The organism is Brevibacillus sp. GCM10020057 (genome assembly GCF_042683565.1).
GTDB lineage: Bacteria > Bacillota > Bacilli > Brevibacillales > Brevibacillaceae > Brevibacillus.
The window spans coordinates 1-113510 of the sequence record NZ_JBHUJW010000005.1; the positions used below are offsets into that span (position 1 = coordinate 1).

General features: G+C 56.3%; 111 protein-coding genes, 3 pseudogenes and 1 riboswitch (1 of these 115 running past the window's edge). Of the genes and pseudogenes, 32 read left to right on the forward strand and 82 right to left on the reverse strand.

Going from position 1 to position 113510, the window contains the following annotated elements:
- Nucleotides 1-190: 190 nt before the first annotated feature.
- The 3 genes from hemQ to ACFSO0_RS01240 form a co-directional block, all read right to left on the reverse strand.
- On the reverse strand, nucleotides 191-943 hold the full coding sequence (gene hemQ, locus ACFSO0_RS01230; RefSeq protein ID WP_376875135.1) for a hydrogen peroxide-dependent heme synthase: 753 nt from the start codon (nucleotides 941-943) through the stop codon (nucleotides 191-193).
- A 119-nt stretch (nucleotides 944-1062) separates the two neighbouring features.
- Nucleotides 1063-1806: a glucosamine-6-phosphate deaminase gene (gene nagB / locus ACFSO0_RS01235; protein WP_376875138.1), complete on the reverse strand. Its 744-nt coding sequence runs from the start codon at nucleotides 1804-1806 to the stop codon at nucleotides 1063-1065.
- A 17-nt stretch (nucleotides 1807-1823) separates the two neighbouring features.
- Entirely contained in the window at nucleotides 1824-2717 is an 894-nt protein-coding gene (locus tag ACFSO0_RS01240; protein WP_376875141.1) for a MurR/RpiR family transcriptional regulator, read from the reverse strand.
- A 199-nt stretch (nucleotides 2718-2916) separates the two neighbouring features.
- Between ACFSO0_RS01240 and ACFSO0_RS01245 the strand changes: the two genes are divergently transcribed.
- On the forward strand, nucleotides 2917-3762 hold the full coding sequence (locus tag ACFSO0_RS01245) for an SDR family NAD(P)-dependent oxidoreductase (RefSeq protein WP_376875144.1): 846 nt from the start codon (nucleotides 2917-2919) through the stop codon (nucleotides 3760-3762).
- Between the two features lie 104 nt (nucleotides 3763-3866).
- Here the strand turns inward: ACFSO0_RS01245 and ACFSO0_RS01250 are convergent, their stop codons facing one another.
- The 8 genes from ACFSO0_RS01250 to ACFSO0_RS01285 all read right to left on the reverse strand — a co-directional run bounded on the left by ACFSO0_RS01250 (nucleotide 3867) and on the right by ACFSO0_RS01285 (nucleotide 13673).
- Nucleotides 3867-4220: a DUF1516 family protein gene (locus ACFSO0_RS01250; RefSeq protein WP_376875147.1), complete on the reverse strand. Its 354-nt coding sequence runs from the start codon at nucleotides 4218-4220 to the stop codon at nucleotides 3867-3869.
- A gap of 1620 nt (nucleotides 4221-5840) precedes the next feature.
- Nucleotides 5841-6668: a carbohydrate ABC transporter permease gene (locus ACFSO0_RS01255; RefSeq protein WP_376875150.1), complete on the reverse strand. Its 828-nt coding sequence runs from the start codon at nucleotides 6666-6668 to the stop codon at nucleotides 5841-5843.
- A gap of 15 nt (nucleotides 6669-6683) precedes the next feature.
- Complete coding sequence (locus tag ACFSO0_RS01260; protein ID WP_376875153.1) at nucleotides 6684-7985, reverse strand: carbohydrate ABC transporter permease; 1302 nt, start codon at nucleotides 7983-7985, stop codon at nucleotides 6684-6686.
- A gap of 114 nt (nucleotides 7986-8099) precedes the next feature.
- A complete protein-coding gene (locus ACFSO0_RS01265; RefSeq protein ID WP_376875156.1) occupies nucleotides 8100-9443 on the reverse strand; it encodes an ABC transporter substrate-binding protein in 1344 nt (447 codons plus the stop codon).
- Nucleotides 9444-9504: 61 nt separating this feature from the next.
- Nucleotides 9505-10563, reverse strand: a complete 1059-nt coding sequence (locus ACFSO0_RS01270; protein ID WP_376875159.1) for a Gfo/Idh/MocA family protein — start codon at nucleotides 10561-10563, stop codon at nucleotides 9505-9507.
- 10 nt (nucleotides 10564-10573) lie between these two features.
- Nucleotides 10574-11542, reverse strand: coding sequence for a sugar phosphate isomerase/epimerase family protein (locus tag ACFSO0_RS01275; protein WP_376875162.1), 969 nt, complete (start codon nucleotides 11540-11542; stop codon nucleotides 10574-10576).
- Between the two features lie 58 nt (nucleotides 11543-11600).
- Nucleotides 11601-12608: a LacI family DNA-binding transcriptional regulator gene (locus ACFSO0_RS01280; RefSeq protein ID WP_376875468.1), complete on the reverse strand. Its 1008-nt coding sequence runs from the start codon at nucleotides 12606-12608 to the stop codon at nucleotides 11601-11603.
- 195 nt (nucleotides 12609-12803) lie between these two features.
- The gene (locus ACFSO0_RS01285; RefSeq protein ID WP_376875165.1) at nucleotides 12804-13673 is read right to left on the reverse strand and encodes a YitT family protein; all 870 of its coding nucleotides are present in this window, start codon (nucleotides 13671-13673) and stop codon (nucleotides 12804-12806) included.
- Between the two features lie 278 nt (nucleotides 13674-13951).
- Here ACFSO0_RS01285 and ACFSO0_RS01290 point away from each other — a divergent pair, with 278 nt between their 5' ends.
- Both ACFSO0_RS01290 and ACFSO0_RS01295 read left to right on the forward strand, forming a co-directional pair.
- Nucleotides 13952-14251: a transcriptional repressor gene (locus ACFSO0_RS01290; protein ID WP_376875168.1), complete on the forward strand. Its 300-nt coding sequence runs from the start codon at nucleotides 13952-13954 to the stop codon at nucleotides 14249-14251.
- A gap of 144 nt (nucleotides 14252-14395) precedes the next feature.
- Nucleotides 14396-14836, forward strand: coding sequence for an Hsp20/alpha crystallin family protein (locus ACFSO0_RS01295; RefSeq protein WP_376875172.1), 441 nt, complete (start codon nucleotides 14396-14398; stop codon nucleotides 14834-14836).
- Nucleotides 14837-14957: 121 nt separating this feature from the next.
- Here ACFSO0_RS01295 and ACFSO0_RS01300 read toward each other — a convergent pair whose 3' ends face one another.
- From ACFSO0_RS01300 to ACFSO0_RS01325, 6 genes are all read right to left on the reverse strand, one after another.
- Complete coding sequence (locus tag ACFSO0_RS01300) at nucleotides 14958-15962, reverse strand: ROK family protein (protein WP_376875175.1); 1005 nt, start codon at nucleotides 15960-15962, stop codon at nucleotides 14958-14960.
- Between the two features lie 24 nt (nucleotides 15963-15986).
- A complete protein-coding gene (locus ACFSO0_RS01305) occupies nucleotides 15987-16937 on the reverse strand; it encodes a 1-phosphofructokinase family hexose kinase (RefSeq protein WP_376875178.1) in 951 nt (316 codons plus the stop codon).
- Between the two features lies 1 nt (nucleotide 16938).
- A complete protein-coding gene (locus tag ACFSO0_RS01310) occupies nucleotides 16939-18030 on the reverse strand; it encodes a bifunctional phosphoglucose/phosphomannose isomerase (RefSeq protein WP_376875181.1) in 1092 nt (363 codons plus the stop codon).
- Nucleotides 18031-18076: 46 nt separating this feature from the next.
- Nucleotides 18077-18931 carry a class II fructose-1,6-bisphosphate aldolase gene (gene fba, locus ACFSO0_RS01315; RefSeq protein ID WP_376875185.1) on the reverse strand — a complete coding sequence of 285 codons (855 nt, stop codon included), beginning with the start codon at nucleotides 18929-18931 and terminating at the stop codon, nucleotides 18077-18079.
- A gap of 21 nt (nucleotides 18932-18952) precedes the next feature.
- Complete coding sequence (locus ACFSO0_RS01320; protein ID WP_376875188.1) at nucleotides 18953-19717, reverse strand: DeoR/GlpR family DNA-binding transcription regulator; 765 nt, start codon at nucleotides 19715-19717, stop codon at nucleotides 18953-18955.
- Between the two features lie 551 nt (nucleotides 19718-20268).
- Complete coding sequence (locus ACFSO0_RS01325) at nucleotides 20269-20955, reverse strand: copper homeostasis protein CutC (protein WP_376875471.1); 687 nt, start codon at nucleotides 20953-20955, stop codon at nucleotides 20269-20271.
- A gap of 398 nt (nucleotides 20956-21353) precedes the next feature.
- Nucleotides 21354-21397: riboswitch (PreQ1 riboswitch) on the forward strand.
- 95 nt (nucleotides 21398-21492) lie between these two features.
- Here ACFSO0_RS01325 and queC point away from each other — a divergent pair.
- The 4 genes from queC to queF all read left to right on the forward strand — a co-directional run bounded on the left by queC (nucleotide 21493) and on the right by queF (nucleotide 24024).
- Nucleotides 21493-22164, forward strand: a complete 672-nt coding sequence (gene queC, locus ACFSO0_RS01330; protein ID WP_376875191.1) for a 7-cyano-7-deazaguanine synthase QueC — start codon at nucleotides 21493-21495, stop codon at nucleotides 22162-22164.
- The gene (queD, locus tag ACFSO0_RS01335; RefSeq protein ID WP_376875194.1) at nucleotides 22161-22649 is read left to right on the forward strand and encodes a 6-carboxytetrahydropterin synthase QueD; all 489 of its coding nucleotides are present in this window, start codon (nucleotides 22161-22163) and stop codon (nucleotides 22647-22649) included. Before queC ends, queD begins: the two co-directional genes overlap by 4 nt.
- Entirely contained in the window at nucleotides 22646-23371 is a 726-nt protein-coding gene (queE, locus tag ACFSO0_RS01340) for a 7-carboxy-7-deazaguanine synthase QueE (RefSeq protein ID WP_376875197.1), read from the forward strand. Before queD ends, queE begins: the two co-directional genes overlap by 4 nt.
- Nucleotides 23372-23526: 155 nt before the next feature.
- Nucleotides 23527-24024, forward strand: coding sequence for a preQ(1) synthase (gene queF / locus ACFSO0_RS01345; RefSeq protein ID WP_376875200.1), 498 nt, complete (start codon nucleotides 23527-23529; stop codon nucleotides 24022-24024).
- A gap of 512 nt (nucleotides 24025-24536) precedes the next feature.
- Here the strand turns inward: queF and ACFSO0_RS01350 are convergent.
- The 5 genes from ACFSO0_RS01350 to ACFSO0_RS01370 all read right to left on the reverse strand — a co-directional run bounded on the left by ACFSO0_RS01350 (nucleotide 24537) and on the right by ACFSO0_RS01370 (nucleotide 29131).
- Nucleotides 24537-24704 (reverse strand): hypothetical protein, encoded by a 168-nt coding sequence (locus ACFSO0_RS01350; protein WP_376875203.1) that lies wholly within the window; start codon nucleotides 24702-24704, stop codon nucleotides 24537-24539.
- 699 nt (nucleotides 24705-25403) lie between these two features.
- On the reverse strand, nucleotides 25404-26123 hold the full coding sequence (locus ACFSO0_RS01355) for a LutC/YkgG family protein (protein ID WP_376875205.1): 720 nt from the start codon (nucleotides 26121-26123) through the stop codon (nucleotides 25404-25406).
- A complete protein-coding gene (locus ACFSO0_RS01360) occupies nucleotides 26120-27547 on the reverse strand; it encodes a LutB/LldF family L-lactate oxidation iron-sulfur protein (protein WP_376875207.1) in 1428 nt (475 codons plus the stop codon). Before ACFSO0_RS01360 ends, ACFSO0_RS01355 begins: the two co-directional genes overlap by 4 nt.
- A gap of 13 nt (nucleotides 27548-27560) precedes the next feature.
- Complete coding sequence (locus ACFSO0_RS01365) at nucleotides 27561-28277, reverse strand: (Fe-S)-binding protein (protein ID WP_376875210.1); 717 nt, start codon at nucleotides 28275-28277, stop codon at nucleotides 27561-27563.
- Between the two features lie 152 nt (nucleotides 28278-28429).
- Entirely contained in the window at nucleotides 28430-29131 is a 702-nt protein-coding gene (locus tag ACFSO0_RS01370; RefSeq protein WP_376875213.1) for a FadR/GntR family transcriptional regulator, read from the reverse strand.
- A 375-nt stretch (nucleotides 29132-29506) separates the two neighbouring features.
- Between ACFSO0_RS01370 and ACFSO0_RS01375 the strand changes: the two genes are divergently transcribed.
- A complete protein-coding gene (locus ACFSO0_RS01375; RefSeq protein ID WP_376875216.1) occupies nucleotides 29507-31060 on the forward strand; it encodes an NAD(P)H-hydrate dehydratase in 1554 nt (517 codons plus the stop codon).
- Between the two features lie 114 nt (nucleotides 31061-31174).
- Here ACFSO0_RS01375 and ACFSO0_RS01380 read toward each other — a convergent pair whose 3' ends face one another.
- Genes ACFSO0_RS01380 through ACFSO0_RS01400 form a run of 5 tightly spaced genes read right to left on the reverse strand, consistent with a single transcriptional unit; the run spans nucleotide 31175 to nucleotide 38502 of the window.
- Nucleotides 31175-36304, reverse strand: a complete 5130-nt coding sequence (locus ACFSO0_RS01380; protein ID WP_376875219.1) for a tandem-95 repeat protein — start codon at nucleotides 36302-36304, stop codon at nucleotides 31175-31177.
- 54 nt (nucleotides 36305-36358) lie between these two features.
- Nucleotides 36359-36898: a phage tail protein gene (locus ACFSO0_RS01385; RefSeq protein WP_376875222.1), complete on the reverse strand. Its 540-nt coding sequence runs from the start codon at nucleotides 36896-36898 to the stop codon at nucleotides 36359-36361.
- 11 nt (nucleotides 36899-36909) lie between these two features.
- Nucleotides 36910-37428: a phage tail protein gene (locus tag ACFSO0_RS01390; protein WP_376875225.1), complete on the reverse strand. Its 519-nt coding sequence runs from the start codon at nucleotides 37426-37428 to the stop codon at nucleotides 36910-36912.
- Between the two features lie 53 nt (nucleotides 37429-37481).
- Entirely contained in the window at nucleotides 37482-37997 is a 516-nt protein-coding gene (locus ACFSO0_RS01395) for a phage tail protein (protein ID WP_376875227.1), read from the reverse strand.
- 43 nt (nucleotides 37998-38040) lie between these two features.
- The gene (locus ACFSO0_RS01400) at nucleotides 38041-38502 is read right to left on the reverse strand and encodes a GNAT family N-acetyltransferase (protein WP_376875230.1); all 462 of its coding nucleotides are present in this window, start codon (nucleotides 38500-38502) and stop codon (nucleotides 38041-38043) included.
- 172 nt (nucleotides 38503-38674) lie between these two features.
- On the opposite strand from ACFSO0_RS01400, the gene ACFSO0_RS01405 reads away from it, so the two are divergent.
- From ACFSO0_RS01405 to ACFSO0_RS01415, 3 genes are all read left to right on the forward strand, one after another.
- Nucleotides 38675-39778, forward strand: coding sequence for a flavin monoamine oxidase family protein (locus ACFSO0_RS01405; RefSeq protein WP_376875233.1), 1104 nt, complete (start codon nucleotides 38675-38677; stop codon nucleotides 39776-39778).
- Nucleotides 39779-40063: 285 nt separating this feature from the next.
- Complete coding sequence (locus ACFSO0_RS01410) at nucleotides 40064-40582, forward strand: acyl-CoA thioesterase (RefSeq protein ID WP_376875236.1); 519 nt, start codon at nucleotides 40064-40066, stop codon at nucleotides 40580-40582.
- A gap of 156 nt (nucleotides 40583-40738) precedes the next feature.
- Nucleotides 40739-40915, forward strand: coding sequence for a hypothetical protein (locus ACFSO0_RS01415; protein ID WP_376875239.1), 177 nt, complete (start codon nucleotides 40739-40741; stop codon nucleotides 40913-40915).
- 24 nt (nucleotides 40916-40939) lie between these two features.
- Here the strand turns inward: ACFSO0_RS01415 and ACFSO0_RS01420 are convergent, their stop codons facing one another.
- Nucleotides 40940-41821: an NAD(P)-dependent oxidoreductase gene (locus ACFSO0_RS01420; protein WP_376875242.1), complete on the reverse strand. Its 882-nt coding sequence runs from the start codon at nucleotides 41819-41821 to the stop codon at nucleotides 40940-40942.
- A 131-nt stretch (nucleotides 41822-41952) separates the two neighbouring features.
- A complete protein-coding gene (locus tag ACFSO0_RS01425) occupies nucleotides 41953-42558 on the reverse strand; it encodes a type I glutamate--ammonia ligase (protein WP_376875245.1) in 606 nt (201 codons plus the stop codon).
- Here ACFSO0_RS01425 and ACFSO0_RS01430 point away from each other — a divergent pair.
- Nucleotides 42553-43440 (forward strand): sigma 54-interacting transcriptional regulator, encoded by an 888-nt coding sequence (locus ACFSO0_RS01430; RefSeq protein WP_376875248.1) that lies wholly within the window; start codon nucleotides 42553-42555, stop codon nucleotides 43438-43440. The two genes, ACFSO0_RS01425 and ACFSO0_RS01430, sit on opposite strands and share 6 nt — an antisense overlap.
- A gap of 72 nt (nucleotides 43441-43512) precedes the next feature.
- Here the strand turns inward: ACFSO0_RS01430 and ACFSO0_RS01435 are convergent, their stop codons facing one another.
- Nucleotides 43513-44031, reverse strand: coding sequence for an MgtC/SapB family protein (locus tag ACFSO0_RS01435; RefSeq protein ID WP_376875251.1), 519 nt, complete (start codon nucleotides 44029-44031; stop codon nucleotides 43513-43515).
- A gap of 216 nt (nucleotides 44032-44247) precedes the next feature.
- On the opposite strand from ACFSO0_RS01435, the gene ACFSO0_RS01440 reads away from it, so the two are divergent.
- Nucleotides 44248-44838 carry a TetR/AcrR family transcriptional regulator gene (locus ACFSO0_RS01440; protein WP_376875254.1) on the forward strand — a complete coding sequence of 197 codons (591 nt, stop codon included), beginning with the start codon at nucleotides 44248-44250 and terminating at the stop codon, nucleotides 44836-44838.
- Nucleotides 44839-44870: 32 nt separating this feature from the next.
- On the forward strand, nucleotides 44871-45563 hold the full coding sequence (locus tag ACFSO0_RS01445; protein ID WP_376875257.1) for a DUF2306 domain-containing protein: 693 nt from the start codon (nucleotides 44871-44873) through the stop codon (nucleotides 45561-45563).
- Nucleotides 45564-45670: 107 nt separating this feature from the next.
- On the opposite strand, the gene ACFSO0_RS01450 is transcribed toward ACFSO0_RS01445, so the two are convergent.
- Nucleotides 45671-46186, reverse strand: coding sequence for a GNAT family N-acetyltransferase (locus ACFSO0_RS01450; protein WP_376875474.1), 516 nt, complete (start codon nucleotides 46184-46186; stop codon nucleotides 45671-45673).
- Between the two features lie 216 nt (nucleotides 46187-46402).
- Here ACFSO0_RS01450 and ACFSO0_RS01455 point away from each other — a divergent pair.
- Nucleotides 46403-46799, forward strand: a pseudogene (locus tag ACFSO0_RS01455) (MraY family glycosyltransferase); the annotation flags it as partial.
- Between the two features lie 59 nt (nucleotides 46800-46858).
- Here the strand turns inward: ACFSO0_RS01455 and ACFSO0_RS01460 are convergent.
- The 15 genes from ACFSO0_RS01460 to ACFSO0_RS01530 form a co-directional block, all read right to left on the reverse strand.
- On the reverse strand, nucleotides 46859-47584 hold the full coding sequence (locus ACFSO0_RS01460; protein ID WP_376875260.1) for a 3'-5' exonuclease: 726 nt from the start codon (nucleotides 47582-47584) through the stop codon (nucleotides 46859-46861).
- A gap of 285 nt (nucleotides 47585-47869) precedes the next feature.
- A complete protein-coding gene (locus ACFSO0_RS01465) occupies nucleotides 47870-48151 on the reverse strand; it encodes a DUF2325 domain-containing protein (RefSeq protein WP_376875263.1) in 282 nt (93 codons plus the stop codon).
- 242 nt (nucleotides 48152-48393) lie between these two features.
- Nucleotides 48394-49170 carry an IclR family transcriptional regulator gene (locus ACFSO0_RS01470; protein WP_376875266.1) on the reverse strand — a complete coding sequence of 259 codons (777 nt, stop codon included), beginning with the start codon at nucleotides 49168-49170 and terminating at the stop codon, nucleotides 48394-48396.
- A gap of 106 nt (nucleotides 49171-49276) precedes the next feature.
- On the reverse strand, nucleotides 49277-50059 hold the full coding sequence (nadX, locus tag ACFSO0_RS01475; protein ID WP_376875269.1) for an aspartate dehydrogenase: 783 nt from the start codon (nucleotides 50057-50059) through the stop codon (nucleotides 49277-49279).
- Entirely contained in the window at nucleotides 50056-50862 is an 807-nt protein-coding gene (locus ACFSO0_RS01480; protein ID WP_376875271.1) for an alpha/beta fold hydrolase, read from the reverse strand. Before ACFSO0_RS01480 ends, nadX begins: the two co-directional genes overlap by 4 nt.
- A 119-nt stretch (nucleotides 50863-50981) precedes the next feature.
- Nucleotides 50982-51518 carry a cupin domain-containing protein gene (locus ACFSO0_RS01485; protein ID WP_376875273.1) on the reverse strand — a complete coding sequence of 179 codons (537 nt, stop codon included), beginning with the start codon at nucleotides 51516-51518 and terminating at the stop codon, nucleotides 50982-50984.
- Between the two features lie 121 nt (nucleotides 51519-51639).
- Nucleotides 51640-52425: an SDR family NAD(P)-dependent oxidoreductase gene (locus tag ACFSO0_RS01490; protein ID WP_376875276.1), complete on the reverse strand. Its 786-nt coding sequence runs from the start codon at nucleotides 52423-52425 to the stop codon at nucleotides 51640-51642.
- A 14-nt stretch (nucleotides 52426-52439) separates the two neighbouring features.
- A complete protein-coding gene (locus ACFSO0_RS01495; protein WP_376875279.1) occupies nucleotides 52440-52949 on the reverse strand; it encodes an aromatic-ring-hydroxylating dioxygenase subunit beta in 510 nt (169 codons plus the stop codon).
- Nucleotides 52950-52970: 21 nt separating this feature from the next.
- Complete coding sequence (locus ACFSO0_RS01500) at nucleotides 52971-54275, reverse strand: aromatic ring-hydroxylating dioxygenase subunit alpha (RefSeq protein WP_376875282.1); 1305 nt, start codon at nucleotides 54273-54275, stop codon at nucleotides 52971-52973.
- Between the two features lie 38 nt (nucleotides 54276-54313).
- Nucleotides 54314-55591: an MFS transporter gene (locus tag ACFSO0_RS01505; RefSeq protein ID WP_376875285.1), complete on the reverse strand. Its 1278-nt coding sequence runs from the start codon at nucleotides 55589-55591 to the stop codon at nucleotides 54314-54316.
- A 65-nt stretch (nucleotides 55592-55656) separates the two neighbouring features.
- Nucleotides 55657-57102, reverse strand: coding sequence for an aldehyde dehydrogenase family protein (locus tag ACFSO0_RS01510; protein ID WP_376875288.1), 1446 nt, complete (start codon nucleotides 57100-57102; stop codon nucleotides 55657-55659).
- A gap of 16 nt (nucleotides 57103-57118) precedes the next feature.
- Nucleotides 57119-58804, reverse strand: a complete 1686-nt coding sequence (locus tag ACFSO0_RS01515; protein WP_376875291.1) for a thiamine pyrophosphate-binding protein — start codon at nucleotides 58802-58804, stop codon at nucleotides 57119-57121.
- Between the two features lie 22 nt (nucleotides 58805-58826).
- Nucleotides 58827-59618, reverse strand: coding sequence for an SDR family oxidoreductase (locus ACFSO0_RS01520; protein ID WP_376875294.1), 792 nt, complete (start codon nucleotides 59616-59618; stop codon nucleotides 58827-58829).
- Nucleotides 59619-59649: 31 nt separating this feature from the next.
- Nucleotides 59650-60576 (reverse strand): VOC family protein, encoded by a 927-nt coding sequence (locus ACFSO0_RS01525; protein ID WP_376875297.1) that lies wholly within the window; start codon nucleotides 60574-60576, stop codon nucleotides 59650-59652.
- 228 nt (nucleotides 60577-60804) lie between these two features.
- Nucleotides 60805-62184 carry an aminotransferase-like domain-containing protein gene (locus ACFSO0_RS01530; protein ID WP_376875300.1) on the reverse strand — a complete coding sequence of 460 codons (1380 nt, stop codon included), beginning with the start codon at nucleotides 62182-62184 and terminating at the stop codon, nucleotides 60805-60807.
- A gap of 122 nt (nucleotides 62185-62306) precedes the next feature.
- Here ACFSO0_RS01530 and ACFSO0_RS01535 point away from each other — a divergent pair, with 122 nt between their 5' ends.
- Nucleotides 62307-62741 (forward strand): GNAT family N-acetyltransferase, encoded by a 435-nt coding sequence (locus ACFSO0_RS01535; protein ID WP_376875303.1) that lies wholly within the window; start codon nucleotides 62307-62309, stop codon nucleotides 62739-62741.
- Nucleotides 62742-62789: 48 nt separating this feature from the next.
- Here ACFSO0_RS01535 and ACFSO0_RS01540 read toward each other — a convergent pair whose 3' ends face one another.
- A complete protein-coding gene (locus tag ACFSO0_RS01540) occupies nucleotides 62790-63353 on the reverse strand; it encodes a Gfo/Idh/MocA family oxidoreductase (RefSeq protein WP_376875477.1) in 564 nt (187 codons plus the stop codon).
- Between the two features lie 5 nt (nucleotides 63354-63358).
- A complete protein-coding gene (locus ACFSO0_RS01545; RefSeq protein ID WP_376875306.1) occupies nucleotides 63359-63760 on the reverse strand; it encodes a Gfo/Idh/MocA family protein in 402 nt (133 codons plus the stop codon).
- A gap of 115 nt (nucleotides 63761-63875) precedes the next feature.
- On the opposite strand from ACFSO0_RS01545, the gene ACFSO0_RS01550 reads away from it, so the two are divergent.
- On the forward strand, nucleotides 63876-64748 hold the full coding sequence (locus ACFSO0_RS01550) for a LysR family transcriptional regulator (RefSeq protein WP_376875309.1): 873 nt from the start codon (nucleotides 63876-63878) through the stop codon (nucleotides 64746-64748).
- A 317-nt stretch (nucleotides 64749-65065) separates the two neighbouring features.
- Here the strand turns inward: ACFSO0_RS01550 and ACFSO0_RS01555 are convergent, their stop codons facing one another.
- The gene (locus ACFSO0_RS01555) at nucleotides 65066-66016 is read right to left on the reverse strand and encodes a threonine ammonia-lyase (RefSeq protein ID WP_376875312.1); all 951 of its coding nucleotides are present in this window, start codon (nucleotides 66014-66016) and stop codon (nucleotides 65066-65068) included.
- A 15-nt stretch (nucleotides 66017-66031) separates the two neighbouring features.
- Complete coding sequence (locus tag ACFSO0_RS01560) at nucleotides 66032-66490, reverse strand: RidA family protein (protein WP_376875315.1); 459 nt, start codon at nucleotides 66488-66490, stop codon at nucleotides 66032-66034.
- 217 nt (nucleotides 66491-66707) lie between these two features.
- Between ACFSO0_RS01560 and ACFSO0_RS01565 the strand changes: the two genes are divergently transcribed.
- Nucleotides 66708-66905 (forward strand): hypothetical protein, encoded by a 198-nt coding sequence (locus tag ACFSO0_RS01565; protein WP_376875318.1) that lies wholly within the window; start codon nucleotides 66708-66710, stop codon nucleotides 66903-66905.
- A gap of 236 nt (nucleotides 66906-67141) precedes the next feature.
- On the opposite strand, the gene ACFSO0_RS01570 is transcribed toward ACFSO0_RS01565, so the two are convergent.
- The 3 genes from ACFSO0_RS01570 to ACFSO0_RS01580 all read right to left on the reverse strand — a co-directional run bounded on the left by ACFSO0_RS01570 (nucleotide 67142) and on the right by ACFSO0_RS01580 (nucleotide 69966).
- Entirely contained in the window at nucleotides 67142-67912 is a 771-nt protein-coding gene (locus ACFSO0_RS01570; protein WP_376875321.1) for a 3-hydroxyacyl-CoA dehydrogenase, read from the reverse strand.
- Between the two features lie 336 nt (nucleotides 67913-68248).
- Entirely contained in the window at nucleotides 68249-68893 is a 645-nt protein-coding gene (locus ACFSO0_RS01575; RefSeq protein ID WP_376875324.1) for a FusB/FusC family EF-G-binding protein, read from the reverse strand.
- Between the two features lie 128 nt (nucleotides 68894-69021).
- A complete protein-coding gene (locus tag ACFSO0_RS01580; protein ID WP_376875327.1) occupies nucleotides 69022-69966 on the reverse strand; it encodes a helix-turn-helix transcriptional regulator in 945 nt (314 codons plus the stop codon).
- Nucleotides 69967-70065: 99 nt separating this feature from the next.
- Between ACFSO0_RS01580 and ACFSO0_RS01585 the strand changes: the two genes are divergently transcribed.
- On the forward strand, nucleotides 70066-70890 hold the full coding sequence (locus ACFSO0_RS01585; RefSeq protein WP_376875330.1) for an alpha/beta fold hydrolase: 825 nt from the start codon (nucleotides 70066-70068) through the stop codon (nucleotides 70888-70890).
- A gap of 152 nt (nucleotides 70891-71042) precedes the next feature.
- Here the strand turns inward: ACFSO0_RS01585 and ACFSO0_RS01590 are convergent, their stop codons facing one another.
- The 22 genes and pseudogenes from ACFSO0_RS01590 to ACFSO0_RS01695 form a co-directional block, all read right to left on the reverse strand.
- Nucleotides 71043-71306 (reverse strand): CD3324 family protein, encoded by a 264-nt coding sequence (locus ACFSO0_RS01590; protein ID WP_376875333.1) that lies wholly within the window; start codon nucleotides 71304-71306, stop codon nucleotides 71043-71045.
- Between the two features lie 339 nt (nucleotides 71307-71645).
- Nucleotides 71646-72098 carry an NUDIX hydrolase gene (locus tag ACFSO0_RS01595; RefSeq protein ID WP_376875480.1) on the reverse strand — a complete coding sequence of 151 codons (453 nt, stop codon included), beginning with the start codon at nucleotides 72096-72098 and terminating at the stop codon, nucleotides 71646-71648.
- Between the two features lie 264 nt (nucleotides 72099-72362).
- On the reverse strand, nucleotides 72363-73253 hold the full coding sequence (locus ACFSO0_RS01600; RefSeq protein ID WP_376875336.1) for a fumarylacetoacetate hydrolase family protein: 891 nt from the start codon (nucleotides 73251-73253) through the stop codon (nucleotides 72363-72365).
- A gap of 38 nt (nucleotides 73254-73291) precedes the next feature.
- Complete coding sequence (gucD, locus tag ACFSO0_RS01605) at nucleotides 73292-74758, reverse strand: alpha-ketoglutaric semialdehyde dehydrogenase GucD (protein WP_376875339.1); 1467 nt, start codon at nucleotides 74756-74758, stop codon at nucleotides 73292-73294.
- Nucleotides 74759-74790: 32 nt separating this feature from the next.
- Nucleotides 74791-75966 (reverse strand): UxaA family hydrolase, encoded by a 1176-nt coding sequence (locus tag ACFSO0_RS01610; RefSeq protein WP_376875342.1) that lies wholly within the window; start codon nucleotides 75964-75966, stop codon nucleotides 74791-74793.
- The gene (locus ACFSO0_RS01615) at nucleotides 75950-76234 is read right to left on the reverse strand and encodes a UxaA family hydrolase (RefSeq protein ID WP_376875483.1); all 285 of its coding nucleotides are present in this window, start codon (nucleotides 76232-76234) and stop codon (nucleotides 75950-75952) included. Before ACFSO0_RS01615 ends, ACFSO0_RS01610 begins: the two co-directional genes overlap by 17 nt.
- Before the next feature lie 41 nt (nucleotides 76235-76275).
- Nucleotides 76276-77151, reverse strand: coding sequence for a fumarylacetoacetate hydrolase family protein (locus ACFSO0_RS01620; RefSeq protein WP_376875345.1), 876 nt, complete (start codon nucleotides 77149-77151; stop codon nucleotides 76276-76278).
- Between the two features lie 83 nt (nucleotides 77152-77234).
- Nucleotides 77235-78005, reverse strand: a complete 771-nt coding sequence (locus tag ACFSO0_RS01625) for an IclR family transcriptional regulator (protein ID WP_376875348.1) — start codon at nucleotides 78003-78005, stop codon at nucleotides 77235-77237.
- A gap of 72 nt (nucleotides 78006-78077) precedes the next feature.
- Nucleotides 78078-78752, reverse strand: coding sequence for a bifunctional 4-hydroxy-2-oxoglutarate aldolase/2-dehydro-3-deoxy-phosphogluconate aldolase (locus ACFSO0_RS01630; protein WP_376875351.1), 675 nt, complete (start codon nucleotides 78750-78752; stop codon nucleotides 78078-78080).
- A 39-nt stretch (nucleotides 78753-78791) separates the two neighbouring features.
- Entirely contained in the window at nucleotides 78792-79733 is a 942-nt protein-coding gene (locus tag ACFSO0_RS01635) for a sugar kinase (RefSeq protein WP_376875354.1), read from the reverse strand.
- A complete protein-coding gene (locus ACFSO0_RS01640; RefSeq protein ID WP_376875357.1) occupies nucleotides 79721-80680 on the reverse strand; it encodes a U32 family peptidase in 960 nt (319 codons plus the stop codon). Before ACFSO0_RS01640 ends, ACFSO0_RS01635 begins: the two co-directional genes overlap by 13 nt.
- Nucleotides 80677-82890, reverse strand: coding sequence for a dihydroxy-acid dehydratase domain-containing protein (locus ACFSO0_RS01645; protein ID WP_376875360.1), 2214 nt, complete (start codon nucleotides 82888-82890; stop codon nucleotides 80677-80679). Before ACFSO0_RS01645 ends, ACFSO0_RS01640 begins: the two co-directional genes overlap by 4 nt.
- Before the next feature lie 36 nt (nucleotides 82891-82926).
- Nucleotides 82927-83199 (reverse strand): annotated as a pseudogene (locus ACFSO0_RS01650) (enolase C-terminal domain-like protein); the annotation flags it as partial.
- 2 nt (nucleotides 83200-83201) lie between these two features.
- Nucleotides 83202-84479: a nickel pincer cofactor-dependent isomerase, group 22 gene (locus ACFSO0_RS01655; RefSeq protein ID WP_376875363.1), complete on the reverse strand. Its 1278-nt coding sequence runs from the start codon at nucleotides 84477-84479 to the stop codon at nucleotides 83202-83204.
- 15 nt (nucleotides 84480-84494) lie between these two features.
- A complete protein-coding gene (locus tag ACFSO0_RS01660; RefSeq protein ID WP_376875366.1) occupies nucleotides 84495-85544 on the reverse strand; it encodes a TRAP transporter substrate-binding protein in 1050 nt (349 codons plus the stop codon).
- Nucleotides 85545-85579: 35 nt separating this feature from the next.
- On the reverse strand, nucleotides 85580-86608 hold the full coding sequence (locus ACFSO0_RS01665) for a C-terminal binding protein (protein WP_376875369.1): 1029 nt from the start codon (nucleotides 86606-86608) through the stop codon (nucleotides 85580-85582).
- A 12-nt stretch (nucleotides 86609-86620) separates the two neighbouring features.
- Nucleotides 86621-87898, reverse strand: a complete 1278-nt coding sequence (locus tag ACFSO0_RS01670; RefSeq protein WP_376875372.1) for a TRAP transporter large permease — start codon at nucleotides 87896-87898, stop codon at nucleotides 86621-86623.
- A complete protein-coding gene (locus ACFSO0_RS01675; protein WP_376875375.1) occupies nucleotides 87899-88456 on the reverse strand; it encodes a TRAP transporter small permease in 558 nt (185 codons plus the stop codon).
- 24 nt (nucleotides 88457-88480) lie between these two features.
- A complete protein-coding gene (locus tag ACFSO0_RS01680; protein ID WP_376875486.1) occupies nucleotides 88481-89506 on the reverse strand; it encodes a TRAP transporter substrate-binding protein in 1026 nt (341 codons plus the stop codon).
- Between the two features lie 62 nt (nucleotides 89507-89568).
- Nucleotides 89569-90540: a 2-hydroxyacid dehydrogenase gene (locus ACFSO0_RS01685; protein WP_376875378.1), complete on the reverse strand. Its 972-nt coding sequence runs from the start codon at nucleotides 90538-90540 to the stop codon at nucleotides 89569-89571.
- Nucleotides 90541-90561: 21 nt separating this feature from the next.
- A complete protein-coding gene (locus ACFSO0_RS01690; RefSeq protein ID WP_376875381.1) occupies nucleotides 90562-91875 on the reverse strand; it encodes an MFS transporter in 1314 nt (437 codons plus the stop codon).
- A gap of 489 nt (nucleotides 91876-92364) precedes the next feature.
- Nucleotides 92365-94131, reverse strand: coding sequence for a PAS domain S-box protein (locus tag ACFSO0_RS01695; protein ID WP_376875384.1), 1767 nt, complete (start codon nucleotides 94129-94131; stop codon nucleotides 92365-92367).
- Between the two features lie 310 nt (nucleotides 94132-94441).
- On the opposite strand from ACFSO0_RS01695, the gene ACFSO0_RS01700 reads away from it, so the two are divergent.
- Complete coding sequence (locus ACFSO0_RS01700) at nucleotides 94442-95182, forward strand: DUF3800 domain-containing protein (RefSeq protein WP_376875387.1); 741 nt, start codon at nucleotides 94442-94444, stop codon at nucleotides 95180-95182.
- Between the two features lie 344 nt (nucleotides 95183-95526).
- Here the strand turns inward: ACFSO0_RS01700 and adhP are convergent, their stop codons facing one another.
- Nucleotides 95527-96540: an alcohol dehydrogenase AdhP gene (adhP, locus tag ACFSO0_RS01705; RefSeq protein ID WP_376875390.1), complete on the reverse strand. Its 1014-nt coding sequence runs from the start codon at nucleotides 96538-96540 to the stop codon at nucleotides 95527-95529.
- 273 nt (nucleotides 96541-96813) lie between these two features.
- Here adhP and ACFSO0_RS01710 point away from each other — a divergent pair, with 273 nt between their 5' ends.
- The 4 genes from ACFSO0_RS01710 to ACFSO0_RS01725 are packed head-to-tail and all read left to right on the forward strand — an operon-like array spanning nucleotide 96814 to nucleotide 101029.
- Nucleotides 96814-97962, forward strand: a complete 1149-nt coding sequence (locus tag ACFSO0_RS01710) for an iron-containing alcohol dehydrogenase (protein ID WP_376875393.1) — start codon at nucleotides 96814-96816, stop codon at nucleotides 97960-97962.
- Between the two features lie 10 nt (nucleotides 97963-97972).
- Entirely contained in the window at nucleotides 97973-99304 is a 1332-nt protein-coding gene (locus ACFSO0_RS01715; RefSeq protein WP_376875396.1) for a sensor histidine kinase, read from the forward strand.
- Complete coding sequence (locus ACFSO0_RS01720) at nucleotides 99270-100733, forward strand: sigma-54-dependent transcriptional regulator (RefSeq protein ID WP_376875399.1); 1464 nt, start codon at nucleotides 99270-99272, stop codon at nucleotides 100731-100733. Before ACFSO0_RS01715 ends, ACFSO0_RS01720 begins: the two co-directional genes overlap by 35 nt.
- 20 nt (nucleotides 100734-100753) lie before the next feature.
- A complete protein-coding gene (locus ACFSO0_RS01725) occupies nucleotides 100754-101029 on the forward strand; it encodes a hypothetical protein (RefSeq protein WP_376875489.1) in 276 nt (91 codons plus the stop codon).
- A 230-nt stretch (nucleotides 101030-101259) separates the two neighbouring features.
- Here the strand turns inward: ACFSO0_RS01725 and ACFSO0_RS01730 are convergent, their stop codons facing one another.
- Nucleotides 101260-101601, reverse strand: a complete 342-nt coding sequence (locus ACFSO0_RS01730; RefSeq protein ID WP_376875492.1) for a YrdB family protein — start codon at nucleotides 101599-101601, stop codon at nucleotides 101260-101262.
- A 145-nt stretch (nucleotides 101602-101746) separates the two neighbouring features.
- Between ACFSO0_RS01730 and ACFSO0_RS01735 the strand changes: the two are divergent.
- Nucleotides 101747-101830 (forward strand): annotated as a pseudogene (locus ACFSO0_RS01735) (DinB family protein); the annotation flags it as partial.
- 56 nt (nucleotides 101831-101886) lie between these two features.
- Here the strand turns inward: ACFSO0_RS01735 and ACFSO0_RS01740 are convergent.
- Nucleotides 101887-102906 (reverse strand): DUF4367 domain-containing protein, encoded by a 1020-nt coding sequence (locus ACFSO0_RS01740; RefSeq protein ID WP_376875402.1) that lies wholly within the window; start codon nucleotides 102904-102906, stop codon nucleotides 101887-101889.
- A gap of 171 nt (nucleotides 102907-103077) precedes the next feature.
- Here ACFSO0_RS01740 and ACFSO0_RS01745 point away from each other — a divergent pair, with 171 nt between their 5' ends.
- From ACFSO0_RS01745 to ACFSO0_RS01755, 3 genes are all read left to right on the forward strand, one after another.
- The gene (locus ACFSO0_RS01745; RefSeq protein ID WP_376875405.1) at nucleotides 103078-103644 is read left to right on the forward strand and encodes an RNA polymerase sigma factor; all 567 of its coding nucleotides are present in this window, start codon (nucleotides 103078-103080) and stop codon (nucleotides 103642-103644) included.
- Nucleotides 103631-105271, forward strand: a complete 1641-nt coding sequence (locus ACFSO0_RS01750; RefSeq protein WP_376875408.1) for a DUF4179 domain-containing protein — start codon at nucleotides 103631-103633, stop codon at nucleotides 105269-105271. Before ACFSO0_RS01745 ends, ACFSO0_RS01750 begins: the two co-directional genes overlap by 14 nt.
- A gap of 323 nt (nucleotides 105272-105594) precedes the next feature.
- Nucleotides 105595-106539 carry a helix-turn-helix transcriptional regulator gene (locus ACFSO0_RS01755; protein ID WP_376875411.1) on the forward strand — a complete coding sequence of 315 codons (945 nt, stop codon included), beginning with the start codon at nucleotides 105595-105597 and terminating at the stop codon, nucleotides 106537-106539.
- A gap of 18 nt (nucleotides 106540-106557) precedes the next feature.
- On the opposite strand, the gene ACFSO0_RS01760 is transcribed toward ACFSO0_RS01755, so the two are convergent.
- Nucleotides 106558-107739: an MFS transporter gene (locus tag ACFSO0_RS01760; protein ID WP_376875414.1), complete on the reverse strand. Its 1182-nt coding sequence runs from the start codon at nucleotides 107737-107739 to the stop codon at nucleotides 106558-106560.
- A 68-nt stretch (nucleotides 107740-107807) separates the two neighbouring features.
- On the reverse strand, nucleotides 107808-108218 hold the full coding sequence (locus tag ACFSO0_RS01765; RefSeq protein ID WP_376875417.1) for a RidA family protein: 411 nt from the start codon (nucleotides 108216-108218) through the stop codon (nucleotides 107808-107810).
- A 347-nt stretch (nucleotides 108219-108565) separates the two neighbouring features.
- Between ACFSO0_RS01765 and ACFSO0_RS01770 the strand changes: the two genes are divergently transcribed.
- From ACFSO0_RS01770 to ACFSO0_RS01780, 3 genes are all read left to right on the forward strand, one after another.
- Nucleotides 108566-108982: an aliphatic sulfonate ABC transporter substrate-binding protein gene (locus ACFSO0_RS01770; protein WP_376875420.1), complete on the forward strand. Its 417-nt coding sequence runs from the start codon at nucleotides 108566-108568 to the stop codon at nucleotides 108980-108982.
- 298 nt (nucleotides 108983-109280) lie between these two features.
- Entirely contained in the window at nucleotides 109281-109832 is a 552-nt protein-coding gene (locus ACFSO0_RS01775) for a GNAT family N-acetyltransferase (RefSeq protein WP_376875423.1), read from the forward strand.
- Between the two features lie 8 nt (nucleotides 109833-109840).
- Nucleotides 109841-111304 carry a methyl-accepting chemotaxis protein gene (locus ACFSO0_RS01780; RefSeq protein WP_376875495.1) on the forward strand — a complete coding sequence of 488 codons (1464 nt, stop codon included), beginning with the start codon at nucleotides 109841-109843 and terminating at the stop codon, nucleotides 111302-111304.
- Nucleotides 111305-111312: 8 nt separating this feature from the next.
- Here ACFSO0_RS01780 and ACFSO0_RS01785 read toward each other — a convergent pair whose 3' ends face one another.
- Both ACFSO0_RS01785 and ACFSO0_RS01790 read right to left on the reverse strand, forming a co-directional pair.
- Nucleotides 111313-112446, reverse strand: coding sequence for an ABC transporter permease (locus ACFSO0_RS01785; protein WP_376875426.1), 1134 nt, complete (start codon nucleotides 112444-112446; stop codon nucleotides 111313-111315).
- Nucleotides 112447-112448: 2 nt separating this feature from the next.
- Nucleotides 112449-113186 (reverse strand): ABC transporter ATP-binding protein, encoded by a 738-nt coding sequence (locus tag ACFSO0_RS01790; RefSeq protein WP_376875429.1) that lies wholly within the window; start codon nucleotides 113184-113186, stop codon nucleotides 112449-112451.
- A gap of 251 nt (nucleotides 113187-113437) precedes the next feature.
- Here ACFSO0_RS01790 and ACFSO0_RS01795 point away from each other — a divergent pair, with 251 nt between their 5' ends.
- Nucleotides 113438-113510, forward strand: the 5' end (the start) of a protein-coding gene (locus ACFSO0_RS01795; RefSeq protein WP_376875432.1) for an ArsR/SmtB family transcription factor. Its footprint extends 638 nt past the window's final position; only the first 73 of its 711 coding nucleotides appear in the window; the start codon lies at nucleotides 113438-113440; its stop codon lies beyond the right edge, outside the window.

Sequence of the window (113510 nt, forward strand, 5' to 3'; positions counted from 1 at the left end):
TACGGCTACCGCAATCTAGAGAGATTCAAGATTCGCATTAGACTGGAGTGTAAACCGGCTACATAACTACGAAAAACTGCGATAGAGGGAGATCAAGCACGTTTTACGGTGAAGAGCTATTTATTAGTAGTTCATTGGATAAAAAAATCTGCCCGCTTCCCTTTTCGCGGACAGATCTTCTTAAAATGGTTTATACTTCGAGCATTTTTCCGAGCGACTCGACATTCAGCACGTTTCCTACGAGGAAGTTGCCGAATTCGCCGAAGCGCGCGCTCACTTCGTCAAAACGCATTTCGTAGACGATGTGCTTGAACTCCAGCGGATCGTTGGCAAACAGGGTAACGCCCCACTCCCAGTCGTCGAAACCGATGGAGCCGCCAATGATTTGTTTCACTTTACCTGCGTACTTGCGGCCGATCATCCCGTGCGAGCGCATCATTTCCTGACGCTCCTGCATGGTCAGCATGTACCAGTTGTCCTGCAGGTCGCGCTTCTTGTTCATCGGATAGAAGCAGATGTGCTGCCATTTCGGCAGGATCGGATAGAGGCGTTCGCGTACATGCGGATTCGCTTTCGGGTCCTCGCCCGGATTGTTGACGTAGTTGCTCAGTTCCACGACAGACACGTAGGAGTACGGAGCTTGTGTATAGGCAGCAAAACGGGTTTTGTTAAACGCCGTCTTGATTTCATCCAGCTCTTGCATGGTGGGGCGCAGGAACATGAACACGAGGTCTGCCTTGTGACCCAGAATGGAGTAAACCGCAGTGCTGCCCTGGTTCTCTCCTTCGTTCGCTTCCCACGTGCGGATCAGGGCGTTCAGCTCGTCCAGCGCAGCCTGGCGCTCCTGTTCGGATGCCGCTTTCCATTTTTCCCAGTTGATCGTGCGGAAATTGTGGTACGTATACCAACCTTCTAATGTGAGCAACGCTTCGTTCGCGCTCATCTGTAAATCAGCTCCTTTGAAAAATCTGGTGATCCCGATTGCAACATTCCCAGTATAGCATAAGGGAGATGCCGATATTCGGAACAGATTGGTGAACAAGCGCTGCTTTTTAAGCCGGTTCAGCCCCGTGTCTTCCCGGAGAGCAGCGAGGCAGCCTCTTCGTCTGCGATGACGGTCACATCGGGATGCTGCTGCAGCAAGGAAGCCGGGACATCTTCCGTCATCTCCCCCTCCAGCATGCGCTGCAGGGCCACGGCCTTCGCTTTTCCGCTCGCCAGCAAAATGATTTTCTTCGCGCCGAGAATCGTCTGAATGCCCATGGAGACCGCATGGGTCGGCACTTCCGCGATGGTCGGAAAATAACGGGCGTTGGCCTCGATGGTGCTGTCCGCGAGCCGGACGACGCGGGTGGCCGTGTCCCGGGCAGAGCCTGGCTCGTTGAAGCCGATATGGCCATTGTTCCCGATCCCCAGCACCTGCACATCGATGCCGCCTGCCGCCGCGATCGCCTGCTCGTACCGTCTGCATTCCTCTGCCAGATCGGCTGCGTCCCCGCGGGGAATGTTCGCCCTGTCGGCTGGCAAGTTAATGTGGGCAAACAAATTTTCCTGCATATACGCCCGGTAGCTCTGCGGATGCTGGCCGGACAGTCCGACGTATTCGTCCAGATTGAAGCTGGTCGCCCGGGAAAAATCGATGCCTTCCTTTTGATTCAAGGCAACCAGCTCCCGGTACATCCCGACCGGAGTGCCGCCTGTCGCAAGTCCCAAAACGACTGACGGATGGCGGGCGACTTCGTCTGCGATCAGCCGCGCCGCTTTCTTGCTCATGTCGTCGTAATCTTTTGCGATGACAAGCCTCATGACTCGTCTCCCTCCTGTTAATATTTTCGCTCGAGAACCGCCTTGGCTGTCCGCTCCTTGTACAGCAACGCCTTTTCCTTGTTGCGCAACGCAAGCGCCGTGCAGATGACGTCGAGCACGTGGAGCTGCGCCATTTTTGCGGCCAGCGATCCCCCTTGCAAAGGACCTTCCTGGGCAGCCGTCAGCAGCGTAATGTCCGCGACGTTCGTAATCGGCGATCTGCGGTAATGCGTGATGCAGACCACGGTCGCTCCCGCCTCCTTCGCCACCTTGAGCGAGTCGATCGTGTCCTTGGTGCTCCCGGAGACGGACAAGCCGACCGCCACATCTCCCGGCCCCAATGTCGCCGCTGCCATCGCCTGCAGATGCGACTCCGTAAAGGCGTCTACCCGCAGGCCGATCCGCAGACAGGTGTACTTGGCGTCCTGCGCCGTCACCGCTGATGACCCTACGCCGTAAAAGTGGATCGTGCCCGCCTCGTGCAGCAGCTCGACGCAGCGCTCCAGCTGCTCCAGATCGAACAGCGCGTTTGTATCTTCAATGGACTGGCGATTGGTCGCCGTCACTTTTTCCGCAATGACTGCAAGCGAGTCACCCTCTCCTACCTCGCCGTGCAGGTTTTTCACCGGATTCACCAGCTCCTGGGCCAGCGCCAGCTTGAATTCCTGGTAGCCGCGAAACCCGATTTTCCGGCAAAACCGAAGAACCGTCGTCTCGCCCACTTCCGCCTTTTCCGCCAGATCGATGACAGAGGAGTAAATGACGCTCTCCGTCTGAGTCAGCACGATTCTCGCCACCTTCTGCTCGGACTTCGTAAAGGACGGAAGCAGGCTCTGGATTTGCAGCAATGTATTGGTCTTGCCAGCAGAAGCCGACAGCGACTCCAGCCAATTTTCCTCTCGTCCCGCCATCGTGATCGCTCCTTTTTTCTGTCGTACTTCGAGCCTGTTCTACCGTCATTATACACAAAAAGGAGTAGTCCGCCATATTTTTTATGAAAAGTGGATTTTTTCTCCCATTTTACTTCTCTCCATTTTCCTCGTCCTCAACATGACAGCAGATGACATATTAGCAGGTGTATGATGAAGCAAATTAGCTGCAAAGGAGTTGATGAACGTGAAGCGATTGGCAGGGAAAGTCGCTCTCGTAACCGGAGGAAGCCGGGGCGCAGGGCGAGGAATAGCCGTTGAACTCGGGAAAGCCGGAGCAGTCGTTTACGTGTCCGGAAGAAGTATCCGTGGTGCTGCTACACACGGTTTTCCGGGGAGTATCGATGAAACGGTCGAGGAGATTAGAAAACATGGGGGAGAGGCTTACGCTTGTCGTTGTGATCATACCCGTGATGAGGAAACACAGGCTTTGATCGAGAGAATCCGGCAGGAACAAGGACGTCTCCATATCCTTGTGAATAACGTCTGGGGACTGCATGACCTGGAAGTGGGTTTACAACCCAAGCCTTTCTGGGAATATCCGCTGAAGCTGTGGGATGCTACGTTTCAGAGCGGCATACGCGCACAAATCGCGACAAGCCACTATGCGATCCCGCTTATGCTGGAAGCTGATTTTGGCTTGATCGTACACACGACCTTTTGGGATCAGAACAAGTATTTGGGAACTTTCTATTACGACCTTGCCAAAAATGCGATTAACCGCACTGTGTTTGGATTCGCTCATGATCTCAAAAACACGAACATTACGGCGCTGGCGGTCTCTCCTGGCTGGATGAGGACAGAACTGGTATTGCGGCATTTCCAAACAGATGAAGAGCATTGGCAGGGAGTTGACGATCTGAAAAACACGGAATCGCCGTATTATGTCGGGCGAGCTGTGTCTGCTCTGGCAGGGGATCGCGAAGTGCACCTGAAAAACGGGCAGGTATTGCAAGTGGGTGAACTTGCCCGGGAATACGGATTTACTGATATTGACGGCCGTGTCATCCCTCCTTTTCTCCTATAATCGGCAATCAGGCAGACAGTTGAAGCCTTTCTCAGCCAAATTAAAAAGCTTTCGCCCGCAAGGTAGTTCCTCGATGAACGAAAGCTTCAGAGAAAAACGTTTTTTTAGCCAAACTTGTGGTAGCCGAGCATGATGACAATGACCATAACGGCGATTGCCCCGATAAAAAAGCCGATGCTGCCTTCCTGTCTGCGGGCACGCCCCAGGCACATTTCCATGAGGCCGAACGCTACGATGGCGAGTGCGCCTTTGATGTAGTAATACACGTCGCCTGCGTGGAACTGGAAGAGCATCGTGGCCCCTGTCACCAAAATGATGACGAGCAACAGCCTGAGCAGCATGTGCAGCCCTTTTGCCGCCTTTTCCTTTCCGACGCGGTACAGGATGTATCCGACGATCAAGAGGATAAACGCTACCTCCCAGCTGCCGACATGCGCTTTTAGTAACGCATTGTACAAGAAATATCAACTCCTCGTTCCTCATTATTACCTGTCCACGACATTATACCAGAAGTGTCGGTAAAATGCAGACGCTTGAACACTTGGCATTATTGTGACAGAGGTGGCTGGACGAAGGCTGGTTCGCAATTGCTTTGTTCCGCAATTACGCAGCCTATGTTTCAAGCCGTTTCAAAGCCATGTGCGGGTAAAGCTTCGCTGGGTTCTCCTCTGTTCAGGCTTTTGTGCCGGGGCGGAAAAAGGGGAAAGCGCTTCAGGCTAGTAGGGACACTTGCAAAGGGGGCTTTCCTGTCCGGCTGCGCTCCGAAAGCGAAACGGCGGCCAAAAGTAGCTGTCTCGAGTAGCTTGTTCAAGTTGGCCGCTCGGGCGTGTTTCGCTTTCTCCGCTCCGCCTGGGCTGTGTCCCTAATGCCTTGCGCTCTTTTCCCCTTTTTCCTGGACAGCGTTCGTGGTCGGTCGGGCTTTTTCTGCAACTCTTGGAAGCCTCGTTTCAGAGCGTGTGTAAGCAATGGCTTCGGTGTACTTGCTCATTTGCTCCTGCCCTTGTGTCGAGTCGTTTCAAAGCCATGTGCGGGTAAAGCTTCGCTGGGTTCTCCTCTGTTCGGGCTTTTGTGCCGGGGCGGAAAAAGGGGAAAGCGCTTCAGGCTAGTAGGGACACTTGCAAAGGGGGCTTTCCTGTCCGGCTGCGCTCCGAAAGCGAAACGGCGGCCAAAAGTAGCTGTCTCGAGTAGCTTGTTCAAGTTGGCCGCTCGGGCGTGTTTCGCTTTCTCCGCTCCGCCTGGGCTGTGTCCCTAATGCCTTGCGCTCTTTTCCCCTTTTTCCTGGACAGCGTTCGTGGTCGGTCGGGCTTTTTCTGCGGCTTTTTGGAAGCATTGTTTCAAAGGGTTTGCTCGTGAAGGCTTCGGTGTACTGTGCTTCTTCGCTCCTGCCCTTGTGCCAAGCCGTTTCAAAGCCATGTGCGGGTAAAGCTTCGCTGATTTCTCATCTGTTCGGGCTTTTGTGCCGGGGCGGAAAAAGGGGAAAGCGCTTCAGGCTAGTAGGGACACTTGCAAAGGGGGCTTTCCTGTCCGGCTGCGCTCCGAAAGCGAAACGGCGGCCAAAAGTAGCTGTCTCGAGTAGCTTGTTCAAGTTGGCCGCTCGGGCGTGTTTCGCTTTCTCCGCTCCGCCTGGGCTGTGTCCCTAATGCCTTGCGCTCTTTTCCCCTTTTTCCTGGACAGCGTTCGTGGTCGGTCGGGCTTTTTCTGCAACTCTTGGAAGCCTCGTTTCAGAGCGTGTGTAAGCAATGGCTTCGGTGTACTTGCTCATTTGCTCCTGCCCTTGTGTCGAGTCGTTTCAAAGCCATGTGCGGGTATAGCTCCGCTGTTTTTTCAGCCTTCTTTTGCACCTCGGATCGGAACTTTCTTTCAGCGATCGGGCCCGTTGTCTTTTGCCAAATGAGAAAGCACGGCTTCGTCTCTGGCTTGACGAAGCATTAGTTGCACTTATGCCGGAGCCGAATCTTGCACCGTTTTATCTGTTCAAAAATCTGTACAAAAAAAGCCGCACCCGCTATGGGGTAGCAGCCCGTTTAACGCTTTTCCGAGGGATGGAGAAGCTTTTGTGAATCGATCGGATTTTGCCGTCATTCTTTGACTGCGCCGGAGGTCAGGCCGGAAATAATGCGTCGCTGGAAGATCAGCACCATGATGACGAGCGGGACGGTGACGATGATCGACGCTGCGGAGATTTCCCCCCACGGAATGGTGAACATTCCCTGGAACATGACGATCCCGACCGGAACTGTCTTCATGGCTTCCTGCGTATTGAGCGTCAGCGCAAACAAAAACTCGTTCCACGCCGCTATGAAGACGAGAATCGCCGTCGTAAACACTCCCGGCATCGCCAGCGGGAAAAACACCTTTGTCATCGTCTGCCAGATTGTTGCCCCGTCCACCTTGGCTGCCTCGCCGAGATCAATCGGAATCTTGCGGAAGAAGGTCGTCAAATTCCAGATCGCAAGCGGCAAGGCGAAGGTCGTGTACGGAATGATCAATCCCAGGTAGCTGTTCGTCAAGCCCACAGACTGCATGAACATAAAAATCGGCGAGATCGTCGCAATCTGGGGAAACATCGACACTGCCAGCACGACGCCGAGAATGATCGACTTCCCGCGAAACGGAAGCCACGCGATGGCAAATGCGGCGAAGGAGGCGATCGTGATCGAATACAAGGTCGTCAGCGTCGCCACAACGGTGGAGTTCCACAAGTAGCGGGCAAACGGGCGCTCCGTGAACACCCGGACGAAGTTATCGAAGCTGGGGTCGAGGATGACGAATTGAAAGGCTCTCTCCCCGAACAGCTCGCTTGGCGGCTTCAAAGCGGCGATGAGTACCCATATAAACGGAAACATCACAAGAAAGACGAAAAGGACTAAAAAGACGTAAAACAGCGGTCCCGCTTTTTTTTGCATGCTCGCTCTCCCCCCTTACCTTCTGCCGCTTTCGCCAAGCAGATCGGCTCCTAAAATTTTGATGTAGCCGATCGAGATCAGCGCTACGCACAGGAAGACGATGACGGCCAGCGCCGAGCCTTCGCCAAAGCTCATCTGCGCAAACATCGTTTTGTACGCCAAAATGGCGATCGTCTCGGTGGAATTGGCGGGACCCCCACCTGTCAGCGCGTAAATCAGGTCAAAGACGCGAAACGCATCGAGCGTCCGAAACAGCAGCGCCACCAGCAAGGTCGGCTTGAGCATCGGCAGCGTGATCCGGAAAAACTGCTGGAACCTGCTCGCCCCATCCACCTGAGCCGCTTCGTACAAACTGTTCGGAATCGTCTGCAGCCCGGCGAACAGCAGCAAGGCCATAAACGGCGTCGTTTTCCAGACATCCGCCAAAATGACGGAGAACATCGCCCCTGCCTTTGTCGTCAAGAGGACGCCCATATCCGGGACAAGCCCTGTCACTTCCAACAAGTGCGCGACGATCCCGTTTTGCCCGTCGTACAAATACTTCCACATCATCGCGGAAATGACCGTCGGAATCGCCCAAGGGATCAAGACTGTCGCCCGCACCAGCCCCCGTCCGACAAACTGTTTGTTAATCAGCAGGGCGATCCAGAGTCCGAGCACCAGCTCAATCGCTACGGAGACAACAGTAAAAAACAGCGTGTTGTACAGTGCCCCCCAGAGCCTGCCATCGGTCAATAGCTGCTTGTAATAGGCAAAGCCTACGTAGTTCGGTTCAATCACTGATGACGCTATCCCCTGCACTACTCCGGTTGCCCCTTCCGGCTTGTTCAAGTGCTTTTGCCTGCCCAGTTCGTTCAAGGCTGTTCCGATCGCATCCAGGGTAGTCCGGATAGATTCGGTCTGCTCATTGGACAGCTCGACGTACTTCATCTCGTTCGGAACGGGCTTGAACTCGAGCAGGAGCTTGTCAATGCTCTGGTAGCGCTCGGCGATCTCCGCCGACTGCTGCAGCGTCGCGTTCATCTGCTCCGCCTGCTGCCTGAGCGCAAGCAGTTGCTCCTTGACCTCGCCGTCAGCGCTGTCCGCCTCATTTTTCAAATAACGGAGCAGGTTGGGCAACGTGTTGACATACCTCTCCATATCCAGTCCGTATGAGTTGTGGACTTCCGTCTTTGTCGGGTCATTGAGTCGAATGTCGTGCAGGCTGATCCAAAAGGACCGCAAGACCGGCCAGATGGCAATGACGAGAATGATCACGATGGCAGGCGCAATCAGCAAGTAGCCCATCTGCTTTTCCGAAAGGGATTTTTGCTTCATCCATTCACCCTCTTCTCTACAGCGATAAGTTAGCCCTGTGTACGCCGACGAAAACAGGGCTCCCGGAGATGCCTGTTCCTCCCCGGGAAGCCGCTGCCTGATACGTCGACTCTCTTACTTTTTCATCAGGGCGTTCATCTGGGTCTCCATGTTTTTCGCTGCCTGCTCGGCTGTCTGCTGGCCGGCCAGCGCTTTCGATACCTCGATTTGGATGATTTCCGAAATTTTCGGATAGATCGGCGTGGTCGGACGCGACACGGCTGCGCTTACGCCATCGACGAAGTCTTTGTTCGCAAACAGAGGGCTTGCTTTTTGCACTTCCGGATCATCGTAGTCAGGCAGGTAGGTCGGAGCCAGTCCGCCGTGAATCGCGGAAATTTTTTGGCCTTCGGGACCGGTCATGAACTTCAGGAATTCCCACGCTTCTTTCGGATGCTTGGTGAACTTGTTGATACCGCCCATCCAGCCGCCGAGCGCAGCTGCCGAACCGGCATCGCCTGCAGGCAGTGGAGCGATGGCGACCTTGTCTACGATTTTGGATTGGGACGCATCCTGGGCCAAGGCGAACTGATAAGGCCAGTTGCGCACGAAAGGAGATTGGCCTTCAATGAATGCCGTATGCGACTCGGGCTCCGTAAAGGTGGTGATGTTCGTAGGCACGAAGTCAGATTGAGCGATTTCCATCATTTTCTTCAAGCCTTTGATCGTGCCCGGGTTGTTCACCGCGACATTACCTTGCTCATCGAGAATTTTTCCGCCGTACGCTGCGCTGAACTCCACGAAGTTGCAGACGAGACCTTCATACTGCTTGGCCTGCATCAGGTAGCCGAACTTCGTGCCGCCCTGTCCTTTCAACGCTTTGGCCTGGGCGATCAGGTCATCCCACGTTTTGGGCGGCTCTTTGACCAGGTCTTTGCGGTAGAAGAGCAGGCCGGCATCGATGAACTTCGGCATGGTCCATTGCTGTCCGCCGAAGTTTCCGGCATTCATCGCGCCTTTGATGTACTTGGACGTGTCGATATTGTCCTGTTCGATCAAGCGGTCAAGCGGCAGGAGATAGCCTGCTTGCGCAAATTCGGCAGGCCAGATTACGTCGAGGTCAAAGACGTCGATCTCGGAAGACTGGGCGCTGAACATGGTGACGTACTGGTCGTGGCTTTGACCGGTGTCAGTAGGCATTTCACGCACTTCCACCTCGATGTCGGGATGGGCTGCCATGAATGCCTCTACCAGCTTTTTCGTCGAATCGGTGGAGTCTTTGCCGCGTGCGTAGACCAGCTTGACCTTTTCTGCGGCTGGCGAGCCCGAATCGGTTTTCGGCGCTTCCGCAGCGGCGGGCGCGGCAGGCTGCGCGGGTGCCGGCGAGGCCGATTGCTGCGGGGCGCTCGAACACGCAGCCAGGGAGAGTAGCATGGACATCGTCAGCCCAATGGATGTAAGCCCTTTTAATACTTTCATTTGATTTACCCCCTTAATTCAATTTTGCACGAGGCGGTCTTTTGCATGACGCCTCTGTACATTACAATCTGACTGCCTCGCCCGACTGTGCGGAGGCGTAAATGGCTTCGATCAGCCGGTTGATGTACAACGCCTGCTCCGGCGTGCAAAGCGGCTCTGCCGTCCCTTCCAGAGAGTCGACGAAATTTTGAAACAGCTTTACCCGCTCTTTTTCCCGCCGTGGCTCGATCTTCGTCGTAGCCGGGCTGCCCTGCCAATCTTGGTAAAGCGTGAGAGTGTCCTCCATCAGATTGAGCGACGTCCCTCCCTCTTGGCCGTAAAGATGCAGGAAAACGTTTTCCTTTTCGATATGGGAAGCCCAGCTCGCATCCAGTGTCAGCGTCATGCCGTTTTCAAACGTAATCATCGCCACAGCCATGTCTTCAACGTCAAACGTGCCGTTTTCATCACGCCGCCCCCATTCGGACAAGCCTTTCTTTCGCGGGCCGAACTGTGCGTACGTCTGCCCCAGCACAGACACCGGTTTCGGGTGGCCGACCAGCCACAGCGCGAGATCGAGCATATGTACCCCGATATCGATCAGCGGACCGCCTCCTGCCAGTTCCTTTTGCGTAAACCAGCTTCCCCAGCCCGGGATGCCGTTGCGCCGGACCCAGCCGGTCTTGACGTGATAGATTTGCCCGAGCTTTCCTTGATCCAGCAGCCCTTTGACGTATTGGGCTTCGCTGCGGAAGCGGTTGTTCTGGGCGATCATGAGCACTTTTCCTGCCTGCTTCGCGGCTTCGATCATGGCTTCTGCCTGCGGGACGTTCATGGCCATCGGCTTTTCGCACAGCGTATGCTTGCCTGCTGCCAGCGCCTGCATCGCAGTATCGGCGTGCAAGTAATTGGGCACGCAAATGACTACGGCGTCGATCTGCGGCTGAGCAAGCAACTCCCGGAAATCGCCGAAGACTTGGGGAATCCCGTGTCTGGCCGCGCGATTGGCTGCCATCTCCACTGCGACGTCAGCGATGGCGACCACTTCCGCCCTCAGCTCTTCCTTGATCGCCTCCAGATGGGCCTCGGAAATTCCGCCTGCCCCGATGATTCCAATCTTCCATTTTCGATTGCTTGTCATGCTCACCCTCCTATACCCACCACAGATTGCTCACGGGCTCACGCAAAATGACCTGCTGCAGATTGTGGACCGCCCGCTGGAAGCCTTCCTCGATGCTCATGATGGCATCCTCGTGCTCGATGCTGACGACGTAATCGTAGCCCGTCATGCGCAAGGCGCTCATCATGTTGGCCCACGTCTGCTGGTCGTGCCCGTAGCCGACCGTGCGGAAATACCAGGCGCGCTCATTCAGATTGGCGTAGGAATTCATGTCGGTGAGCCCGTACATGTTGACCTTGTCCTGATCGATGTAGGTATCCTTCGCGTGAAAATGGTAGATGGCTTTTTCTTTGCCCAAAATCTTGATCGCGGCCACCGGATCGATTCCTTGCCACCACATATGGCTCGGGTCGAAGTTGGCGCCGATGCCTTCTCCTGCCAGCTCGCGGAGCTTGAGCAGCGTCCCCGGCGTATGGACGAGGAAGCCGCCGTGCATCTCCAACGCCACTTTTACGTGATGGGAGACTGCGTAGGCCGCCTGCTCCTTCCAGTACGGAACCAGCTTGTTCTCCCACTGCCAGTTCAGCACATCCCGGTATTCATTGGGCCAGGGAGCTACCGGCCAGTTGGGAAAAACAGCCCCTTCGTGATCTCCTGCTGTTCCGGAGAAGCAGTTGACGACCGGAACTTCCAGCTGCTCGGCCAAACGTACCGTTTTGACGAAAATCTCATGCGACTCGCGGGCAAATTTTTTGTCGGGAGTCAACGGATTCCCGTGGCAACTGAGTGCGCTGATAATCAGGCCGCGATCCTCTACCGCCTTTTTGTAGGCGCGCAGCTTTTCCGGGTGATCCAGCAGCTCATCGACGTTGCAATGGGCGTCTCCGGGATAACCTCCCGTACCGATCTCCACTGCTTCCAAGCCTGACGCCTGCACATGGTCCAGCATTTCCTCGAACGATTTTTCTCCGAATAATACGGTAAACACGCCAAGCTTCACACTTCTTCACCCCTTTTTTTGATTGTGCTTGTCGTTTATGTGAATGTCTTGGTGCCGCTTAGAGTATTGCCTTGACACTTTGTCGAATGACGAGGTCGTGGGGGACGATGCTCATTCTTTCGATCGGTTCGTTGCGCAGCTGTTGCAGCAGCTTCTCCCCTGCAGCTCGCCCGTACATGTACGGATCGTTGTGGACGGTGGTGAGCATAGGCCTGGCCAACGAGGCGATCTCCAGATTGTCAAAGCCCATGACAGACACGTCATCCGGCACGCGAATCCCTTCGTCGTGCAAATAATTCAGAACCCCAACTGCCATGAGATCGGTTGCGACGAAGACGGCGGTCGGCGGCTCTTTTTCCTCGAAGATTCGCTTGACTGCTTCGTAGCCGCTCTTCGGCGTGAAGTCGCCCTCTGCCACGTAGCCGTCAGGAATGGGCAAGCCGTGCGCTCTCATCGCTTTTTGGTAGCCGCCCATCCGGTCCAGACCGCATGGCTGATCCCAGAACGGACCGGAAATGCAGGCGATGCGGCGATGTCCCTGCGAGATCAAATACGAAGTCGCGTCGTAGGACGCCTGCACATTATTGACGTTGACTGTCGGAATCTCGTAGCCGTGCAGATCGTGGCCCGTTACAACCAACGGCACCTGAATCTCATGCAACGACTGGGCGTGGCCTTCGAGAAAGTGAATGCTGGCCAAGATGACGCCGTCAATCTGTTTTTCCTTGAACAGCCGCAAATATTTCAGCTCTTTCTCGACCGTCTCATCCGATATCGCCAAAAACATGCTGTAGTCGTATTCGCTGATCACGCTGTCGATGCCGTTGATGAGGCTGGAATAAAAGTTATTGGAGATATCGGGAATCATGACGCCGATGATGCGGGTTTCTTTGTTTACCAGACTCCTTGCGATTGCATTGGGCTGAAAACCGGTTTCCTCGACCACTTTCATGACCTTTTCCCGCAGTTCGTGACGTACAGGCTTGGAGTTGTTCAACACTCTGGAGACGGTTGCGATGGATACGTTTGCTAGCTGCGCGATGTCTTTAATGGTAACTGCTATGATGGTTCACTCTCTTTCCCTCAATTAGGAAAACGGTTTCCTATTCACACCATACACTTGCCTATGCTTTTTGTCAATATTCAGTCAATTAATTTTCTCTGGAAAGCGAAAGAGCTGCATTCATTGATTACTCGTCAAACAAGCAATCGCGAATGCAGCTCCCTGCCTGCAGGCGCACATTCCCCCTGCAAGATTGGCCTATCCAGCTCGAAAACCTTCTCCCAAAACTTCATGCGCCGGGCAAAGAATGACAAAGGCATCCGGGTCGATCGAGCGGACCATGATTTTCAGTCTGCTCACTTCGCTCTGGCTGACGACGGCCATCAGCACCTTGCGCTCGTCTCCCGTATAGCCGCCGGCTGCGTCCAGAAGGGTCAAGCCGCGGTCCAGATCGTACAAGATCGCTTCCCGCACCGTGTCGATCTCGTTGGAAATGATATAGGCCACCTTCGACGTATTCCATCCCATTTGCACAATATCGATCGTCTTGCTGGTGACGAAAAGGGCGATCAAGGCAAACAGCGCTTTTTCCGGATCAAAGACAATTCCCGCAAGCAGGATGACCATACCGTCAAAGACCGCCACGCAGACCCCCAGGCTCAGCCCGGTGAACTTGTGGAGAATTTGCGATGCGATCGCAAAGCCGCCCGTGGAGCCTCTCCCCCGAAAGACGATGCCGATCCCCAGTCCGACGCCGATGCCTCCGTAAATGCTGGCGAGCAAAGGATTCGTTGTCAGCGGCTCCAGATGGCTTGTCAGCATGACGCAAAGCGGCAAAATGATCGAGCCTACCGCTGCCTTCAAGCTGTAATGCTTGTCAAAAAGCTTAAACCCGAGCAAAAACAGCGGAATGTTGCACGCCCATTGCACGACGGCAGGGGATAGGCCGAATACACTATGCAAGATGGTCGATAGTCCGGCTACTCCCCCCGAAGCGATCTTGTTTGGATTGAGAAAGAGATTAAAGCTGGTTGCCAATACGAGCGATCCGGCCAACAGCATGACGTACTCGAACGCTTTGCGCTGAGGGCTGTTCAACTGGATGGCTGCACGTCTTTTTCGCGCCACAAATTCCACTCCTGACATTTTCACGTATACCAAAATCGCACATACACTACCACGTTTTGGGCCAAAAGGAAAGCCCTATTTTTTCACCTGTGGTAAACCTGTCCGAGCTTCCGCGCGCCTCCCCCATCCCCACGCACCGGAACGAATCGGATGTCGCCCTTAGTCTTGCCAATCGCGCGGCATACCTGATCAGAGGGCGAAAATAAGGATTGACGGCAGGGGAAAAGAATACGATAATAACAATCATATAATAATTATTTCAAAAAAGAAGGTGACCTGTGTTGGAACGCCGCGACTTGAGTTTCACACAGCAGGTAAAGCATCTGGGCAAACGCTTGACGGTTCGACGGAGAGCGGTTTTGCTCTACATGCAGCATGCAACGACTGCCGCCACCGCCAAAGACGTGTATCACGCGTTAAAAATCGATATGCCGAACATTACCCTTTCCACCGTATACACCTCCTTGCGATTTTTTGTAAAGATGGGCCTCCTCGAGGAGCAGATTCATCCAGACGCCTCGAACCGCTTTGTTTGCAAAGGCTCTGCACGAGACATCGATCTGAAGGAAGTCATGTAAGGACGTTCGTAAAGGAAAGAAGGCAGTCCCACTTACTGCGGGCTGCCTTCTTTTGCGTATTCATACACCGCCTGCTGTATAATTTTTTCGCCCGAAAAACACATTATATAGTGGCAGTTCCACTACTACCAAGGAGGGTTCTCGATGGCTTTGATCCCGTATGAACCGTTTCGCATGCTGGATTTCATGAGAAAAGATTTGGATCATTTCTTTGACACAGGTCTCGCCCCTCTGGGAACGCATGAAACCCGCTATGGGGTACCGCGCATTGACATTCACGAGTCCGAGACGGAAATCGTCGCATCGTGTGACATTCCCGGACTGGAAAAGAAGGAAGATGTGCACATTGACATCGACAACAACGTCCTGACGATCAGCGGCACCATCCATCGCGCGAACGAAATCAAGAGTGAGCAAATGCACAGGCAGGAACGCTTCTTCGGCCGGTTCCAGCGTTCCGTCTCCCTGCCCTCCAGCGTCTCCGAGGAAGGCGTTCGGGCATCCTATAAAAATGGCGTGCTGGAAGTGCACATGCCGAAAATGCAGCCTTCCGCCAAAAAGAAAATCGACGTAGACTTCCACTGATGCCGCCATGCTCTCCACCCGGAGGGCATTTTTGCTTTCTGCGGCAAGCAGGCGGCGAAATCACCTGTGAAAAAGACGCTGCCCATCTGGACAGCGCCCTTTTTCCGATCCGCAATGCCGCTTATTTTGCCAACGGCCCCGCGCTGCTCGCGCTTCGGATGTCCTGCAGGGCAAGCGCTCCTGCCCCCAGCATACCGGCGTCAGCCCCGAGCGAGGCGCGGACGATCTGCGTCTTTTCGTGGCCCGCTTTCATTACGTGCCGCTCTACGCTCTGCCGCACCGGATCGAGCAGCAGATCGCCTGCCTCGGAGACCCCTCCGCCGATGACGACCATCTGCGGATTAAACAGGTTGATGACGAGCGCGACCGCCCATCCGGTCACCTCGCATACTTCCTTCCATACTTCGGCGGCGACCGGATCGCCCTGCAGCACAGCCTTTGCCACCGCATGGGCGGTCAGCTGTGCAAAATCTTTGCCTGCCAGCTGTACGAGCGGCAGCCTCTCGACCTCTTGGGTAATCTCTGCGAGTGCCCGCCGCAGCCTCTCCTTTGCCAGCCGGACGATGCCTGCTGCCGAAGCCACCGTCTCCACGCAGCCGACCTTGCCGCAGTTGCAGACGGCGCTGTTTCCCGGAACCGTCACGTGACCCAGCTCGCCGGAAATGCCAAAGGCGCCGCGCAGCAATTGCCCTTCGATAATATTGCCCATCCCGATCCCGGTGCCAATGGGAATAAACGTCATGTGCCGAACGCCCTTCCCTGCACCGAACACCGCTTCCCCCAAGGTCGCCGTCCGCAGGTCATTTTCAAACGCGAGCGGCAGACGGATCGCCTCTGCCAGCGGCGTCCGCACGTCCACCTGCTTCAGGCCGAGATTGGGCGAGTGGATGGAAAAGCCGTTTGGACCATCGAACGGCCCGGGAAAGCCGACACCTACCGCCTCCACCGGGACATCCACACTGTTTTTCAACTCCTCCACCAAGGCCGCCATGCGCTCGATCACAAGGGGCAGGCTTTTGTGCAATCCCGTCTCCCTGCTTCCGCGAGCGATGATGCGCCCCGTCTCATCCAGCACGGCTCCTTTCATCGTCGTTCCGCCCACATCCAGACCGATTACGTGCCGCATAGTCCAGCCTCCTTCCTGTACTTCCTATCTTGCGTGCTCCTGCTGCCCGCTGCTGCCCCGCGCCTGCTGCACCAGCCTGTCAACCGCGGCCGGATCGACCATCCCTGCCCCGAGCGACAGCGCATTCGCCGCAGCGCTCGCCATGCCAAGCCGCGCGGCATCCGGCCACGCGAGTCCTTTCAGCCTGCCCGTGAGCAGTCCCGCCAGCAAGGCGTCTCCGCACCCGACCGGATTGACGACTTGCTCCAGCGAAACGGCCGGGAAATGCCATTCTTCCTCATCTGCCAAAAGCCAGGCTCCCGACTCCCCGAGAGACAGAAATACGCGCTCGGCTCCGCGAGCCTGTATATCCCGCAAGGCTTGCCGGACTGCTTCGACGCTCTCCAACCGGTAGCCGAGCAGCGCCTCCGCTTCCTCCCGGTTTGGCTTGACCAGGTACGGCTTGCCCGCAAGCCCGTTTGCGAGCGCCGCCCCGCTGGCGTCCAGGATCGGCTCTGCCCCGGACTGACGCACCAGCTCGAGCAGCGTCCTGTACGCATCGGGCAAAAGACCCGCAGGCAGGCTTCCCGAGAAAGCAACAAAGGCGGCCTGACTGGCGAGCTGCTTCAGCTTGCCTTGCAATTGCGCGAAGTCCTCTTCTGTGACGGCTGGCCCCTGCTCCAGCACTTCCGTCACTTCGCCGCTTTCCTCATCCAGCAGGGTGAGGCAGCAGCGAGACTCGCCTGCGATTTCCACAAAGGCAGGCGTAATCCCCGCACGGGCGCAGCCCTCCGCGATGAACTGCCCGTTGTGTCCCGCGATAAAGCCGGTCGCGATCACGTCGGCCCCGAGCGTTTTCGCCACCCGCGCCACGTTGATCCCTTTGCCGCCTGCCAGGCTAAGCTGCTCCCGCGTACGGTGCAGCTGGCCCGGGCGCAGCCGCTGCAGCCTGTACGTCTTGTCGATCGCCGCATTCAGCGTCACCGTCACCAGCATGCTAGCGCACCTGCACCTGGACGAGCGGCTGGCCCATCTTGCTTTTGAACAGGTTGATGACCTCTACCGGCGTAGGATCGACGCCGCGGATGAGCGCCGTATAGAGCGAGACGTAATCCGCCAGATACACGATGGAAAACAGCCGCGCCATTCTGGATGTTCCCTGGGACTGGACGACCTGCACGGCTCCAGCCCGCTCGCGCAAAATGTCCGCGCTGATCTCGATGCGCTTGCTCGTCTTTTCGCTGTCCTCCACGTCACGAATCAGGGTGAAGTGGAATCCCTTCAGCATCGCCGCAGGCGCGTCCCAGCCGACTGCCTCGTCGTGGTGCAAGCTGGGAATGGCATTCCAGAACGCCATGACCTTGCCGTTTTCGCCCAACTGGTTTTTCCACCGCCACGCAGGCGCGTCGAAATACGGAAGCGTCCCGTAGATGACCGGCGTCAGGCCGTCCATCTGCTGCGCGATCTGTTTGGCGAGGTTGGCCGCAAGGGGCGAGCGCAGGCCGTACTGCTGGCTAAGTTCGGAAAACAGTCGGATCGTCTCTGCTACTTCTTCCGATTTGTCTGCCGCAAGCCCCAGCTTCGTCAAAATAGCCAGCATCGGCAGGAAAATGTATCCGAGCGCGATCCGCGGCATCATCCCGCCTGGCACGACGAGATGGGCATGGCCGTTTTCCCGCGCCATTTCCAGCACTTTTCCTCCCGCTGTGATGACCGCAATCTGCGCCTGGGCGGCGATCGCTTGCTCGTAACCGCTGACGATCTCCTCTGTATTTCCCGAGTGGCTGACGACGATAACGAGCGTTTTTTCGTCGACAAACGCCGGAATCGTGTAGCCCTGGTTCAACTGCAACGGCACCTTCAGCTGGTCAAACAGGTACGACCTGAGCAGGTTGACGCTCGCAGCCGAGCCGCCTCCCGTCCCCAGCACCACGATCCGATCGATCGGTCCTGTAATCGGGGAGACATCGATTCCGCTCGACAATTGCCAGCCTTCTGAAAATTGCTGACTGTATTCGTCGGTATCCCGCAACGCCTTGATCGTGTCCAGCTTTTCCACTGCTGCCACATCATCCAGATTGATCCGCATGTCTGTTCATCCTTTCGTTATGATCATATGGGTGTTTTTACTGAACTTATGCTTTGCCGACGCAGCCGCACATCGCCATTTTGGCCTGGGCGATGGCCTTCACCGCTTGCTTGGCCCGCTTCATGTACGTGCGCGGATCGTTTTCTTCGGGATTTTCCACGAGCACCTGCCTGATCGCATCGGAAAAGGCGATGCGCAGCTCGGTCGCCACATTCATTTTCGCCATCCCGAGCGCAACGGCCCGCTTCACCTGCTCTTCGGGAATGCCGGAACCCCCGTGCAGCACCAGCGGCACATCGACCCGGCCCGCGATCTGCTCCAGGCGGGAAAAGGCGATTTTCGGCTCTCCCTTGTACATCCCGTGTGCCGTCCCGATAGCTGGCGCCAATGTATCTACTCCTGTCAGCGCCGTAAACTCCTCGCACTCCTGCGGGTCAGCCAAAACGGCGTCTGCATCGTCCACGACCAGCTCATCCTCGACGCCGCCCACTTTGCCCAGCTCCGCCTCGACATTGACGCCTGCGCGATGGGCCAGCTCCACGACCCGCTTCGTCTGCTCCACGTTTTCTGCAAAAGGGTGCATGGAAGCGTCGATCATGACCGAGGTGTAGCCTGCCTGGATGCAGCGCTCGATCAGGTCGTAGTCGTGACAGTGGTCGAGATGGAGCGCGATGGGCACGCTAGCAAAGCGGGCAGCGACCTGGGCCATGGCCGCTATGTATTCCGGCCCCAAATGTTTGACAGTCCCTACCGTCGTCTGGAGAATCAGCGGAGCCTTCGCTTCCTCCGCCGCCTCCACGACGGCTTGCAGCATTTCCAGCGTGTGCACATTGAAGGCACCGATGCAGTATCCTCCTGCACGGGCCTTGCGCAGCATTTCCGTCGATGATACCAATGACATGTCCGGATCACTCCTTGTCCGTTAGGCTTGGGCTACTTCAATCTTGACTCCCAGATCGATGAACGACTCTTGCGTCTGCATGTCGAGGCGGTCGGTAATGATCCGGTCCACATCGGCCAAGTCCGCGAACCTGCTGAAATGGGATTCGCCAAACTTGCTGTGGTCAGCCAGCACATACACTTTGCGCGAGCGCTCCATCATGATCCGGTTGATGTTGCTCTCGGCCAGCGACAAGGTGGAGAAGCCGTCCTTCTCGTGGATGCCGTCTGCGCCGATAAAGCATTTGTACACCGAGAGCTTTTTCAGGTTGTCCTCCGCCACCGCCCCGACGAGCGCAAACGACTTGGCGCGCATCTCGCCGCCGATGAGGATGACGTTGTGCACGCCGTGGCTGTTTAGTTCCATCGCGATGTTGACGGCGTTGGTGACGATCGTCAGCTCCGGGATTTGCCCCAGCAGCCTGGCGAGCTCCATCGTCGTCGAACCCGCCCCGAGCATCAGCGTGTCGCCCGGCTGGATGTGTCCGAGCGCCTGGCGGGCAATCCGCGCCTTTTCCTCCTGCCGCTCCGCCTGCTTCTCCGTAAAGCTGCGCTCGAGGGGCAAAAAGTTCGCGACAGACGCTCCGCCGTGCACGCGGGACAGCAGCCCTTCCTGCTCGAGCTTGATCAAATCTTTGCGAATGGTGACCTCGGAGACGTCGAGCAGCTTGCTCAGTTCCGCAACGGTTACGGTTTTTTGCTTGTTTACGTTCTCCAGTATCTTGCTGTGTCGCTCTGCCGCTAGCATGAAAACGCTCCTCCTTTTGGTGAATCGGGCAGGTGGATAACTCCCTTGGCATTTTAACTAGTTTCGTTTTATTTCGTTAACTTTCGTTTGATTTCGTAATCATCCTATCATTTTCTGATTTGCTCGTCAAATACTGGAGGGAGGAAAACGGATAAAAAAGCTGCGGTTCGTAGGGCCACTTGCATGGGGGCATTCCTGTCCGGCTCCCTTCCAAAAGCGGAACCGCGTCCAAGAGAAGCGGCTTCGGGAAGCGACTTCTGGGTTGGACGCCAAAAACGGTTCCGCTTTTTCCATTGCGCCTGGGCGGTGTCCCTAAGACCTTGCTTTTTTATCCGTTTTCCTGTGGGGCATTCTTTTGAAAGAGATTTCCGGGAGGTTTTTCAGGAGGCAAAGCAGCCGGTTCGAGGAGAGTACAAAGCGTTTCATGTATGGCAATCGTTGTTTTTCATCATGCAAGCGCTTCGCGATCACACAAGAGCTTCGCGCAAAAACCCGGCGCATCCCGCGAATGGCTGCGCCGGGTTTCATCAGGATGCCGGGCAAGGCTTTGTTCAGACCGCGAACATGCTTCGCAAGGCTTGCACCCTTTGCTCGTCAACGTATTTCAAGGCTTGTCCCTCTTCGCGGACGCCTGTTCCGACATGGATTTCGCTCACGCCCGTCGCGACTGCCAGAGCGCGGGCATTGTCGAGGGTCAGTCCGCTGCCGGCGATGATGGAGAGCTGTGTATGCTTCGTCAGCTGGACGAGGCTGGACAGGCATTCAGCCCCGTCGATCGCGCTCTTGTGCCCTCCGGAGGTCAGGATGTGGCGGATCTGGGGATAGCCCAGCAGGATGCGGGCGGCTTCGTGCTGGTCGGCTGCCTCATCGAAGGCGCGATGGAAGGTCACGTCCAGCCCGTCCGCTTCCGCGAGCAGCATCTCCAGTCCTTTCAAATCAAGCGTCCGCTCGGCAGTGAGCATGCCGATGACGATCCCGGCGGCCCCGATCTCGCGGATGACACGGACGTCCCCGCGCATGACGTACAGCTCGTCCTGCGTGTAGCAAAACGACTGACTGTGCGGGCGCACCATGACGTTCACCGGGATCGACACGGCTTTGACCACGGCCTCCACCAGGCCCCAGCTGGGAGTCAGTCCCCCTTCCAGAATGCCCGTAATCAGCTCGAGCCGATCTGCTCCCCCGCGCTCCGCACGCTTCGCATCCTCTACCGACGTCGCAATCACTTCGATAATCATTCCGATTCCTCCGCTCTCTTTCATCATGCGGACATTGTAAATGCCCGGAACGGTTTGCGCAATAGACAGCATCTGCGCGGCAAAGGTGTTGGTCATGCGGGACGGGAGGTTCATCGGGGCGGAGAGCAGCGGCTGTCATCGCCGAGTCGGTCAGATGATCGATCCCATGAAAGCCCTCTACCGGGCGGATGTCAGCGAATCGCTTCACAAAAGAAGCAAGGGCGATGCGCGTCTCTGCTGGCTTTTTTGCGCGCCAAGCGAATTCGCAAAATTATGAATTAGGACGCCCCAGGCAAAAACCAGATAACAACAGCTCGCAAACGGCCAAACTGTAGTATACTAGCGGGAGGGCCCAGCCTTCCTGTGCCCCAACTGAATACGAAATCCATGCGGCATGCATGGGAGAGGTTCGCGAACTCCCTCTATAAAAAACTAAGGTTACGGGCAATACCTATCCTTAGGTATTGTTTTGTTTTTTTCAGAGCACAGTTCAAGAACTCTCTTTCTTCCCTACTATTCCAAAGGAGATGGAGAGCGATGAAAAAGGAAAAAGCCGTGGTTGTGTTCAGCGGCGGACAGGACAGCACGACCTGCCTGTTCTGGGCCAAAGAGCAATTCGGCGAAGTAGAAACGATCACGTTTGACTACGGGCAGCGGCACAAACTGGAAATCGAATGTGCCCAGGAGATCGCTCGGGAGCTCGGCGTGGCAAACACGGTATTGGACATGAGCCTGTTGAATCAGCTCGCACCCAATGCCCTCACCCGCACTGACATTGACATCACCCAAGAGGAAGGCCAGCTGCCCTCCACGTTCGTGGACGGACGCAACCTGCTGTTTCTCTCGTTTGCCGGCGTTTTCGCCAAGCAGCGGGGCGTGCGCCATCTGGTCACAGGCGTATGCGAAACGGATTTCAGCGGTTATCCCGACTGCCGCGATGCGTTCATCAAATCGCTCAACGTGACGCTCAACCTGGCGATGGACTATCCGTTCGTCATCCACACCCCGCTCATGTGGCTAAGCAAAGCCGAAACGTGGAAGCTGGCGGACGATCTGGGTGCTTTCACCTATATCCGCGAGAAAACCCTCACCTGCTACAACGGCATCAAAGGAGACGGCTGCGGCGAATGCCCGGCCTGCCGCCTGCGCAAAGCCGGACTGGACAACTACCTTTCCGAGAAGAACAAGCAAGGAGAGCATGCCCGATGAGCGCGAACTTCGACTTCCGCATCGTCGACCGCATGCAGCAGCTCGGGACGCACATCGACAAGTCCCAGCTGCGCTATCACAACAAGCGTGTCCTGGTCTGCAAGGAATTCACCTTCGACGCCGCCCACCACTTGCACGCCTACGAAGGCAAATGCAAAAACCTGCACGGCCATACGTACAAGGCCGTGTTCGGCATCAGCGGCTACCCCGACGAGATCGGGCTGGTCATCGACTTCGGGGACATCAAGCAAATCTGGAAGGAGCATATCGAAATCTACCTGGATCACCGCTACTTAAATGAAATGCTCCCCCCGATGAACACCACGGCGGAAAACATGGTCGTCTGGATGTTCGAGCAGATGGAACAACAGCTGCAATCCGACGCATACCGCGACCGGTACAACGGCGCGCGCGTCGAGTTCGTCCGCCTGTTCGAGACCCCGACGAGCTACGCCGAGGCGAGAAGGGAGTGGATGTACGAATGAGCCGCATTCCTGTTCTGGAAATTTTCGGACCAACCATTCAGGGGGAAGGCATGGTCATCGGACAAAAGACGATGTTCGTGCGCACGGCGGGCTGCGACTACCGCTGCAGCTGGTGCGACTCGGCCTTTACGTGGGACGGATCGGCAAAGGACGAAATCAGGCAAATGACAGCGGAGGACATCTGGGAGGAGCTGCACCAGCTCGGCGGGGACCGTTTCTCCCACGTGACGATCTCCGGCGGGAACCCCGCCCTCCTGCCGGGCATCGGCGCGTTGGTCGAGCTGCTGCAAAACCGCGGTATCCTTACCGCCGTCGAAACACAAGGCAGCAAATGGCAGGACTGGCTGGCGCAGATCGACGATGTCACCCTCTCGCCCAAACCGCCCAGCTCCGGCATGCAGACGGATTTCGCCGCGCTGGACGCCATCGTGGCGAAACTGCTTGCGGCAGGGCACTCCGGCGTCAGCCTCAAGGTCGTCATTTTCGACGAAGCCGATTTTGCATACGCCCGCAGCATCCACCGCCGCTATCCCTCCATTCCGTTCTACCTGCAGCCCGGCAACGCCGACCTCGCAGAAGCGGACACGCAGCAGCTTCGGGAAAAGCTGCTGGAGACGTTTGAATGGCTGATCGACCAGGCGATGGCTGCCCCGGACATGAACAACGTAAAAGTGCTGCCGCAGCTGCACGCCCTCGTCTGGGGGAACAAGCGCGGGGTGTGAGGAGCGTTTCGCTGAAAAAGAAGAAACGAAGCGTGGCGTCCACCATCGCTGCGAGGAACGTGGCGAATCAGGAGCACGGCGCAAAGGACCCACCCATCCGTCCTGATCGGCGGATACGCCCCCAAAACCAACTTGCAAAGAAGGAGTACCGATCTATGGCAAACCAACAAGAACGCGATCTTTCGTCCTTGACGCTCCTGGGCAACCAGGGCACGACTTATCCGCAAACGTACGACCCGAGCGTGCTGGAGTCTTTTGACAACAAGCACCCGTACCGCGACTACTTCGTGAAGTTCAACTGTCCGGAGTTCACCAGCCTGTGCCCGATCACGGGACAGCCTGACTTCGCGACGATCTACATCAGCTACATTCCGGACATCAAGATGGTCGAGAGCAAGTCGCTCAAGCTGTACCTGTTCTCGTTCCGCAACCACGGCGACTTCCACGAGGACTGCGTGAACATCATCATGAACGACCTGATCAAGCTGATGGACCCGCGCTACATCGAAGTCTGGGGCAAATTCACCCCGCGCGGCGGCATTTCCATCGACCCGTACTGCAACTACGGCAAGCCCGGAACGAAGTACGAGGAAATGGCGATGCACCGGTTGATGAATCATGATATGTATCCGGAGAAGGTGGATAATCGGTAGGAATGGACTTATGCACATGCTCGACCCCCCTTGTATTACAAGAGGTCGCTGAGAAAGTCCTCTCTGTTGGGAGAAACTGAATACGCAAAGAAAAACGAGCCTCTAGAATCGCTTCTAAGGCTCGTTTCGCGTTCAGGGAGACATTTTTGTCCCCTCTAAAATCTATCATTTTTCCAAAATCAGCAGTTTTCAGTGGCCTCATATTACAAGGAGGTTCTTTTTTGGCTATGATGAAATAAAGCGAGTTCGAGTGATTATTGACGCTTTACTTCAATAACACAGCAATGTGCCCCTCTTACACTTGCCAGCGAGCAAGCGTCTCATGAAGTTGACGCGTTGTCGTGCTGCACCGCGAGGTTTCTGCCAATGGCACAGCCTTTTGTCGGCTCGCGCGTGAGGAAGTTAAGACTTTAGGCGACCGCCACCGATCCCAAGCGATGCAAGATGTTCGTTATTCATGTGGAAAAATCCCCCGCGTTTAGCGAAGTATCTGGTGCAACAACAATTTCACTTTACCGAACCAATAACTTATTCTTGGCATTCTCAAGAGATTTTTGTGCCAAGCTGGCCCCTAAAGAAACTGGATCGTTTTTATACTTTTCAAATTTCATTCTCACATCATCATTTACCAAATATTCTCTCTCCCAATCTTTGAAACTTTTAAAGATCTTATTATCCATTATTTAATCACCTCATCTATTATTAAAAAAATGAGTATTTAATTCAGGGTCGAAGTAATGTTTGCGTTTAATCCAAACAAATCCATCACCTTTTGAAATCACCGCTACATCAACTGGACCACCTACAGTTTCTGCATCTTCGGTAACTCAACTTTGTCACCTCAAATTATAGATTTCATTGCAAAATTCTACATTTAATGGAAAATACCTTCTGATTCAAAGATATATACCCCTATATCGTGGCAATCTGCCAGAGTCTGATATAGTTTGAACCGATCGATCATAACTGGATGAGACCGCTGACAACTTGCACATACTTGCCCCCGCTGCCACACTACCGACTTTAGCGTTAACCGGGGGCCCCCTGTTTATTTAAGCGCGAAATATGATTATTTCTTATTTTTAGGGTCATTTCCACGACAATAGCCTTGTATTCCAAACGGTGAATTTGGCTCTGAATGCAGCATGAGGAAGCAAACCTAGGCTCCATAGTGATCGAGCTCTTCAGAATGCCTCCTTAAGATTTAATCAGTTATTTAGCAAGAAAGTGAACCATAGTATGTTGCAAGTTGGAAGATGAATAGACAATAGTCCAATGGAATTCAAGACCAAGATCGCCTAATTCAATTAATACTGACTACTTGACGGTGGGGGGGCTAGTAGCCCCTTTTCGCGCAGACTGCCTCTCCGAAACAACCCTCACACCAAAATATAAGTAACCTCCAACGGCCCGTGCACCCCGACGACGAGGTTCATTTCAATGTCGGCCGAGTTGCTCGGGCCGGAAATGAAGTGGATGGAGGATGGCGGGACTTCCCCGTTTTCCACGTGGGCGTTCATGTCGCGTACCGCTTGCGTGATGCGGGGAACGAGCGTCTCGTGGGGGATGATGGCGACATAGCGCGCAGGCAGGTAATGGAGGGAGCGGCCTTGGCCCGGACTCGTCCGGACGACCACTGTGCCGGATTCTGCCAGCGCGTAGTCGGCAAACACCAGGCAGAAATTCGCCTGATCTGCCCTTGCGATGTTCTCTGTGCGCTTCGTTTCGTTCCATTCGTACACATCGACATTTTCCTTTGGCCATTCCTGCGTCAGTAGAGAAGTCAGCCCGTACTCGCCAAACCGCGGGTCGCGTGATGTAATGACCGGCCCGCCGCCGTTTTCCGCCACCAGTTTTTTCACGACGTCGGCAAGCTGCTCCCGGCTCGTCTCGATAACGGGTGTATGGATATTCCGGCACTGAGCCTTGAATGCGTCCAGCAGCTGCTCTGCACTGTAATCTTGCATCGCCTTCAGATTGACGTCGTGCTTCCAGACAGGGCGAGTGACGCCCGTCGTCCGGCGCGGACGCCCGAGCTGGCTGGCGATCCGGTCCAAAAACGCTTCTCTCTGATGAATCGTTCCTTTGCTGCTCGTCATTTGCGCTCCTCCTTGCTCTTGCGGCTCTCGAACCAGTCGCGGAAGAGCTCTTTGGCCGGAGCCGGGAATTCGCGAATAGCTGTCCAGTTTTTCAACGGTCCGATCCCTTTGGAGATTCGCTCCCCGGATGTAAACGGACTGACTGCAGCCGGCGCGATTTTGGAACCGAGCCTGTAGAGGGCAGCGGACGAGGCTCCCATCTCGAACATTTTCATAGCCAGCTTCTCGGCAAGCGGAGCACGGCCTTCTTTTTCCACGATGACCTGGCGGTGCTTCAGCAGCAGCTCGTGCAGCGGAATTTTCACCGGGCAGGCGTCCGTGCAGGCCGCACACAGGCTGGAGGCGTAAGGCAGCTCCTTGTAATCGTCATAGCCGCCCAAAAGCGGTGTCAGGACAGCGCCGATCGGGCCGGAATAGATAGAACCGTACGAGTGCCCACCAATATGCCGATAGACGGGGCAGACGTTTACGCATGCAGCGCAGCGGATGCACTGCAGCACGGGACGAAACTCGGAGCCCAAAATTTCCGAACGCCCGTTGTCTACCACGACGAGATGGAACTCCTCCGGCCCGTCTCCTTCTCCTGCGGCGGACGGACCTGCTACTGTCACGTACGTTGCCAGTGTCTGGCCGACAGCGCTTCGGCACAACAGCCCCAGCAGGACGTCCAGCTCCTCCATCGTCGGGACGATACGTTCCATGCCCATGACCGTGATTTGCGTTTTCGGAATGCCCATTGCCAGGTCGGCGTTTCCCTCATTCGTCACCAGACAGATGGAGCCAGTATTGGCAACGGCGAAGTTGCAGCCCGTGATCCCGATTTCGGCGTTCATAAATTTTTCCCGCAAAATGCTGCGGACGAATTTCGTCATCTCATACGGGTCGTCGGAATGTTCGTAGCCGAGCTTCTCCTTGAACACGTCGCGAACCTGCGATCTGTTTTTGTGCAGGGCCGGCGCGATGATGTGAGACGGCGGCTCGTGGTCGTCTACCTGCAAAATGTACTCCCCGAGGTCGCTCTCCACCACTTCGCAGCCGATGCTCTCCAGCGTCTGGTTCAGGTTGATTTCTTCCGTCACCATCGACTTGGACTTCACGATGTTTTTCGCTTGCTTGCGCTGGGCTACTTCCTTGATGTACTGGGCGGCTTCTTCCTTTGTCCGGGCGAAGAACACATGCCCGCCGCGCCGGGCCACACTTTCGCTCAGCTGCATCAGGTAGTAGTCGAGGTTTTCCAACGTATGCTGGCGGATTTGTTCCCCGAGCTCCCGCCACTGCTCCCAGTTTCCCAACGTTTCGGCAGCACCCAGGCGCCGGGTGTGCAGCCTCTCCTGAGCAGAAGAGACGGCCTTGCGCATGAAGGAGTCCTGGATTCCTTGGCTCACCCGCTCCTGAAACTTGTCCTCGCTGATTTTCATTGCCATCTGAGATCCCCCCTTAGCGGCTGTTTAGCACTTCGGCAATATGCATGACCTTGACTTTTTTCCCCAGACGCTCGATGCGTCCGCCGATGTTCATCAGGCAGCCGCAGTCGGCCCCGATCAGGTAGTCGGCGCCGGTTTCCATGACGCTGTTTACTTTTTCGTCCACCATCTGCTCGGAGATCGCCCCCATTTTCACCGAAAAGGTCCCTCCGAAGCCGCAGCAATTGTACGCTTGCGGCAATGCTTTCAGCTCCAGCCCTTCGACGCGGGATAGCAGAACGAACGGAGGGTCCTGCACTTGCAACAAACGGGTCATGTGACAGGATGTATGGTAAGTCGCTTTCCCTTCCAGTCTCGCGCCGACATCTGTCACGTTTAGCACTTGCACGATGAACTGCGTCAGTTCGTACGTTTTTTGGGCCAGCGCGCGGGCGCGGTCCTCCCATGCCGGGTCGTCCTTGAACACATGCGGATATTCGGCAAACATCGTCGCACAGGAGCCGGACGGGGTCACGACGTAATCGGCATCTTCAAAGGCGCGAATCATGTTTTTGGCCGCTTCCTTGGCCTCGGAGACATAGCCGCTGTTGTAGGCGGGCTGTCCGCAGCAAACTTGCGAGGGGGGAAACTCCACTTCGCAGCCGAGCCCCTCGAGCAATTCGACGGTCGCTTTGCCGACATTCGGTTGGAACATGTCGACCAGACAGGTGACAAACAATGCGACTTTCATAACAGATCACCTCTTGTGATAATGTCATCTGATGAGTAGCAATTAAAAAATCGGCTTCTCCAAGCCAAGTCACTGCTGAAGTCTTCGTGGCGGTTATGCCAGATAAGAATATTGCGAATTTTATTTGTACAAAAAAGCTGTTTGACTGCCCGTCAATCAAACAGCTTTTTTTCAACGCCAAGCAAATGGTACAGCATCGATTCTTCCGCTTTTTTCGAGTTCCGGTTGGCGATGGCGTCGTAAATATCCCGATGCTCTTCCAACAGGCGCTCCGGGTTGCCTTTGGTCTGGAACACTTTTTCATGGCTGGCTTTCAGCGTCCTGCGCATCATCGTGGAAATGGATTGCATGAGCGTCTCCAAAACTGCATTGTGGCAGGAGCAGGCGATTGCGTAATGGAAATGCCAGTCGGCCTGCACGCCGAGCTCGCCGTTTGCCGCAGCCGCCTCCATTTCGTCCAGGGCGGCCTTCATTCGCTCCAGATCTTCTTCGGAGCGCCGTTCGGATGCGAGCCGCGCGATGCCGGTCTCGATAATTTTGCGCGCCTCCAAAAGGGACAAGATGTCTTCGCGCGTCACCATTTGCAGCGGTTCAAAGTCGGTCAGCACGTCCTCCGGGTTGAAGCGGGTGACGAACGTTCCTTCGCCGTGGCGAATGTTCAGCAGTCCCATCGTCTTGAGGGAGCTGATCGCTTCGCGCATGGTCGATTGCCCGACTCCCAAAAGCTCGCTGAATTCGCGCAAGGAAGGCAGGCGATCTCCGGGTTTGTAAACGCCGTTCATGATTTGGTCTTTCAAATAGTCAGCAACTTCTTCGTACGTCTTGCGGACCTTGAATTGCGGAGTTTCTCTCATCTGTGCATTCACCAATTTCTTTTCAGGTCATCTGACAAGTTGTGTTCATCATCCCTTTCATACTAGCTAACGTGGCATGAAGCTGTCAATGGCGTGTTCGGGTCGGATGGGAACATGTTTGGCACTTTGGCGGACGATGGAGCGGGAGAAATGCGCAGCGATTATCGAGGGTTGAACGGTAGAAGGTGCGATGTGACAGACATCAGATGACCCCATCAACAGAAAATAAACCCCAGGGGAAACTACGCGTTTTCATGCGGCCAAGCTGCACTTTTTCCCCCATCTGTTCCCCCCGGTCGAAAAAGAGTAAGATCAGAAGAAAGGGACATTTCCTGCATCGGAAGTCGAATTGCAGCTGTACAAGGAGGAGACACCATGTATCTCGTCACGTCTGAGGAGATGCGCAATCTGGACAGGTGCGCAATAGAGTCGATCGGTATTCCCTCCATCGTCCTGATGGAAAACGCCGGACGTGCCCTGGCCGAGGAGGCAGTCCGGCTCTCCGCCCCTTCCGGCAATCATCGGGTGAGCTGGGCGGTACTCGTCGGCAAAGGGAACAACGGGGGCGACGGCATTGTCTGCGCGCGGCACTTGATCGAGCTGGGGCACGAGGCCAAACTTGTATACGCCGTTCCGCCTGAGCAGTTGGTCGGCGAAGCGGCTGTGCAGCGCGACATTGCAGCACGGCTCGGCATTCCCGCGCAGACGTTCGCGCCGGACGCAATCCGTTGGAGCGAATACGAAGGGATTATCGACGCGCTGCTCGGCACCGGCACATCAGGAGCGCCGCGAGAGCCGTACGCCGCGCTGATCCGGGAGGCAAACGCGAGCGGACTGCCGATCGTGGCGGCAGACATTCCAAGCGGACTTGACTCCGACACCGGCGAGACAGCTGAGCCGTGCATCCGCGCGTCCGTCACCGTCACGTTCGCGCTGGCTAAACGCGGGCTGCTGCAGTACCCTGGCGCGGAGGCAGCCGGCCGCATCGTGGTGCGCGCCATCGGCATCCCGGAGTCGCTCGCCGGTACGATCGGGGTGCAAACGTTCGAGCTGGGCGAGCGAGCATTCCGCGAAAGGCTCGGCATGGCGTGGCTCCTGCACAGGAAGGCAGACACCCATAAGGGCACTTACGGACACGTACTGATCGCCGCAGGTTCGCGGGAAATGAGCGGCGCGGGACTGCTGGCCGCCAAGGCGGCGCTGCGCGCAGGAAGCGGACTCGTCAGCTGGGCTGTGCCGGAATCGCTCGCCCTGCCGCTCATCGGGCGCCTGCCGGAAGCGATGCTGCGCGTCGTGCCCGATCAGGGACGGGGCGACTGGAGCAGCGCACCGCCAGAGGCCGTGGCCGCGTTGACTGTCGGCAAGCAAGCGCTGGTCATCGGTCCGGGGCTGGGACGATGGCCAGGCGATAGTGCCTGGCTGCGTGCCATCTGGGAAAAGACGGACGGGGTGCCGCTCGTCGTTGACGCCGACGCCCTGAACATGCTGGCTGCGGCCGACGAGCAAGGCAACGATACCTTTTCCGCGTGGACGCGCCGCTCATCGCCGGTGGTGCTGACCCCTCATCCGGGCGAGATGGCGCGTCTGTGCGGGCTGCCCGTCAGCGAAGTGCAGCGCGACCGGATCGGATTGGCCCGGCGCTACGCACAGCAGCACGGCGTCACGCTGGTGCTCAAAGGCGCACGCACGATTGTCGCGACGCCGGATGGGACGGTTTATGTTAACACGACCGGCAATCCAGGTATGGCGACGGGCGGCGCAGGCGATGTGCTTGCCGGAATCATCGGCGGCCTGCTCGCGCAAGGGCTGACCGCCGAGCAGGCCGCTGCGGCCGGAGTTTACTGGCACGGTCAAGCCGGAGATCGGGCAGCTGCCGGACGGGCAACGGAAGCGTCTCTGGTTGCGGGAGATATTATCGAGGCGCTGTGAGGACCGCGCTATTTCCTTTACAGTGCACCATTTCTCTGCGGAAAATAGAAAGGGCAGCCCCTATGAACAGGACTGCCCTTCTTTCCATGCCGTGCTCACCTTTGTCAGACGGTGCTACTCCTTCACTTCCACTTTCCACTCCTGCACAAATCCCCCGTACGAGGTCACACGCAGGATCAGCTCGTCTCCGTCATGCGCGAACGAAGGAATCTCAAACTTGCCGCGCTTGATTGTACCCACAGCGACGAGCTCATCGTCTTCCACAAGCTCGATTTTCTGTATGACGGCATCGTCAAAGAGCTTGCCGGTCATGCTGTAGTTCTGTTTCTTTTTGTCTCCCTGCTGCTTCAGCGCTTTGATCTGCACGCTGCTTTCGTCAAACAAGCGGATCGGGAGCGTGATGACTTGTTCCTTTTTCTTCGAGCTGCCCGGCTTGACGACCAGGGAAATGCTCGCGGGAATCTCGTCTTTTTCCCCAAACAGATGCGTAAACGCAAAGGTGTTCTCCTCACGATCCACTTCGGCGTCGTATGCCTTCTTGCCGATCTGCACCTGGACCGAGAGTTTTTCCTTGGACGGCAGTTCGCCGCTGATCCGCAATTCCTGTTCATCCCCGTCCGTCTTTTCGATGGAGAGGTCCAGTTTGCGCTCGTCTACCCAGATCTGCTCGTACACGTTGACCTGGAAGGACGCAGACATGCCGTTGAAGGTCGCGGTAATGACAGTCGAACCAGGGCCGTTCGCCACGATTTCCCCCTTGGATACGGAAGCGACTCTGCGGTTTTTCGTCGACCAACGCACTTCCTCCGTCACATCGCGCTTGGTGCCCTGCTTGTATTCAGCCGTTATCTTGACTGGCTCGGAGTCTTCCGTGGTCATAACGTACAGGCTTTCGTCCGCAGACAGCTGTACGATCTTGCCCTCCAGCACCTTGATGTTGACCTTGTCTTTCACTTTTCCGTCCAGACTCGATACCGTGATCGTCGCCGTCCCTTTTTTGCGGGCCACGACCGATCCCGTCTGATCGACTGTGACGACGGAGGTCCGGCTCGATTTCCAGACGAGCTGATTTTCTACTTCCTGATCCGGTTTGACGCGGACAGTGAGGACGATTGGATCATCGCCTTCGGTCATCGTCAGGCTGTGCTTCGCCAGTTCGATGTCCGTGATCGGGAGGTAGTCGCGCTGCACGAGCAGCTGATAGGTTTTGCGCGTGCCGGTTTGCGCCGTGACAACTACTTCGATGCTGTTGTCTCCAAGTTTCAACGGTATCGGAGCGCTTGCCTCTCCGCTGTTTACTGCTTTGCCGTCGACGGTGACTGTCGCTGCCGCACTCCGTGTCGTCGGTGTCACCTCGATCCTATCCGTATCCCGGGAAACTTTGACCGTGAAGCTGGTGCGTCCGGTGCTGAAGGCAGGACTCAGCTTGCCTTCGGAGACGCGCAGATCTTGCAGATAGGCATCATTGCTCGCTTTGCTGCTGATCGTTACCGTCGCCACATTGGATTCGGACGTTCCGTCACTGACCTTAAACGTGAAGCTGTCGTCTCTGACTCTGGAGCTGTTCGCATCCGGCGTATACGTGTACGCTCCTGTCTTCGCATTGGTGATCGTGACTTTGCCTTTGCTCGCTTGACGGACAAGCTTGTACGTCAAAGTGTCGCCATCTTCATCCGTTGCTTGCAGCACGCCTTTGGTCGGAACTGGCTCCTCGACGAGCAGGAAACCGTTTTGGGCGCGCGGCGGATGGTTGATCGCCTTGACAGTGAGGGTAAACGAATCGCTCGCGGACATTTTACCGTCGCTCACCGTCACGGTAATCGTCGCAACGCCGTGTTCACCTGCTTGCGGCGTCGCCTGGATCGTCCGGCTGGTTCCGCTGCCGGAAAGCTTGATGCCGTCATCCGGCACGAGGCGCTGGTTACTGGAAATAGCGGTGACGACCAATGTGCGCGGATCGTTGTCCGGGTCGCTCACGGTAAAGGCCAGCTCCTTCGTACTTCCTCCCGGCTCGATGATCTGATCCGCAATATCGCTGATCGTCGGACCGTACACAGGGGCAGGCGGTATGACAACCGCAGAGATCGTTATACGAACAGTGGCCGTCTCGGAGTCCACGGTTCCGTCATTTGCCACAAAGGTAAAGGAGTCGCTGCCTGTTGCGTTTCGCTGCGGCGTGTACGTAAACTGACCGGTTGCCGTATCCAGCGTGAGAGTACCTTTGGCCGGCGGGGTCACGATCTGATATTGCAAACTGTCGCCATCTGCATCATCTGCAATGAGATTGCCTTGCTTGCTCTGGTTTTGCGTGACTTTCAGCGTGCCATCGCTTGCCACAGGTTTGTCATTCTCCGGATTGATCGTGATCGACAGCACGACTTTCGCTGAATACGCCTGACCGTCCGATCCGCTCCAGGTGAGTGACGTGTTTCCATTCCAGTTGGCGTCAGGGGTGAAGGTCAGCCCGTTCGGCCCAGCCAGGTCGGATATGTTCAGTTCATCCTGCTCATCCACCGCGCCGCCGTTGAGCCGCAATGTCCCGTGACCCGGCAGGCTCTCAATCCGGATCTTTTGCAGCGCATCCCCTTCTACATCCGTGTAAGGGAAGTCGACAGCCGAAAAAGAAAGCTGTGTATCCTCTGTTCCGGTTTTGCTGCTCGAAATCGCCACAGGCGGATCATTCACCGCAGCGATGTTCAATGTAAATACAGCAGGAGCAGCGGAATAGTCGATGCCGTCATGTCCCTTCCACATAAAGCTCGTGATACCGTTCCAATTGGCGTCCGGGGTAAAGGCGAGATCGGCAAGATCGGCAGCGTCGACCTCCACTCCGGCGGGCAGTGGCGTTCCTGCCAGCGTCAACATTCCGTTCACAGGCAATGTGGTGATCTGGATTTTTTGCAGAGTTTCGCCATCCAGATCCTGAAAATGGCCCGTAAAGTCTGACACGGCAAACGTCAGCCTTTGGTCCTCTGTCCCTGTCTTGGTGCTGTCACTTACGACAGGCAGCTTGTTGACGTTGTTAATGGTGATCGTCACCACGGATGGAGTCGCCGAATAGCTCGTCCCATCGTATCCCAGCCAGGCGAAGGTTGTCGTGCCGCTCCAGCCTGGAACCGGCACGTATTGGAGCAGGGAAAGCTGTGCTGCCGCAACGATCTGGTCTACCGTCACAGCTGTTCCATTCAGCTGCAAGGTGCCGTTGGCCGGCAGGCTGGTGATCTTGATCTGGGTCAGCGCGTCACTCGTGTCGTCATCGTGGAACGCACCAATAAAGTCGCCAGCCATAAACAATACGGGCTGTTCCTCCAGACCGCTCTTGACGAAATCGTCGACCCGCGGCACATCATTGACGGAGGCGATCGTCAGCGTGACCGTCGCAGCGTTGGAGTAGCTGTTGCCATCAGTGCCTTCCCATGTAAAGGATGTCGTACCAAACCAGTTCAGAACGGGCGTAAATACCAGCTTGTCCAGCTCATTCGCCGGGATCTCCTGTCCCTGTGTAACGGCTTGGTTGTTCAGCGTCAGGCTGCCGTTTGCCGGCAATGTCGCAATCCGAATTTTCTGCAAGGCTACTTGCTCGGGATCGCGGTAGTAGCTGGTAAAATCGCTCGGCGCAAACGAGAGCGGTGTGTCTTCCTGTCCTGCCTTGCTGCTGCCAAGCAAGGTCGGCGGTTCGTTGACGTCCACTACGTTAATCGCAAATGCCTTCGAGAAAGTGGCACCGCCAGAGTCTGTCGCGACGATCGTTACGTTGTACACCGTTTTACCGCTCTCGTAGTCGAACACTGCATTCGTGAGCAGCTGATTTCCCTGTATGCGGAAGCTGCTGGCATCTCCCGACGGATCAAGCGCGTACGTAAACGTATCCGACGTATTCGGATCTGTCGCCGTCAATGTTCCGACCAGCGAACCTGCCGGCAAACCTTCCTGGATGTTCTCATTGGAAAGCGTCAAGCCTGTTGGAGGCAGATTCGGCTCCTTGCGCTGCACGGTGATCGTGTAGATCTTGGTTCTCCCTGACGGCGATGTCACTTTGATCTCGATCTTCGTCGTGCCGACCGCAATCGTGACGGGCGCAGGCACTCCGTTCAAAATCGAATTATATCCTCCGTCGTTGATCTGCATCTGAAGCGTAGCCTGGGCATCTACGGCCGTAGGGGTGATCGTCATGCTTGCGGTCGAGTCGCTCACGTTCATGGTGTAGCTCGCTGTATCGGAAGCAAAACCCGGCGTCAGTGAGCTCGTGCTGACTGTTAGACTGCCCAGCAAGTTCGAATCTACTTGAGTCAGGACAACTGGCCCGAGGTCCCCCCCTGCAGCAACGAAGCGGCCCTGATCGAGGGCATAGGCGATCGCGTACAAGTCCTCATTCGTTCCGGAGCTTTCCGTTGTCAGCCAGTTCTGCCCGTCCATGGATACAAGCAGCTTGCCCCCTGCTCCCACGGCTACGTATTTGCCGTTTCCGTATGCCGCGCCGTACATCTCCCCTGCCACAGAGGATCTGTTCCAGGATAGGCCATCGCCGGATGTGATAATCTCGTTGGAGCCGACCGCGATGAAGGTACCGTTTCCGTACTGGATGCCGTTGAGGGGCGAGGACCCATTGTACGCGCTGGACCAAGTGTTTCCGTCCGGCGAAGTGTAAATCTTGCCGGTCTGGCTGGCGATTGCAAACATTCCGTCTCCGTACGCCACACCGTAGAGCGTATCGCTTGCACCGGCAGGCAAAGACTTCGGCACCCAGGTGGTCCCATTGGTCGAAACGAGGACCCTCCCCCCGTCCCCAACCGCGACATATCCTTTGCTGCCATCGTAGGCGATGCTCCACAAGTTTTCGTTCACGCCGGATACCCGCGGGCTCCAGCCGCTCCTGGCCGAATTGGCATTTGAGGTGAAGATTTTCCCCCCGCTGCCGACTACTGTCCAATGCTGCCCGTCGTGGGCCGCATCTGCCCATTCATCCGACGCCCCGGTGGGCACTTCCACATCCCAGTTCTGACCGTCACTCGAGACGAGCAGTGTAGCCGATGCCCCCATGGAGAGCCACTCTCCGCCACCGTAGCGTACACCCAGCAGGAAGTTACCGGTCGGAAGCCCGGTGACCTTATTCCATGACGTCGCCGCTTTCGCTGGCTGCTGCACAGGCAGCACGCCAACTCCGATCAACGCGCATAACAGCAGCATCCACGCCTTGTATAACTGCCTTGTCCCAAGTTGCAAAAGAAGCCGTGACCTTTCCAATGCTTGTCCCTCCCTTCCGTGTCCTTTTCGTTTTTCTGTTTTCGTGTCGCCATGCTAGCCTCGTAGTGGAAATATTCCTTGCAACGCAATGATGAAATTCACGCTCTGATACGGCTGACGGTTGTTGTGCGGCTGACTGTTGCCTGCGGAGGCGATCAACCGCGGGTCCATATTCGCATTGGCTGTCGCCTCGTAGAGCGGCGTCTCTTTCTTGGTGAACTTCCCTTGCTTGGGTGCCTGTGCCCAGACGGCGCCGGCCGGCGAGTTGGTCGTACCCGTCTGATCGGCTGCCATGACCTGATGAGTATGCGCAGGAATTTCATTTACGGTTAGCCTGACGTTATCACTGCCGATCTGCTCTCCTTGCTCCCTCCTGGTCAAGCCAGGTCCGTCCCCAAAGTGCATGGGAGCTCGCCCTCGAAGGTCCGGCAAAGCAAAATTGGTTGTGCCGTTCCCTCCATACGTAGTCCCGAGAAGCGAAAAAAGGGCTGTGTATTGCGCAATCGACAGCAATTGTCCTTCACACATCGCCCAGCCCTTCGGAGCAAAGCTCCCTGCAAACATCCTGATTTCCCCTACAAACTGATCACTCATGCCCATTCCTCCTATTCTCGGCTTGGAAAAATGCCTTGGATCGCGATACAAAAGTTCAGCACCAGATAGGGCTGCATATTGAAATGCGCCTGACCTCCACCCGTCTGGGTTAAGGCATTGCCACTCATCGTGTGCTCCGGTATCTGATCGGTCATCGGACCATAGCTGTTTTCCCTCGCCGCCCAGACGGTGTTTTTCGGGGAGCTGATCGTCGCGGGCTGCGAAGACGCGCGTACCGTATGTGTGTGCGCCGGCATCTCGGCAGCTGTCAACGTATGCGCTTCTGCGCCGCCCATTTCCCCGAGGACGATCGTGCCCCCACCCGTAATGTTTGGATGGACGGGAGCTCTCCCAATCAAATTCGGCAGGGCAAAGTTCGTCACTCCATTCCCGCCGTACATCGTTCCTAAAATGGAAAACAACGCCTGGTTTTGATTAATGGGGAGCAAAGCTCCATTGCACAAGGCCCAGCCCTTCGGAACAAAGCCTTGCGCGAACAGGCGAATCTCCCCAATATACGGTTCTGACATGCCAATCCCTCCTATACTGCTATTGCGTTCAGGATGTCCCTGTGCCGAAGATACTAGTTCTGGCTAGGGTAGACTCCGTAAAGCGAGATAATGAAATTGACCACCAATGACGGCATCATGTTCTCATGCGGCTGGCTTCCCCCGGCAGGGGCAATCGCCGCGGGACTCATCGCAGCCAGACTGCTGAAGTTCGTCGAGTACGCGGTTTGCGGCTGCGTGGACCACAAGTTTTGGACAGGTGTATCTGCCCCTGCCGTCGAATTCGCCAGTAGCGTATGTGAATGAGCCGGAATTTGGTTGACCGTCAAAGTCACGGTTTCTTGTCCACCCTTCTCTCCCATCGGATACGTGCTCCCGCCAGGCTTGTTTCCCTGTCCTATAGGAATTCTGCCGCGCAAATCCGGCAAGGCAAACGTAGTCTGACCATCCCCGCCGTAGGTAGTGCCGATCAAGCTGAAGAGCACATCGTACTCCGAAATCGCGAGCAATTCCCCATTGCAAAACTTCCATCCTACTGGTGCAAAATTGCCTGCAAACATGCGAATTTCCCCGATGTAAGGTTGTGACATTGGCAATCCCTCCTGTTCATTTTCCTGTATAGACAGCCATCGGCTAGCCGAACCACTTCATTTTCACGTAAAGCCCATCCTCGGATACAACAGAAAAACCCAGCCTTTCATACAATCGTCTGGCTGGGTTTGATAGGTACACACTCAAAGCAAGCGCTTTATTCTGTTGTCCTGCTTCTCGCTGCAGCTGTTGCAAGAGACGAGTGCCAATCCCTTGATTGCGCAACGCTGGGAGCAGAGAAAGATCTACCAGGTGCAGCTCACGGTCAGTCTCGTCTACGATCATCCTGCCCGCTTTCGTATTATCGGAATAAATGATGCGGTGATCCATAGCGGGAAACTGAAGCTGATAGGAATGTGTCTGCGCCTGCCATTGCATGCGCATGAGCTGTTCTGCCAACACTAGATCCAGTCCCCATGCCGAGATTTCGTCCGCTCGTGTCGTACAGTACAGCTCGAACAAAAAAGACGCATCCTCTGCACACACAGGAACAGTTGTAATCATAAGACTCCTCTCAAAATACAGACATGTTTATATGGCATAATTTACATTCCTATTTTAAGGATTCGCATTACCTCCGTCAATCTACTCTTGCAAACTTCTGATAGCTAGCGGAGAATGACTATGGTATAACATGGATTAGATGACGATGTTCCTACTGAGAGGAGATTGCGGAATGGGTCTGAAAGTAAGCCGTCGCTCTTTTATCAAGTCCGGCGTAGCCTTCACCGTTACAGGATTGCTGTTGGGAGACACGCAATTGCTGCCAGCCAGTCCAGCGAAGGCCGCTGCCGTGCCGACGTTGCGGAAAAAAGCGGATGTCATTGTGATCGGCGCGGGCATATCCGGCCTGGCAGCTGCGCATGTGTTGCGCAAGAGGGGATATGAGACCATTGTCCTGGAGGCGCGCTATCGCATAGGGGGCCGCATCTGGACAGAGCGCGGCAGCGACTTCCCGGCAGAGCTGGGCGCTTCCTGGCTGCATGGAATCGACTACCGAAATCCCATTCCATTTTTGACAGAGACCTTCGACCAGCTACAGGGCCTTTCCGACTCCCCCTCCAAAGGCTTTGACCAAATCTTTCGCCATTTGGCAGAGGGACTGGATATACGTCCCAACCAGATCGTCCACCAGATTCACCACGATGACAGCGGTGTCCGCGTCGCCAGCTACAGCGACGTGTTTCAGGCAAAGTACGCGATCGTCACCCTCCCGCTAGGCGTTTTGAAGAGCGGAAGCATTACCTTTTCACCCGAGCTCCCGGACCGCAAGCTGCAGGCCATCAACCAACTCGGCACCGGCCTGATCAACAAACTGTACCTGAAATTCCCGTACGCCTTTTGGGAAAAAGACAGCAAAATCATCTCGCTGCCGACAGCAGACGGCGACACGCAGCCGTTTCTGAACCTTTACAAATATACGAATCAGCCGGTATTGCTCGGTTCCTTCACCGAGGCGACCGCTGCCAGCATGGAAAAATGGAGCGACGAGGAAGTGGCGGAATACGCGATGACCGGACTGATGCAAACGTACGGCGCCGACATCCCGCCGCTGACCGCGAGCAAAATGTCGCGCTGGGCGTCCGATCCGTACGCGCTCGGCGCTTATACCTACCACACCTCCGCCGCGTCCCGCGAAGATATTCTCGCCCTCGGAGAGAGTGTGAACAACCGCCTTTTCTTTGCCGGGGAAGCCACGCATCCCGAGAGCTGCGCCAGCGTGCACGGCGCGTACTTGTCCGGATTGCGGGAAGCTCAAAACATCATCAGTCTGACATGACATAGCAGCCCCCTTTCCGTGAGATAGACACGGGAAAGGGGGCTGTCTTTCATTTCATCGGCCTGTTCTGCTTGCCAGCTAGAGCGTCCGCCTACAAAATATGCTCCACAGCATTCCACTCCCGCTTGCGATGATCTTTCTTCCCTTTATCCTATCACAGGATGCGGAGTGGATCATGCGCTGGGGAAACGGGCTTGATTACCGAAAAGAGTTTGTGGAACAATGGAGCTAGCAAGACCTTTCATTTTGATACTAGCAAAAGCGATCGCAAAGGAGTCTTCCTCCATGACAGTAGAACGCTTTGTCCGGGAGACGCGCACATTCAAGGCGAGCCATGTCCTCCCTCCGGACACGAACAACCACAATACGCTCTTCGGGGGCAAGCTGATGTCCTACATCGACGACGTCGCTTCGCTCTCCGCGATGAAGCTCGCGCGTGGCCCTGTCGTGACGGCCTCCACAGACTCCGTCGACTTTTTGCACCCAATCCCCGTCGACCACGAAGTCTCGCTGGAAGCCTTCGTCACCTGGACGCACAAGACGTCGATGGAAATTTTCGTCAAGATCGTAGCGGAAGATTTGCTCACGGGCGAGCGCACGGTCTGCGCGACTTCCTTTTTGACTTTCGTCGCGCTGGGGGCAGATGGCAAACCGACAACCGTACCGAAAGTCATCCCCGAGACCAAGGAAGAGATTTTCCTGCACGACAGCGCCCCGGAGAGAGCAGAGGCGCGGAAGCAGCGGCGCACCCGCAGCAAGCACCTGGCCGATCTGCTCGGCACGAGCCGGCCCTGGGAAGACTAGAAACGAGATGAGTACAGTCCCCTCTCCACGAAGCGGGGACTGTTGTTGTCTGGTCCGGACAGCCGATTCAGACGAATGATTCTGTTCCAGCTGCTTGCCATACAGTGGCAACTGTCTTTATACTTTCATCAGCCAGACATATTAGAGGTGATTGATATGACACAGTTGGAGCTTACAACCGTGATCGCCTATCTCGCGTTTACCGTCTTTTTTCTCGTCGCTTACAAGCTGGATCAGCTGTCTCTGCCCGGCCTCATCCTCTGCCTGCTCGGCTGCGCTGTCGTGGCCGTCCTGTTTTACATCGTCATGGCGAAATACTGGCCGATCTTGTGAGCAATAGCACGCAGCAACATCCGCCTACTTCTCAAACCACTTGATCAAAGCCTGCGTCCCGTTGTCTTCCAGTCCGTTTGCGGCCAGCTCGTCGTAGAGCGATTTGGACAGCTCGAGACCCGGAGTCAAAAGGCCCATCTCCTTGGCTGCTTCCAGCGCGATGCCCATGTCTTTGATAAAGTGCTTGATGTAGAAGCCAGGGGCGAAGTTGCCCGCGATCATGCGCGGTGCCAGATTGCTCAGCGACCAGCTTCCGGCCGCGCCGGCCGCGATGCTGTCCAGAACGCGCGTCGGGTCGAGTCCCGCTTTCTTCGCGTAGGCAATCGCTTCGCACACGCCGATCATGTTGGTCGCGATTGCGATCTGGTTGCACATTTTGGTGTGCTGGCCCGCGCCCGGACCGCCCTGGAGCACCACGTTTGTACCCATGACCTTCAGCAGCGGCTCGACGGCGTCGAATGCTTCCTGATCGCCTCCGACCATGATCGTCAGGCGGGCCTCGCGCGCGCCGATGTCACCGCCGGATACCGGGGCGTCGAGCGCATGCAGTCCGCGTTCTTTGGCTGCTTCGTAAATCGTTTTCGCCAGCGATGGCTTGGAAGTCGTCATGTCGATCAGGTAAGCGCCCGGCTTTGCGTTGGCCACGATCCCCTCCGCGCCGAGATAGACTTCCTCCACATCGCTCGGATAGCCGACCATCGTAATGATCACATCGGAAGCCTGCGCCACCTCCGAGACATGCTCTTTCCAGACGGCGCCCGCTGCCAGCAGCTCTTCCGCCTTCGCCCTCGTTCTCGTGTACACCACAACCGGATAGCCTGCCTTCAAGAAGTGTGAGGCCATGCTTTTCCCCATCACGCCCGTCCCGACAAACCCGATGACCGTTTCTTTTCCTCGCAACGTCATGCTTACCACTCCTGTCGTTCATCTTTCTCTCGACGAGCATACTTCTCTGACTCCTGGCCAAATTCCTGCAACCTTCGCCACGCTTTGCCTCATCCAGATTTGCGCAGCCGTCATTGGACTGCACCTGCCGGCTAAAACAGATTTGCAAACAACTGGCGCTCCCAATCACTCACATACCTGCTGAATTTATCGGCTTCCGTCCGCTTGATGTTGATAAATTCCTCCCAGATGGAACGTCCGATCGTCTCTGCCAAAATGGTGTCCTCCGCCAAATAGCCGATAGCTTCCGGCAGCGAACGCGGCACCCAGCTGATTCCCCGCTCTTTCAATTCTGCGTTGCTCAACTTGCTCACGTCGGTCGTAACCGGCTCCCCAGGCTCGATCCGGCTCTGGATGCCGTGCAGGCCCGCAGCTACCAGGCATGCGGCCAGCAGGTACGGATTGCATGTACCATCCGCTCCCCGAAATTCAAAGCGTCTCGCCCGGCGCTTCTCCGGAATGCGCACGAGCACGGAACGGTTGCCCGAGCCGTAGCAGACATGGGCAGGAGCCCAGGTGCCCGGCTGCATCCGCTTGTAGGAGTTTACGCTCGGCGCTCCGATGGCAATCAGGGAATGGGCGTGCTTGAGCAGGCCGCCGATAAAATGGTAGGCTTTTTCCGACATGTCCAGCCCGCGCTGGTCCGAGGTGTCTTCAAACAGGTTTTCTCCGGAATCATCCAACAGACTGATATGCACATGCAGGCCGCTTCCCGCAGCAAATACGCCTCCTGTTCAAATGCCATATACATCTTGCCGCCCATCAGTGACAATTGCGCCGCCCTGCCGGAATCGCTGCTCGATGGCCTGCTGTTTGGCACGAGTGTAGGCAGCTTCACCGGGGCGATCGATCGAGCCGGACTGTTTGAACAGGCCCACGGGGGAACTTTGCTTCTGGACGAAATCAACTCCATGTATCCCAACCTGCAAGCCAAGCTCCTGCGCGTTTTGCAGGAAAGAAAAATCCAGCGCCTTGGCTCATCAAAGGTGGTCGACATCGACGTCCGCGTGATCGCCACGATGAACGAAGATCCGCATGAAGCCATCGCCAGGGAACGGCTTCGTGAAGATTTGTACTACCGCCTTGGGGTCGTCACCATTTCCATCCCCCCTTTGCGAAAACGCAGGGAAGATATCCCCGTTCTCATCGACTTTTTCATTCAAATGCACTCGGCAGAGCTTGGCGTGGACGAAGAAGGCGTTGAGGATGAGGTGTACCAGTTTTTCCTGAACTACAGCTGGCCAGGCAAGGTTCGTCAGCTGGAGCATACCATCGAAGGTTGTACGAATCTGATATACGACGAAACGATGATCACGTTTGACCATCTCCCGCCAGACCTCAAGCTAAGGATGAACCAACTGGCAGAGCCGAGCCTGGCTTCCGCTCCATCCGCCTGTGATTTCCGGGGCAATCTCCCCGAGCAGATCGAACACCTCGAGCGGATCATGATTGAACAAGCGCTGCGAGACGCCAAGGGAAATGTCACCAAAGCAAGTGAGCAGCTAGGGATTCCCCGGCAAAATCTCAATTACAAGCTAAAAAAATACAATCTCAAAAATGTCAAAGGGATTCTTTCGTGACCCAGGAGACACCGGGAAAACAAAACAGCCCGGTCTGCCATAGCTTGGCCCGGGCCTGGAATATCGCATTTTTCAGTTGACACCTTGCTGATCTGCCGGATTCGACTTTTCGCTGTTTTCCATCCGCTTGTGCTGGACGTCTTCAAATCGCTGGCAAAGTTTCGCCAACGCGAACGAGAACGCTACGGAAAAAATCACGATTCCGTAAAAGCCGGCGCCGATCCCGATCCCGATGCCTCCGGCGAAAAAGATCATCGCTGCCGAGGTCAGCCCCTTTACTTGCAGACCGTCCTTGAGAATCACGCCTGCCCCCAAAAAGCCGAGCCCTGTCACGATTTGCGCCGCCAGCCGCATCGGGTCCATCATCGTCCCGCTGTTCGGGGAGCTGTACAGTTTCGTGCTGTAAATGGAGACAAGGGTGATCAGCGTGCAAGCGACGGATACGTACATGTACGTCTTCAGACCCGCCGGCTTGTTCTTGTGCGAGCGGTCCCACCCGATAAACATCCCCAGCACGGCACTGACGACCACGCGAATGTACAGCTCCGGATTCATGAAGACATGCTGTCCGTAAATGTTCAGACCTTCCATCCCTGTGCACCCTCTTTTCGCGTTAAAGAAATGATATGCGCTCATTTCTGGAATAGAACGGCGGGATGGAATGGAGATCAGTCAGGCAGAGAGCGATTAGGCCCGGGCCAGGTTAAACAAATGACAAGCAACAGCAGCGCCATTACCATTTGACAAACCGCCAGTCGGTTTGTATAGTGGATAACAAAGCGGACATCGCATGAACCAGGAGGAACTATGTCATCCATCCATCAAAACCAAAGCTTCCAACTGCTGCTCACCGTCACGGAACAGTTAATCGTGGAAAAAGGCTGTCACCAGACTACCTTGCAGGACATCATCAAACGCTCGGGGCTGTCTAAAGGGGCCATCTACCACTACGTCAAAAGCAAGGATGAGCTGCTCGGGCTGCTGCTCCGCAAACGCTTCGATCAGATCGCGGCGGAGTTTTACCAGTCCGTGAACCAGGGGGAGCAAAATTTGCAAAGCCCTCTGGCCGCCATTTCCAATGCGTTGCGTCACATTCACGATCCCAGGGACGTCACGAACCACATCTTTATTTACCTGCTCAGCAAAAAGGATGACCCGGCTATCGGCGAAATGCTGCGGGAAATCTACGAGCGCAGTGTGCGCAACTCCAAGGAATGGATCGAGCTCGGAATTTCCAGCGGCGTGATTCCGGACAGCCTCGATGCCGAAAAGACCGCGATCCTGTTTACGGTCCTGACCTTCGGCATCCGCGTGCAGTCGATCGTGTCACCCCAGACCTACTCGTTCACGGCGGAAGATGTGTATCAGATTATGTATCAGACGCTGTCCAAAGGATAAGTCGATCAGACAATAGAGAGGGGGCTACGTCCATGTTCTTTTTCTCGCTCTTCAAAGTCTTGCACATCATCGCCGGCTTTACGGCTCTGGCTGTCTTCTGGATTCCGGTCGTAACGAAAAAAGGGGGCAGAGCGCATACCCGGGTCGGATGGGTCTACGTCTACGCCATGTTCGTTGTCGCCATCTCGGCGTTGTTCATGGGCATTTGGCGGATCGGCTTTGATCCTGCGGCCACCGTCGAGTCCGTCGCGTTTGCCTGGTTCCTGATTTTCATCTCCATCCTGAGTACAGCAACCGCCTGGCACGGCTTGCGCGTTCTGCGCTTCAAGAACCGCACGGCCGGACATCGGCAATGGATCGACCTGCTGATTCCCGCGCTGTTGCTCGTCTCGGGAATCATCATCTCCCTTTATGGCGCATCCATCGGCTTTCCCCTGCTCACGTGGTTTCCGCTGATCGGCATCATGCTGGGGGCAACACAGCTGCTGTACTGGCTGCGTCCTCCGCGCAAAAGGATGCACTGGTGGATGGAGCACCTTGGCGGAATGCTGGGCTGCTGTATCGCGACGATCACGGCCTTTACCGTGTTCGGAGCGCCTCGGCTGCTCGGGATCAGCTCGGTACATCCGCTCGTCTGGTTTATCCCAACGATCGTGCTCGTGCCGGTCATTGTCGGTTTCTCGGCCTATTACCAAAAGAAATTCAGCCGCCCGAAGCAGATGTAGGACACTGCCTGCTCTCCCCTGCCGGTTAACAGCGAAAAAGGCAAAAGACTGCTGACGCCAGCAGTCTTTTCGTCTTGTGCAGCTGCTCCGGGAAGATGGGTACCCGCTCAGCTCTGCAATATTTTATAGTAAATGACGGTCGCGTCGAAGCTTCCGCCGCCATTTTCTGCATAGTACGGGATTCTCCCAGCCTCCGTATACCCCAGCGAACGGTACAGAAGATTGGAAGGGTCGCCTTCCCGCGTATCGAGCACGAGCAAGGTGCGCCGCTCGCTTCTCGCCTTCTCCTCGGCAAGCTGCATCAAAGCGCGCCCGATCCCTTTGCGCTGACGGCTGGGATGAACCATCAGCTTGGCGATTTCCGCCCGGTGCCTGGCGTTTTGCTTGACGGCCAGATGCAGCTGGATGGTGCCGACGACGATGCCATCCTCTCGCGCCACCCAGAGCCGGACGTGATCTCCCAGCACAGTCGACCAGTATACGCGCGCCATGTGGGGGTCCAGCGGCGGCAAAAATCCGATGGAGGCCCCATCCCCTACGACATCCACCAACAGTCGCGCCAGCCCGTTCGCATCCTCTCCGCCAAGCTCCGTAATCTCCTCGTAAACCAGTTTGGTAGACAACACGACACACACCCCTCCGTTATTCAAATGTTCTGTTCTTTCTATGAATAACTATATTGGGAGAAGAGCAGAAAAACAAGCACAGATGTTATATTTTCTTACATCACCAATTCCTTCTGCTGCATGCCTTTCTCGGGACGCTGGTGCAATGCCCGCGCGGCCAAAGCGGGCTTCTACGAAAAAATCGGGCTGCAAAAGGCGGCAGCGAAGCCTTTTGGGCAGAGCACCTCTGCCGTGATGGCCATCAGCCTGATCGGCGTATCGCTGGCGTATTTGCGCTACAACAAGCCGCCCGCGAAAATCTTCATGGGCGATGCGGGAGCGACCTTCCTCGGCTTCATTCTCGCCGTGATCGCACTCGACGGGGCGTTCAAGCAGGCGACGCTGCTCTCGCTTTTTATCCCTCGCTCTGGGCGTACCGATCTTCGACAATCTGTTCGTCGTCACCAAGCGCTTCCTGCAGGGCAAGCCGATCTACCAGGCTGACGCCAGCCAGGTGCACTACCGGCTGCTGCGAACCGGGCTGAATCCGAAGCAGGTCGTCACTTTTCTCTGCCTGATCAGCGTCTGCTTCAGTCTCACCTCGATCATCTTGCTGCTGCTCGGCGTCTAGCCGAAAGCGTAATCAAAAATGCCGCAGGGCTCTTCGCCCGCGGCATTTTTTCATCCCGATCAGCTTTGCGGCTGGGTCACGGCAGCGGCCTCGCCTGCCTGCTCCTGCTGCTTTTTGTGCTGCAGACACGCCTCGCAGCGTCTGCTTTTCCGACCGAATGCGGTGTAGTACTTGCTCTTTTTGCAGGAGCGGCAGGTGATGTAGAGCGAGCTGGACAGGTTGTAGTTTTCCTGCGGCGTGTTTTGCACGAGGTGAACCTGTTTGTTGAACTTGATCAGCAGATGAGCGGTATGAATCGCATCCACGAGGGCGGAGTGCAGCCTGCCTTCCTGCACGATCCCGGCTGCATCGATGGCGTCCTTGAGGCTCATTTGCTTGCGGCCGGCGAGCATCATGCTGATCGCAGGCTGGATGTCGTTGTAGTTGCGCAGCCAGCCGAAGTCGATGCCAAAGCGGGCGCAATGCTCGATCATCAGCCGTTTGTCGTCCATGCCCCAACTGCACAAATAGTAGTCCTGATCCTCACCGATCCAGTCGAGAAACGCGGAGAATGCCTGACGAAACGGGATGAACGTCGGCATGTTCTCCTTGTCGAGGCCGATGAACTTGCGGGTGCGCTCCGTAATTCGCCGTTCAATCGCAGGAAAGGTGTAGCGCTGAAAGGTATCCACCTCGACCCCGTTTTGCCCGGGCACGACCTTGGCCGCTCCGATCTCGATGATTTCCGGTATTTTGTCTCGCTGATGCGTCAGCGTCGTTTCCAGGTCAAATACTATGATTTGCATGATCGTTTCACATCCTGAACGTAATCCATCTGTTCTCTATTATCGCAGGATTGGCGCAGGAAAAGCAAAGGTGACTCTGGCTGTGCGACCAGATACCCCTCCTGTACGCAGAAAAAGAACAGCTGCCATGCATCGCTCGGGCAAATGCTGCAAAATCTGCGACCCGCACTCTCATCCAGCTTCGCTCCCTCCATTCCATCTCCGCTTGTCAGCAAAAAAGAGTATTTGCACGTGAATATCGTGATTCACCGGCGAATACCCCCTCTTTCTTTTCTCGCTGCTTCGCTAGCTGATAATCGGCTCATACAGGTCCACGACGTCACAGGAGCGCCTGCAAAAGACGATCGGAACCTGCTTCTGCTTGGCGAGTTTCTTGATATTTTTGCACAGATTGTGATTGACAAAGTTGATGAATACGAGAATGAGCTTCGTGTCCGACGGGATCATTGCCTTGACATCCGACTTTTTCCTGCCCGATACGTGATAGACACGCCTGAATCCTTTCTCCTGGAGCCTGCTCTCGATTGGCCCCACCCGATCACCGCCTATTACCAGAACGCCTGCCATCCGGTTTCCTCCTCGCTTTCCCAGCGCATCGCATTAATTTATATTATTCCTACTGATTTACTTTGTTTTATGCTTTTCATATTACTCCCCGTCTGCCCATTTGTCAACGAGCCCTAGCCGCTTCCTTCCGCGAACTATGCTGGCCGGAAAAGGAACTGTACTGGACGGAAAAAACAGCAAAAGCCGCCGTCTTCGGAAGCGGCAGCTTTTGCTTGGGGGAGATGTGTGCTATTCTCTGCTATTTATTTGGCATACCCTGACAGCGCGATCGCGGCCTCCCGAACAGCGGGAATGATTTGCTCATCGACTGTGCTCTCGTTGATCATGCTCGTCGGCGAGGCAATATTGACCGCAGCCATGATGACGCCGTCCCGGTCGAAAATCGGGAAGGCCACCGAGTAGATGCCGATCTCGAATTCCTCGTTGCTGACGGCATACCCGTTGCGGCGAATCTCTTCCAGCTGCGCTTTCAGAGCTTGCATCGCGGTTTTCGTCTGCGCGGTGAATGACTGCAATTCGATCTTCTCCAGCACAGCCGTCCGCTTTTCCTCCGGCAAAAAGGCCAGCAGCACCTTACCCATTGATGTCGCATGGGCAGGCAGCCGCGAGCCGATCGTGACGTTCAGCGTGGAAAAGCTGGTGGAAGTCGCGGCGCGGGCGATATACACGACCTCTGTTCCATCGAGAATGCCGATATGGGCGGACGCTCCGGTCTGATCCCGCAGTTTTTCCAGATAAGGCCGGGCCAATTCGGGAAGATGTATGGTGTTCAAGAAAGCAAACCCCAATTCCATGACTTTGGGGGTCAGCTGATAGCGCTTGGTCGTCTCATCCTGAAAGAGGTATCCCAAATGCTGAAGGGTATACAGGAACCGGAACGGAACTGTTCGGCTCACCCCCATTTTGGCGGCGATCTCTGCCAGACTTAGCGTGGAATGAGAAGCGTCGAACATTTTCAAAATTTCCAATCCCCGGATCAAGGAATTGGACAGATACCGGTCTTTCTCCGTTTTCGACATGAGCGCTTGTTACTCCTTTCACTTCGGGACAGGCAAATGGTACCTTTTCACCTATTGTAGTCTTCGCAAGTCAGCGCAACAAGTGCGAACCGTGGAAATACACGGGTCAGCCGATGGAAATGCGCGCTGTCTGTTTTTTCAGCGTCGAAAGAACACTCAATGCAGCCAAGTAACTCGTCTTCGGATTGTCGGGCATCGGGTCGTTCTCCAGACGGATGCTCATTTTCCCAAAAGATCCAACTGCCTCGATGCAATGAATGTTTTTCGTGGCCTTTGGATCGGCCACAATCGTCACCCGCGTCTGACTGCATCCCAGGCCCGCCAGCGACAAGACGATCGCCACGTTGATGTTTTTCGGGAACTGGCTGATGGCTTCCGTCGCCGTCCCGGTAAAGACGATTTCCTCCGCATCCACCTGGCGTCCCAGGAGCGATACGGGCGGCTTGCGAGTCGTCAGCGACACCTCGTCCAGTTGCCCCAGGATAACCGCCGACTGGATTACGTCGAGTCCGCCGATCGCCCCGGAAGGCAAATGAATGCGCGTGCCCAGCTTGCGGCAAAGTCCGCTCAATCGGTCGTAAAGCTCCTGATCCACGAGGGCGCCTACGCTGATGACCACCAGATCCTTGCCCCGGGAGATGACGAGCTCGGCGTAATCGCGTACGGCTTCCACGGTCGCTGCCTCGACGACGATGTCGATGCCCGCAGCCAGGAATGCTTCCACATCCGTAAAGGCCCGAACCCCGTAGGCGCACTCCCACTCGCCTGCCACATCCGGCTTTCGCAGCAAGACAGCTTCTACCGAGTTGCCCGGCAGCTTGTGATCCCGATTGATGCTTTTGGCCAGGAAGGTCGCCACTGTCCCTCCGCCGATCAATCCGATCTTCATCTCGCTCCCTCCTTGTCGCATCCCTGCAGAAAGGAGCGCACGAGGCTGTTGAACTCTTCCGGCTGTTCGATGTAGCACAGATGTCCTGCACGGGCGATGAGCTTCAGGGTAGAACCGGCGATCCCCTGCTCCACGATGCGCGATTCCGCTACCGGAGTGACTTTATCGTCTTCGCCGCAGATGAGCAGCGTCGGCATTTTCAGCGACGGCAATAGCCCCGTCGTATCCGCGTTGTACAAGGAGTAGGCCACAGAGCGGTAACCGGGCGGACGCACCATCGCCATGATGCGTTTGGCTTCCGCGATCGCTTCCGGCGCGGCATACGGAGAAAACATGGCGGGTATGCGCAGCTCTGCCAGCTCTTGCGGAGACAAGTTTTCCACGTTGTGCAGCCTGTCCTTCAGCTTGCGTTCATTCGTCTCGGGGTTCGTCCGGCCGCCGCGGGTGCTCGCCGCCAAAATCAGCGCCTGCACGCGCTCCGGATACTTCGCGCAAAACTCCATCGCGGTCGTGCTGCCCATCGAATGTCCGAGCAAAAAAATCTTCTCGAAGCCAAGGGAATCAATGAAGTCTTCGAGAATATCTGCCAGTTCGCCAAATGTGCGGAACTCCGGGTCCGGATCGGAGCTGTCTCCGTAGCCGGGCGCATCCCAGGCGATGACTTGAAACTGATCCTGCAAGCCGGCGAGCTGGCGGGACCACGATTGCGAATTGTTGCCCAGGCCGTGCAGCAAAATGAGCGGCGTGCCCACTCCCTGCGTCCGGTAATGAATGGAGAGCGATCCTGCTTGTGTATACGGCATGGCTATCACCTCGCGCGTCGATTTCGTCCGGAAATGAAAAGACCCGGCTGCCATCGTTGTGCCGGTCTTCTCGCTATAAGGGCTTGCCTGTGGTGACAGGCTCTCCCTGCAGCTCCCTCTTATTTTTGTTCGGTTGCTGCCGCTGCTGCTCTTGCCTTCGCGCGCTCGATGCGGATGGCTTCCAGCTCGCTGCCTTCCGGGTATGTCGGGAGCTGCGGTTTGGGGGCGCCCAGGATCACCGCCATGATCGCTTCTTCGTCACCTACGTTGCGCACACCGCGGTAGTAGCCTGGAGGAGACCAGATGCAATCGCGCTCGCTGAGGGGAATTTCATGAACCGTGTCGCCCAATTGCACCAGTGCCACGATTTTTCCTTTGATGACGAAGAACACTTCTTCTACGTCGCTGTGCAGGTGCAGAGGACCTTCTGCGCCGACTGGCAAGTACATGTTGCTCAACGTGAAGTGCTTCGCCTCGATCACGTTGCTGTCCGTGGCAGCTACACCGCCTGTACCGACATAGCGGCATTGCGCCCGGCGGTAAGCAGGGTTTACTTTCTCCTGGAAGGACAGTGCGTCATAATCGAGCTTTCTCGTTTCCAGGCGGGCAACGTATCTTTTCTCAAATTCCTCAATGGTCATGTTGGGATCGCTCATAAATAAAGCCTCCTTCTCTTGTTTTGCATAAGAAACGTTGTTTTGTATATAAAAATTGTAGGTCCTCTATTTTGAAAAGTCAATATTCCGAATGGTGAGAAAACTACGAGATTCCCACCCCCTATCCAAGTCCGCGCACCGCTAACCCACCGTCGCTCGACAGTACTTCGCCCGTAATGGCGCGCGCTTTGTCGGAAGCGAGCAGGACGTATGCCCCCACATGGTCTTCCGCTTCCATCGCGATTTGCAGCGGATTGCGCCGCTTGATGTTTTGGGCCTTGGTCTCGTTGTCCACGATCTTGACGAATGGACGAAGCGGCGGGATGACGGACAGCGCCGTCAGCGTACCGCCCGGAGCCACGGCGTTCACCCGGATGTCGGGAGCCAGTTCAAACGCAAGCTGGCGCATAAGACCGATCTGGGCATGCTTGCTGGCGGTGTACCAGACCCCTCCCCCATCCGGGTAAAAGCCTGCGCCGGACACGGTGAAGATCATGTTCCCCCGCGTCTTTTTCAGCTCCTCCACTGCCGCTTTGGCAGCGAAAAAGCTGCCTTTGACATTGATGGCAAACAGCATGTCAAAGGCTTCCGACAGCGCCTCTGGGGTGACATCGCCGAATTTGGCGAAGCCATCGAACACACCCGCATTGGAGACGAGGATGTCCAGCTTGCCGAACGCCTCGACTGCGCATTGCACGGCTCGCTGGTGATCCTCGTACACCGTCACATCGCCCGTGATGGTGCGGACCTTGTCACCCTGCTGCCGCTCAAGCTCGCGCAAACCCTCTGCCGAACGGTCCAGTATGGTGACGACCGCCCCTTCCTTGATGAATGCCTCCACCACCGCTTTGCCAATCCCGGAGGCACCTCCTGTGACATAAACCGATTTTCCGAGAAGCTCTGCCATCCCCGTCATGCCTCCTATACGAAAATTGCCAGGTTGCGCGTGTTGATCGTCGTTTGGTCGATGACGAAGAAACGCTTTGCCAGCTTCCACTCGCCGTCTGCATAAAGAAACTCGTCGGTGCGCTCGCCGGAGACCAGATCGTGGTGAATATCGGTCGAACGGCTGCGGTACAGGAGCAGATAGCTTTTGACCACCGCTCTTTCCTTTGGCACATATTCTTCCACGCGGACGTTGTTCACCGAGCGGCGCGTGCGGGAGGGAGGAATCTCCGCCCAGGCAAAGTCCGATTTCAAGCGCTCCACCCGCAACGCCAGCAGATTGTAATCGTCGTGGAAGGCGAACATGTCCGTCGCGTAGTCAGGGCGCTCGATCCCTTCCTTGTTGACGCGAACCGGCATCGTGTACTTGATGTCCGGATGCATCAGCGCGAGCCAGCCGTCAAAATCGATGTCGTCCAGCAGTTTGGCTTCGCGGTACAACCATTGCTGGAATTCGTAAGTAGCCAGCATCATTTCCATGCTCATAGCGTCTTCCTCCTTGGACGATCACGAGTTCATCAGGTCGAGCCAATAGCGGTAGTAGTTGCGGGAGTTGGCTTCCGAAAATTTGTCTCCGTAGGCAACGCCAGGTCCCGGGAAATCGGTGACAGGCTCGCGGTGCATCCCCATCGTATAGTTGAGGGTCAGCTTTTTGGCAAACGGCATCACGCCGCTTGCCGCTGCCGTAATATCGGTAAACACTTCGGTGTCGTCCTGCTCGAAAATGCCGGATGGACTAAAGGTCAGGATGTACGCTTCGCGGGAGCGGTATTTCCAGTCTTCCGAAGCGTTTTTCTCCACCAGAAACCACGTCATGACTTCCATCTTGTCCGGACCGACCGGCTTCCACAGACGCATGGTAGTATTGGAGACGAGCTGTCCTTTTACCTTCGTATGCGATACGAGGAAAGACAGGTTCGGGAACAGCGTACCGATCAGGTTTTTCATGTTGGAGATCAGCTCAAACTGCTCCGGCGTCAGGTGCGCCTTGTACTCGTCCTTCAGCTCTTCCGGGAACGGGAAATCAGGGTTCGGCGTGCCGATCAGACATCCGTGTCCGTTAGCGGTGTGAACCTGGTAGCCTTTTTTCGAGTACGTCGCGCTGGGCACCATGCCGAGCTGCGCGATCGAGCCGTGCGTCACCATTGTGTGATAGGAGTCGCTCACGAAGTTGTCGGAGCCGATTTTCCAGTTGGCATGCACGATAAATTTTTGCGGCGGTCCGACGACTTCCATCTCTGCGCGGCCCAGGGCGAGATCCAGGTACCATTTGAAATCGGTGAGAAATTCGTCCAGCGGCTGCGGATCGTCGCTCCACGTTCCAAAGATCAGCCCGCGATACGTCCCGATCGTCACTTCGTTCAGGGAGAGCGTAGAATAATCCAGCCTTCCCCCGTAAATGTCATTCTGCAGAGGGACGCCGATCAGCTCGCCCGTGTTTTTGAAGTTGAAGCCGTGGTACGGACACGTGAAGTTCGCCTTGTTCCCGCGATCTGCCCGGCACAGCTTCATGCCGCGGTGGGTACACATGTTGTAAAAGGCGCGAATCTGTTCGTCCTGCCCGCGTGCGACAATGACGGAATAACCCGCCAGATCGCGCAGCATGTAGTCGTTTTTCTTCGGAATTTCCGATTCGTGACCAAGCAGCACCCACGTCTTCAAGAAAATTTTTTCATGCTCCAGTTTGTAAATCGTCGGGTCTGTCAAAATGTAGGCGGGAATGACGCCTTCCTCCGGGTTCATGGTTTCGTTCAAATAGCGAAGGGCCTCTTCCCTCGTCATTTCGTCCAAGCGCACTTCGGGCTTGCCCATACGTGTTCACTCCAATCTCATGTAACGGTTTCGAGGACCTAAGAAACAGATTTTGTCTGACCGGCCTGCCGGATGACAGCTGCTTCTGCCGCTTCGCGCTTCAAGGTAAACAGGTAGGCGACGAACCCAACCAGGGCGATGACGATCAGCATCAGGATCGACGGTCCAAAATCTCCGCCGGACAGGTCACGCATCCAGCCCATGATGTAACTCGCGAAGCCGCCGAGAATATTCGTAAAGCCCATCAGCCCGGCTGCGCGTCCTGCTGTTTTCGGTGTAGAAAACTTGACAATAAACAGGTTGCTCAAATGGAAGACACCGCCTTGCGTTCCCATGGCGAGACCGATACAAATACCTGCCACGATCGGATTCGTCGCCACGACCGCAATCCCGAGGAACAGGGTACAGAGGCCAAACAGGATCGCTGCGAGCAGGCTTGGCCGCTTCGTCTTGTCTGCCAAATACCCGCACACCAGCACAAAGATGAGGGCGAACAGCCAGGAGAGCGAAGTGATGCCCGCCATCGCTTCTTTCGCGAAGCCTTTGCCTTGCGTCAGGTAGGTGGGCAGCCAGATGCTCAGTCCAAAGAACAGGAAGGACGCGACCAGCATCCCGATCCAGACGATCCAGTAGCGGAAGTCTTGGGCAAAGCTTTGTTTTTCTTGAACGGGCGCTTCCGAACTGCGGATGAAAGCCAGCTCTTCCCGGCTAAGCTTTGGATGCTCTTCCGGTGTATCCCTGGTCATGAAGTAGAACATCGGGATATTGAGCAGCAGGTTGCACGCCGCCAGAATAAAGAAGGAGAAATGCCAGGTCATGCTGGAGATAAGGACAGTCAGCACGAGCGCACCCAGTGCAGGTCCCAGGTAGTTGCCGGAAATCCAAGATGCTTGCGCGCGTCCCAACTCATTGCGGTGAAACCAGGTAGCGATGAATTTGCCGGAGACCGGAATCATGATCCCTTCTCCGACTCCCAGGATAATGCGGGATGCGAGGAACATTTCATAAGAGGTGGAAACCCCTGCCAAGACCATAGTCAACGTCCACAGGGCAATACCCAGCAAGGCGGTCTTCCGGGCGCCCAGTCTGTCGATCACGACGCCCCAGAAGAGATTGGACAGTGCATAGGCGATGGTGAAAATAAACGTCAGGAAACCGATTTTGGCGTTTTTGTCGGGACCGGTCAACCCCATGTCCTGCAGGAAACCGGGGTCTGTCTGAATCACGGAAATCCCGAGCTTGTCGATCTGGCCAAAGAACCAGAAGAAGAAGATTGGCAGCGAAATGTACACCCAACGCATGTTTTTGCTAAGCATAACAGCAACACCCCCCTTTTACTGACCGGCCTGCCTCATTCTGTCCTGATTAAACACCACTGTGGTTAATTGGCAAATCCATACGTATCTGCGAAGAGATCGATGCCGCACATCTGCGTTTCCCGGCTCAAGCCGCTTTGCTTTAGGCCCGGGAAGTCGAAGTGCAGGTCCTGGAAAATGGTATGATTGTTGAAGAACACCGCTCCGGCATCGAGTCGATCCGCAAAGGCTTCTGCTTTTTTCTGATCCGCCGTCCAGACCGATGCGCGCAGGCCGAACTCGGAGTCGTTTGCCAGCGCGATCGCCTCGTCCGGATCGGAGTACGTCAGGACAGGAATAATCGGCCCGAACTGCTCGACGCGCACCAGCTCGCTTCTCTGGCTGACGCCGGTGGCGATGGAGGGCAGCAGGAAGTAGCCTTGCTCCCATGACTCTTCGTCCAGCTTGATGCCGAGCGTCTCGACCTGTGCGCCTTCCTGTCTGGTCCGGTCGATCAGGCTGGTCACGAAGTCGTACTGCGCCTTGTTGTTGATCGGACCCATCATGGCGTCCGGCTGCATGCCGTTGCCGACGATCATCCGCTGGAACTCGCGGCGCAGCTTGCCCATAAACTCCTCGTAGCGGGATTCGTGGACGTACACGCGCTTGATGGCCGAGCACACCTGACCAGCCGCTCGGAGAATCCCCATGCGGATGCGCTGCATCGCGACATCGTTGAGCACCGCGTCTGGCAGGATCAGCGCCGGATCGTTGCCGCCCAGCTCCATGTACAGCTTTTTCACGGTACCGGCCGACATGCTCATGATGCGCTTGCCTGTCTCGGTGCTGCCCGTAAAGGCGATCGTGCGCACGCGCGGGTCTGTGCAAAGCTGCTTACCCACCAGCGCGCCAGAGCCTGTCACGATATTGATGACACCGGGCGGCAGCTGCTCGGCAACTACCTTGAGCGTAGCGAGTACGGTCAGCGGGCAGTCCGTCGCCGGTTTGACCACGACGGTATTCCCTGCGAGAATCGCGGGGATGACGCGTTTAAATGTAAGAATCATCGGAGAATTCCACGGCGAGATGACCGCCGTTACCCCTCTTGGCCTTCTGCGCAGCTGCACCATCTGTCCCCCCGGGATGGACTGCGGCTGCCACCATTTCACCAGGGCATCGGCGCCTTGGCTCATGATTTCCACACAGCGCATGATGTCTTTTTTCGCTTCTACCAGCGGCTTGCCGTTTTCGCGAACAAACAGGGGAACGGTCTGCTCGATGAGAGGGGCCAAGTGCCGGGAAGCTTCCTTCACCAGCTCGGCGCGCTTCTCGGCAGAGGTCGCTGCCCATGCAGGGAAGGCGCGTTCAGCCGCATCGATGGCAGCCTTGACGTCTTCTTTGGTGCAGAGAGCGACTTGGCCGACGACTTCCGTGAGCACGGCGGGGTTGGTTACATCGGTGACCTTTGCCCCTTGTATCCATTCCCCGTTGATCAAAAACTGGCCGGAAATGCCAGGAAATGCGTTTGACATCGGTCTTCTGGCCTCCTTACAATTTTTTCGGCTTGAATGCATCTGCCGCTCCGGGAGGGCCGCCAAACGGCTTCGCCATCGGGCCTACCGCATTCATGTCGACGACGATCATGGAAGGCTTCCTGCGCGCGACAGCCGCTTCCAGCTCCGCCACGAATTCTTCGGCATTGCCGATGCGGCTCGCTTCAAAGCCCATCGACTTCGCCAGCAGCACAAAGTCCGGGCTGAGCAGATCGACCGCTACCTGACGGCCGTACGCGGCATTCTGGATGTTGCGCAGCACTCCGTAGCCCTGGTCGTCAAAGAGAACGACGATCAGCGGCAAGTTTTCCTGCACTGCGACAGGCATCTCGCCCACGTTCAGCATGTAGCCGCCATCGCCAGCCATCAGCACGACGACGCGGTCAGGCTGCCCTGCTTGCGCGCCAAAGGCGGTCGGCAGACCTTGTCCGATGCCGCCGCCCGATGCGTGAATGGAGGTGCGCGGCTCGTAAATTTCAAACAGGCGGCTGCCCCATACGTTCGCAGGCACGGTCACGTCGCGCACGAGGATGGCGTCTTTCGGCAGCACCTTGCGCATGCCGTCTACGAATTTTTCGTAGGGACCCAGCGTCTCGCGGAGAATGCGGCGGACTTTTTCCCGTACGTTCTTCACTTCGGCTACGTATTCGGCATCAGGAGCGGTGCCCTGTGCCGCCAGCGCCTCGTTCAGCGCATGCAGGATCGGCTTCGCTTCGCCCAGCAGACCGTGCGTAATTTCGTAGTTGCGGTTGAAGGCGCTCCAGTCCGCGTCGATGCTGATGTGCACCTCCGGCACCGTCACTTTCCAGTTGGCTGTCTCGTTTCCGCGAAAACGCACGCCTACGCTGATGAGCAAATCCGCTTTCTTCAGCAGCTCGCGCACGTCTTCATAGGCGGCGAAGTGGCCGATGCACTGCGGATGGTCTTCCGGAATGGAGCCTTTGCCCGATTGGCTCGTGATGACAGCCGCGCCGGTCAGTTCAGCCAGCTTCGTCAGCTCTGCGGAGGCTTCGGAGGAAATGACGCCTCCCCCTGCCCAGATCACGGGACGGCGAGCTGCCGCGACGAGCTTGGTTACTTCCGCCGGAATGTGCGGAGCGGCTGCTTGTGCAAATACAGGCTGGACGGCTTCGAGCACGCTGTCTGGAATGATCGCGGACTGGAAGTCGATCGGAATTTCCAGCGATACGGGACCGCGCGGCGCTGTCGTCGCATCCTGAATCGCCTGTCGCACGACTGCCGCCGCTTGCTCCGGCTTGCGCAGGCGGTACGCTTCCTTGCAGCAGCCTTTCATCATCGCCAGCTGGTCCTTGCACTCGTGAATGTAGCCTCTGCCTGTTCCCAAATATTTGGAGGAAACCTCTCCGGTCAAATGCAGGACAGGGGTTCCGGCCGCCCAAGCTTCTACCAGAGAGCCTGCCGCGTTGCCTGCGCCGCTGCCTGTGCTCGTAATGACGACGCCGAGTTTGCCTGTCGCGCGGGCATAGCCGTCTGCCATGTTCGCTGCTCCGCTCTCGCCGCGGGCGCAGACGATGCGGATGCTGCCCTCGCGCAGGAGCGCGTCGTAGATTGGCATGTTGTGAATGCTGACGACGCCGAACACCACTTCTACTCCTGCGCGTACAAGCTCCGCCACTACTGCGTCTGCCGTCGTAAATGCCAATTGCCCGTTCGTTGTCATGTCCTTCTCTCGCCCCTTCGCATTACAGCGCTTTTCCCAAAGCTCCCGCAACTTCGATTGTCGATCCGGATACATAGCTTGCCTGCTGCGACGCCAGGAAGAGAATGACGCTTGCCACCTCTTCCGGCTGCCCCACCCGGCCAAGCGGGATATTCCGTTTTTTTGCCAGGTCGCTGTAGTATTCTTCCGGGTCCATGTCTGGAGCGTTTTTCAACCGTCTGCGCTCCCACTGGTCGGTCGCGATCAGGCCGAGGCTGACCGAGTTGACCAGAATGTTGTTTGGCGCCAGCTCGTGCGACAGCGTCTTGCTCAGGTTCAACAGCCCTGCGCGGGTAGCGGCGGTGGCTACCATGTGGCGCTCCGGTTCCTTGGCCAGCGTGGCGTTGATGTTGATGATCCGGCCGCCCCCGCGCTTGAGCAAATGTGGGTAGACGGCGCGAACCGCGTTGATGATGGCGAAATACTTCAGATCAATCTGCTGCCGCCACTGTTCGTCGGTGATGTCGAAGAAATAGCCCATGACGCTCTGCCCTGCCGCGTTGACCAGGATGTCCACGCCGCCCAAAGCTTCTGCGGCCCCGTCGATGAAGCGCGTCACGTCTTCCTTGTCGGTCACATCGCATGTCTCGGCAAACATATGCCCGGAAGAAGCGAATGCCGCCAGTTGCGCGACCGCCCCTTCCATCCTCTTCTGGTCGCGCCCGCAAATTGCGACCCTCGCGCCTTCCTGCAAAAACATTTCCGCCGTCTTCAAGCCGACGCCAGACGTTCCGCCCATGATTACCGCGACTTTGTTTTTCAGTCCCAAATCCATCGGTTTCACCACTCCCCAAGGCTTCTGCCCGTTAGTCGGCTGATTGGTTGTTGACGAGCTTGGTCGCCCAGCCCTCGTCGGGATCGCCCTGCATCGACGCGCGCGCTCCTGGGGGCGGCGCCCCTGCCGTACCCCAGCGGTCCATCAGATGCGGGACGCGCTTCCAGACCAACGCTTGCCATTTGTCGTCGTCCTCAACCGTCGTCAAGTAGCAGGTGTACTCCATGACATACCCGGCCGGATCGCGGAAGTAACAGAAAATGTTGTTGCCAGGGCCGTGCCGTCCAGGCCCCCACAACGGTTCTACTCCTGCCTGGCGGACGTTGCTGATCCCGCGCATGACCTCATCGACCCCCTCTACCTCGTAGGCGATGTGGTTCACGGAAGCGTGCGCACTCTGGTTGAAGGCGAGGGAATGATGGTTTTTGTTGCAGCGCAAAAACACCATCTGATGCTCGCTCCAGTCCGTTACCTTGAAGCCAAGGACTTTCGTGTAGAAGTCGGTAATCATGTCGATGTCCTTCGTGTTCATGACCACGTGGTTCAGCTTGATCGGATCGACATTTTTGCGGCTCCATTCCTTCGTGTGGATCTCTACCCAGCAAGACAGCTCAATACAGCGGCCTTCCGGATCGAGAAAGCGCAAACCGTAGCCCGTGCCGGCTTCGTCGAGATAGCCCGGCCCGGACACGAGAGGAACGCCCAGCTCTTTCAGCTTTTCCGCCGCATTGTCCACGGCAATTTTGTCGATCATGCCGAATGCGATGTGATGCAGACCGCGCTTTTCCCCTATTTGCAAATGGAGGATGTGGTTTTCGGAGCCTGCGCCGCGGAAGTAGACGTTGGTTTCGTCTTCCAGCAGCTTATCCAAACCCCATACTTTCTCGTAGAAATCCGACTGCTCTTTCAAAAAAGGGGTAAACAGGCTGATATGCCGCAAATGGGTGATACCGAGCATCCATCTCACCTCTTGTCTATGGATTCATTCATTTATATACAAAACATCGTTTCTGAAACGCATGAAAAAAGGGCGAGCTTTGCTAAAACCTGTCTCCAGGCTACTGCCGAATAAACCCCTGCATTTGGTTTCATATACAAAACTAAGTTTTCTATATGAATTTATTTTATTTTTCCCGCAACCATCGTGTCAATACGAAATATTTTGATTATTCCATCTACAATTCATTCACACCCAATGGATGACGTGCTGCCCTCCCGCCTTTTGCCGCTTCAGCAAATTTGCTACTGTCTCGGCCACGATGTGCATCCCTTTTTCAATTTTGGCCTGGTCCGTCTGGATGATGCTGAAACGCAGCCCCCGGGTTCGGGGAAACAGGCGCAAGTAATGTTGCTCGGTCGAGACCACCCGTACCTGCTGCGCGTGCAAGGCGGTAATCAGGTCGTCCGGCTGTATCCCGTCGGGTATCGCCATCGTCGCGAAAATTCCCCCGCTCGGCACTTGCAGCCGCACCTTTGGCGGCAGCCAGCTGTTGGCGCATTCCCCCAGCTTTTGTATCCGCAGGCGGTATTTCTCACGCACGAGTGCAGCGTGGTGGTCGTACATGCCGCTGCTCAGGTACAGCTCCAGCGCAGCCTGGGACAGTGCCGCGGTGCTGGAGTCGCAGGATGCCTTGTACAGCCGGAACGTCTCCGTGAGCGATGCCGGGAGCACGACTGACGCCAGCCGCAGCCCGGGGAGCATGATCTTGGAAAAGCTCTTGACGTAGATGACCCTCCCCGTCTGATCGTAGCTGTAAATCGGATCGGCTTTTGCATTCGCATCCATGTCGGCGAGGAAATCATCCTCCACGATGTAGACATCATATTGCGCTGCCAGCCTGGCAATGTGCTTTTTTTGCTCCTCGCTGTAGCTCGCCCCCAGCGGATTATGGAAGCGGGGCACGGTGTAGAAAAACTTGATGTGATTGTTGCGGAAATGCCGTTCCAGCTCGTCGAGGTCGATACCCGCCATCGTCCGCTCTATACCGAGTGCCATAACCCCCAAAAGCTCAAGGGAACGAAGCATGCCGTGGAACGTCGGCTGCTCCACGAGCACAGCGCTCTTGCCGTTGGGAAAAGGCATGGAGGCGAGCAAATGGAGGGCCTGCTGGGCGCCGGACACCACGCATATTTGCGAGGGCGGAGCAAAAATCCGGGAATGGGCCAGATGCTTTTCCAGGGCGCGGCGAAGCGTAAAAAAGCCTTGCGGATCGGAATATGCAAACAACTGGTCTGCGTACAGCTCGATTGCCCGATTCAGGCAGTGCTGAAAATCTTTGTACGGCATCGCGTCCGCATCCGGAGTGGCGGAAGTAAAGTCCACCCATCCCGTCTCGGACTTCCTGGCATGCCGGGGGCGGAGGACAGCGTAGTAGCCGCTTTTGGGAACGGAGTAGATCAGATGCTCCTTTTCCAGCTCCTGATACGCCCGTATCGCCGTGTTTTTGCTGCAATCCCAAAGCTTGGACGCTGAACGGATCGAGGGCAGCTTTTCCCCAGGCTTGATGTTGCCCCGCGCCAGCTGCTCTTTTATAAGCGCTTTCACAACTTCGTATTTGTTCTCCATTTCTCCTCTCCTCCAGCCAATCTGTATGGGTACAGGTTTGCTTTTCATTTGTTTCCAAAATAGTTTGAATTCAGTATATTTGTTCACATACCAATCAGTAAAGAGAAGCGAGGAGGGTACAGATGGAGATAAAACATAAATGTTTACCTTATTCCATCAGCGACAACAAGGAAGATTTGGACAGGGAACAGATTTACCGCTGGCTCGCCACTACCTACTGGGCACAGAAGCGTCCCCGGGAGACGGTGTTCGCCAGCCTGCAGCAATCGCTCTGCTTCGGGCTATACGGGGAAAGCGGTCAGGCAGGCTTCGCGCGCGTCGTCACGGATTATGCGACCTTCTCCTGGGTGTGCGACGTTTTCATCGCCCCGGCGCATCGCGGCAAAGGGCTGGGGAAATGGCTCATGGAAACCGTCGTCAACCACCCGGCCATCTGCCGCACCAACATGACGCTCGTCACCCGTGATGCGCACGGCCTGTATGAGCAGTACGGATTCGTCCGCATGGAAATGATGCGGCGGATGGCGAATGAACAGACAAAATCCCCTGCGGGTTGATTTCCGCGGGGGATTCCCTTTCAGCTTTCTCTTTTTGCTTCAGCGTTTTCATCGATATGTTGCTGCCGTTAACAAAGATTCGAGCGTTTTTTGAATTTCAACACCCTCGTAGAATGTAATAATATCGTTGTCTCGACCTTGAATGGCATTGACTACGTGATCGATCAGTTCAAATAGATGGTCCGTTTGCTGCAAAGGAACCTCTGCCAGTTCCTCTCCTTCTTTTCCAAACAATAGGTTCCTCCAGTTGTTCAGTTTCACTCTGCCCAAGGTTCCATATATTGTTAGGGAGGCTTCTTCCTGAACAGCGGCTTGACTCAAACCGTTGAGGAGGACCTGAATATTACGATCTGCGAGAATCTGCAAACATGCGATTATTCCCGTTTCACAAGCTTCAGGATCATCCGGATATTCCACACACGAAACTACCTCGCCCAAAGGACCAAATAACCGGTTAACCAGTTGCAGGAAATGCGGAACGACCTCTCTAATAAACCCTCCTTGCTCACGGGTGGAAATCCAATGATTTTGTTGCCAAGATCGAGGCCACTGCGGAAAATGAGCTTTGATGTCGACTCTCCGGATATCCCCAAGCTTTCCCGTCTGTATCAGGTTTGTTAATTCTTTATGGGCTGGACGGTAATATGTCGGGAAATTATCGCATGAACTACTCCGGCGCCTACCGCTGTCTCCAGCATCTCCTCCGCTTCCTTCAAGGAATTCGCAAGCGGTTTTTCACAAAGCAGATGCTTTCCGCTCTTCAAAATATCAAGAGCAATCCCATGGTGATACTTTGGAGGAACAGCCAAATAAAGTAAATCCACTTGTTCTCGCTCGAGCAAGAGTCGGTAATCCGTATAGGCAGCGACCTTGTTTGCTGAATCGATATGGCTGCCCAATATGGCAGGGTTTTGATCGCACAATGCTACGACCTCTGTAGCGTGGTGTTCCCAAAATGCCCGCTTGATGATACTCCCTACACCGCCAAGTCCGATGATGCCAACCTTGATTTTATCCATTTCTCCTTGATCCTCCCACGACTTTTATATGGTAATAGTAAATTCATCCTTTTCATTAGACAAATTAATCGTTATGATTTTTATTATTAAAAATTATTATCTATGAGGGATACAGATGACGCTTCTCCAGATTCATGTTTTCATAGCGATTTCAAAGACTGGAAGTTTCACCAAGGCGGGAGAAATGCTTAATCTCACCCAATCAGCAATCAGTCAAACGCTCGCAGGGCTTGAGGCAGAAGTGGGATTGGTGCTCTTTCACCGCGGAAAAAACGGAGTTACCCTCACGGATGCCGGAGAGAGACTAATTCCTTATGCTCACCAAATCGTGAATAGCGAGGAACAATTTAAGCAGGTTGCGTCCTCCATCAACGGACTGCAAACAGGTCATCTTAGAATCGGATGCTTTCCGAGCTTTATGGCAAGTCATATGCCTGAGTTGATTAGCGGCTTTCGCAAGTGTTACCCGAAAATTTCCATCGAATTCAAAGAGGGTAATTATGAAGAAATCATCACCTGGCTTTTGGGCGGAGCCGTTGACGTCGCATTCAACGTGAAAACTGTCGATCCCCTTCAATTCATCCCCCTAATGAACGACCCTCTGCTCGTCGTTATGCCTAAAGATCATCGCTATGCGAATCAGACAGAATTAACCGTTGAGCAAATCAAAAGCGAGCCTTTCATTCGAGATACCGGTTGCGAGCATTTTCTGGAAAAACTTTTTCCGGATTCCGGCCAGCAGCCGAATTACCAGTTCGGCGTGAGAGATACTTTTGCACTATTAGCAATGGTTCAATCCGGATTAGGCATTACCGTTTTACCCAAAATGTCTGTTCCAGAGAATTTGCTTAGCGTCTGTACGAGCGAATTTTATCCGAAGGTCGTTCGGACAATTGGACTATGCTATAATAGCCGCCGTACAATCTCCCCCGGAGCATCAGCATTTGTTCGTTATGTAACCGACACCGTAAAACAATCATTGTTGTGAAAATGTCTACGCAGACTTTATTTTGAGCCGCTGTCTCCAAAAGCGTCAAAAAGAAACAGGGACCACCCCTCTCCCCTGGTCGAACCGCTGAAGGGGAAAGAAATGATCCTGGTCTCCATGCTTCGCCAGAGCGCTTCCAACCAGGAAATTGCGGAAGCGCCAGGCAATGCGTTCGAGGCCGCCAATGTCTGTTTTCACCGCATTTACGGCAAACTCGTGAGCAGCCAGCCGAGGTGCAAGAGCTGCAGATGGTGCAGGTGTTCCCCTTGCTGAAAGCTGGTCCGGCCCGTTGCCCCTCTGAAACCGTAGGTATTCGTTTACCGCGTAATCAGCCCTGCCATCGCAGCGAGGTCTACGTTCCCCCCGGAGATGATGGCGACGATCCGCTTGCCGCGCAGGGCGGTTTTTTCATACATGACCGCAGCAATCGTCGTCGCGCTGGACGGCTCGATCACCTGCTTCATCCGCTCCAGCACGAAGCAGAACGACTGGCGGATTTCTTCCTCCGTGACGAGGACGACATCATCCACGTACTTTTGCAGGACGGGAAACGTAAGCTCACCGGGCTGGCTGGTCCGCAGCCCATCCGCGATTGTCGACGTCGCACCGATGGAGACTGGCCGGTTTTGCTGCAGGGACTGATACGTGTCGCTCGCCAGCTGCGGCTCGACGCCGATAACCTGAACGGACGGCCTCGTCTCCTTGATCGCCGTCAACACTCCCGCGAGCAGCCCGCCGCCGCCGACAGGGACGAATACGGCATCGACTTCCTCGAGCTGCTCCAATATTTCCAGACCGACCGTTCCCTGCCCCGCCATGATGAGCAGATCGTCGTAGGGAGGGATGAACACGCCGTTCTGCTGTTTCGCCAGCTCGATGGCCCTTGGCAGCCGCTGCGTTGAAGTCAGGCCGCACGTCTCCACCTTGCCCCCGTATGCCTCGATCGCTTCCCGTTTGCACGCAGCCACATCTTCTGGCACTACGATCGTCGCCGGAATGCCGAGCTTGTGCGCGATATACGCGACGGCTTGCCCGTGGTTGCCGGAGGAAGCGGCCGTGACAGACTCCGCCCCTTCCTGCACGGCCTGCCTGACCTTGTTCGTCGCCCCGCGAATCTTGAAGGAGCCCGTCTTTTGCAAATGCTCACCCTTCAAAAACACCTCATTTCCGCATAGCGCCGAAAGCTGTCGCGAGGAGAGCAGCGGTGTCTGGCGGATCGTATCCGCGATTCGCTCCCGTGCCGCCGCGATATCCGCTATCCCGATCATGCCCATCCCCCCCTTTTACCCTTGGACGGCGATGATGAAATCGATTTCCACCGGCGTATTGCCAGGCAGCTCGGCTGCGCCGACCGCCGTCCGGGCATGGCGTCCCTGATCGCCGAAAATTTGCTCCAGCAGCTCGGATGCAGCATCGATGACCTGCGGCTGCTGCTGAAACCCGTCGGCAGACTGGACGTAACCCGTGACTTTCAGGATGCGCTCGACCCGATCCAGGCTGCCGATCTCAGCTTCCAGGCAGCTAAGTCCTTTGAGTACGCAGAATCTCGCCAGCTCTCTCGCCTGCTCGACCGTGACGTCTTTTCCCACCTTGCCGACGTAGGGCAGCTTGCCGTCCACACGCGGTACTTGCCCGCTGACGTAAGCAACGCCAGCATGGACGACGACCGGCACGTACTGATACAGCGCGGGCACCGGTTCAGGCAGCTCCAGCCCCAGTTGTTGCAATCGTTCTCGAATCATGACAGCCTCCTTGGGTTTTGTTTGCGTACCAGACACTTCCGAATAATCGGAATGTTCTTGCTTGTTTGCGGTACTCCTTCCATTATGGGTGGGAGTTCGCGGAAAAGCTATGGGGATTTTGTCGGAGGGGGCGGAAAAAGGAGAAAACGCCTTCCCGCTGGAAACGAATCCCAGACTCATTCGTACAGATAATAAACACGCAAAGGAGTTGGTTTTCATGCAGTACGTCGCGGGAGATACTCCGGTTACTTGTCCATGCTGCAAGCACGACCAGTTCGACAAGGACTATCGGCAGTTAAACTCACGGGGGGCGACTTTCTTTGGGCTGGACTGGGCGAACAAGGAAGCGGCGATTTTGATTTGCCAGAACTGCTCCTACATCATGTGGTTCATGAAAAGTCCGAAGAGCCAATAACAGAAATTGGATCAAATCCTTGGCGCGCCTTCGCCCGGTCGGACGGTGTCGTATAGATGACATCTGCAGTGTGCATGGAGGAAATGGGCGGGGATTGGCAGCGGTTCGCTATGGGATAGCGGCGGGAGATGAGCGGAATGAGGCGGAGAGGATTGACTTTGCTCCTCTCCGCCTCCTGTCATGTCCAGACAGATAGGATCTCCCCTTTTTTTCGGAACGGGGAGTCCCTCTTTCTTCTATTTCGGCTGCAGCCGGATGGCGCCGTCCAGGCGGATCGTTTCGCCGTTGAGCATGGCGTTCTCGATGATGCTTCGGGCGAGCATGGCAAACTCGGAAGGATGGCCGAGGCGCGGAGGGAACGGGATGGTAGCGCCGAGCGCTTCCTTGGCCGAGCGGGGCAGCTTGTCGAACAGCGGTGTATCGAACAGCCCCGGCGCGATCGTCATGACGCGGATTCCGTAGGGGGCCAGATCGCGCGCGATCGGCAGGGTCATGCCGACGATGCCGCCCTTGGAGGCGCTGTAGGCTGCCTGCCCGACTTGCCCGTCAAAAGCAGCGATGGACGCGGTGTTGATGATGACTCCCCGCTCCCCTTGCTTGTTCGGCTGGTTGCCGGCCATCTGCTCGACGGCCAGGCGGATGACGTTGAAGGTGCCGATCAGGTTGACTTCGATCACCTTGGAAAACGACTCCAGCGGATGCGGTCCGCTGCGGGACAGCGTCTTCTGCGCCGCTTTGATACCTGCACAGTTGACCGCGACATGGATGGTGCCGAAGCGGCTTGTCGCCTGCTCGATCGCTTCCCGGACGCTTCCTTCGCTCGTCACATCTGTCTGGACGAATATCGCGTTGTCCGCTCCCAGTTCCTCCGCCAGTGCGAGCCCCTTCTCACGGGCAAGATCCAGAATGGCGACTTTTCCCTTGTGGGCCACCAAATGCCTCGCTGCTGCTGCTCCCAGACCGGAGGCCCCGCCTGTAACGATGGCTACCGCATTTTGAATCTCCACGCCATTCTCTCCCTTCTGGTTATCCGCATTTGACAAAAAGAGACGCAAGCTAGCTGCCAGCCGTCTGTTTCCGGCCCCTGCCGGCTTGACCGCCTGCCCCCCTGTCCGGACCCGGCTGCGGACAAGGTACAGACACTTTTGTCCCGCAGCAGGACACCTGAACGGGAAGCCAGCAGCATGCTCTCCTTGAACTTTTACCCGCTATCACTAGCTTATTAACCTGGGCGCTGACTTATCTCCGGAAAAGATGCAATCCCGCCCTCCGACGGGGCTGCGTCGTTTGCGTAGATGGGTCAACTGTTGCTTGGCAAAGGACGAGGACGCCGCTGGTGCCTTTCATACACCCTGCCGCATCATCAGCACAAATTCATCCAGCTTGTCGGTCGACGTGATGTTGCGATTGCAGGCGTGGCTGTCCTGGCAAATGTAGTTGCCCCGCTTCACATACGTCCCGTCGCCCGCGCTTTTGATCTCCGCGATGAACATCCCGATCTCCTCGAACCGGTTGCACAGCGCGCACATCCCTTTTTGATTCATCGAGGTAAATGTCCCGGCAAAGCCAACTAAATTTCCTTGGAAATCAACGACGATGTACTTCTTTTGCGTCCCGTCGTCGTGCCAGCTGACATAGGAAGCCTCGTGGAGATTCAAATCTCCGGCGGCTGGCGGCTTTAGCTTTTTCGCCTTGGGAAACAGCTTTTTCAGCATTTGTCCGGTGATCGCCGGAAACGGAATGACGTACGGCTCCAGCTCGGCAAGATACTGCTTCGCATCCATCTGCTCGCGGACGTCCGCAATGGCATGCAGTAATCGCCGCTGTTCCTCGCTCATTTCCGGAAACAGGCGGGATACATTTTCGATGGCGATCTCTTTGCGCGCGCGTTGGACATTCGGATCGCTGCTGCTCGAAAGTCCGTTCAGCAGTACCTTGGTTTGCGCTTTTATATAGTGAAAGTGGTAGCTTTTCATAAAGGGTTGCATCTTGTTCACTCCCGCGCATCGTTAGTCGTAATTCTCTCTTTTTCAGACTATACGATTGGCGTGACAGCAGAAATGGAGAAGATGATTCGGAACCGAAGTCGGCATACTCGCCTCGCGTCGAAGCATGGTCAGGAGCCGTATTTGGCTGCCAGCTCGGACAGTTTTTGTTTGATGCAATCCACCAGTTCAACGGGCTGCTCCACGGTCGCTTCCTGTCCCAAGCCGATGAAAAACGAGGCGTAAAACGGGACGTCCTGCCTGGTGATGCTGCCTGCGAGCCAGCCGCTGCCATCTGCGCGCACATGCAGCTCGGGGATTGGCCACGGCGCTGACTCGCATGCCTGCACGCCCACTCTCGTCAGCTCGGCACGCAGCGTGAGCCCCTCTTCCTCGCCCTTGCTGCTCCACTCCCGATTTTCGAGGTGAATGCCGCGCAGATCGAGCGGCTGCTTCTTTGTATGCTCGGCCGAATGTATCCGGTCGCAGCGAAACACGCGAATGCCTTCGCTTTGCCAGCAGTAGGCCGGGCAGTACCAGAGGCCGTTTCGCGTGTAGATGCCGATAGGCTGAATCTCGCGCAGGGAGCGTTTGTCCCGCGATTCGTAGTCGATGAGCAGCACGCTCTGCCGGATCGCGGCGTCGAGCAGGATGGACAGATGCGGGGAACTGATCTGCCTCGCGGGAGGGGCGAAGTCGACGCGGTTCTTCATTTGGTCGATGCGGTCGCGGACGTCGCCGGGCATGTAGTGGTAAAACTTTTGCAGCGCGGATTGCGACTTTGCCTCAAAGGGAAGGGAGGCGTAATGGCGCAGCGCGTGGACGGCGAAAAAAATGGCGACAGCTTCGTCCTCCGTAAACGCGATGGGAGGCAATATTCTCTCCTTGAGCACCTGGTAGCCGCCGTGCGGACCCACTTCCGAATAGAGCGGGACGCCCAGTTCGCTCAGCTCCTGCAAATCCCGCAAGATCGTCCGCGTCGAGACGCCGAATTCCTGGGCCAGCTCCTTCACGGTAAACTTGCGCTTGCGGTTGACGGTCATCATCAATTCCATCAGTCGTTTGGATTTGGGCATCTTTTTTCTCCCGATTGTTTAATCATGACAAGTTCTGTCACTATTGTCTGTTACCGTATAAGAGAAAGCAACCAGCTGCGATGAAAAGGAGGAATTGGCATGACTTATCCACAGGACACTGCGGCAGCGACACGGCACTATTTTTCATCGGGGGATCTGACCCTCTCGTACCTCGACTTCGGAGGGGACGGAGAGCGCGTGCTTCTCCTGCTGCACGGACACATGAATGACGCGCGCGTATTCACGAAATTCGCGGGCAAGATCAAAGGCCTGGGCTGGCGCGTCCTCGCACTGGACCAGCGGGGGCACGGCTGGAGCGGTCACTCCCCAGAGAAGGATTACTCGCGGGCGAGCTATGTCAACGATGTGTTGGCATTTATCCGCGACGTACTCGGCGGACAGCCCGTCACGCTCCTGGGACATTCGCTCGGCGGCCTGAACGCCTACCAGTTTGCCGCCCGCTATCCGCAATACGTCAACGCGGTCATCGTGGAGGACATCGGCGCGGAAATTCAGGCGGACCTCTCCTTCGTCACACAGCTCCCGGAACGCTCCCCTTCGCTTCAGGCGCTGCGCGAATCGCTCGTGCGCGTCGGCGTGCGGGCCGTCGACTACTTTTCCGAGAGCGTGTTTGAAGACGAACGAGGCTGGGGCTTCCGCTCCGACCTGCAAGGCATGCTCGTCTCCCAGCAAAACTGCAACGGGTCCTGGTGGGAGGACTGGCTGGCTTCGACGTGCCCGATCTTGTTGATTCACGGAAAGAAAAGCTTCGTCATGACGGAAAGCCACGCCGGGCAAATGGTCGCGCGCCGCCCGAACACGCAGCTGGCCGTATTCGCGGACTGCGGTCACGATGTCCATACGGATGATCTGGAAGGATATACGCAGGCTGTGACGGGTTTTCTGCAGGAGATGGGAAAATGACGGGAAAGAGCCCGTCCACGGTCAGCTCATCGTCATCTATCAGTCAGTCGGTACAAGGGACTCTGCCACCCGTGATCGCTGCCTGCGGATGTCATCATTGCCAAAAAGCACTGGCTGCCATTGGGGCGTCCAGTGCTTCTATTGCTGTTTGCTCATCTTTTGTACACGATTTTTTTGATCGTCTCCACGGCAAGGCAGTGCTCCATCGCCAGCTGCTCGATCTTCCTGCCGCGGGCAAATGCCGCTTTAATGGCGCGGTTGCGTTCGTCGATCAGCTTTCTGCTGCCCGAGCGCGTTCCCCATTTCTGGTAGGTTGACTGTGGCTTCGGGATGTAGATGGTCTCGCCTTGCACGTACTTTTGGATTTCTTCGATCAGCTTTTCCGGTAGGATCGCGGTTGCATTCACGTATTTCACTTTTGCCAGCCCCTTATTTATTAAATGACCAAATAAGGTGCAAAGCCAAAGGAACGGGACATGCAATACGCTCATGGGCGATATGTGGTTACAACGTCCGCCCCATGCAAAGTATCGCCTCTCCGTTTCCAGGCTTTGCATGAGTGGCTGCAGTATTCGGCAAACAAACTTGATTTGCCATCCTTTCACCTCCCCGGCAGATAACAGGCAATTGCCTCATCGTTAGTATAAAACAACCGGGCGTTCTTTGCATCTAGTCCGTCGTCAACTCAGGCGATCAGGGCCCCCGACGGACGTCTTCGGCCCCGAGTAAATAATGACAGGCATAAGCCGCTGGTTTTACAGAAATTTTTCGATGTATGCTTGAATGATTGGCAAATCAGGCGAGCTAATGTTAGATGGCAATTGGGAAGGCTCAAAAAAAGATAGTTTTTGAACTTCACTTTCATCCACTTTTAATTCTCCCGAATAGTCATTACATATGTATGCGGTCACTACATTGTAAACTTCATCGCCGTGCGGATATTTATAGTAAAACTTTTCTCCTGAAAAGACATTGAATAGCTCAAATTTATTTGCCACTAACCCGGTTTCCTCAAATAATTCCCGCCTGGCTGCTTGTTCCAGTGTTTCCCCCATCTCCAAAGAACCGCCAGCGAGTCCCCAGCAATGATTATCCTTTCTAAGTTGTAACAGGATCTGATTCTTTTTATTTAGAAGGATGACACAGGCGCCAACCATAATTAAAGGGCGGCTCCCTACTACTTTTCTTAAATCCGAGATGTATCCCATTGTATCTCTTTTCCCCTTATTCTCAGGATAAAAAGGCAAAAACTGGATCATGGTCATTTAATCACAGGAAGTCCCTTCATTCAACAAGAATGATTTTCTAACGTTGAAATGCAGGGCGTAATATCTCGTAAACGAAAAGACCGGGACTTCTTGCAGGATAAGAGGTCCCGGTCTCATATTTTATTTTCAGAGAACAGCCCGCTTTGCCCCAGCATAGCAAAAGGCGCCAGCCCAACCGGGAGAGTGCCTTTCATCTCTCCTGCCCTACGCCTTGCGGAACGTATTCGTCAGCTGCCCCAGGTTTTCGATCTCCACCGTGACCACGTCGCCGTCTTTCAGCCATACTTGCTGCTCGACCGGAAGACCAGTGATGACGCCCTCGGGCGTACCCGTCAGGATCACGTCACCGGGCTGCAAGGTCATGTGACGGGAGATGTAGCTGATGATCTCGGGGCACGAGAAGATCATGTCCGAGGTGTTGGAATTTTGGCGAACCTCGCCGTTGACCCAGGTGCGAATCTGCAGTTGGTCCGGATTCCCGGCTTCATCGGCGCTGACGAGGTACGGTCCGAGCGGGCAGAACTTGTCGCATGTTTTGCCCAGCAGCCATTGCGAGCTGGCGAATTGCAGGTCGCGGGCCGACACGTCGTTGGCGGTGCTGTAGCCGTATACGTACGACAGCGCGTCCTGTTCCGTGACGTCCTTTGCCAGTTTGCCGATGACAATTGCCAGTTCGGCCTCGTAGTCGACTTTCGCCGATGCTGCCGGGAGCGGCACGTCTTCCTGATGGCCTGCCAGCGCATTCGCGAACTTGCTGAACAGGATCGGCGCCGTCGGGTACGCCATGTTGCACTCGTCGGCGTGCTTTTTGTAGTTCAGTCCCACGCAGATGATCTTGGATGGAGCCGGGACGCTCGGCGCGAAGGTCAAATCGGCCTCCGCATGAAACAGATCATCTTCCTGATAAACGGCGTCGGCAAGTCTTGCGAGCTGCTGCTTGCCCTCGTCACCCTGCGCGATCAACGCTGCGACAGAGGCTGGCACTTCGCTCCACTCGGGATGCCGGGCCGCGGCCGCCTGTACGTCGAGAATGCCTTTGGCCGTTTTGACGCCCAGGGCAATCTCGCCTTGCTTGTAAAATGCGACTGTAATCATGTCAGTGCCTCCCGTTCCATGCCTTTTTTATGCTTTTCCTATGCCTTGATGAACACCGTTTTGATGGAGGTAAAGAACTCGATGGCCGCCTGTCCTTGCTCGCGCGAATGGGAGCTGGACTGCTTCATGCCGCCGAACGGCGCCTGCAGCTCTACTCCCGCAGATTCGGCATTGACACGCACAAGTCCTGCCTCGATGTCGCCGATGAACGAAAGGATGTTGCCGATGTTTTGGGTGAAAATCGACGCGCTCAAGCCGTACCGGACATCGTTGGCGAGCTCGATCGCCTGCTCCAGCGTGTCGACCTTGATCAGGGCGAGGACGGGGCCGAAGATTTCCTCCTGAGCGATGGTCATGTCGCTCGTCACGTTTTCAAAGACGGTCGGCTCTACGAAGAAGCCTTGCTCCAGCCCGTTTTCCGTCAGTCTGCGGCCGCCGTGGATGAGGGTCGCGCCCTCTGCCTTGCCTTTTTCGATGTAGGACAGCACGGTTTTCAGCTGGCTCTCGCTGGCGCAAGGGCCCATCCAGATCCCGTCCTGCATCCCGTCACCGATGGTCAGCTGGACGATTTTTGCCAGCAGCTTCTCCTTGAAGGCATCGTATACTCCGCTCTGAATGAAGACGCGGCTGGTTGCGGTGCACTTTTGCCCAGTGGAGCGCAGTCCCCCGCTGATGGTCGCTTCTACCGCCAGGTCGAGGTCGGCGTCATCAGCGACGATCACCGGATTTTTGCCCCCCATCTCCAGCTGGTATTTCGCCCCGCGAGCCAATGCTCCCTGGCCCACGCGCTTTCCGACCGTGTCCGAGCCGGTAAAGGTAATGCCGTTGATGTCCGGGTGGTCGATGATGCCTTGCCCGATGACGGAGCCAGGTCCGGTCACCATGTTGATGACCCCTGGCGGCAGACCGGCCTCGTCGAAGCACTCGATGATTTTCGCTGCTGTCACGGCCGTCTCCTGTGCCGGCTTGAAGACGACGACGTTGCCGTACACGAGCGCTGGCGCGATTTTCCAGATCGGGATAGCGACGGGGAAGTTCCACGGCGTGATTACCCCGACGACGCCTAGAGGCGCGCGGGTCGTAAACATCAGCCCTTCGCTGTCTGTCGACGGAATCACGTCTCCGACCTTGCGCATCCCCTCGCCTGCGTAGTAGCGGAGAATGGCGATGCCGCGGGCGGTTTCCCCGCGCGCTTCCGGAAGCGTCTTGCCCATCTCCCGGGTCATCGTCTCTGCGATCTCATCCAGCCGCTTCTCCAGGGCGTTCGCCACTTTGTACAGATACTCGCCGCGAACTGGTGCAGCCAGCTTGCGCCACGCGCGCTGCCCCTTTTTCGCCGCGGCGACCGCCTGCTCCAGGTCTTCCGCTCCCGACTTTTGCACGTAGCCTACGATCTGGCGCTTGTCGGCCGGGTTTAGGCTTGGCTCGGTCACGCTGCCCTGGGAGGGAACCCACGCCCCGTTCACGTAGTTCAAATACGTTTTCACGTCTGTTTTTACCGTCATCTGTCTTCTCTCCTTTTCTCTCCTGATTCTGGTTAGAAAGTCGGGCCGATCCGCCAAATGCCGAAGTCGTGCTGCTTCAAAATTTCCGCCTTGGTCAGCTTGCCGGATGCCACCTGTGCCACCTCGTCGAACAGCCGCCTGCCGACAGAGGAGATGGACTCTGTGCCGTCGATGATCGTGCCTGCATTGACGTCGATGTTGTCGCCCATCTTTTCAAAAATGGCGGTGTTGGTAGCGATTTTGATGACCGGAGCGATGGGAGAGCCTGTCGGCGTGCCCCTTCCCGTCGTGAACAGGACGATCTGCGCCCCGCCCGCCACCATCCCGGTCAGCTGCTCGATGTCGTGGCCCGGCGTATCCATCCAGACCAGCCCTTTTTTGCTCGGTGCCTGCGCGTAGTCGATCAGCTCCTGCAAGGGCCGGCTGCCTGCCTTGTTGGCTGCCCCGAGCGACTTTTCCTCCAGGGAGCTGAGCCCGCCCCGGATGTTCCCCGGACTCGGATTGCCTGTGCGGATGTCGACACCCATCAGGATCGCGCGGTTTTCCATCGCCTGGATGACTTCGTACACCCGTTTGGCCACCTTGTCGTCGACTGCCCGCTCCGCCAGCAGATGCTCCGCTCCGATCAACTCGGTCGTCTCTGCCAAAATGGACGTGCCGCCGTGGTCGACAATCAGATCACTGACGACGCCGACTGCCGGGTTGGCCGACAAGCCCGAGCAGGCATCTGAGCCGCCGCACTCGGTCCCGATGATCAGCTCGCTGAAATCACACAGTTCGCGCCGCTGCATGGACGCGTCCTGCACCATTTGGGCAGCAATCCTCGCCCCTTGTGCGATCGCAAACAAGGTGCCGCCGTGATCCTGGATGGAGACGACCTCTACCGGCTTGCCAGTCTTGGCGATTTCTCCCGCCACGCTCCGCGCCTGATGCGTCTCGCAGCCGAGCCCGAGAACGACGACGCCGTAGACGTTCGGATTGGCCCCCATCCCGGCGTACGTGCGAAAGGTTTGCTCGTAGTCCACCCCGACTTGTGCGCAGCCGTGCTGATGGATGAAGGACACGGTCCCTTGCACCAGCTCGGTGATGCGCTGTGCCGCCTGCGTGGCACAGGTAATCGTCGGCAGGATCAGGACGTGGTTGCGCACGCCGACCCGCCCGTCCGCACGGCGGTATCCCCAGAACTTCCCGCTATTTGCCTGCTGCAATGCGATCTCCCCTTCCCCGCTTGCCTTCGAGGTTGTGAATGTGGACGTGCTCGCCCGCCGCGATCTGGCGCGTCGCGACGCCGATCACTTCCCCGTACTTGAGAATGTCCTCTCCCTGTCCGATCGGGACGACTGCGAATTTGTGCCCGAACTCGATCGGATCGCGCAGCGTGACCGCGAAGGTGCGATCCTCGCATGTGACGGTGACGGCCGCCCCCGCCGGGATGGCTTCGAGGGCAACCGCCACTTTGTCGTGAGGCTTCATCATGACCGTCTTGTACGTTTCTGCCACAGCTTTTCCCTCCACTTCTATCTTTTCACCGGATTGGACAGTACCCCGATCCCGCCGATCTCGATCTCGATGCGATCGCCGTCTGCGAGCGTGAAATCATCCGGCGGAACGATGCAGGTCCCGGTCAAGAGCACGGTGCCGTCAAAGATGGTGTTGTCTCGCAGCAAATAAGACACCAGCTCGTCAAATTTGCGCTTCAGCTGTCCCGTGCTGGCCGAGCCCTCTACCACTTTCTCGCCGTCGCGGAAGATGCGGCATTTGATCTCAAAGGCGTACGGGTCTTCCACGGTTTCCGCGAGGCGAATCGCCGGGCCGATCGAGCAAGAGCCGCGCCACATTTTTGCCTGCGGCAGGTAGAGCGGATTTTCACCTTCGATGTCGCGGCAGCTCATATCGTTGCCGACCGTATAGCCGACGATCTTGCCGCTGCGGGAGAGCACCAGCCCCAGCTCCGGTTCCGGAATCTGCCAGTTGGAGTCGCTGCGCAAATACAGCTCGCGATCAGGGCCGACTGTACGCGCAGCCGTCGATTTGAAAAAAATTTCCGGACGCTCCGCCTCGTACACCTTGTCGTAAAAGGTCGTCGTGTCCAGCTTGCCCCCGGTCGCCTCGTAGTTGCGCGCATCCCGGCTGCGCTCGTAGGTCACGCCGCACGCCCATACCTCCGCCGCCTCCAGCGGCACCAGCAGCTGCAGCTGTTCCACTTTTTCAGGGAGCGGCTGCTTCTGCGAAAGAAGGCTCGCTGCGTAATCGGCCGTCGTCTGCCCGCGCTCTTCCGCTTCCCGGACCAGCTCCAGAAAATCGGCCTGCGGCAAAGGATATACGAGAGAATCGTCCGTGACAGCGGCCAGGACAGGTGTTGTGCCATTTTGCAAAAAGCGAATGATTCGCATAGGTACTCCTCCAAATGTTTTATATTGTAGAACCTCGTTCTATATGATGATCGCAGATAAGGCACAGGAGCACGGCCGACTCATTACCCTCTCGTGCTGATTCCGTAGCCCATCTGCTCGGACATTTCAACGGCGGCTGCTTTTAGCAATTGCAGAAATTGCTCCAGTTCCCGATCGTCGACGCGGGACACCAAGGTGGAGATGCTGACGGCTGCGATGACCTGCCCCTGATGGTTGCGGATCGGCACAGCAATGCAGCGCACCCCGGGTTCGTTCTCCTGATTGTCGACGGCGTAGCCTTGCTCGCGGACCTTTTGCAGTTCCAGACGCAGATCGTGCTCGTTCGTAATCGTCTGGGGGGTCTGCTGAACAAAATGGTAGCCTTTCAAAATGCTTTGCAGCTCCTTTTCACTTTTCCAGGCGATCAACACCTTGCCGACTCCGCTGGAATGGACGGGAATTCTGCGGCCGATTCGGGAGTACAGTATCGTAGCCTGTGGCCCTTCCACCTTGTCGATGTAGACGCCCTCTTTGTCATCGAGGATGACGAGATGCGTCGTCTGTCCGGTCTTCATGGACAGATCCACCAGATACCGTTTGGCTACCTTGCGTATATCCAAACCATGGATGACAAAGTTTCCTCGTTCAAATAGCTTCATTCCCAGCCGATATTTGCCGTTTTCCGGATTCTGGTCGATGTACCCGTGCACCTGCAGCGTCTTCAACAGGGAATGAACCGTACTCTTATGCAACTGCATCCGCTCGCTGATATCCGTGATCTTCAATTCCATGTCGTGCTCGTCAAAAAGATCGAGAATTTTCAGCGCGCGCTCCACAGCTTGAATGATTGGCATTGTATCCATCCTTTTACGTCGTAATTACTGAATGTTTTGGTGTTATCTTACCATAGAATCACGACCTTTGAATTATCTTTTACTCCCGCTCTCCACGCGCTCCAGCCGTGCTTTTTTGACCAGCTCTACATAGGCTCTCGCCGCATTTTCCAAGGCTGCAAAATCCCCAGCAGCAATCGCTCCCCCATCCACCAGCTTGCCGCCCACCCCTACTGCGGCAGCCCCCGCGGCGATGAACGCCTGCACATTCCGCTCGTCAATGCCTCCGGTAGGGATGATCGGGATGTGCGGAAACGGTGCTTTTACCGCCTTCAGATAAGCGGGGCTGAAGCTGGCAGCGGGGAACAGCTTCACCAGATCGGCGCCCCACTCGATGGCGGTGATCATCTCCGTCGGCGTCAGAACGCCGGGGACGCTGATTTTACCGTGATGGGAAGCGATCCGGATCACATCCTGATGCAGACTCGGGCTGAACAGGAACTCGGCACCGCTGCGGATGGCCATGACGGCTGACTCGGCATCGGTCACCGTGCCCGCCCCGACGATGGCGCGGCCATCCAGCTTGCGGCTGAGCCGTTCAATCGAGCCAAACGCATCTTCCGAATCGACCGTGATTTCCAGCGCCGTGATCCCGCCGCGCACGAGGCTTTCCGCCACGCGCTCGATCTTTTCGGCAGGGATGCGCCGAACCACTGCGATCACGCCGCCCTCTACCAATTTCTCCAACTGCTCTGATTTGGAAAGCATCTTCCTACCTCCTTTGACCCGCTCGTTCGTCCGCGCGGGTCAACGATGGACTTCCTCGGAATCGCTGCTGATCTGCGACCAGAACGGATAGCCCTCGACATCTCCCGCCACCGTCAAGGCATAGGCCCCGATGCGGTTGCCCAGGCGCACCGCCTCGCGATACGTCCAGCCCCGCAAAAGTCCTGACAGAAAGCCGGCGGCAAACCCGTCCCCTGCGCCGATCGGGTCGACGATCTCCGTTACGGGAAAGCCCGGTACGTGCTCCGCTTCTCCCGCCGCCGTGGCATAGAAGGCTCCCCGCTCTCCCAGCTTGAGGACGACGGATTTGGCTCCACTTTCCAGCAGCCGGTCACAAATCCGCTTCTCCCTCTCTTCCCCCGTGAGCAGGACGCCTTCCTCCCGTCCCGGGAGAACGATGTCGCATCGGCTGGCAATATCCATCAGCACCGATCTCGCCTCTGCTTTTTTCCACAGCTTCAGCCGGACATTGGGGTCGAACACGACGGAGACCTGGTGCCGTCTCGCCTTGTCGATCGCCTGGTAGAGCGTCTCTCTGCAGCTGGCGCTCAAGGCCGGGGTGATGCCGGTGATGTGCAAAAACTTCGCCTGCGCGATCAGCTGCTCGCTGATGTCTTCCGGCTGCATGCGGCTTGCGGCGGAGCCTTTGCGATAGTAGTACACTTTTGGCTCCTTGCCATGCTGCCGTTCCTTGAAAAACACCGCCGTCGGGTGCTCCGGATCGAAGACGACATGGGAGGTGTCCACTCCTTCGCCACGGATGAAATTGCGGACAAACAGCCCGAATTCGTCATCTCCGAGCCTGCTGACCCAGCTCACCTGATGCCCGAGGCGGGCGAGAGCGATCGCTAGGTTCGATTCGGCACCGCCGATCGTCTTGGCAAACTGGCCCGCGAACCGGAGCGGGCCGACCGTTGCCGGATAGAACAGCACCATCGTCTCTCCAAAGGTTACGACGTCCATACGCGCTCCTCTTTTACCGGTGCCGCCGGGACTGCCAGACCGGTCGCGCCTTTTTGCGAAGCCACTAGATCAGGGGCGTAGTGCTGGATCATATCCAGTCCAATGCGGGCGCGGCGAACGCGCTCGCGGCACAGATTAATCGCCGTCTGCTCCAGATGCGTACCGGACGGGTAGATGTTCGGTGAATTGCGCAGCCCGAATTTGATGTAAACGGGAGCCGCTACCCGGATGATTTCCGGAATCTCGTAATGGCGGATGAATCCGCCGATGTCGTCCGGCGCTTCCACATAGATGTCGATGGGAAGATCGACGGCCTGGCGGATCGCAGCCAACCGCGCCAACGTGAGGTCTGTCGGGACATTGTACGTACCCGCCCCGATGCTCTCGATCAGGCGGATGGATACGGGATTCGCCTGCGCCATCTGCACGGACACCTTCACGACCAGATCAGCGGGCAGCTCCCCGGTTTTCTTGAACTCGTTGACCAGCCACAGCAGTCCTTCGTCCGCCACGAGAATGCTGCGAATACCATGGCGGCAAGCCCGCTTCACATCCTCGATGGCGTAGACGAGCTGATCCATCCCTTGCGAGCGCAGTCCTGTAATCTTGCCTGCACTCGCCCAGGACATCGGGGTAATGTCCCACGTCCCGCGCGGACCGACGAACAGACTCACTTCCAACTGCTCGCGCTGCCCGATGGATGCCATCTGCTGCAGCTCCTCATCTGTCAGCAGCATGATCCCGCTCCCTTGGGAAATGCGGTGGATCGTCACGCCGTACTTCTCGCACGCCTCCACTACGGCCTCGAAGGAAGCCGGGCCTTCCACGCTGGGAATCTCGACGCGGTAGTGCGCACCGTCCGGAAACCGCTTCGCCGAGGTCGGCAGATCGTGGCAGTCGCTCGCCGGAAAGCCCAATTTTTGTATCGTCTCTCGCGTTTCCTTCACAGCTGATTCCCCCTACTCTGTGCAGTCTTTTCCAAATAGATGACATCTGTCTGGTAATCAAGCACCGCTTCCTCCCAGACGATGAGCGGCACGACACCGTTCGCCGCATCCGTGTGCCCGGCCATGCGGTTACTCGCTGCCACCCGCCGCTGTCTGGCGCGGATGGTGGAAAGCCGCTGTTCTGCCAGCTGCTCGCGCTCGGCCCGGACGGATTCAAACGAAAAGACGATCTGTCCGCTGCGGAATTTTGCTTGGTCCAGAAACTGAATCTGCCGCTCGCGCAGGTCGAGGTAGAGAGAATCGCCTGTCTGCAGGTAGAGGATGCCGCCGCCCTCGGCCGCTTCCGGCGTCATGTGGCCGATGGCTGCACCGTACGTCACACCAGAGTAACGGCCGTCGCTGATCAGCGTAACCAGCCGCTTCAGCTTGCGGTTGGCGTTGATGTGCTGCATCGGCGTGAACATCTCCGGCATCCCGAAGGCAACGGGGCCTTGCCCGGAGATGACGACGGATATTTTCAACGCCCCTTGCTCCACCATGCGATCGAACAGCGCGTCGTAGTCGAGGGTATGCCAGTCCTCGTAGTGCTCGGGCGCGTTTTGCCGCAGGACCGCGAGCAGGCTGTCATGGGCGAAGCTTCTGCTCTCCTTCACCTTTTCCAGAAGCTGCGAGTCCAGCAGGCTGCGGTTGGCGTCGTCCTCGTTTTCGTAGTAGAGGACAAACGCGGCTTTCTTGTCGAACTCGTCCAGCTGGCTCGACGTCATCCCGCTGATTTTCACGACGGCGCTCTCGAAGAAGTTGCCTGTCAGCACATCCACTCCGCTAAAGGGACGGCGGGGCGACGACAGGATGACCGGATTGTCTTTGACCAGCGAAGCCGGCAGCCGCTCCTGGTTCGCCAGCCGCTCCCTCCAGGTCGTCCCGGTGACGGTCGGCGCATCCACATCCATCGGTACCCCGTTTTTGAGCAGCTCGTAGAACAACGTCTCCATCCCCCGGCTGCTGCCGCTGCAGCATTGGGTCGCGAGGGCGAAAATGTCGCGGCCCTGCGTCAGGCTGTAGTCGAACAGGTCGGGAACAGGATGCGCGTGATGAATCCGATCCAGCTCCCACAGACTGAAGCGGTAGCCGCCGTACAGCATAGCCGCGACCATGTGCATCATCAGGTTGGTCGAGCCGCCGGACGCGCTGTGGATGCGGATCGCATTGCGGATGTTCGCTGCCATCACATTGGCTGCGCCAAAGGCGGGCTCGTTGATCATCGCTGCCATGCTGTCGACAGCCTGGTTCACCTGCTCTTGAGTGGGAGGTGACGTCAGCAGCTCGACGGCAGGATGAACCAGACCGAGTCCTGCGACGAGATGGCGGGAGCTGTTGCCCGTTCCGTTGAACGCGCACACCCCGCCCTTCCCGTCACAGGTGGCAACGGCGAGCCGTTGTTCGTACTCCTTGTGCGCCGCCTTGGTGATGATCCCACGGTCCACTGCACGCTCCAGCACGCCTTGAAAGGCTGTATTGGAGGAGCATTGCAAAATGTACGCCATCGCATCGCGCAAGTCGTCGGCGATATCCGGCGCGCCCTGTTCTTCCGCCGACCTCGCCACCTGCTCCAGCTCGGCCATCAGCTGCGGCGGAATCGTCCCGCCCTTGAGCACGTGCGCCGGGGCAAAGGTGGCAAAGAACGGAGCCTCGCCCCTGTACTGGCGGATGCGGTCGAGATGGGCCAGCGCGCTGACGACGCCGAGCGGCTGCTTGTCGCACCCCTGGATGACGAAGGCGCCGTGGTAGCTGTGCGACTCCAGCTGGCTCGCGACCATCTGTGCGACGGCATTGCGGCTCTGCAGGGAGTAGCTCATGCCCTGATTGCTCTGCGCCGTGCCGTCGCACATGACCGGAGTGGAAAAGTAGAACGGGACGCCGCCGTTTTGCCAGATGCGGATGGCAGCCCGGCTGGAGGTCTGAAAGTCCATGATGTGCGCCGGATGGTCTGGCGAGCCGCCGATGATGGCGATGCGCGGCGCATTTTCCTCCAGCCTCGTGTAGATTTCATCCAGCGTCCAGTCTGGCGCGTCACCTTCGTAGGTCGGGCCGAGCATTTGCTTCGCCCGGTCGAGCAAGCCCGCTACGCAGATCGGCTCGTTCGCCTTGCCCTGGACGTTGTCGCGGTACGGATTGATAGAATTGTGGATCGGCGGAAATCGTCTGGACATGAATATGCCTTCCTCCTCGTCATGCAAAATCGGTCATTACCATTCCGCCACGCTGCCGTCCTCGTGGCGCCATACAGGGTTTCTCCAGTTGTGGCCTTCCGCCGCTGCCTGCCTGACCTTTTCTTCGTCGATCTCGATGCCCAGTCCCGGGCGCGTGGGGAGGGCGACATAGCCTTCCCGATAGGCGAAGATGGACGGATCGACGAGGTAGTCGAGCAGGTCGCTCCCTTGGTTGTAATGGATACCCAGACTCTGCTCCTGGATGATGGCGTTCGGCGTGCAGGCATCGACCTGCAGGGAGGCCGTGATTTTCATCCTCTCACCTGCTTTTCCAGTGCTGTGGAAAAACTCATCACCATCGGTTCGGACAGCACCTCGACATCCTCCCTCTCCAACGCTTCGGGCAAGAGGCTCCCCGAAATCCAGATGTCGCGCACATGCAGCGTATTTTCAATGCGGACGAGACGCACACGGGTCAAGTCAAACGCGTTGCACGTCTTGATCGCGGCTTTCACCGCCAGATCCCCGGTGTCGAGAAACATCGGCAGCTTGACGGTGCCGACGACCGTGCTGGTCAAGGCATTCGCGTACCCTTTGACCCAGTCGGTCTCTTCAAACACTTTGCGCGTGGTGATGTCGGCGAGGCCGATCCCGTTGGCGTTGCCGTGTGTCTTTTCCGTAAGGCCCAGCACGACCGTCCGCGTGGCTGTCACCCCGCCCGTAGCGTACGGAGTGGCAAAGCGTCCTGTAATGTTCGGGTCCATGCCGTCTCCGGAAATGTCTTTGCCGATCTCGTCAACCACCAGGACGTCGAGCGGATCAAACAAAATCTTCGGCATCAGAGCCTTGGCCTCGAGCAGCAGCTTCGGCTCCTCCTCCGCCAGCCGCTCGGCAGGGATGGCGACGGCCTTGGCCGGACGGTCAAACGCATTTTCAATCGTGCCGACGCCGAAGATGATCGGCGTGCGCGCGATCATCACCTTCGCCATTTCCATGACGTGCTCCGCCATGTACTTGAAGCCGTAGGCGTGGGCCGCCTCTGCCCCGCGCTGCTTGCCGAGCCCGATCGTGATCATTTTCATCAGCCCGCTCTCGACCGGTCCGCGAAAGGCGGTATGGGGCTTGATCCGGTTGATGACGATCACCTTGTCGGCGTGGCAGGCATTGTGATCCATGTAGATCGGCAAACCGTTTGGCAGTCTGCCGATCTCTACAACCTCCATCGTGGCACGGATCGGCGCCTCGACGAACGCTTCGGTGACGCCGAGCGCTTCCAGCACTTCCTTTTGCCCCTCTGCCGTCGCTCCCCCGTGGCTGCCCATCGCCGGGACGATAAAGGGCTGGGCGCCGGAGGCTTTCACCATGCGCACCACTTCCCGCGTGATGACGGGAATCTCGGCGACGCCGCGGCTTCCGACCGCAATCGCCACCCGATCACCCGGCGCAATGCGCGAGAGCACATCCGCTTCGGCGACCGCCTGGCGGATCGCTGCTGCCACATCAGGCAGCTCGGGTGCGTGAAAATGCTGGCGCACCTTGACCATCCGCGGCAGCTCGATTCCCTGGAGCAGTTGTTCGATCACCTGCATCGTGTGTTGCCCCCTTTAGTTGTTGCGCACCTTGGCAACTTCGTCGTACATTTCCTTGACGAGATCTTCCCCGATTTCTTTTGCGAACTTGTCGATCACGGGCTTGATGATTTCCTGCATGCGCGCCTTTTCTTCCGGCGATACGTCGTTGACCTGCATACCTGCCGCTTTCAACTCATCCAGCGCCCTCTGGTTTTCCGTAAAGTTCAGCTCACGCTCGTACTTGCCCGCTTCCTGTGCGGCGTCACGCAAAATTTGCTGTTCCTCGGCCGAAAGCTGATCCCAGAACTTTTTGCCGACGAGGAAGACGAACGGCGTGTAGACGTGCTTCGTCAGGCTAAGGTACTGCTGCACCTCGTTGTACTTGTTCGACTTGATCGTGGCGAGCGGGTTTTCCTGACCGTCGACGGTGCGGCTCTCCAGCGCGCTGAATACTTCGGAGAACGCCATCGGAGAGGGATTGGCCCCGAGTGCCTGGAACGCTTGGAGGTGCACCTCGTTTTGCATCGTGCGAATTTTCAGTCCCTGGAAGTCTTCTGCCTTCGCGACGGGATGCTTGCTGTTGGTCAGATTGCGGAAGCCGTTTTCCCAGTAGCCGAGCCCGATCAGATTATGCTCGGGCAGCTTCTCCAGCAGTTTTTGCCCAAGCGGCCCATCCAGCACGGCATGCGCTTCTTTTTCTTCATTAAATACAAACGGGAAGTCAAACATGGCGAACTCTTTGATGTCCCCGACGAGCGGCGAAGTGGACGGGATCGTGATCTCCTGCGTCCCTGCCTGCAGCGCTTCCGTCATTTTTTTGTCGTCTCCGAGCTGCGCCGCGTAGTAAGGAATAACTTTCAGCTTGCCGCCGCTCTTTTCGCTGACCAGCTCGGCAAATTTCTTCAAGCCCTGACCTTCCGGGTGATCCTCGTTCAAGCCGATCCCCGCTTTGATCGTCCGCTCTTTGATGCCGGCAGCCGCTGCAGTCGGCGAAGACGTAGCGGCACCTCCCCCGCAGCCTGCCAGGAGCAGCAATGCGGGAACTACACATGCGATAATCCACTTGCGCGTTGCTTTTTTCATACCATCATCCCCTTTTCTATTTTGGTTTTCAAAACCTACACGAGCGGCGCATAGCGATTCGTCGGCAGGCTCTCCGCAAGCTCGACGCGCCCTTTTACTTCCTGATTGACCAAATATTTCGGATATTCTCCGTGCACGAGCACGTCGATGACGCCCATCGCAGCCTTTGACCTCATTTCCGCAGCGGCTTCTTCCGAATACCAGGCCGCGTGCGGAGTGAGGATGACGTTGTCCATCGCCAGCAGCGGATTATCCGGCGCGATCGGCTCCTGCTCCGCGACATCGAGAGCCGCTCCGGCGATTTGTCCCGCCAGCAGCGCATCGATCAGCGCCCGCTCGTCGATGACCGGACCGCGCGAGGTGTTGATGATAATTGCGTCTTGCTTCATCGCGGCAAACTGCTCCGCGCCGATCATGCCTTTGGTGCCCTCAGTCAGCGGCGCATGGACCGATACGATGTCCGATACGACGCACAGCTCGTGCAGCGAGACCAGCCTCACCCCAAGCTCCGCTGCCACCGCCTCCGGCACGAACGGATCGCAGGCGACGACGTGCAGCCCGAGCGGCTTCACCTTTTGCGCCAGCGCCTGCGGGATCTTTCCAAAGCCGACCAACCCGAGCGTTTGGCCGCGCAGCCTCGTGATCGGCTGCGTCACCTTGAAATCCCAGACGCCGTTTTTCACCGCCTGATTCGCGACGACGATCTTGCGCTTCCACGCGAGGAGGAGCGCAAGCGCGTGATCCGCCACTTCGTCCATGCAGTAGTCCGGTACGTTCGCCACGCAGATGCCTTTTTCCGTAGCAGCCTGCAGGTCGATCGTGTTGACCCCCACTCCGTAGCGAGTGATCACCTTGCAGTTTTGCAGTTGCTCGATGACCTTGCGGGTGATCGGCGCGTACTGGTTGATCAGGGCATCGGCGTCGCGACAGGCGGCGATGACGTCCTCCTCCGTACGGCACTGCGCCGGCACCAGCGTAATGTGCTCGCTCGCCAGCACCTGCTCCTCATAGCGCAAATCTGCGTACTCCCAATCCGTGACGACGACTTTCCATTTTCTCGACACGCTTGCTCCTCCTTAGGTCAGCCATTTCAGCGGCACGGTCACGAGCGACGGGAACAGGATCAACAGGATCAGGATAATGACCTCCACGAGCAGGAACGGCCAGACCCCTTTCATGATGTCCTCCATGCTGATTTTCCCGACGCCGCACGCCACGTTGAGCACGGTCCCGACCGGCGGCGTCAATAGGCCGATACAGTTGTTCAAGATAAACAGGACGCCAAAGTAGATCGGATCGATCCCGGCCTTGGTGATGATCGGCATCAGAACCGGCGTCATGATCAAAATCGTCGGGGTCAAATCCATCGCGGTGCCGACCAAAAGGACGATCGCATTGATCACGATCAAAAGCAGCAGCGGACTTTCCACGAGCGGCCCCAAAAACTCAGTCAAAGTCGCCGGGATGTTCGCCACCGTAATCAGCCAGGCGGATACCATCGCAGCCGCGGCGAGGAACATGACGATGCTCGTCGTTTTGGCCGACACGACCAGGATGTGGTACAGGTCTTTGATCTTCAGCTCGCGATAGACTGCAAGTCCGATGAACAGCGCGTAAAACGCAGCGACCACGGCTGCCTCGGTCGGCGTGAACACCCCGCCGCGCAAGCCGACGATGATGATGAGGGGCAAAAGCAGCGCCCAGACGGCTCCCCGCGTCGCCTCCCAAATCTCCTTGAGCGATTTGCGCGGGTACGCTTCGTAGTTGCCTTTTCGCGTGATGATCGCCCACGTGACGATCAAGCCCACCCCGATCAACAACCCGGGAAAAATACCAGCCATGAACAGCTTGGTAATGGACAGGCCGCTGGTGACGCCGAAGATGATCATGGGAATGCTGGGAGGGATGATCGGAGCAATAATTCCTCCCGCCGCGATCAGACCAGTAGAGCGGTTCCGGTCGTAACCCGCTTTCACCATCATCGGGATCAAAATCGCCCCGAGCGCCGCGGTATCCGCCACAGCCGAACCGGACAGGCCAGCGAACAGAATGCTGCCGAGAATGGCGACGTAGCCAAGACCGCCGCGGATGTGACCGACGATCGCCAGAGCAAACGCGATAATGCGCTTGGAGATTCCCCCGGCATTCATCAATTCACCGGCGAGGATAAAAAAGGGAATCGCCATCAGCGGAAAGTTGTCTGCCCCGCTGATCAGGTTTTGCGCGATGATCTGGCTGTCGAAGATGTCCATGTACACCATCAGGGCGACACCGCTGAACAGCAGGGCGAATGCGATGGGCATGCCAAGCGCCATGACGCCCAAAAGCGAGCCGACAAAGATTCCAAGCGTCATCTACCTGCCCCCCCCCTGAGCGGCCTGTTGCTGCTCGATTGACGCCAGCATTTCATCCTCCGATTCCTTCATCCGGATGAACTCGTCCACGGATTCCTTGCCAAAGAGCACGCGGTACAGGTTGGAGACGACCACAATCGCCATGCAAATGCTCATCACAATGCCGATGCCGTACACGTAGCCGAGCGGCAAGCCTGTCGCCGGCGCCTTGCTGTCGATATTGATCAAGGTCATCTTCCAGCTGCCGTCGAGAACCAGCCACAGCACGTACAGGATGAGTCCGTTGGTGATAACAAACACGACTTTCTTCATCAGCGGCGACAGCCTTTTCACGAACATGTCTACCCCGAGATGCTCATTGTCTTTCAGCGCCCCGATGGCTCCCAGGAAAATGAGCCAGATAAACAGAAAGCGCGACATTTCTTCCGACCACGTAATCCCGGAATTGAACAAGTAGCGCAGAACGACGTTGCCGAACACGAGAATCGCCATGATGGCCAGCGAGACCGCCATGACCACATCCAGCAACGAACTGAGGGATTTGGATACTTTTCCCATCGCGCCGCTTCACCTCCTTGTGTGTTAATTGGCTTCGGCTTTGATCTTCTCTACCATTTCCTTTGCCCATGGATACGTCTGGTAGATTTCGTCATAAAGCGGTTGTACAGCATCCTCCATCGCTTTTCGGAACGACTCGTCTGGCGTGGTGAACTGGATGCCTTTCTCCATGAGGAACTTCTTGTCGTCTTCGTAGCTCTTTTCCAGCAGCTCCCACTCGTAGTCGGCCGCCGTCTTTGCCGCTTCCTCGAGAATCTTTTGCTGCCCGCTTGTCAGTTGGCTCCACAGCTTGCCGTTGATGATGTACAGATTCGGGCTGAACATGTGCTTCGATTCCAGCACATCCGACTGGACCTCATACCAGGCAGAAGCCTTGAGCGTGGCAATCGGGTTGTCCTGGCCGTCGACCACCTTTTGTTCCAGCGCCGTGAACACTTCCGAGATTGGCATCGGCGTGACGTTAGCCCCCAATAGCTGCCCCAGCTTGATGTAATTCGGGATGTTGGGCATTCGGATGCGCAAGCCTTTGAAGTCGTCGATGCTCTTGATCGGCCGGTTGCTGGAAAACATCCGGAAACCGTTGGCGCTCCAAGCCAGCGCGTGTACGCCGTGCTTTCGCTCCATCTCGTCGGTCATCTCTTTGCCGATCGGCCCTTCCAGCACTTTTTTGGCGTGCGCGAAGTCTTTGAACAGAAACGGCCACTCTCCTACCGCCATCTTCGGAATGTCCGACTGCATGATCAGCCCGGGAATGCCCATCTCGATCGTCCCGTTGCGCACGCCGTCGTAAAACTCTTTTTCCGCTCCCAACTGGCTGTTGTCGTAGATTTGCACCTGCAGGGAGCCGCCGGACTTTTCTTCCACGATCTTTTTGAATTTCTCCCGCAGCGCGATATTTTGCGGATGATCGGTGGCAAAGTAGTTGGCGACCTTCAGCACGTGCGGCTTGGCTGCGGTCGGGGCACTGCCGCCCCCGCCAGAGGCCGTGCTGCTGCCGCCCTCTCCGACACAGCCCGCCAAAGCGACGATCGTGGTGAGCAAAAAGCCCATCAGACCAGCTACACTCTTCTTTATCACCTTGCATGCCCCCAATCTGTTCAGTTTGCTATCGCTTAGCGTTTCAGTTCGGGAATCAGGTCTGGCGGCTCCTGTCCGCTGACGGCTGCGACCAGGTTTTGCGCCGCCCTCATCGCCATGTCAAAACGCGTCTGCTTCGTCGCCGATCCGATGTGCGGCAAGGTCACGACGTTCGCCATGCCGAGCAGCGGATTGTCCGGGGAAACGGGTTCCTTGGCAAACACGTCGAGCCCCGCCCCGCGAATGCGCCCTTCGCGCAGCGCTTCGATCAACGCTTCCTCGTCCACTGTCTTGCCGCGCGACGTGTTGATGAAGATCGCGGACTCCTTCATCAGGGCAAACTGCTCGCGGCCCATGAAGTGGGTCGTCTCTTCGCTCAGCGGAATCATCAGGACGACGAAATCCGACTGGCGCAAAAGCTCTTCCAGCGGGCGATAGGATACCCCCAGCCGCTCCTCCGCTTCCGGCTTTGGCCGCCGGTTGTAGTAGAGCACTTCCATCCCGAAGCCGTACTTGCCTCGCCTCGCGATGGCCTCCCCGATCCTGCCCATGCCGATGATGCCGAGCGTCTTGTGGTGCACATCCACCCCGAACAGCTGCTCGCCGCTGCCGCGCTCCCACCTGCCTTCCTTCACGTACCGGTCCAGCTCGGGCACCCGGCGGGCGGCGGACAAAATGAGCGCAAAGGCGAGGTCCGCCACCGTCTCGTCGAGGACGTACGGAGTGTTTGTGCCCAGCACGCCGCGCTCCTTCATCGCCTTCCAGTCCATGTTGTTGTAGCCGACCGAGATGTTGCTGACCACCTTCAGACGCGGTGCGCACTCGAGCAGTTCGCCGTCGATCCGCCCGCCAACGGTCAAGAGTCCTTCTGCTCCCTCCAGTTGTTCCAGCAGCTGGGAACGGGAGATCGGGCCTTTTCCTTCCCATTTCCGATACTCGCAATGTTCGGCGATATACGCCTCTACTTCCGCCGGGATGGCGGTGGAGATGTACACATATGGCTTCATGTCTTGCCTCCTCTGTCGTTTTTACACATGTGGCTCTTCGATTGGGTGTTTGACGATAAACCAGTAGCAGAGCGCCGCGCATCCGGCGATGATGCCTCCCGAGACAAAGGCGGGCAGGTACGATCCGGTCGTATCGACGATGAGTCCGGCGACGACCGGCGAGAACGCCCCGCCAAAGTAGCCGCCGAAGTTCTGGATTGAGCTGACCGAAGCGACCAGCGCAGGCGGAGCCACGTCTCCTGCCATAGCCCACGCGCTTCCGGTTATCGCTGAAATAAAGCCGAGCGCCAGCGTCATAAGTGTAAGCGTTATCACAATTCCCTGTACAAGAGGAATGAGAATGACGACGATGGCAGCGCCGATCGCACAAATGCTGATCAGGGAGCGCTTGGCATTGATCGGCGTCGTGATGCCTTTATCCACGAGCTTCTTGGTGATGTAGCCGCCGCCGATGTTGCCGCAGATGCCGCCGATCCACGGGATGCTTGCGTAAATGCCGAGCTGGGCCAGTGTGATGTGATGCACTTCAACGAGATAGAGCGGTAGGAAAATGAGGAAGATGTTCCAGATCCAGATCGTGCAGAAAAACCCGAGAATCATGCCCCAGACGCTTCGGTACGTAAACAGCGTCCGCCACCTGATCTTCGTTTGCGCAAGCCCTTGCTCGGTCCCCGAACCGTCCGCCTGGATGTACGCCCGCTCCTCGCCGGAAAGCTTGCGGCTTTTCTCCGGATTGCGGTAAAACGCGATGAAGAGGAGGGCAAACACGATGCCGACAAGCCCGGTGATGTAAAACAGGGAGCGCCACCCGAAGCTGACCAGGATCAGCACGAGAATCGGCGGAGCGATCGCCGGCCCCCACTTGGAAGACGAATCCCAAAAGCCTGTCGCAAGTCCGCGTTCTTTTTTCGGAAACCAGCTTGCGGTGATCTTGGCCGCCGTCGGGAAACACGGCGCCTCTCCGACACCGAGCAGCAACCGCGAGGCGATGAACGAGGACATCTTATTGACCGCCCCTGTCATGAACGTGGCGATGCTCCACCAGATGACCGCGATGGAGTACACCTTCTTCGCTCCGAAGCGGTCAATCAACCACCCGGACGGCAATTGCATCAAGGCGTACGACCAGGAAAACACGGTGCCGAGCAGCCCGATGTCCGTCTTGGTCAGCCCGAGCTCCTTCATCATTTCCGGCGCTGCGATGGAGAGGTTGGCGCGGTCCAGGTAGTTGATGATTCCCCCGATCAAAAGCCAAATGACCACAGTCCAGCGAAAGTTCTTCTTCGTTTCCAGCGGTAAACTTTGTTTTTGCGAAGGTACTGACGGCGTACTCATAGGATTTCCTCCTTTGGGCAGATAAGAATGGGATGTTTCTATTTGTTTTACATTATAAAACCGCGTTTTATAATGATACTTGAAAAAAGAACTCAATCCCGATGTCTGATCCGAAAGCGTTGTCAAAACGGTAAAAAGGAGAGGAACGGCGGCGAATGCAAGGAGATAGTCACCTCCAGTTGTTTTACATTATAAAACTCAGTTCTGAAAAAACGTGATTGAAAATACGCACAAACACATCTGGTGCGCAGATGGAATTATCATTCAATTCATTCTTTTCTGTTAACAATTATACTAGCGGTTGTCTGAAATCATGTCAACGAAAAAAATTCCAGTTTTCTCCTGAAAGATTGCCTGTAATGGGCAGCAAACCGACTGTCTCCACATCCCCACCGCGTCCGGACCGCTTCCGTCAAAACCGGCCTGGTGTCCGACCGGCTCCTGCTTTGGCATGCAAAAACGAGCGAGTGGCTCTGCGGCGCGGCTCGCTCATTCATTTTCCAGCGGCAACAGGACATTGACGGTCGTTCCCTTGCCCCATTCGCTTTCCAGCTGCAATTCGCCCTTGTGATGCCGGATGATTTGCTGGGTGATCATCATGCCGAGACCCGTGCCTTTTTCTTTGGTCGTGAAAAACGGATCTCCGATTTTATCCAGCTTGTCCTGGGGAATCCCGCACCCTTCGTCGATAAAGGAGAGGAACAGGTGCCGATGCTGGCGCTTCGTCACGACCTGCAGCTTGCCGCCGTCATGCATCGATTCGATGCCGTTTTTGATGAGATTGACGAACACCTGCTTCAGCTGGTTCGCATCGCAATACAGAAGCGGAAGCTGCGGCGCAAGGGACAGCTCGATCTCGACCATGCTCATGTTCGCCTGCGATTCCAGCAGTGTAACGACCTCTCTGATGAGCTGGTTGACGCATCTTTGTTCAAAATGCTCCGGCTTCGGCTTGGCGAGGACAAGCAACTCCCCCGAGATCAGTTCGATCCGCTCCAGCTCGCCTTTCATGATGTCAAAGTAGCTCTGGTCCGCCGTCGGAAACTGATGCTGGAGCAGCTGGGTAAAGCCCTTGAGCGAGGTCAGCGGGTTGCGCACTTCGTGGGCGACGGCCGCAGCCAGCTGTCCTACGACCGCCAGCTTGTCCGACTGCCGCAGGATTTCTTCTGACCGCTTTTGCCCGGAGGTGTCCCGCCAGATCGTAAAGTAGCCGGTCACCTCTCCGTTGACGATGATCGGTATGTTATGGGTGGTGACTTCGATCAGATGGCCGCTTTTATGTGCCAGTTTTTGCGAAACCGTAAAGGGCACGCCTTCCCTGACGAGCGTATTCCAGATCACGCGGGAATGCTCGTAATCGTCTTCGCTGATCAGGTCACGAAACGACAGCTGCAGCAATTCTTCCTTTTTGTAGCCCGTCAGACGCTCGAAAGCCGGATTCACTTCCTTGTAGGTGCCAGCCAGGTCAAACGCCGTGACCCCGTCCGAATTGTAGGTCATCAAGGACTGGTACCTCTGTTGGCTCTCGAGCAAAAGCTGCTCGGTCCGCTTTTGCTCCGTAATGTCCTGCGCGATCCCGCACACCCCGTCGATGGCGCCGTTTACCCGAATCGGCACGATCATCACCCGCAGCATGACTTGCTGGCCCGTCCGTGTGCGGCATCTCGCCTCGAAGTGCTGCACGGCTCCCCGGGCAGCGCTTTCAAAGTAGCGCATCGCATGCGGCAAGTCCTCCGGCTCGACATGCATCCGAAAATGCCTGTTTAACAGCTCCGCCCGGGAGTATCCGGTCAGACGCTCCATCGCCGGATTGACGCTGATGTAACAGCCATTCAAATCCAGGGCGTACATGGCATCCGAATGCTGCAAAAAGAGCGAATGGTAGTATTGCGCTTCGACTGCGTCTGCCTGCATGCCGGGAGCAGCTTCGCGGAAGAGCGCATAGACTCCTTCTTCCATCGGCAGCGCCTTGACTTCGAGCCACTTCCCGAGACGCGGAGAATATTCGTTGAATACGACTTCCTTGCCGCTCTCGGCCACTTCGTGCATTTTTTTGTAAAAGAGAGTGTCGGAAAACTTCCAGTGACGGTCATACGCGCTTTTGCCGATCAGTTCGTCACGATGGCAGTGAAACAGGAGGCATCCTTTGGCATTCACCGAAATCACGTTCCAATGGCGATCGAAAGCGATATATCCGTCACTGATGTTATCCAGAAATTGTTGTTCGTACGGTTTCCAATCTTCCGGCAGTACCATTTTCTCTCCCCCCAGGTATTCCGCTTTTTTCTCTATCTTCTCTATTGCGGTTCCATCATTATGGACTTCTGTAAAATGATGAAAAATCCTCTTTGCGTTCGAGACAGGAAAACTGCTGTCATGATGGACAGCTGCCAATGGCACAAATGCCCATCGTGTGCGGAAAAACAGGAGCGAGTCCGAAGCACAGAGACCATTTTGCAAGATCAAGTCTTGTTCATGTGAAGTTTTTCGTTTACAAATAGTTCAGACCTTAATCGCCTTGCAACTGCTTACATAAAGATGGGGAATAGAAAGGAGAAAAACCATCTTGGAAAAATATACGCTATTCTTAGATGAAATAGATTCCGGCGGGCATTTTCACCACTTTTGCTTAGCTGGTGTTGCCATGAAACTGGATGACTACCAGAAGGAAGTGATCCCTGCCGTTGAGCATGTAAAGAGGAAGTACTTTGAAGGAGATACATCTGTCGTCCTGCATGAAATGGACATTCATCGGCATAAAACGGGAACGCCGTTCAAAGTATTCCAGGATGACAGGAAGATGCAGGAATTTTGGGACGACATCAAATCGTTATTTTCCAGCCACAACTTCCATTTATTTGCCGTAGCGATTCATGAAGATCAATTAAAGGCGACTTACCCGACGAACAGGGACAAGTATATGATTGCCTTGCAGGTGATTACGGAAAATTACTTGCATTTTCTCGAAAAGGTAGACGGCAGCGGCAATATCTTTATCGAGTCAAGTAACCCTCACCCGCATCAAAAAGACGATCAACTACAGTTTCATTTTTACAACCTGAAAGCAAACGGCACCCTTTTTTTCGATCGGAGAACTTTTCAGACGAGGATCAGCACATTCAATGTCCTTTTGAAATCCGATAACAATATAGGCCTCCAGTTAGCCGATCTCATTCCAAACTCCCTGAACAGACATTTGTCAGGCAAGGATCAACGAACGCACGGGCTGATTACGATCATTCAGAAGATGGCTTACGATGGATTTATCGGCAGAAAGGACTTGTTTGGCATCAAGATTATCCCTTGACCGGCACAATACAGAAGTGTATAATGAAGTCCTGAGAACTGCGAAAGCTCTTCTTGGTTTGTGTAAACAGAATGGCGAAAGCTCTTCTGCTATAGAATTGATCGTATTCCGTATGCGTCTATTCGTGTATGAAAAAACTTATATTTGTAGGGAACTGCGAAAGCTCTTCCGCTACATCGGAAGCCAAAGGGACTGCGAAAGCTCTCTCTTTGGTGAAAAAAGCGCTCATCCGGGCGCTTTTTTATTATGCCATGAAAAACTCCCGTACAGCAAAACAGGTTTTATGATCGAACCTGTCTACTGTACGGGAGCTTCTCAAAACGCGACAGTCTCCTCTTTTGTTCCTATTCCATCGTCAAAACGACCCGGCCGTTGATTTGCCCTTTTTCCATCCGCTCGAACACTTCGTTGATCTTATCCAGCGGCTGCGTCTCGATGATGGCGCGCACTTTGCCGCGGGCGGCGAAATCGAGGGCTTCCTGCATGTCTTTGCGCGTGCCGACGATTGAGCCTTTGACGGTCACGCCATTGAGCACCGTATCGAAAATCGGGATGGGCAGCTCCGCGTTCGGCAGACCGACGACGACGAGCGAGCCGCCCCGTCTGACTGATTTGTACGCTTGCTCGAACGCTTTCTTCGTCACCGCCACGCTGATCGCGCCGTGTACGCCGCCGACCTGCTCCTGAATCGCAGCCGCCGGATCGACTACGCTGCCGTTTACCGTCAGGTCAGCGCCCAGCTCCTTCGCCAGCTTCAGCTTTTCCTCGTGGATGTCCACGGCCACGACATTGTAGCCCATCGCCTTGGCGTACTGCAGCGCGATGTGACCCAGACCGCCGATGCCGTAAATCGCGACCCACTCGCCTGGCTTCACGTTTGCAACCTTCAGCGCCTTGTACGTCGTCACGCCGGCGCACAGGATCGGTGCCGCGTCCACATCACCAAGCTCATCCGGGATGCGCGCCACGTAGGCAGCCGGAGCCACGCAGTATTCGGCGTAAGCGCCGTCAGCGGAGTAGCCTCCGTTCAACTGCTTCTGGCAAAGCGTCTCCCAGCCGGACAGGCAGTATTCACACTCGCCGCAAGCGGAGAACAGCCACGGAATCCCGACCCGATCCCCCAACTTCAAGGATGTCACGCCTTCACCCAGCTTTTCGACCACCCCTACCCCTTCATGGCCGGGGATCAGCGGCAGCTTCGGCTTGACAGGCCAGTCCCCGTGAGCCGCATGCAGGTCCGTATGGCATACGCCGCACGTCTTGATCTTGACCAGCACCTCTCCATGCCCTACCTCCGGAACGGCTACCTCCTTGATTTCCAGCTTCTTCTGAAATTCATTGACTACCGCAGCTTTCATCCCTTTTTCCTCCTCTTGTTCCACTGTGCGGCCTGGACCGCATGGATTTTGTCTTTATGCCATTTGGTTACTAGCAATCGCCGTGCCAACCTGAAAGCGCTTTATTATTGCGAGTGATTCACGCGTTTTCCTCGCCTTTGCACCTGGCGGCGAGCCGGAATTTCGGCCCAATCAGCCGAAAGATCGTCCCTCGCGCCGACCTTTTGGCTAAAAAAGGATTTTCGTTCCCTGTCGGGGTATTACTAACTAGAAGTGGAAGAGGGGGACGAAGGCATGCAAATTTCCAAATTCATGACACCGGAAATCATTTTTGGCAACCAGTCCATTGCCCAGATCGGAGAGAGCCTGCGTCGACTGGGGGCAACCCGCGTCTTTTTCGTCAGCGACCCCGGCGTCGTAGCGGCGGGCTGGGTGGAGCGGATCATGCCGATACTCGACCAGCAGCGGCTCGACTATCACTTGTGGACGGACGTTACCGCCAACCCCAAGGACTACGAGATTCACGCAGGCGTGGCGGAGTATCGGGCGCGCGAATGCAATGCCATCCTTGGCGTCGGAGGCGGCAGCGCGATTGACGCGGCGAAAGCGATCGCGCTGCTCGGCACGAACGACGGCAGCATCGTGCAGTACGAAGGCGTCGACAAGATCCGCCGCCCGCTGCCCCCGATGGTCATGGTCCCGACCACCGCCGGCTCCGGCTCGGAGGTTTCCCAATTTTCCATCATTGTCGACAGCGCGCGGAAGGTGAAAATGGCGATCATCTCCAAGTCGCTCATTCCCGACATCGCCATCATTGACCCGCAGACGCTGATGACCAAAGACAAGCAGCTCACCGCAAATACGGGCATGGACGTCCTGACCCATGCCATCGAATCGTATATTTCCCTGGCAGCCACTCCTTTGACAGAGGTGCATTCGCTGCAGGCGATGCGGCTGATCGCACGGCACCTGCGCCCTTCTGCCGCCAGCCAGTACAACGCAGAAGCGAAGCAGGCGATGGCGATGGCCAGCCTGCAGGCGGGGATTGCCTTTTCCAACGCCATCCTCGGCGCCGTGCACGCCATGTCGCACCAGCTGGGCGGCTATCTGGACGCCCCCCACGGCGAAGTGAACGCGATCCTGCTCCCGCACGTCCTCGAATACAACTACATCGCCGCCCCGGAAAAGTACCGGCAGATCGCCGAGTGTCTGGGGGAAAACACGGCGGGCCTGAGCGCCAGGGAATCTTCCCGCCTCGCCCTGAAGGCGGTGAAGGAGTTGGCACGCGACCTCGATTGTCCGGAATCGCTGTCCGCCATCGGGCTTGTTCCCGAGCAGATCGAGCTGCTCAGCGAACACGCCATTCGCGATGTGTGCATGACCACGAATCCCCGCGACATGAGCGTCCACGACGTCGCCACCCTGTTCCGCCAAGCCTTGTAGGAGGTCGACCATGCAATCCAAACAGGAAATTCTCGAAAAGCTGACCGGCATCCAGTCCTCCCGCAACAGCTACTACTCGGAGCTGACCTCTCTGTTCGAGGAGATGAAAAAGAAAAACAGGCAGCTTGCCGTCATCAACCAGCTGACGCAGCTCCAGATCAACGCTTCCTGGCCGGAAACCAGCATCTACATCGCGGCCCAGCTTGCGCAGATCCTCCCGTTTGCCCAGTTCGCGCTCACGCTTTTGCAGGGCAGCACTCTCTGCGCCTATCTCGCGCGGCAGGAAGGGGATGAGTGGCAGTGCCGGACGTTTTCGCTGCCCGTCCCGTCCGGGCAGCACGCCTTTGTCCAGACGCTGCAGACGGATGCGCTCCACCGCTCCTTCCTGGACGCGTATCCCGGCCATCGCGCGCTGTCCGTTCCCCTGTGCAGCCAGCTCAACCAGACCTTCGGCTACCTCACCCTGCTCGTGGCAGACGGACGAGCGGCGACGGATGAGGAGGCGGAGCTTTTTTCCCTGATCGCCAGCCATGCCGCCATCAGCGTGGAAAACATGCTGCTCTTCCAGGATGTGAACGAAAAGATCAAGATCGAGGCGCAGCTCGTCCAATCCGCGAAAATGGCGGCGATCGGCGAGATGGCAGCAGGGATCGCCCACGAGCTGAACAGTCCGCTCACGGCGATTCTCGGCAACTCCCAGCTGCTTTTGCGGGACATGCAGGGCAGCCCTGCCGCTCCCCTGATGAATGACATTTACCAATGCGGCGTGCGCTGCAAAAAAATCATTCAGAACCTGCTCACCTTTTCCCGGCAGGAGGAGTATTTGTTTTCCGCCATTTCCATCAACGAAGTGGTCGAGGACGCGCTCTCCCTGATCGGCTACCAGCTCTCCGTATCCGGGCTGACAGTCACCAAGGAGCTGGCGCAGCCTCCCCTGCGCTTTCGCGGGAGCCGCCACCAGATCGAGCAGATCGTCATCAACCTGCTGCTCAATGCGCGAGACGCACTCATCGGCCGGGAAGACCCGCGGATCGAGCTGCGCTCCTTTCTTGCGGAAGACGCGGACGGCAGAGCCTGCGTCGGACTTTCCGTATACGACAACGGCCAAGGCATAGCCGCCGAGCAGCTGCCGCAAATTTTTCAACCGTTCTACTCGACCAAGGAGCGGACGAAAGGAACGGGGCTTGGCCTGTCTGTCAGCCTGGGCATCGCACAGGCGCACGGCGGACGGCTGCTCGCCGAGAGCGAAGAAGGGCAGTACAGCTGTTTTACCTTGCTGCTGCCGCTGCTGCGAGAGGAGGATCAGGATGGAGAAGAAACGGATGCTGGTCGTGGACGATGAGACAGAGGTTACATCGTTTTTTACCTATTTTCTGCGGCAAAAAAACTGCGAGGTGCTCGTGGCCAATACAGGCAAGGACGTGGAGCGGCTGCTCGCCTCCCCGTCGGCAGAGATCCACGGCGCCTTGATCGATCTGAAGCTGCCGGATGCCAACGGCCTGGACCTGATGAAGCGGATCAAAGCCGTCCATCCCTCTTGCGAAGTCCTCATCATGACTGGCTACAGCACGATTAAAACGGCCGTCACCGCCATGCAGTGGGGCGCCCGCGACTACCTGGAAAAGCCGTTTGACGATCTGGACAGCCTGGAGCGGATCATCGATGCCGTGCTGGACTCGTCCACGCTGCAAGAGGACGAGCTCGCCCGCGAGGCCGCCCGGTACGGCATCCTGTATGCCCCGGACAGCCCGCTGGCAAAGGTGCTCGCCATCGCCCGGAAGCTGGCAAAAAAAGCGATCCACATCCTGATCGAAGGAGAAACCGGGACGGGCAAAGAGCTGATGGCCCGCTTCCTGCACGGTGCAAGCTCGCGCGCTGCGCAGCCGTTCGTCGCCATGAACTGCGGGGCTGTTCCCGAGTCGCTGCTGGAGAGCGAGCTGTTCGGCTACGAAAAAGGCGCGTTTACCGGCGCAGTCAAGGCGCGCAAAGGCTTGTTCGAGCTCGCTCACAACGGCACGCTGTTCCTCGACGAGATCGGTGAGGCGCCGCCCGCCATCCAGGTGAAGCTGCTGCGCACGCTGGAAACGGGCGAATACATGCGGATCGGCGCCGAGCGCGTCGGACAGAGCAACATCCGCATTCTTTCCGCTACCAACCGCGACCTGGAGCACGAGGTCGAGATGAACCGCTTTCGCCGCGACCTGCTCTACCGGCTCGAAGGGATCAAGCTGTCCATCCCGCCGCTGCGCGAGCGCATCCAGGACATCCCCGTGATCGCCCATGCGTATATCCGGAAAAAGGTCGCGGACGCAACCGAAATCGCCCCGGACGCACTGGAGCTTTTGCAACACTACGACTGGCCGGGAAACGTCCGGCAACTGATCAACGTGTTGAACCAGACGCTCGCCCTGCACGATGGCGGGCGGATTCGGGCCGAGCATCTGCCTGCCAGCTTGCGGGATAGGGCAGCCCAGCGCGCGGGCGTGCTCCTTGTGGGCAGCCAGCCTGCACTGCATCGCCTCATCGACCGCGAATGCGAGCGCTTCGTCGAGGCGATCACCCGTCATCTTTCCTCGATCGACGGCATCGATTTCGACTATCTCCTCCGCCGGATCAAACAGCTGGAGGGCGAGGTCGGCCGGACCGTCATCGAAAGAGGGCTGGCGGAAACGAAGGGGAACCGCCAGCTCCTTAGCAAAAAGCTGAACATTACGAAGCGCACGATCCGGTACATTTTAAACGAGAAGGGTTCCGGCACCAGCTCCAGCTGATCCTCGTCAGGAGGCTCGCGCTGATCGCTTTTCTCGTGACCATCTCCGGCATCTCGGTCGCCGGTATCGGCTCGGCGTTTTGGGGGCTGGTCGCCGGCGTGGCGGCGAACATGCTCCTCACCGGACGGATTCGCAGCAAGGAAAGACAGGAAGGACAGGAAGGACAGGAAGGACGAACGAAAAACCGCAAGCTCCCCCGATGCTTGCGGTTTTCGTTCGTATTCAAGTGGATCGTGAAGCCCGGTGCGTGCCGCCTGCCACCAACGCCACTTTTCCTTGCAACGGTTTCATCCTGATACGGCCTCCTCGTGAACGTGAACAAACATGACCCACAAGCACGAATTTGCTCTGCTGCATGCTGATAATCATACTCTGTTTCACGCAGTTCTACGTGTGGACCTAACAGAGCCCAACATGCTCCTTTTGCGGCACTTTGAAGTCCAACGCTGCCTGCACTAACGATACGCTTACCAAGTACTTCTATTTCTCTTCCATTACCTACGAAGAATATATTCGCTTCTATCAATCACGACCATTTTTCAGCTAACAGGTAGTCCATTCCATGTGACACGAGGACGCATAGTCCAAACAGTAGGGACATTCTGGGGCGCCCCGCTGAATACAGAGCGGCTGCGGCAAAGCCAAAGACCATGACCTTCATCACGATGCGCAGCGCTTGTGGAATTTCTACGCTTGCCTTTGGCGAAAGAAACAGCCCCCAGACCACGATGACAACCACAGGCAGCCCGATGCCCAGCACCCATTTGATCCATATAGAGGAAGGATATCGAAATCCCCAAAAACCGTATGCGATGATTGCCGCTATCTCTGACAGAAACACGAGAAGAAGGAAAAATCCATGGATCATGCCCGTCACGTACGCCCCACTCCTTTACCGGGTCTATGTACCCGCTTTCTTCTTAATCATCTATAGAAATCGGGGGGTTGTAAAGTTTTTCCTCGAAAAAAAGCTGCTACCGGTCGAATTTCCAACCCTAAAAATTACCGTCAACGCGTATCATGACGCTGTTCATGCCGGACAATTTTTGCAGTACATGCGGATGGCTGGTTTGGAGAGACCGATGACTTGGGATTGAACCATATAGATGAAACCGCAAGCCATACGAGACTTGCGGTTTCTCCCCGATTCGCTCTATTTTATGGAACTTGCGATTTTCATCAATTCTTCATAAGGCAAATCACTGATTAATTTATAGACCACACCTTTCTCCTCTTGCCACATCAAGCCGTTGAAGTGCGTCAATTCGGGATGGATGACACTGGAGCCAGACAGTTGGTAGGTATAGGCGACGCCATTCTCAAACGGGATGGCTTTCGCGTTCTTGTTCGGGTAATCGATCAATGGCACTTGATCTGCCTCTTCTTTCAGGTCTGCCTTCTTGATTTCGATGTTGAGGAGGGCATTGTCCCTATCAGGAATGTCATACATGACGAGGACATACTCATCTCCGTATGATTTCGTGTACGAGATGTTCGCTGCTTTTCCGTTTTGCGGGTACGAGGGAAGTTTGACTGGAATTCCACTCATTTCCGATGCTTGCAGGACAGTCAGATGGTTCTTGCTCTCGAAGTCCTTGATGGGAATTGCCCTTCGGATGGTGGAATAATCCCCTGTCCCCATCGATTGAGCCATTTTATCCAGTTCTTCTACATCCAATCCGCTGGCCAGCATATAGATGACTCCTTTCGCTTCTTCCCACATGAAAATATTCATCTCTCCGTATTCCTCCGGTTTTTTCCCTACGTAAGCCTTTCCTTTTGGAAAAACGGTTTCCTTCAATCCTGCCGCCTCTTTTCCAATGTCGCCTTTCCACATCTTCGCTAAAATCGGGTAGCCACCCTTCCCGAAATAAGAAACGGATACGCTTTTGTTTTCTGCACTGTACGTCAATCCAGCCAAATAGTAATTTCCCTCTGGTATATATCCTGGCAGCTTTACGGCAAAGCCAGCCAGTTTGCCCGCTTCTTCCGGAGCCAGGTCCATGTACAGCTGTTGCGGATCAAATGAATGGGACGCTTGAGCTGAAGTAACTGCTGATTGCCCCTGATTGGTCGTGGGGCTCGCAGCTGCCGCATAAATCGATACAGGATATACGCTTCCCAAGAGCATGACCGTGGCTAATACACTTATCGCCTGATTTCGTTTTTTCATTTTCCTTCACATTCCTTTCCTGTTTATGCCTTCATCCGTTCCTACCGTGAAAAAACGAAAAATCTTTCCAAAAAAATATTTTTTAAAAAATGGGTTTTGGAGAAACATTTATAACTTTATTCTGGTAGTACTTAGTGAAGTAACGTTTTTTCTTTTCTATGGAGGTATGGAATGAAGGACGATAACGATTGCGTGAGAGAGGTCCTAGCCGGAGACAAAGAAGCCTATGGTTTCCTCATTCACAAATACAAAGACAAGATCTACACACTGCTGCTGCGGATGATTCATGACGCTCAGGATGCACAGGATCTCACACAGGAGTGCTTCATCAAGGCATATCATTATCTGCACAGCTTTGATCCCGAACGAAAATTTTCATCTTGGCTATACCGGATTGCGACAAATCTATGTCTCAATGCTCTGCAAGCCCGTCAAAAGAATCAGCGGCATCCAGCCGAATGGGACGATGAGTGGCTCATCGACGAGTCTAGTCCCGAAGCCATTTTGCTGCAAAAGGAGCACATCTCTGAAATCAGGGATGTCATCCAGGAGCTTCCTGAGCATTATCGAATCGTATTGCTGCTTCGCTATCTCGAGGATATGAGCTATCAGGAGATCAGCGCTGTACTGGAAGTCCCTGTCAGCACTGTGCAAGTTAGGCTGCACAGAGCCAAATTGAATTTACGGACACGTTTCCAATCATCGTGGAAAGGGGGAAAACCAAATGAAGTGTTCTGACTGCCAAAAGCTTTTGCCCCTCTATCTTGAAAAAGAAAGCGTGCTAGTGGATAGCCAAAGCATTCAGGCACATGTCAAGTCCTGCGTTGCTTGCCGTACCCTGCTTCGCGCTCTGGAGGGAGAATCGGATACGATTGCAAAAGCCGTCGGGTTAGAGAAGCTGCCTGATTCCTTTACCCGTTCCATTCTGGATCAATTGGAGTCGTACCCAGAGCAACAACGGCTACACGTCAAGGAAATTCCCCCAGCCCCACCTCGCAAGCGAAGAAATAGCAACTGGAAACGTGCGGTCGTAGCCGCCTGCGCCGTCATTTTCCTCGGCATTACGGTCGGCACCTTTATTTCCCCTGCCTTTGCTGCGTATGTCTCATCCTTTATCAGCCGAATCGGTGGGGAACTTGGACTGAAACGTGCAGCGGAGCAAGGATATGGTATTCCGGTGAATCGGACAGTCACCGATCAGGGTATAACCCTGCGAGTCAAAGATATTGTGGCTGATCCCACGAGGCTTGTCGTGACGTATGTACTCGAAGACAATACGGGGGCAGTCCTTCCGAATTTGTTTGTCCCCGCCTACGATGGGAATCGCATCTATCTGACTGACGAAGCCGGAACGATGATCAACCGATCGCCGGATGTCTTTTCGCAAGGTGCGGGATACGCTGACTACATGTTCATGCTGAAAAGACCATCGAATAATCTGGTCGTTCACTTGGAGCTCACCAGCTTGAAACCCGCAGCGCCCAAACAGGGAAGCTGGAAGCTCGCTATCCCGGTCGATCTGTCGAAGGCCATGAAGGCCGCTACGTACATCCCGATCAAAGAAAGCTATTCCTCCTACGGAATCGACTTCACTCTGGAGGAGGTGACGTACGGTCCCAGTGCTACGCGATTCACGCTAACTACCCGCAGAACACCGGAAGAAAAGAAACGCGTGGAGGAAATCACCAAACTGCTCGTCGGGCCAGAGGGGGACCAGGAAAGTCTGGCTCTCGGGGACTATGATCTTCAGTATCGCATCGAGGACGAGGATGGACGTGTTGTAGCCGGACAGGAAAACGTATCCCCATCCGTCAACCGCCATATTTACTTCACGCCTGGGTACAGCTCTCCTCCTGAAAATGAGGAGGATGACACGTGGCGCTGGTACGGAGCGATTGTGCCTTCGGAAAAACCGGAAAAGCTGCGGTTTGTTCTCGAAGCGATCACAAAAACCGAGGCAGCCGATTTTTCCATCGCCTTTTCCCCGACCGATTTGTCGGGAGCACCTGTCACCAAGCAATATGGCGAGATTTCCAGCACCTTTACCGTTACCCGAATGACAAAGGGAACAGACCCTGAAACAAAGAAACCAGTCTGGCTCATTACCCTGTCTGGAAAATTACAGGTGTCTGACTTTCCAAAGTGGAGACTGCAAGACGAGGCTGGCCGCATCTATGATCTAAAAACCGACTACAGCACTTCGAGCATCAGCGGGAACAAGGACGAAACCTTACTGGATCAGACTTTGATTGTCGAAGGAATGTCAACCCTGCCTGAGCACTTGACCCTGTCCATGCAAACGATCAAAAAGCGGTACACAGATGTAAATTGGAAGGTGGCAATACCGCCTGATCGGGAGCATTAGCCAGGTAGTTTCTATTAGCGAATCTACTTTACACAAAAGAAGGCAGGGAACCATTATTGTCCATGAAGATGGTTCCCTGCCTCGATTTTTTCTTTGTCCTCAGAGGTGGAGGATTTTACAATCCCTGTTCCTTCGCTTAATTCCCCCCGTGCGGGCGACTGCCGTCCCGATCGCCCCGGTACCGATCATCAATGCCGTCCGTCCCCCCCTCATTTGATCCTGAAATGGTATTTCTTTTTCGAGTGTATCGCCTCAATATGACAACTGCTGTCATATTCGCTAAGATACGATGTAAGTAGATTCGCAAAGAATGGAGGAGTCTCATGCGCGCAGATCGGTTGGTTTCGATTTTGCTGCTCCTGCAAAATCACGGACGGATGACGGCCAAGGAGCTGGCAGAAAAACTGGAAGTATCCGAGCGCACGATTCACCGTGATATGGAGGCTCTCGGCATGGCGGGCGTCCCTGTTTTCGCAGAGCGGGGATCGAATGGAGGCTGGGCGCTGACCGAGGGCTATCGCACAGACCTGACGGGGCTAAAGCAGAGTGAGCTACAGTCGCTGCTGCTCGTTTCACCGACCAATCAACTGGATGACCTCGGTATGCGAGCCAGCTTTGATGCTGCCTGGCAAAAGCTGCTGGCTGCCTCACCTGCTTCCATCCGGCAAAATGCGGAGCATGCCCGCCAGCGCATTCATATTGACGGAGCTGGCTGGCATCAGGTCGAAGAGTCGTTTCCTTGCCTGGCTACCGTGCAGGAAGCCGTCTGGCAGGAGCGAGCCCTCTTTATCCGCTATCAGCGAGGAGAAGATTCGGTAGAAAGAATTGTCCATCCGCTCGGGCTGGTAGCAAAGCGCAGCACCTGGTACTTTGTTGCACATGTAGACAGCGAGCTGCGTACGTACCGGATTTCACGTTTGATTGAAGCTCACATGCTGGAGGATTCCTTTGTCCGCCCTGAAGGCTTTGATCTGGCCAGCTACTGGGAGCAGTCTACAGCTGACTTCCGTTCGAGCCTCCCCCGTTACCCCGCCCGCATCCGCGTGCTGGAAACGCTGCTCCCACGGCTCATGCAGGAGAGGTACATCCAAATAAAATCCACCCAGCCCGCAGAGTCCGGGTGGGTGGAAGCCTTCGTCCATTTTGAAACGCTGGAATCCGCATGCGAGATCGTGCTCGCCTGCGGGCCACGGATCGTGGTGCTGGAACCCGGCGAGCTGCGGGCCAGAGTCACCGCAGAGGCGGCGGCCATTCTCGGGCTGTATTGACTGACGCCTGACCGGATATTACGCGAGGCTCGGCGTCCGCTTCTCCCGCGTCTCCTTGCCTGCTGCCAGAAGGACGATCGTGCCTGCGAGCAGCACCGCTGTAAACATGCTGAAAATAAAGGTATAGCTGTACTCCAGCGCCGTGTAATGGCCGACCAGGTACGGCGCGATGATGCTGCCGATCCTGCCGATCCCGGACGCGAAGCCCGAGCCTGTCCCCCGCAAAGGGGTCGGGTAGTTCTCCGGCGTGTAGGCGTACAGCGCGCCCCATGCGCCAAGGTTGAAAAACGACAGCAAGGCGCCCGTCAGCAAAAGCACGCCGGTCCCGCTGCTGTTGCCAAACAGGAAGGCCATGACCCCCGTCATGAACAAAAATGCCGCCAGCGTCTGCTTTCTTCCCCATTTTTCCACGAGGTAGGCGGCGGCGAAGTAGCCGGGGAGCTGGGCGAGCGTCATGATCAGGACGTACTGGAAGCTCTTGATCATCGTGAAGCCTTTGTCGACCAGCACAGACGGCATCCACAGAAACATGCCGTAGTAGGAAAAGGTGATGGCGAACCAGACGACCCACAGCGTCAGCGTCTCCCGCTTGTGGGAGGTCAGCAGCTCTTTCAGCGGAACCCGCTCGTCGCGCTGCACATACTTGGGCGATTCGGGTATGCTGCGGCGGACGAACCAGGCGTACACCATCGGCAGCGCCCCGATGATGACGGCGATGCGCCAGCCGTACACGGGAATGACGAAGTACGAAATGATGGCGGCCAATATCCAGCCTACAGCCCAAAAGCTCTCCAGCAGCACGACTGTGCGCCCCCGCTTTTCCGGCGGAGCGAATTCGTTGACCAGCGTGGATGCGACCGGCAACTCTGCCCCGAGCCCCAGCCCGATGAGAAAGCGAAGCAGCAGCATGATGGAAAAGCCCGCGGCAAACGCGCTGGCCAGACTCGCCGCTCCGAACAGGAGCAGCGTCAGCATGAACACCGGCTTGCGGCCGACCCGGTCTGCCAGATAGCCGCCCGCGACAGCCCCGAGCGCCATCCCGATCGTATTGCCGGTCCCGAGCAAACCGGCTTCCTCGCCAGTCAAGCCCCATTCCTGCCGCAGCGCTACGATAATGAAGGACAAGAGCGCCACATCCATCGCATCGAACATCCAGCCGAAGCCGGATGCCCAGAACACTCGTTTATAGGTCGCAGACATGTTTTCTTTCCCCTGCTTTCTGTACCTCCGTATTTCTGTTCCTGTCTATGGTAGTTTTTCCCAATCCGTCAGCGCGCATTCGCCACGGCAATCGCCTCGACTTCGATGAGAAATTCGTCCCGGATGAGTTTCCGCACTTCGACGGCAGAGCTGGCGGGCGGCCTCTCGGTATTTACGTACGCATCGCGTATCCCGCGCACCGATGCCATCTGGGTGATGTCGGTGACGAAGAAGGTCAGCTTCACGACGTCCTCGAAGCTCGCTTCCGCTGACTCCAGAGCGGCTTTGATATTTTCAAAGACTTGCCGCGTCTGGGCTGCCATATCTCCTTCCCCCACGAGCTGCCCATCCTTGTCCAGCGGCACTTGACCGGAGACGTAGATCGTACGGCCGCCAGCCGCCTCCACGACATGCGAGTAGCCGAATGGTTTTGGCAGACTCTGCGGCTGAATATAGGTGATCTGCTTTTCGTATGACACAGGCTCTTCCTCCTCAATAGGTAATCGTTTCGTCAACAGGAAAATATTACACATGGGGCGGCGGATTCCTGCCAGCTCCAGCACTCTGTGGACGGCTTACTGGCAGTTCTCTGCGGGTCTGTAAAAGCAAAAGCCCCGATGTTCCAATCGGGGATCGGCATTCAAGGCAGCACCGGCATTATGCCCTATGCCCGGGACAAAGGAATTTTCGAGGAAGCCTTCGCCAAGGCGGGATCGGAAGTAAAATGGCATGAATTCGCCAGCGGCCCTCCCCATTTCGAGGCCATCGCGTCCGGCCGGCGCTCGACACCGGCGCCATCGATGCGTGGTCGACCTGGGAGCCTTACGTGACGACCGCGCTCGTACAGACGCACGCCAAAACATTGGTAACGGGAGACGACCTGAACATTTTCGCTCCCAGCTTCCTGGTCGCCCGCACCGGCTTCACCGTCGATCATCCCGACCTGACTGTCCTGTTTCTCAAAACCTATGAACAAGTACGCCAATATTACGTCAGTCACCTCGACGAAGTGACGGATGAACTCGTCAAGACGAAGAGGCTGGAGCGCGAAATCGTCAGCACGGTGCTGAAAAACTCGAACCCGATCCTCTCCCCGGTCACGCCGGAATTCGCCGCCGCGCACCAGGAGCAGGCAGACTTTCTCTACTCCGTGGGAGCGATCAAAAAGAAACTCGACACTTCGCAGACATGGGAGAACCAATTCGTCGAGCAGGCGCTGAAAGAAACAAGCGCAGGCAAGTGAGCAAGGATGTGAAAACTTGATGATGAACAAATGGAATTTTGGCTAATTCTCCCTGCCAAAACTTGACACCAACCTGGTAGTAGTATAATATTTTACAGAATCCAGCATCTATTGACATTTTTCGGTGGAATATGACAATGGTCATACGTTCCAGACAAATGTTGCAGGTGTTGGGGACATTGGTTATTCCATTGACGGGATAACTATTTTTTATAGATTAGGAGGACGATTTCTTCAGAGTCTGCAAAGAAAAATGTTTTACAGAAAAAGAGATACAGAAAAATGGTAGGGTGGGAAAATGTACAAACACGTTGATTCTCCGCAGTCCTTGGCATTATTCCATCAAATCAAGGAAGAAGTCTGGCGTTCCATGAACTTTGAAATGGAGTACGCCAAAGAAGGCTCCGATCTGTACCTGCTGCTTGCAGATAACGGAGAGGCAGGCGGCACCTTTGAGTTTACCCCTTATGGAAAATCGAACTCGTTCATTCATTCGCTGTTTGATGACGTCATCACGGAAGACATGAAAATCATGGAGGTCGACAGCCTCGCAGTGCTCCCCCGCTACCGGGGACAGCTCGGCCGCAAAGGCATTTGCCTGATGATCGATTACGCGGAGCAACATGGTTATACGCATGCTGTCGGCATAGCCGATCCGCGCTTTTTCCGCTCCATGAACGAAACTTACAAGATCCGGGCGACGCAAGTCAAAGAAAAGATTTTCTACAAAGGCGCCGATGCCATTCCGACGCTCTTTCACCTGAAGGAAGTTTACACGCATAAAGAAAATCCCAACTATGCATGGTATTCGCCGGTTTTCCACCAAATCAAAGTCGAGGTCATGGGTTAATGGTTGATATGGATTTGTTGCGCAGAAGAAACAACTGGGTCGTCACTGTTTTTGCGAGCATTATTACTGTCGTGCAAATGGTCAATCTGTTTGTAGGGGTTCCGCTGTCGTTTGTTCTCACCATTCTAGGCATTTTGTACATGGTGCTGGCGCCGTTTACGTACATCTCCAATCGTCCCGGCCTGCGTGAGAAGATGGCCCCGTTTATGAAATTTTTCAATTTTTTCGTGATCGGCATCTTCATGTTTGTGGTCGTGTATCTGGACCCGCACATGATAAACATTATGACGATCATGTTTTTCGTCGCTGTGATGGGGATCTATCAGGACAAGGTCATCAACCTGCTCACCATCGCGGCGACTTTGGGCATTGTTTCTTATTACTTCTTCACCCAGGGGGAAGTGATTTTCCACTCCACTTCCCCTGTCGACCTGATGTACTACCTGCTGACGTTCTGCTTCATTTCCCTAACCAGCATGATGCACGCCTTTTTTAACAACAAGCTGCAGGAAGAAAGCGAGAGACAGAAACGGGAAGCGATTGAATCCAGGGAATCGCTGCAGCGCGTGCTGGATCGGATCAATGATTCGTTGAGCTCCGTCCAGGAATATCAGGATAAACTCAACACGGTCACCGATGGCGTCAACCGCCGGGCAGTCGAGACTGTCGCATCCCTGCAAGAAATTTTGCAATCGTTTGGCGTGCAGACAGACACTACGAACGAGCTGCGCAACGAAATGACCACGACCAGCATTCAGGTCGAGGATATGACGCGTTCCGTCACGGAGATGCACGAGTATGTGGAGTCGACCAAGGAAGCGACGAAAGAAAGCGGCCAGCGCATCAGGAACATCGGCAGCGACTTCGAGCGATTCATCCGCGACATCCATGAGACGAACAGCCTGATTCAGGAGCTGTACAAGGAGACCGAGTCAATCGAGAAAATCATTCAAACGATCTCCGAGATTTCGGCCCAAACGAATCTGCTGGCGCTCAATGCGACCATCGAGGCGTCCCGGGCAGGAGAGCACGGCCGCGGCTTTGCCGTCGTCGCGGATGAGGTGCGCAAGCTGGCGGAATCGTCCAAGCTGTCCTCCGAAACGATCGCGGAACTCCTGCTGACGATCCGCGAAAAAATGAAGCAGGTCTCCGACATGATCTCCGGGTCGCAGGCTTCCTTTGAGAAGAACAGTGAAGGAATCCTCGAGGTTCAGGAGATGTTCGACAACGTCGACAACTACATGGAGGATTTCGCGGAGAAAATGAAATATTTGCAGGAGTTTATCGTCCACGTGAACAGCATGATACAAGAGGTCGGCGCGAAAGTCGAACTGAACGCGGACATCACCGATAAAAACAAGGAAAGCCTGGAAGACGCGCTCGTTCTCGTCTCCGAGCAGAAGGACGAGGTCGTGAAGGTCTCGGGCGGCTTTGAGAAGATTGAGCAGCAAATCCGGGCATTGAAAATATAAAAGCCTTGCTACACGAGGCTTGCCAGCACGCTGACCGCCGCCTGCGTCAGCAAAAGCACGCGCCGCACCCAGATGGCCGCGTGCTTTTGCTGTTGCTGGCCAAGCGGAAGCAGGGACGCGCGGGCGCGGTGACGCGACTGGCTCCCTACGCCCTTCAGCTGGCTGGCAGACATAAAGAGAAACAGCACGACTACCGCCGCCTTTGCCCACATCCCGGGCATCAGCAGGATCAGCAGCGCGGAGATGGCGACCAGCCGAAAGTACATCCCCGCCAGATCGCTGGAACGCAGAAACAAGGTCAGGTACAAGATGCGGGCGGCGTTCGTTGGACGGTACGGAATCAGCCGCACAACCCAGACGAGCCAGCGGCGGGCCTTCACCTGCCGCTGCAGGGACGGCACATCCCGAAACTGGTTGGCGATCTGGTAAAACCGCTGGCGCAGCCCGTCCTCCATCTCCAGCAGCTGATACCACTTATAGGCATGCCGATTGCCGATTTTCTGAAGTCTTAGGTGAAACCAGACCAAGAGCGCCATCCAGGCAACGGCACCGTACGGAATATGCCGGTAGGCGAGAGAGCTGCCTTCGCCCAGCATCCAGGCGAGCAGGAAAAACGTAAATCCAAACCGTCCCAGCGCATAGGCCGCCCGCCGCCTTTTGTCCGGCAGACGCATCGCCAGCCAGCTGGCATGCACGTTCCAGCCTTTGAGGACGAACGGCACGGTCCAGTAGAGCCATCGCTGCACGCCGTCCGCACTCGGCACGACCGTATAGAGCGGCGCACAGAGCAGCAGGACGAGGAACAGCCCGATGCTCTGCACCGCGAAGTTGTACACCTGCGCCTTTTGAAAATAACGCGCCATCTTCGTCTCGGCAGGGGTCAAAAACAGCAGGTCCGCCTCCTGCAAAAAGGTGCGATGCGGACTTCGGGTGACGAAAACGGCGAACACGGCAGCGAGCGCATACGCGAGAGGAAACGATTCCGGAATCGAGCGGACCAGGCTCGGGTAGTAGTAGGCGAGCAGTCCGCACAGGAATACGGCGACCATGAGCACGCCCCCGTTGGCCATGTACTGCCCGTAGCGGACCACCTCTGCCATAAACCGCTGCAGCCGCTGGCGAAAAAGGGCATCGACGTCCATTTTCATGCTTCCTCAACCATCCGCAAGTAAATATCGTCCAGCGACAGGTCCGGCTCCCCCGTAAGCTGGCGCAGCTCCTCCAGCGTCCCCTGCGCTTTGATCCGCCCTTTGTGCAAGATGATGAACCGGTCGCAATACTTTTCCGCCGTCGCCAAAATGTGCGTAGACATAAGAATCCCCGCCCCCTGCTCCTTGCAGCGCGCCAGCCACGACAGCAGCGTGCGGATGCCGAGCGGGTCCAGCCCGAGAATCGGCTCGTCCACGATGTACAGACCCGGGCGAACCATTAAGGCCATCATGATCATCAGCTTCTGTCTCATCCCTTTGGAAAATTGCCGGGGAAAACGGTCCCGGGCTTCCTCCATGCGAAACTCGCGCAGCAGCGGATATGCCCGTTCCTCAAACACCGCCTTATCCAGGCCGCGGCTCATCGCGGCGAGCTCCAGATGCTCCCACAGCGTCAGCTCCTCGTAGTAAATCGGCGACTCCGGTATGTACCCGTAGGCGTGGCGATACGAGTCAGGATCGGCTGCAAACGTCTTCCCCGCGATGCTGATCTCGCCCGCATGCGGCTCCAGCAGCCCGAGAATGTGCTTGATCGTCGTGCTCTTGCCTGCCCCGTTCAGGCCGATCAGGGCGACGATTTCCTTTTCCCGGACCTCGAAGGAGACATCCTCGATGACCGGATGGCTGGCTGAATACCCGCCCGTAACTCCTTTGACTTGCAGCAAGGATGTCATGCTATCTTCCTTTCTGTAAACACGCTATTGCCGAGGCCGCTGCAGACGGCCCCTCTTCCCTATTCTACCATTTCTTCCTGTCGGCTGCTTCCGCCCGTGTGCAACAGAAATGCCATTACAAGTATCGCTTTCTGCCGTTGCATCATTTTCATTTCCCTGCCGGCCCGCTGATTCATCGGGGCGTGGTTGATTGTCATTTACCATTCGTTTATGATCGAAGTATGATTGTCAAGTAAAGGAGGCGCTGCACGATGAACGCGAGTCCCGACATTGGCGAAGTAGCCGGGCTGATCGGCGAACCGTCCCGTATCGCCATGCTCGTGA

Coding starts and splice junctions, on each gene's coding strand:
- hemQ (WP_376875135.1), bottom strand. CDS start 943: ATGAGCGCGAACGAAGCGTTGCTCACATTAGAAGGTTGGTATACGTAC.
- nagB (WP_376875138.1), bottom strand. CDS start 1,806: ATGAGGCTTGTCATCGCAAAAGATTACGACGACATGAGCAAGAAAGCG.
- ACFSO0_RS01240 (WP_376875141.1), bottom strand. CDS start 2,717: ATGGCGGGACGAGAGGAAAATTGGCTGGAGTCGCTGTCGGCTTCTGCT.
- ACFSO0_RS01245 (WP_376875144.1), top strand. CDS start 2,917: ATGAACGTGAAGCGATTGGCAGGGAAAGTCGCTCTCGTAACCGGAGGA.
- ACFSO0_RS01255 (WP_376875150.1), bottom strand. CDS start 6,668: ATGCAAAAAAAAGCGGGACCGCTGTTTTACGTCTTTTTAGTCCTTTTC.
- ACFSO0_RS01260 (WP_376875153.1), bottom strand. CDS start 7,985: ATGAAGCAAAAATCCCTTTCGGAAAAGCAGATGGGCTACTTGCTGATT.
- ACFSO0_RS01265 (WP_376875156.1), bottom strand. CDS start 9,443: ATGAAAGTATTAAAAGGGCTTACATCCATTGGGCTGACGATGTCCATG.
- ACFSO0_RS01270 (WP_376875159.1), bottom strand. CDS start 10,563: ATGACAAGCAATCGAAAATGGAAGATTGGAATCATCGGGGCAGGCGGA.
- ACFSO0_RS01295 (WP_376875172.1), top strand. CDS start 14,396: ATGGCTTTGATCCCGTATGAACCGTTTCGCATGCTGGATTTCATGAGA.
- ACFSO0_RS01300 (WP_376875175.1), bottom strand. CDS start 15,962: ATGCGGCACGTAATCGGTCTGGATGTGGGCGGAACGACGATGAAAGGA.
- ACFSO0_RS01305 (WP_376875178.1), bottom strand. CDS start 16,937: ATGCTGGTGACGGTGACGCTGAATGCGGCGATCGACAAGACGTACAGG.
- ACFSO0_RS01310 (WP_376875181.1), bottom strand. CDS start 18,030: ATGCGGATCAATCTGGATGATGTGGCAGCAGTGGAAAAGCTGGACACG.
- fba (WP_376875185.1), bottom strand. CDS start 18,931: ATGTCATTGGTATCATCGACGGAAATGCTGCGCAAGGCCCGTGCAGGA.
- ACFSO0_RS01320 (WP_376875188.1), bottom strand. CDS start 19,717: ATGCTAGCGGCAGAGCGACACAGCAAGATACTGGAGAACGTAAACAAG.
- ACFSO0_RS01325 (WP_376875471.1), bottom strand. CDS start 20,955: ATGATTATCGAAGTGATTGCGACGTCGGTAGAGGATGCGAAGCGTGCG.
- queC (WP_376875191.1), top strand. CDS start 21,493: ATGAAAAAGGAAAAAGCCGTGGTTGTGTTCAGCGGCGGACAGGACAGC.
- queD (WP_376875194.1), top strand. CDS start 22,161: ATGAGCGCGAACTTCGACTTCCGCATCGTCGACCGCATGCAGCAGCTC.
- queE (WP_376875197.1), top strand. CDS start 22,646: ATGAGCCGCATTCCTGTTCTGGAAATTTTCGGACCAACCATTCAGGGG.
- queF (WP_376875200.1), top strand. CDS start 23,527: ATGGCAAACCAACAAGAACGCGATCTTTCGTCCTTGACGCTCCTGGGC.
- ACFSO0_RS01350 (WP_376875203.1), bottom strand. CDS start 24,704: ATGGATAATAAGATCTTTAAAAGTTTCAAAGATTGGGAGAGAGAATAT.
- ACFSO0_RS01355 (WP_376875205.1), bottom strand. CDS start 26,123: ATGACGAGCAGCAAAGGAACGATTCATCAGAGAGAAGCGTTTTTGGAC.
- ACFSO0_RS01360 (WP_376875207.1), bottom strand. CDS start 27,547: ATGGCAATGAAAATCAGCGAGGACAAGTTTCAGGAGCGGGTGAGCCAA.
- ACFSO0_RS01365 (WP_376875210.1), bottom strand. CDS start 28,277: ATGAAAGTCGCATTGTTTGTCACCTGTCTGGTCGACATGTTCCAACCG.
- ACFSO0_RS01370 (WP_376875213.1), bottom strand. CDS start 29,131: ATGAGAGAAACTCCGCAATTCAAGGTCCGCAAGACGTACGAAGAAGTT.
- ACFSO0_RS01375 (WP_376875216.1), top strand. CDS start 29,507: ATGTATCTCGTCACGTCTGAGGAGATGCGCAATCTGGACAGGTGCGCA.
- ACFSO0_RS01385 (WP_376875222.1), bottom strand. CDS start 36,898: ATGAGTGATCAGTTTGTAGGGGAAATCAGGATGTTTGCAGGGAGCTTT.
- ACFSO0_RS01390 (WP_376875225.1), bottom strand. CDS start 37,428: ATGTCAGAACCGTATATTGGGGAGATTCGCCTGTTCGCGCAAGGCTTT.
- ACFSO0_RS01395 (WP_376875227.1), bottom strand. CDS start 37,997: ATGTCACAACCTTACATCGGGGAAATTCGCATGTTTGCAGGCAATTTT.
- ACFSO0_RS01400 (WP_376875230.1), bottom strand. CDS start 38,502: ATGATTACAACTGTTCCTGTGTGTGCAGAGGATGCGTCTTTTTTGTTC.
- ACFSO0_RS01405 (WP_376875233.1), top strand. CDS start 38,675: ATGGGTCTGAAAGTAAGCCGTCGCTCTTTTATCAAGTCCGGCGTAGCC.
- ACFSO0_RS01410 (WP_376875236.1), top strand. CDS start 40,064: ATGACAGTAGAACGCTTTGTCCGGGAGACGCGCACATTCAAGGCGAGC.
- ACFSO0_RS01415 (WP_376875239.1), top strand. CDS start 40,739: ATGACACAGTTGGAGCTTACAACCGTGATCGCCTATCTCGCGTTTACC.
- ACFSO0_RS01420 (WP_376875242.1), bottom strand. CDS start 41,821: ATGACGTTGCGAGGAAAAGAAACGGTCATCGGGTTTGTCGGGACGGGC.
- ACFSO0_RS01430 (WP_376875248.1), top strand. CDS start 42,553: ATGCACATGCAGGCCGCTTCCCGCAGCAAATACGCCTCCTGTTCAAAT.
- ACFSO0_RS01435 (WP_376875251.1), bottom strand. CDS start 44,031: ATGGAAGGTCTGAACATTTACGGACAGCATGTCTTCATGAATCCGGAG.
- ACFSO0_RS01440 (WP_376875254.1), top strand. CDS start 44,248: ATGTCATCCATCCATCAAAACCAAAGCTTCCAACTGCTGCTCACCGTC.
- ACFSO0_RS01445 (WP_376875257.1), top strand. CDS start 44,871: ATGTTCTTTTTCTCGCTCTTCAAAGTCTTGCACATCATCGCCGGCTTT.
- ACFSO0_RS01460 (WP_376875260.1), bottom strand. CDS start 47,584: ATGCAAATCATAGTATTTGACCTGGAAACGACGCTGACGCATCAGCGA.
- ACFSO0_RS01465 (WP_376875263.1), bottom strand. CDS start 48,151: ATGGCAGGCGTTCTGGTAATAGGCGGTGATCGGGTGGGGCCAATCGAG.
- ACFSO0_RS01470 (WP_376875266.1), bottom strand. CDS start 49,170: ATGTCGAAAACGGAGAAAGACCGGTATCTGTCCAATTCCTTGATCCGG.
- nadX (WP_376875269.1), bottom strand. CDS start 50,059: ATGAAGATCGGATTGATCGGCGGAGGGACAGTGGCGACCTTCCTGGCC.
- ACFSO0_RS01480 (WP_376875271.1), bottom strand. CDS start 50,862: ATGCCGTATACACAAGCAGGATCGCTCTCCATTCATTACCGGACGCAG.
- ACFSO0_RS01485 (WP_376875273.1), bottom strand. CDS start 51,518: ATGAGCGATCCCAACATGACCATTGAGGAATTTGAGAAAAGATACGTT.
- ACFSO0_RS01490 (WP_376875276.1), bottom strand. CDS start 52,425: ATGGCAGAGCTTCTCGGAAAATCGGTTTATGTCACAGGAGGTGCCTCC.
- ACFSO0_RS01495 (WP_376875279.1), bottom strand. CDS start 52,949: ATGAGCATGGAAATGATGCTGGCTACTTACGAATTCCAGCAATGGTTG.
- ACFSO0_RS01500 (WP_376875282.1), bottom strand. CDS start 54,275: ATGGGCAAGCCCGAAGTGCGCTTGGACGAAATGACGAGGGAAGAGGCC.
- ACFSO0_RS01505 (WP_376875285.1), bottom strand. CDS start 55,591: ATGCTTAGCAAAAACATGCGTTGGGTGTACATTTCGCTGCCAATCTTC.
- ACFSO0_RS01510 (WP_376875288.1), bottom strand. CDS start 57,102: ATGTCAAACGCATTTCCTGGCATTTCCGGCCAGTTTTTGATCAACGGG.
- ACFSO0_RS01515 (WP_376875291.1), bottom strand. CDS start 58,804: ATGACAACGAACGGGCAATTGGCATTTACGACGGCAGACGCAGTAGTG.
- ACFSO0_RS01520 (WP_376875294.1), bottom strand. CDS start 59,618: ATGGATTTGGGACTGAAAAACAAAGTCGCGGTAATCATGGGCGGAACG.
- ACFSO0_RS01525 (WP_376875297.1), bottom strand. CDS start 60,576: ATGCTCGGTATCACCCATTTGCGGCATATCAGCCTGTTTACCCCTTTT.
- ACFSO0_RS01530 (WP_376875300.1), bottom strand. CDS start 62,184: ATGGAGAACAAATACGAAGTTGTGAAAGCGCTTATAAAAGAGCAGCTG.
- ACFSO0_RS01535 (WP_376875303.1), top strand. CDS start 62,307: ATGGAGATAAAACATAAATGTTTACCTTATTCCATCAGCGACAACAAG.
- ACFSO0_RS01545 (WP_376875306.1), bottom strand. CDS start 63,760: ATGGATAAAATCAAGGTTGGCATCATCGGACTTGGCGGTGTAGGGAGT.
- ACFSO0_RS01550 (WP_376875309.1), top strand. CDS start 63,876: ATGACGCTTCTCCAGATTCATGTTTTCATAGCGATTTCAAAGACTGGA.
- ACFSO0_RS01555 (WP_376875312.1), bottom strand. CDS start 66,016: ATGATCGGGATAGCGGATATCGCGGCGGCACGGGAGCGAATCGCGGAT.
- ACFSO0_RS01560 (WP_376875315.1), bottom strand. CDS start 66,490: ATGATTCGAGAACGATTGCAACAACTGGGGCTGGAGCTGCCTGAACCG.
- ACFSO0_RS01565 (WP_376875318.1), top strand. CDS start 66,708: ATGCAGTACGTCGCGGGAGATACTCCGGTTACTTGTCCATGCTGCAAG.
- ACFSO0_RS01575 (WP_376875324.1), bottom strand. CDS start 68,893: ATGCAACCCTTTATGAAAAGCTACCACTTTCACTATATAAAAGCGCAA.
- ACFSO0_RS01580 (WP_376875327.1), bottom strand. CDS start 69,966: ATGCCCAAATCCAAACGACTGATGGAATTGATGATGACCGTCAACCGC.
- ACFSO0_RS01585 (WP_376875330.1), top strand. CDS start 70,066: ATGACTTATCCACAGGACACTGCGGCAGCGACACGGCACTATTTTTCA.
- ACFSO0_RS01595 (WP_376875480.1), bottom strand. CDS start 72,098: ATGGGATACATCTCGGATTTAAGAAAAGTAGTAGGGAGCCGCCCTTTA.
- ACFSO0_RS01600 (WP_376875336.1), bottom strand. CDS start 73,253: ATGATTACAGTCGCATTTTACAAGCAAGGCGAGATTGCCCTGGGCGTC.
- gucD (WP_376875339.1), bottom strand. CDS start 74,758: ATGACGGTAAAAACAGACGTGAAAACGTATTTGAACTACGTGAACGGG.
- ACFSO0_RS01615 (WP_376875483.1), bottom strand. CDS start 76,234: ATGATGAAGCCTCACGACAAAGTGGCGGTTGCCCTCGAAGCCATCCCG.
- ACFSO0_RS01620 (WP_376875345.1), bottom strand. CDS start 77,151: ATGCGAATCATTCGCTTTTTGCAAAATGGCACAACACCTGTCCTGGCC.
- ACFSO0_RS01625 (WP_376875348.1), bottom strand. CDS start 78,005: ATGCCAATCATTCAAGCTGTGGAGCGCGCGCTGAAAATTCTCGATCTT.
- ACFSO0_RS01630 (WP_376875351.1), bottom strand. CDS start 78,752: ATGCTTTCCAAATCAGAGCAGTTGGAGAAATTGGTAGAGGGCGGCGTG.
- ACFSO0_RS01635 (WP_376875354.1), bottom strand. CDS start 79,733: ATGGACGTCGTAACCTTTGGAGAGACGATGGTGCTGTTCTATCCGGCA.
- ACFSO0_RS01645 (WP_376875360.1), bottom strand. CDS start 82,890: ATGTCCAGACGATTTCCGCCGATCCACAATTCTATCAATCCGTACCGC.
- ACFSO0_RS01655 (WP_376875363.1), bottom strand. CDS start 84,479: ATGCAGGTGATCGAACAACTGCTCCAGGGAATCGAGCTGCCGCGGATG.
- ACFSO0_RS01660 (WP_376875366.1), bottom strand. CDS start 85,544: ATGAAAAAAGCAACGCGCAAGTGGATTATCGCATGTGTAGTTCCCGCA.
- ACFSO0_RS01670 (WP_376875372.1), bottom strand. CDS start 87,898: ATGACGCTTGGAATCTTTGTCGGCTCGCTTTTGGGCGTCATGGCGCTT.
- ACFSO0_RS01675 (WP_376875375.1), bottom strand. CDS start 88,456: ATGGGAAAAGTATCCAAATCCCTCAGTTCGTTGCTGGATGTGGTCATG.
- ACFSO0_RS01680 (WP_376875486.1), bottom strand. CDS start 89,506: ATGGGCTTTTTGCTCACCACGATCGTCGCTTTGGCGGGCTGTGTCGGA.
- ACFSO0_RS01685 (WP_376875378.1), bottom strand. CDS start 90,540: ATGAAGCCATATGTGTACATCTCCACCGCCATCCCGGCGGAAGTAGAG.
- ACFSO0_RS01690 (WP_376875381.1), bottom strand. CDS start 91,875: ATGAGTACGCCGTCAGTACCTTCGCAAAAACAAAGTTTACCGCTGGAA.
- ACFSO0_RS01695 (WP_376875384.1), bottom strand. CDS start 94,131: ATGGTACTGCCGGAAGATTGGAAACCGTACGAACAACAATTTCTGGAT.
- adhP (WP_376875390.1), bottom strand. CDS start 96,540: ATGAAAGCTGCGGTAGTCAATGAATTTCAGAAGAAGCTGGAAATCAAG.
- ACFSO0_RS01710 (WP_376875393.1), top strand. CDS start 96,814: ATGCAAATTTCCAAATTCATGACACCGGAAATCATTTTTGGCAACCAG.
- ACFSO0_RS01715 (WP_376875396.1), top strand. CDS start 97,973: ATGCAATCCAAACAGGAAATTCTCGAAAAGCTGACCGGCATCCAGTCC.
- ACFSO0_RS01720 (WP_376875399.1), top strand. CDS start 99,270: ATGGAGAAGAAACGGATGCTGGTCGTGGACGATGAGACAGAGGTTACA.
- ACFSO0_RS01730 (WP_376875492.1), bottom strand. CDS start 101,601: ATGATCCATGGATTTTTCCTTCTTCTCGTGTTTCTGTCAGAGATAGCG.
- ACFSO0_RS01740 (WP_376875402.1), bottom strand. CDS start 102,906: ATGAAAAAACGAAATCAGGCGATAAGTGTATTAGCCACGGTCATGCTC.
- ACFSO0_RS01745 (WP_376875405.1), top strand. CDS start 103,078: ATGAAGGACGATAACGATTGCGTGAGAGAGGTCCTAGCCGGAGACAAA.
- ACFSO0_RS01750 (WP_376875408.1), top strand. CDS start 103,631: ATGAAGTGTTCTGACTGCCAAAAGCTTTTGCCCCTCTATCTTGAAAAA.
- ACFSO0_RS01755 (WP_376875411.1), top strand. CDS start 105,595: ATGCGCGCAGATCGGTTGGTTTCGATTTTGCTGCTCCTGCAAAATCAC.
- ACFSO0_RS01760 (WP_376875414.1), bottom strand. CDS start 107,739: ATGTCTGCGACCTATAAACGAGTGTTCTGGGCATCCGGCTTCGGCTGG.
- ACFSO0_RS01775 (WP_376875423.1), top strand. CDS start 109,281: ATGTACAAACACGTTGATTCTCCGCAGTCCTTGGCATTATTCCATCAA.
- ACFSO0_RS01780 (WP_376875495.1), top strand. CDS start 109,841: ATGGATTTGTTGCGCAGAAGAAACAACTGGGTCGTCACTGTTTTTGCG.
- ACFSO0_RS01785 (WP_376875426.1), bottom strand. CDS start 112,446: ATGGACGTCGATGCCCTTTTTCGCCAGCGGCTGCAGCGGTTTATGGCA.
- ACFSO0_RS01790 (WP_376875429.1), bottom strand. CDS start 113,186: ATGACATCCTTGCTGCAAGTCAAAGGAGTTACGGGCGGGTATTCAGCC.